This window comes from endosymbiont of Lamellibrachia barhami, assembly GCF_011947365.2.
In the GTDB taxonomy this organism is placed as follows: Bacteria; Pseudomonadota; Gammaproteobacteria; order Chromatiales; family Chromatiaceae; genus QGON01.
Genome location: NZ_JAAVSH020000001.1, coordinates 3439053 through 3534205 on the forward strand (window position 1 = coordinate 3439053; position 95153 = coordinate 3534205).

81 protein-coding genes (1 of these 81 only partly in view) are annotated in these 95153 nt (G+C 55.2%); 59 read left to right on the top strand and 22 right to left on the bottom strand.

Annotation, left to right across the window (positions count from 1 at the left end):
- The 3 genes from G9Q73_RS15810 to G9Q73_RS15820 all read right to left on the bottom strand — a co-directional run.
- Nucleotides 1-1678, bottom strand: the 5' end (the start) of a protein-coding gene (locus tag G9Q73_RS15810) for a coiled-coil domain-containing protein (RefSeq protein WP_177420632.1). The gene continues 1961 nt to the left of window position 1, outside the view; only the first 1678 of its 3639 coding nucleotides appear in the window; the start codon lies at nucleotides 1676-1678; its stop codon lies beyond the left edge, outside the window.
- Between the two features lie 168 nt (nucleotides 1679-1846).
- Nucleotides 1847-2911: a DUF3549 family protein gene (locus G9Q73_RS15815; protein WP_177420633.1), complete on the bottom strand. Its 1065-nt coding sequence runs from the start codon at nucleotides 2909-2911 to the stop codon at nucleotides 1847-1849.
- The gene (locus G9Q73_RS15820) at nucleotides 2908-3372 is read right to left on the bottom strand and encodes a YcgN family cysteine cluster protein (RefSeq protein WP_246345311.1); all 465 of its coding nucleotides are present in this window, start codon (nucleotides 3370-3372) and stop codon (nucleotides 2908-2910) included. The genes G9Q73_RS15815 and G9Q73_RS15820 overlap by 4 nt, the downstream gene beginning before the upstream one ends.
- A gap of 535 nt (nucleotides 3373-3907) precedes the next feature.
- Between G9Q73_RS15820 and G9Q73_RS15825 the strand changes: the two genes are divergently transcribed.
- The 11 genes from G9Q73_RS15825 (at nucleotide 3908) to G9Q73_RS20245 (ending at nucleotide 13494) form a co-directional block, all read left to right on the top strand.
- Nucleotides 3908-4396, top strand: coding sequence for a methylated-DNA--[protein]-cysteine S-methyltransferase (locus tag G9Q73_RS15825; protein WP_177420634.1), 489 nt, complete (start codon nucleotides 3908-3910; stop codon nucleotides 4394-4396).
- A complete protein-coding gene (gene xerD / locus G9Q73_RS15830; protein WP_177420635.1) occupies nucleotides 4396-5301 on the top strand; it encodes a site-specific tyrosine recombinase XerD in 906 nt (301 codons plus the stop codon). The genes G9Q73_RS15825 and xerD overlap by 1 nt, the downstream gene beginning before the upstream one ends.
- 100 nt (nucleotides 5302-5401) lie before the next feature.
- The gene (locus G9Q73_RS15835) at nucleotides 5402-5884 is read left to right on the top strand and encodes a YajQ family cyclic di-GMP-binding protein (RefSeq protein ID WP_177420636.1); all 483 of its coding nucleotides are present in this window, start codon (nucleotides 5402-5404) and stop codon (nucleotides 5882-5884) included.
- 3 nt (nucleotides 5885-5887) lie between these two features.
- Nucleotides 5888-6649 (top strand): DsbC family protein, encoded by a 762-nt coding sequence (locus tag G9Q73_RS15840; RefSeq protein WP_177420637.1) that lies wholly within the window; start codon nucleotides 5888-5890, stop codon nucleotides 6647-6649.
- 163 nt (nucleotides 6650-6812) lie between these two features.
- Nucleotides 6813-7568, top strand: a complete 756-nt coding sequence (locus G9Q73_RS15845; RefSeq protein ID WP_177420638.1) for a PP2C family protein-serine/threonine phosphatase — start codon at nucleotides 6813-6815, stop codon at nucleotides 7566-7568.
- Between the two features lie 59 nt (nucleotides 7569-7627).
- Nucleotides 7628-8287 (top strand): FHA domain-containing protein, encoded by a 660-nt coding sequence (locus tag G9Q73_RS15850; RefSeq protein ID WP_177420639.1) that lies wholly within the window; start codon nucleotides 7628-7630, stop codon nucleotides 8285-8287.
- A gap of 160 nt (nucleotides 8288-8447) precedes the next feature.
- Nucleotides 8448-8771: a hypothetical protein gene (locus G9Q73_RS15855; RefSeq protein ID WP_177420640.1), complete on the top strand. Its 324-nt coding sequence runs from the start codon at nucleotides 8448-8450 to the stop codon at nucleotides 8769-8771.
- Nucleotides 8772-8930: 159 nt separating this feature from the next.
- On the top strand, nucleotides 8931-9857 hold the full coding sequence (gene hemF, locus G9Q73_RS15860; RefSeq protein WP_177420641.1) for an oxygen-dependent coproporphyrinogen oxidase: 927 nt from the start codon (nucleotides 8931-8933) through the stop codon (nucleotides 9855-9857).
- A gap of 54 nt (nucleotides 9858-9911) precedes the next feature.
- On the top strand, nucleotides 9912-10601 hold the full coding sequence (locus tag G9Q73_RS15865) for a DUF2461 domain-containing protein (RefSeq protein WP_177420642.1): 690 nt from the start codon (nucleotides 9912-9914) through the stop codon (nucleotides 10599-10601).
- A gap of 277 nt (nucleotides 10602-10878) precedes the next feature.
- Nucleotides 10879-12384 (top strand): ABC-F family ATPase, encoded by a 1506-nt coding sequence (locus G9Q73_RS15870; RefSeq protein ID WP_177420643.1) that lies wholly within the window; start codon nucleotides 10879-10881, stop codon nucleotides 12382-12384.
- A gap of 525 nt (nucleotides 12385-12909) precedes the next feature.
- Entirely contained in the window at nucleotides 12910-13494 is a 585-nt protein-coding gene (locus G9Q73_RS20245) for an ATP-binding cassette domain-containing protein (RefSeq protein ID WP_304956608.1), read from the top strand.
- A gap of 6 nt (nucleotides 13495-13500) precedes the next feature.
- Here G9Q73_RS20245 and G9Q73_RS15880 read toward each other — a convergent pair whose 3' ends face one another.
- The 6 genes from G9Q73_RS15880 to G9Q73_RS15905 form a co-directional block, all read right to left on the bottom strand.
- A complete protein-coding gene (locus G9Q73_RS15880; RefSeq protein ID WP_177420644.1) occupies nucleotides 13501-14649 on the bottom strand; it encodes a Wadjet anti-phage system protein JetD domain-containing protein in 1149 nt (382 codons plus the stop codon).
- Nucleotides 14636-15298 carry an SbcC/MukB-like Walker B domain-containing protein gene (locus tag G9Q73_RS15885; RefSeq protein WP_177420645.1) on the bottom strand — a complete coding sequence of 221 codons (663 nt, stop codon included), beginning with the start codon at nucleotides 15296-15298 and terminating at the stop codon, nucleotides 14636-14638. The genes G9Q73_RS15880 and G9Q73_RS15885 overlap by 14 nt, the downstream gene beginning before the upstream one ends.
- A gap of 493 nt (nucleotides 15299-15791) precedes the next feature.
- On the bottom strand, nucleotides 15792-19058 hold the full coding sequence (locus tag G9Q73_RS15890) for an ATP-binding protein (RefSeq protein ID WP_177420646.1): 3267 nt from the start codon (nucleotides 19056-19058) through the stop codon (nucleotides 15792-15794).
- Nucleotides 19055-19720: a DUF4194 domain-containing protein gene (locus tag G9Q73_RS15895; protein WP_246345313.1), complete on the bottom strand. Its 666-nt coding sequence runs from the start codon at nucleotides 19718-19720 to the stop codon at nucleotides 19055-19057. Before G9Q73_RS15895 ends, G9Q73_RS15890 begins: the two co-directional genes overlap by 4 nt.
- Nucleotides 19720-21213: a DUF3375 domain-containing protein gene (locus G9Q73_RS15900; protein ID WP_177420647.1), complete on the bottom strand. Its 1494-nt coding sequence runs from the start codon at nucleotides 21211-21213 to the stop codon at nucleotides 19720-19722. The genes G9Q73_RS15895 and G9Q73_RS15900 overlap by 1 nt, the downstream gene beginning before the upstream one ends.
- A 245-nt stretch (nucleotides 21214-21458) precedes the next feature.
- Nucleotides 21459-23360, bottom strand: a complete 1902-nt coding sequence (locus G9Q73_RS15905) for a DmsC/YnfH family molybdoenzyme membrane anchor subunit (protein WP_177420648.1) — start codon at nucleotides 23358-23360, stop codon at nucleotides 21459-21461.
- A gap of 157 nt (nucleotides 23361-23517) precedes the next feature.
- On the opposite strand from G9Q73_RS15905, the gene G9Q73_RS15910 reads away from it, so the two are divergent.
- Complete coding sequence (locus G9Q73_RS15910) at nucleotides 23518-24405, top strand: IS1595 family transposase (RefSeq protein ID WP_218649973.1); 888 nt, start codon at nucleotides 23518-23520, stop codon at nucleotides 24403-24405.
- 220 nt (nucleotides 24406-24625) lie between these two features.
- Here the strand turns inward: G9Q73_RS15910 and G9Q73_RS15915 are convergent, their stop codons facing one another.
- The 3 genes from G9Q73_RS15915 to nirB form a co-directional block, all read right to left on the bottom strand.
- Entirely contained in the window at nucleotides 24626-26830 is a 2205-nt protein-coding gene (locus G9Q73_RS15915) for a molybdopterin oxidoreductase family protein (protein ID WP_177420650.1), read from the bottom strand.
- A 136-nt stretch (nucleotides 26831-26966) separates the two neighbouring features.
- Complete coding sequence (gene nirD / locus G9Q73_RS15920; RefSeq protein WP_177420651.1) at nucleotides 26967-27296, bottom strand: nitrite reductase small subunit NirD; 330 nt, start codon at nucleotides 27294-27296, stop codon at nucleotides 26967-26969.
- An 11-nt stretch (nucleotides 27297-27307) separates the two neighbouring features.
- A complete protein-coding gene (gene nirB, locus G9Q73_RS15925; RefSeq protein ID WP_177420652.1) occupies nucleotides 27308-29746 on the bottom strand; it encodes a nitrite reductase large subunit NirB in 2439 nt (812 codons plus the stop codon).
- Between the two features lie 482 nt (nucleotides 29747-30228).
- Between nirB and G9Q73_RS15930 the strand changes: the two genes are divergently transcribed.
- Genes G9Q73_RS15930 through G9Q73_RS15935 form a run of 3 tightly spaced genes read left to right on the top strand, consistent with a single transcriptional unit; the run spans nucleotide 30229 to nucleotide 33360 of the window.
- On the top strand, nucleotides 30229-31422 hold the full coding sequence (locus tag G9Q73_RS15930) for an MFS transporter (protein WP_304956609.1): 1194 nt from the start codon (nucleotides 30229-30231) through the stop codon (nucleotides 31420-31422).
- Nucleotides 31423-31438: 16 nt separating this feature from the next.
- Nucleotides 31439-31681, top strand: coding sequence for a hypothetical protein (locus tag G9Q73_RS20250; protein ID WP_304956610.1), 243 nt, complete (start codon nucleotides 31439-31441; stop codon nucleotides 31679-31681).
- A complete protein-coding gene (locus G9Q73_RS15935; RefSeq protein WP_177420653.1) occupies nucleotides 31678-33360 on the top strand; it encodes a bifunctional protein-serine/threonine kinase/phosphatase in 1683 nt (560 codons plus the stop codon). Before G9Q73_RS20250 ends, G9Q73_RS15935 begins: the two co-directional genes overlap by 4 nt.
- Before the next feature lie 261 nt (nucleotides 33361-33621).
- On the opposite strand, the gene G9Q73_RS15940 is transcribed toward G9Q73_RS15935, so the two are convergent.
- A complete protein-coding gene (locus tag G9Q73_RS15940) occupies nucleotides 33622-33942 on the bottom strand; it encodes a hypothetical protein (RefSeq protein ID WP_177420654.1) in 321 nt (106 codons plus the stop codon).
- Between the two features lie 255 nt (nucleotides 33943-34197).
- Here G9Q73_RS15940 and G9Q73_RS15945 point away from each other — a divergent pair, with 255 nt between their 5' ends.
- Both G9Q73_RS15945 and G9Q73_RS20585 read left to right on the top strand, forming a co-directional pair.
- A complete protein-coding gene (locus G9Q73_RS15945; RefSeq protein WP_177420655.1) occupies nucleotides 34198-34935 on the top strand; it encodes a response regulator in 738 nt (245 codons plus the stop codon).
- The gene (locus G9Q73_RS20585; RefSeq protein WP_177420656.1) at nucleotides 34932-36260 is read left to right on the top strand and encodes an ATP-binding protein; all 1329 of its coding nucleotides are present in this window, start codon (nucleotides 34932-34934) and stop codon (nucleotides 36258-36260) included. The genes G9Q73_RS15945 and G9Q73_RS20585 overlap by 4 nt, the downstream gene beginning before the upstream one ends.
- Nucleotides 36261-36283: 23 nt before the next feature.
- Here the strand turns inward: G9Q73_RS20585 and G9Q73_RS15955 are convergent, their stop codons facing one another.
- From G9Q73_RS15955 to G9Q73_RS15965, 3 genes are all read right to left on the bottom strand, one after another.
- Complete coding sequence (locus tag G9Q73_RS15955; protein ID WP_178941529.1) at nucleotides 36284-37426, bottom strand: outer membrane beta-barrel protein; 1143 nt, start codon at nucleotides 37424-37426, stop codon at nucleotides 36284-36286.
- A gap of 439 nt (nucleotides 37427-37865) precedes the next feature.
- Entirely contained in the window at nucleotides 37866-38309 is a 444-nt protein-coding gene (locus G9Q73_RS15960) for a thrombospondin type 3 repeat-containing protein (RefSeq protein WP_177420658.1), read from the bottom strand.
- A 97-nt stretch (nucleotides 38310-38406) separates the two neighbouring features.
- Complete coding sequence (locus G9Q73_RS15965; RefSeq protein WP_177420659.1) at nucleotides 38407-39114, bottom strand: DUF2202 domain-containing protein; 708 nt, start codon at nucleotides 39112-39114, stop codon at nucleotides 38407-38409.
- Nucleotides 39115-39462: 348 nt separating this feature from the next.
- On the opposite strand from G9Q73_RS15965, the gene G9Q73_RS15970 reads away from it, so the two are divergent.
- The 8 genes from G9Q73_RS15970 to G9Q73_RS16005 all read left to right on the top strand — a co-directional run bounded on the left by G9Q73_RS15970 (nucleotide 39463) and on the right by G9Q73_RS16005 (nucleotide 48737).
- Complete coding sequence (locus tag G9Q73_RS15970; RefSeq protein WP_246345316.1) at nucleotides 39463-40122, top strand: TetR/AcrR family transcriptional regulator; 660 nt, start codon at nucleotides 39463-39465, stop codon at nucleotides 40120-40122.
- A gap of 77 nt (nucleotides 40123-40199) precedes the next feature.
- Nucleotides 40200-40430 (top strand): sulfurtransferase TusA family protein, encoded by a 231-nt coding sequence (locus G9Q73_RS15975; protein WP_177420660.1) that lies wholly within the window; start codon nucleotides 40200-40202, stop codon nucleotides 40428-40430.
- A 97-nt stretch (nucleotides 40431-40527) separates the two neighbouring features.
- On the top strand, nucleotides 40528-41055 hold the full coding sequence (dsrE2, locus tag G9Q73_RS15980; RefSeq protein WP_177421488.1) for a sulfur carrier protein DsrE2: 528 nt from the start codon (nucleotides 40528-40530) through the stop codon (nucleotides 41053-41055).
- A 215-nt stretch (nucleotides 41056-41270) separates the two neighbouring features.
- Complete coding sequence (locus G9Q73_RS15985; RefSeq protein WP_177420661.1) at nucleotides 41271-41585, top strand: hypothetical protein; 315 nt, start codon at nucleotides 41271-41273, stop codon at nucleotides 41583-41585.
- Between the two features lie 99 nt (nucleotides 41586-41684).
- Entirely contained in the window at nucleotides 41685-42950 is a 1266-nt protein-coding gene (locus G9Q73_RS15990; protein WP_177420662.1) for a TolC family protein, read from the top strand.
- Between the two features lie 3 nt (nucleotides 42951-42953).
- Nucleotides 42954-44117, top strand: coding sequence for an efflux RND transporter periplasmic adaptor subunit (locus tag G9Q73_RS15995; protein ID WP_218649974.1), 1164 nt, complete (start codon nucleotides 42954-42956; stop codon nucleotides 44115-44117).
- 10 nt (nucleotides 44118-44127) lie between these two features.
- Entirely contained in the window at nucleotides 44128-47331 is a 3204-nt protein-coding gene (locus tag G9Q73_RS16000) for an efflux RND transporter permease subunit (RefSeq protein ID WP_177420663.1), read from the top strand.
- A gap of 266 nt (nucleotides 47332-47597) precedes the next feature.
- Nucleotides 47598-48737: an LbtU family siderophore porin gene (locus G9Q73_RS16005; RefSeq protein ID WP_177420664.1), complete on the top strand. Its 1140-nt coding sequence runs from the start codon at nucleotides 47598-47600 to the stop codon at nucleotides 48735-48737.
- An 88-nt stretch (nucleotides 48738-48825) separates the two neighbouring features.
- On the opposite strand, the gene lysS is transcribed toward G9Q73_RS16005, so the two are convergent.
- The 4 genes from lysS to G9Q73_RS16025 all read right to left on the bottom strand — a co-directional run bounded on the left by lysS (nucleotide 48826) and on the right by G9Q73_RS16025 (nucleotide 53517).
- The gene (lysS, locus tag G9Q73_RS16010) at nucleotides 48826-50322 is read right to left on the bottom strand and encodes a lysine--tRNA ligase (protein WP_177420665.1); all 1497 of its coding nucleotides are present in this window, start codon (nucleotides 50320-50322) and stop codon (nucleotides 48826-48828) included.
- Nucleotides 50323-50418: 96 nt separating this feature from the next.
- Nucleotides 50419-51517 (bottom strand): peptide chain release factor 2 gene (gene prfB, locus G9Q73_RS16015; RefSeq protein ID WP_177420666.1). Its coding sequence is split into 2 segments (ribosomal slippage): nucleotides 50419-51441 and nucleotides 51443-51517, totalling 1098 coding nucleotides; the frame shifts between segments, so codons are not numbered across the junction.
- An 88-nt stretch (nucleotides 51518-51605) separates the two neighbouring features.
- The gene (locus G9Q73_RS16020) at nucleotides 51606-52415 is read right to left on the bottom strand and encodes a sigma-70 family RNA polymerase sigma factor (RefSeq protein ID WP_177420667.1); all 810 of its coding nucleotides are present in this window, start codon (nucleotides 52413-52415) and stop codon (nucleotides 51606-51608) included.
- Nucleotides 52416-52707: 292 nt separating this feature from the next.
- A complete protein-coding gene (locus G9Q73_RS16025) occupies nucleotides 52708-53517 on the bottom strand; it encodes a sigma-70 family RNA polymerase sigma factor (RefSeq protein WP_177420668.1) in 810 nt (269 codons plus the stop codon).
- Between the two features lie 375 nt (nucleotides 53518-53892).
- On the opposite strand from G9Q73_RS16025, the gene G9Q73_RS16030 reads away from it, so the two are divergent.
- The 34 genes from G9Q73_RS16030 (at nucleotide 53893) to G9Q73_RS16190 (ending at nucleotide 92541) form a co-directional block, all read left to right on the top strand.
- On the top strand, nucleotides 53893-56937 hold the full coding sequence (locus tag G9Q73_RS16030; protein WP_177420669.1) for a hybrid sensor histidine kinase/response regulator: 3045 nt from the start codon (nucleotides 53893-53895) through the stop codon (nucleotides 56935-56937).
- Between the two features lie 71 nt (nucleotides 56938-57008).
- A complete protein-coding gene (locus tag G9Q73_RS16035; protein WP_177420670.1) occupies nucleotides 57009-57848 on the top strand; it encodes a glycosyltransferase family 2 protein in 840 nt (279 codons plus the stop codon).
- A complete protein-coding gene (locus tag G9Q73_RS16040) occupies nucleotides 57845-58435 on the top strand; it encodes a nucleoside phosphorylase-I family protein (RefSeq protein WP_177420671.1) in 591 nt (196 codons plus the stop codon). Before G9Q73_RS16035 ends, G9Q73_RS16040 begins: the two co-directional genes overlap by 4 nt.
- 163 nt (nucleotides 58436-58598) lie before the next feature.
- Nucleotides 58599-59312 (top strand): SDR family oxidoreductase, encoded by a 714-nt coding sequence (locus tag G9Q73_RS16045; protein WP_177420672.1) that lies wholly within the window; start codon nucleotides 58599-58601, stop codon nucleotides 59310-59312.
- Between the two features lie 5 nt (nucleotides 59313-59317).
- Nucleotides 59318-60052 (top strand): tRNA (N6-threonylcarbamoyladenosine(37)-N6)-methyltransferase TrmO, encoded by a 735-nt coding sequence (tsaA, locus tag G9Q73_RS16050; RefSeq protein ID WP_246345318.1) that lies wholly within the window; start codon nucleotides 59318-59320, stop codon nucleotides 60050-60052.
- A gap of 83 nt (nucleotides 60053-60135) precedes the next feature.
- Nucleotides 60136-60549, top strand: a complete 414-nt coding sequence (locus tag G9Q73_RS16055) for a SirB2 family protein (RefSeq protein ID WP_177420674.1) — start codon at nucleotides 60136-60138, stop codon at nucleotides 60547-60549.
- A 214-nt stretch (nucleotides 60550-60763) separates the two neighbouring features.
- Complete coding sequence (locus G9Q73_RS16060; protein WP_177420675.1) at nucleotides 60764-61087, top strand: ATPase; 324 nt, start codon at nucleotides 60764-60766, stop codon at nucleotides 61085-61087.
- Between the two features lie 7 nt (nucleotides 61088-61094).
- Entirely contained in the window at nucleotides 61095-62138 is a 1044-nt protein-coding gene (locus G9Q73_RS16065; protein ID WP_177420676.1) for a V0D/AC39 family V-type ATPase subunit, read from the top strand.
- Between the two features lie 24 nt (nucleotides 62139-62162).
- The gene (locus G9Q73_RS16070; RefSeq protein ID WP_177420677.1) at nucleotides 62163-64040 is read left to right on the top strand and encodes a V-type ATP synthase subunit I; all 1878 of its coding nucleotides are present in this window, start codon (nucleotides 62163-62165) and stop codon (nucleotides 64038-64040) included.
- A 38-nt stretch (nucleotides 64041-64078) separates the two neighbouring features.
- Nucleotides 64079-64516, top strand: coding sequence for an ATP synthase subunit C (locus G9Q73_RS16075; protein WP_177420678.1), 438 nt, complete (start codon nucleotides 64079-64081; stop codon nucleotides 64514-64516).
- 7 nt (nucleotides 64517-64523) lie between these two features.
- The gene (locus G9Q73_RS16080; RefSeq protein ID WP_177420679.1) at nucleotides 64524-64877 is read left to right on the top strand and encodes a V-type ATP synthase subunit F; all 354 of its coding nucleotides are present in this window, start codon (nucleotides 64524-64526) and stop codon (nucleotides 64875-64877) included.
- Nucleotides 64874-65506 (top strand): V-type ATP synthase subunit E, encoded by a 633-nt coding sequence (locus tag G9Q73_RS16085; RefSeq protein WP_177420680.1) that lies wholly within the window; start codon nucleotides 64874-64876, stop codon nucleotides 65504-65506. The genes G9Q73_RS16080 and G9Q73_RS16085 overlap by 4 nt, the downstream gene beginning before the upstream one ends.
- A 27-nt stretch (nucleotides 65507-65533) precedes the next feature.
- Nucleotides 65534-67324 (top strand): V-type ATP synthase subunit A, encoded by a 1791-nt coding sequence (locus tag G9Q73_RS16090; RefSeq protein WP_177420681.1) that lies wholly within the window; start codon nucleotides 65534-65536, stop codon nucleotides 67322-67324.
- Entirely contained in the window at nucleotides 67321-68739 is a 1419-nt protein-coding gene (locus tag G9Q73_RS16095; RefSeq protein WP_177420682.1) for a V-type ATP synthase subunit B, read from the top strand. Before G9Q73_RS16090 ends, G9Q73_RS16095 begins: the two co-directional genes overlap by 4 nt.
- On the top strand, nucleotides 68736-69359 hold the full coding sequence (locus G9Q73_RS16100; protein WP_177420683.1) for a V-type ATP synthase subunit D: 624 nt from the start codon (nucleotides 68736-68738) through the stop codon (nucleotides 69357-69359). The genes G9Q73_RS16095 and G9Q73_RS16100 overlap by 4 nt, the downstream gene beginning before the upstream one ends.
- A 119-nt stretch (nucleotides 69360-69478) precedes the next feature.
- The gene (locus G9Q73_RS16105) at nucleotides 69479-71959 is read left to right on the top strand and encodes an EAL domain-containing response regulator (RefSeq protein WP_369408911.1); all 2481 of its coding nucleotides are present in this window, start codon (nucleotides 69479-69481) and stop codon (nucleotides 71957-71959) included.
- A gap of 153 nt (nucleotides 71960-72112) precedes the next feature.
- Nucleotides 72113-72511: a hypothetical protein gene (locus G9Q73_RS16110; protein ID WP_177420684.1), complete on the top strand. Its 399-nt coding sequence runs from the start codon at nucleotides 72113-72115 to the stop codon at nucleotides 72509-72511.
- Nucleotides 72511-73872 (top strand): ABC transporter transmembrane domain-containing protein, encoded by a 1362-nt coding sequence (locus G9Q73_RS16115; protein ID WP_246345320.1) that lies wholly within the window; start codon nucleotides 72511-72513, stop codon nucleotides 73870-73872. The genes G9Q73_RS16110 and G9Q73_RS16115 overlap by 1 nt, the downstream gene beginning before the upstream one ends.
- A gap of 25 nt (nucleotides 73873-73897) precedes the next feature.
- Nucleotides 73898-74062, top strand: a complete 165-nt coding sequence (locus G9Q73_RS19820) for a hypothetical protein (RefSeq protein ID WP_246345322.1) — start codon at nucleotides 73898-73900, stop codon at nucleotides 74060-74062.
- Between the two features lie 409 nt (nucleotides 74063-74471).
- Nucleotides 74472-75398 carry an ABC transporter ATP-binding protein gene (locus G9Q73_RS16120; protein WP_304956611.1) on the top strand — a complete coding sequence of 309 codons (927 nt, stop codon included), beginning with the start codon at nucleotides 74472-74474 and terminating at the stop codon, nucleotides 75396-75398.
- Between the two features lie 275 nt (nucleotides 75399-75673).
- Nucleotides 75674-75934, top strand: a complete 261-nt coding sequence (locus G9Q73_RS16125) for a DUF2782 domain-containing protein (RefSeq protein ID WP_369408912.1) — start codon at nucleotides 75674-75676, stop codon at nucleotides 75932-75934.
- Nucleotides 75935-75984: 50 nt separating this feature from the next.
- Nucleotides 75985-77010, top strand: coding sequence for an amino acid ABC transporter substrate-binding protein (locus G9Q73_RS16130; RefSeq protein WP_246345324.1), 1026 nt, complete (start codon nucleotides 75985-75987; stop codon nucleotides 77008-77010).
- Nucleotides 77011-77294: 284 nt separating this feature from the next.
- The gene (locus G9Q73_RS16135; protein ID WP_177420685.1) at nucleotides 77295-77951 is read left to right on the top strand and encodes a riboflavin synthase subunit alpha; all 657 of its coding nucleotides are present in this window, start codon (nucleotides 77295-77297) and stop codon (nucleotides 77949-77951) included.
- Nucleotides 77952-78113: 162 nt separating this feature from the next.
- Entirely contained in the window at nucleotides 78114-79316 is a 1203-nt protein-coding gene (locus tag G9Q73_RS16140) for a DNA-binding transcriptional response regulator (protein ID WP_177420686.1), read from the top strand.
- A complete protein-coding gene (locus tag G9Q73_RS16145; RefSeq protein WP_304956612.1) occupies nucleotides 79313-79744 on the top strand; it encodes a GTP-binding protein in 432 nt (143 codons plus the stop codon). Before G9Q73_RS16140 ends, G9Q73_RS16145 begins: the two co-directional genes overlap by 4 nt.
- A 394-nt stretch (nucleotides 79745-80138) precedes the next feature.
- Nucleotides 80139-81605, top strand: coding sequence for a complex I subunit 4 family protein (locus tag G9Q73_RS16150; protein WP_177420687.1), 1467 nt, complete (start codon nucleotides 80139-80141; stop codon nucleotides 81603-81605).
- Between the two features lie 19 nt (nucleotides 81606-81624).
- Nucleotides 81625-84921: a DUF2309 domain-containing protein gene (locus G9Q73_RS16155; protein WP_177420688.1), complete on the top strand. Its 3297-nt coding sequence runs from the start codon at nucleotides 81625-81627 to the stop codon at nucleotides 84919-84921.
- Entirely contained in the window at nucleotides 84914-86506 is a 1593-nt protein-coding gene (locus tag G9Q73_RS16160) for an NADH-quinone oxidoreductase subunit 5 family protein (RefSeq protein WP_177420689.1), read from the top strand. Before G9Q73_RS16155 ends, G9Q73_RS16160 begins: the two co-directional genes overlap by 8 nt.
- A gap of 10 nt (nucleotides 86507-86516) precedes the next feature.
- Nucleotides 86517-88037, top strand: a complete 1521-nt coding sequence (locus G9Q73_RS16165; protein WP_246345327.1) for a complex I subunit 4 family protein — start codon at nucleotides 86517-86519, stop codon at nucleotides 88035-88037.
- A gap of 48 nt (nucleotides 88038-88085) precedes the next feature.
- Entirely contained in the window at nucleotides 88086-89597 is a 1512-nt protein-coding gene (locus G9Q73_RS16170; protein WP_177420690.1) for a complex I subunit 4 family protein, read from the top strand.
- 33 nt (nucleotides 89598-89630) lie between these two features.
- Complete coding sequence (locus G9Q73_RS16175; protein ID WP_177420691.1) at nucleotides 89631-90218, top strand: YbhB/YbcL family Raf kinase inhibitor-like protein; 588 nt, start codon at nucleotides 89631-89633, stop codon at nucleotides 90216-90218.
- On the top strand, nucleotides 90215-90766 hold the full coding sequence (locus tag G9Q73_RS16180) for a SprT family zinc-dependent metalloprotease (protein WP_177420692.1): 552 nt from the start codon (nucleotides 90215-90217) through the stop codon (nucleotides 90764-90766). The genes G9Q73_RS16175 and G9Q73_RS16180 overlap by 4 nt, the downstream gene beginning before the upstream one ends.
- Nucleotides 90767-90775: 9 nt before the next feature.
- On the top strand, nucleotides 90776-91087 hold the full coding sequence (locus G9Q73_RS16185; RefSeq protein WP_177420693.1) for a hypothetical protein: 312 nt from the start codon (nucleotides 90776-90778) through the stop codon (nucleotides 91085-91087).
- Nucleotides 91088-91131: 44 nt separating this feature from the next.
- The gene (locus G9Q73_RS16190; RefSeq protein WP_177420694.1) at nucleotides 91132-92541 is read left to right on the top strand and encodes a dihydrolipoyl dehydrogenase; all 1410 of its coding nucleotides are present in this window, start codon (nucleotides 91132-91134) and stop codon (nucleotides 92539-92541) included.
- 275 nt (nucleotides 92542-92816) lie between these two features.
- Here the strand turns inward: G9Q73_RS16190 and G9Q73_RS16195 are convergent, their stop codons facing one another.
- A complete protein-coding gene (locus G9Q73_RS16195; RefSeq protein WP_177420695.1) occupies nucleotides 92817-93821 on the bottom strand; it encodes a polysaccharide deacetylase family protein in 1005 nt (334 codons plus the stop codon).
- A 68-nt stretch (nucleotides 93822-93889) separates the two neighbouring features.
- Nucleotides 93890-94831 carry a tRNA 5-methoxyuridine(34)/uridine 5-oxyacetic acid(34) synthase CmoB gene (gene cmoB / locus G9Q73_RS16200; RefSeq protein WP_304956613.1) on the bottom strand — a complete coding sequence of 314 codons (942 nt, stop codon included), beginning with the start codon at nucleotides 94829-94831 and terminating at the stop codon, nucleotides 93890-93892.
- Between the last annotated feature and the right edge of the window lie 322 nt (nucleotides 94832-95153).

The window sequence follows — 95153 nt, forward strand, 5'->3', positions numbered from 1 at the left end:
AATCCTTCCCGGTGACGGTCTGGTCGGAGCGATCCAGTACCTCACCCAGCTTTCGCGCCGTGGCCTCGCCCATCTGCAGGCCCGCTTCCACACCCGCACCGACGGCGCCCACAACGTTGGTTTTTGGCTTGGGCCTGCGGCCATCGATGGCAGTCACCTTGGCCTTGCCTCTCTTGCCCACAACCACCACATCGGTCGGACTGTCAGCCCAGGACGGCCGTCTGCCAGCAGAGGGGAGATCCGGGTCTGGGATACCCTGGCCTCTTCTTGCGCCTATTCCACTCGCAGGCAAATCACCGTCACTTGAGATCCCCGTTCTCGGGGCAGCTCCATCCGGTCCATCGATCCCCCCCGACCGCTTCGCGTTGGCACTCTGTTCCGCCGCGCCGAGCCGCCGCTGCAACTCATCATCCGGGATCGCGCCCTTGGCCGGCTCTCCCCGATCTTTCCAGCCGCCGCTGTAGGTCTCATCAGCCGTCTTCCTGCGTTTCTCGCCACTGAGAAATCTATCGCCGACCTCGTTGCCCTCTCGTACACGCCGCCGATTGTTATCGATGTCATCGGCAGCATTTCTGTTCCAATCTCTTTCCGCCGGATCGGCACTGTTTGCGTTGCGATAGGACTGTTCGACGTTTTCCCTCACCTTGTCCCGGACATCTCCACGACGATTCGCCCTCTGCTCCGCCGCATCCATGTACTTGTTGGATTTCTTTTGCCACTCTTTTACCTTTTGCGCCTGAACCTCCGGCGAATCACCCAGATCGGCGATGCCTGCGGTCACCGGATCACCATATTTCTGAAATGCCTTTGCCTGGTCGACCAGCGTGTCAGCCTGGGATTTTCCGGTTTTCGGGTCGATCTTAGCCAGTTCCCTCATCTCTGGGTCGGGATGCTGTGCCAGCGAACGTCTGAACTCCCCCTGATCTTTGACAAAAGCGCCTTTGCCCTCGTCATACCTGGCCCGGTCCGACGCCTTGTCCATCTTCGACACCGACTTGCCCATGGTCTTCAGGTCACCGTCCGCGCGACCATGATGAAATTTGGATGAGTGGTCGATCCCTTCGCCCCGCGCATCCCTCACCTCCCCGAGATTGCCGGTGGCATCACGCCCGCCGGGAGTCTTGAAGGAGTCGAAATCGGTCTCCTTGGCCTTGTTCCCCGCAGCGGTCTCCTTGCGCCAGTAGACATGATCGTCCGTATGATCGACCACCTTGCTGGGATTGCTGGTATCGACATCATGACCGCGGCGTTTCAACTCATCGATCATCTTCTCGTCGATCTGGTCCGTGTGGCCTGCAGTATCGACATCGGCCCGCACGTCCTTGGTATTGCTTCCGGTCTGCGCGGCGCCGGTCTGTTTGATCATCTCATCTACGCGCTGGTTACGGGTATCCAGCCGGTTGTGTTTGTCCTGGACCCGTTTTCGATCGGATAGGTAGCGGTCAAAGAGGGCATCTTGGTCGGCACCCCCTTGATTTGCCTGATTTCGATAACGCTCACGCAGTGTATCCAGTTCCTTCTGCTGGGCAGCACGCAACTGGTTAATAGGGATGGCGCCATCCTGAATAGCGGTTTCAGAGAATGTCGGAGTGAGATACCCCAGGAAAAGGCAGAGGACTATGCAAGCCTCTGCGAAGTAATGCAGAGACGGGGAAAAACGATTGTTAGCGCTGCCCATATCAAACTCCCAATGATCAAGCACTTTGGGGAAATCCTGTATTGATCCCCGGTTGATGGGACGCCACCGTTTGCTGATTGGGAAATCTGATCCGTCAGCATGAATGATTATCCATCAAATATTGATTATAACCACTCTCATAACATGCTTACTAATCACCACCGCTTTTCAGGTCGCCGGTGAGCGAATACGGGAAAAAAATTCGCCAATCGACTCTGAAAGTGTCTCGGATCGTTTGGGATCGCGCAGGCTTGCCAACATTAAGCGGCGGGCACCAGGAAGAAAAAGCAGATCTGCCAGCACCCGGTTGAAAAAATCCTGCGACTCATCAGATGCTGCCAGGCATTCAAGATAGTGGCAGCGCAGCCCTTCGTCCTCCAGCACCTCCCAGGCCCGTCCTCCAATCGCCGTGAGCACGTCGCTGCGGGAGGCAATCGGATGATTCAGCACGCTGCCGATCATCTGATCCCTATAGGTCAGGGAGATGCTGTTGGAGATGCCACGAATGCCGGCAGTAATAATTTGGGGATCAGGTTCGTCCTCTGCCAGGGCCACCTCCACCCTTTTACAGAGCGCTTCGGCAATCGCCACCGGCACAGATTCATTTTCCAGACAATGACAGAGCGCCTCCAGCGGCGAGGCTGGAAGCTGCGGGATCGCCTCGGCGATCTGCCTGGCCATCTCCGGCTCGGCACAGCGGACAGCCAGGTCGGCAATGCCCTGATAGCCGAGAAAAGACCACTGATCCCAGCCGGGCTTACCCTGAAAATAGTCGACCGCGTGGCCGTAGTAGCGGGAAGCAGGCTGTTTCAGCAGCAGGGTAAGCTTGGCGTGCAGTACAGCCAAACGCTCCTGTTTAGGCTGAAAGACGTAGGGATTCTCTTCCAGGGCAGCCTGCAGGTGTTCGCCTTTGCGTGCTGCCTCGAGATTTTCCCCCAGGCTCTCCACCAGTCGATGCATGAAATCGTCCCGCGCGGCCAGCACCAGCTTGCCCTGCTCGTCCAAAGGGAAACGCAGGAACCAGATAAAGGGTTCATTCTGACTTTCACGGTCATGAAAGACCAGGGCAAACCAGGCTTGCTGTTGTAGTGGCTGTGGATAGGGAAGCTCGGTTCTTTCAAACTTGAGAAAATCATCGTGGGGAATTTTGCTGACACGGCGTCCCATATCGAAGAAACGCAGACGTCCATCGGCGGTTTCGAGAAACTCGGTCAGGCTGGCTATCTCGCTCATGTTTCGACCCAATCGATCAAGTGAAAAACCAAGTCATCAGCCTCCGCTTCGTGAACCACACGACCCTGAATCGAGTTGCCACTCTCCTCCACCGTCTCCTGCCTTCCGGAAACCAGTGGATGCCACTCCGGCAGATCCTTGCCTTCCGCCAGCAAACGATAGGCGCAGGTGGCGGGAAGCCAGTAGAGCTCCTCCAGATCCTGTGGCGTCAATGTGATGCAGCTGGGAACCTGCACGGAGCGATCTGTATAACTGGTGCACCGGCAACCTTCGAGATCCAGCAGATCACAGACCACATTGGTGAAATAGATCTCCCGGGTATCTTCGTCTTCCAGTTTCTGCAGACAACATTTGGCACAGCCATCGCAGAGAGATTCCCACTGTAACGCGCTCATCTCCGTCAGTTTTACTTCCCGCCAGAATTTTCTATTTTTCTCAACCATTGGCCCCTCTTTTTTCATCCGCGCAATTCTCCGGTTTCAGCGCCAATCAGGCAATGAAATTTTCTCACGAAAAGTGAAATCCCCCTACTCATACTAAGTATTTTTCCTAATCCAGCACAAGGCACTGGAGAAACAGCTTGTCAATCCCTTTATGCACATTTATGAAACGAAGGCTCCAAAGTTATTGGCTTACATTTTATTCTTGTGAAAATACATGCTGAATACGATATATCTTATTGATAAATATATATTAATTATCATTGTGCAAAAATTAAACAATTTAATGACAATGCTGGAACAGCAAGGGCTAGGGGCAAACATAATCACCTTACCCACAAAGTTATCCACAGGATCTGTGGAAAGATTTCAGTGTTGGGATATACCGATCCAACAGCCTCCAACTGCGTTTTTCCAGCGCTGAATGACCTAACGGCAGGCCGCGAGTCTCCTTTTTGCAATAACCCGCTTATGGGGTATTCAGCAAAGCCCCGCAGAGGTAAGGTAGCGGAATAACTTGGACGGCAGGATCTATGCACACTGACAAAGATAGATAATGAGTCAGCAACACAGAGAATTTCAGGCGATTTTCCCCGCTCCATTTGGTGCGTTAGGGATTGTAATGCGGGGTGAAACACTGCATCAGATCGACTTTCTGCCCCAGAATACTTCACCCAACCCCCCATCAGATGATGTCACCAGAAACGTAATTTCCCAGATTCAACACTATTTAGTTGATGGTAAGCGCCAATTCACTCTGCCACTGCAACTGTATGGCACCGATTTCCAACAGAGAGTCTGGGCTGAGCTTCAAACAATACCATCCGGTGAGGTCCGCACTTACGGAGAGGTTGCCAAACGACTCAACACTAGCCCCCGTGCCGTCGGCAATGCCTGTCGCGCCAATCCCTGTCCTGTCGTAGTGCCCTGCCACAGAGTGGTGGGCGCCAATGGCATCGGTGGATTTTCGGGTAAGCGGGAGGGTGGACCGCTGGCGATCAAACGCTGGTTGCTGAATCACGAAGGCTGGTCCGGTTGCAACTGATGGCGTTGCCGGCGGAGGTTCAGGGACGCATCGAAAGTTTTGCCGATGCCCTTTGGATGGAGCGAGGGCTGAGCCGCAATACCCTCAGTGCCTATCAAAGCGATCTAAACAAGGTCTCGATCTGGCTGCTACAGCAACGAAAAACCGATCTGCTGAATGCTGACCGCGGTGATCTGTTGCTCTATCTGGCAGAGCTTGCCCGACAGGGTCTCAAACCCCGATCGACCGCACGAAGGCTCTCCTGCCTGCGCCAGTTCTATCAATATGCCCTGCGTGAAGGCTGGATCGAACACGATCCCAGCGCCCTCATCGACGCACCCAAGATCGGACGCTCCCTGCCCGGCGCCCTGACCGAAGCGGAGGTCGAGGCTTTGCTCGAAGCTCCGGATCTGGCGGATGCACAAGGGTTTCGGGATCGCACTATGCTGGAAGTCCTCTATGCCTCCGGCCTGCGGGTCTCGGAGCTGATCAGCCTGCGTCCGGAGCAGGTCAGCCTGACCCAAGGCGTGATAAGGATCATCGGCAAAGGCGGGAAAGAGCGGCTGGTGCCACTGGGAGATGAGGCTCAATCCTGGCTGATACGTTTCCTGAAAGGCCCCCGACAGGAAATTCTGGGCGCCCGGCTCTGTCCCGACCTCTTCCCCACACGCCGTGGCAGCGGAATGACCCGTCAGGCCTTCTGGTATCTGATCAAAAAACATGCGATCACTGCAGGTATCAGCAAGCATCTCTCCCCACACACCCTGCGACACGCCTTTGCCACCCACCTGCTGAACCATGGGGCAGACCTGCGGGTCGTACAACTGTTGCTCGGTCATAGCGACCTGTCCACCACCCAGATCTATACCCATGTGGCGAGGGAGCGGCTGAAAAGCCTGCACGCCATCCACCATCCCAGAGGTTGAGAATAGTTTGTCATCCCGACTTTACGAGTTATGAAGCCAACCTCACATTGTGCTACATTCCGGGCAGTTTCAGGTTGACCGGGCAAATCAGGAGTTTTCAATGCCGTCATTCGATATTGTGTCAGAAGTCGACATCCAGGAGGTGCGAAACGCCGCGGATCAGGCGAACCGTGAGATCGGCACCCGCTTTGACTTCAGAGGCGTGGACGCAAAATTCGAACAGAATGAGAGCGAAATCACCCTGCGTACCGAGCAAGAGTTCCAACTGCAGCAGATGATGGATATTTTGCGGCAAAAACTTGTCAAACGAAAAGTCGATATCGCCTGTATGGATATCAATGATCCGGAAACCACACTTAGCACCGCCCGCCAGCAGGTCATCATTAAACAGGGCATAGATACCGATACCGCCCGCAAGATAGTCAAGGCGATCAAGGCAAGCAAGATCAAGGTTCAGGCCCAGATCCAGGGTGAACAGGTTCGGGTAACCGGCAAGAAACGGGATGATCTGCAGCAGATCATCGCCATGTTACGGGAGGCTGACTACGGCCTGCCACTGCAATATCAGAATTTTCGGGATTGATTAATGAAGAAAAATTTTAATATCCGCCGCAAACAAGCGGGATTCGTTTCAGCGGCAACCTTGGTCGCCCTGCTCTCCTTCGGCAACATCCAGGCTGCGGACGATGCCGCAACGATCAAACGAGTCCAGGATGGGATCGCCAAGCTGATCCCCGGAGAGACACCGGACAGCATCACCGAATCGGTGATCCCTGATCTGTACGAAGTGATGATAGGGCCACGTCTGTTCTATGTCAGCGGTGATGGAAAGTATCTCTTCAACGGTAAACTTTTTGAGATCGCGACAAGAGAGGATCTCTCAACGCCTAAGATCTCCCTGGCCAAGGCGGATGCCATTACCAAGGTTGGCGAGGAGAACATGATCATCTTTGGCTCCGATGATGCCAAACACACCATCACCGTGTTCACCGATATCGACTGCGGTTATTGCCGCAAACTGCACAGTGAGATCACGCAATACAACGATCTCGGCATTCGTGTCCGCTATATGATGTTTCCCCGTGCCGGTGTAGGCAGCGCCTCCTATACAAAGGCCGTCTCTGTCTGGTGCGCCGATGACCAGAAAGCTGCAATGACCCTTTCCAAGGCCGGTAAGCCCATCGATGAAAAGCTGTGCGACAATCCAATCGTGGATCACATGAAACTGGGCGAACTGCTCGGCGTCACAGGAACCCCGGCGGTCTTTCTTTCCGATGGGGAACTTATGCCCGGTTACGTCCCGGCGGCCAAGATGTCGGCCTACCTGAATGGACGCACAAAAAAGTAGTTCAGCTGTCTTGAGAGACAACTACGGGGAGCTTCGGCTCCCCTTTTTTTGCCTTGTTTTCGTGACATGACTCACAATCAGCATATTTGCGAGTTCAACGGGTCAATAAATTGGAACAACTGCCGCTAGCCTTCTCAAGCAATATTAGTCACTAGAGGAACAGATGGTGCAGGCCCATAAACTGGATCTGGCTTATCGCTCCGAAACGGGGCCCGTGCGCAAGAGCAACCAGGACACGATCGGCACAGATGAGGCTGCCGGTATCGTAATCGTTGCTGACGGCATGGGGGGCGCAAATGGCGGTGATATCGCCAGTCAACTTGCAGTTGATCTGTTGATGCAATATTTCACTGACGATGAACGTAACCCAATCGCTGAATCCGACCATCAACTCCAGGAAAGCCTTTCGGTTGTCAACAATGCCATCCTGGAAGCTGCAGAGCAGATGCCGGAACTACAGGGAATGGGTACCACACTGGTATTGGGCATGTTCGATGAGAATCATCTGCGCTACGCACACGTTGGAGACTCCCGACTCTACCGTCTGCGTAACGGCAAGCTGACCCCTCTGACCCGCGATCATAGTCTGATCGAGGATATGATCGATAAGCAAGTATTCTCCTCATCGCTGGAAGCGATTGAAGCCGGTGTTCCACGCAACATTCTTTCCAAAGCATTCGGTACTGCACCAAATGTAGAGGCTGATATCGCCAAGACCGATCTCAAGGTGGGAGATATCTATCTATTCTGCTCCGACGGCCTGACCAGCATCGTCTCCGATGAAAAGATAGAGGATGAGCTGCTCAGCACAGACAAGAATTTGATTAAACAGGTCGATGAACTGATTGAAAACGCCTGCAACAATGGCGGCACCGATAATGTTTCGATTGTGCTGGTAAGCATTGATGAGGCGGCTTGAGTGAAGACCCGCTGAGTTATGAATGCGAAGATTTATTACTGTATTAGGGTAGTTGAATCATGGAAAAACTCGTTATTTTAAACAACAACGAAACGCTTCAGGACTTTCCTTTGGAGCAGAGACGCGTTGAACTGGGACGGGACTCAACCAACGACATCTGTCTTGGTGACCAGTCAGTCAGTCGCCATCACGCCAGTCTGGTGAGAATCTACACCGAGTACTATCTGGAAGACCATCGCAGCACCAATGGTACCCGGCTGAATGGCCAGGATATCAAAAAGCATATGTTGAAAAACGGCGATGTCATCGAGATCGGAAAGTATCAGCTTAAATACAAGAAACAACAGGAGACGAGTGACGAGAACGACCTCGACAGGACGGTCGTCATACAGCCGTCAGTCCAAAAACGTCTATCGCGGGCAAAACCGGCCAAAAATCCGGTAACCTCCAAACCTGGCTTGGCCTTTATCCACTATTTGGCAGGACCGGAGAAAGGTCAGGAAGCAAAACTCAACCGCGCCTTCTTCACTATCGGGGAGACAGGCGGCGATCTTGCGCTGATTACCAAACGTCATCAAGGTTACTATCTGCTGAAGCTTGGCGGACACACAATCCCTTCGGTTAACGGCAAATCTGTGCGCGCAGGAGGCGTCGAACTCACACATGGTGATCAAATCGTATTTGGTGAACGCCAATTGGAGTTTCTCTCAGGAAGTTGAACCTTATTCGTGGGAAGCCCAAGAAAAACCACCTCGCCACGGACGAACGGGGAATTAAACCCAAGGAGATTAAAGTTACTCCTCTCTCTGCCGCTCCAATCAATAGATTCCCGATCATTGATCGTTAAACACAAGTCCAGCCGTTAAGGAGTAACAGACCATGGCAGCAGAATCACTCGATCACAACCGCATGCTGCTGGAGATCGACCGCACAATCCGCGACATCAACCGTAATATCATCAACCCCATGATACCTGAGCTCACACTGAAGGATCTCTGTCCGGTCATGGAACTGGTCGCCCGTTCAAGGGGACTCTATCTGAAAGAGTTGTTTGAGGTAACTGAGATTTCAGGAGACAAAATGCCCTCTCAGGATCAGATAGGACGATTGCGGAAGCTGCGGGAGAACTTCGAGGAACTGGTCAAGAGCGCACAAGCGCTGGAAACCGCCATAGAGCGTGGATATCTGGACGTCAATCGCTGAACTGATATCCAGTCCCCTTCCACCGTAACTCGCGCGGTTATTAACGGCAGAGATGCATTGCGATCTCTGCTGTTCTCATATACAACATCCCAGAAAGAATCAGACGGTCTCTCCACACTAGGCCAACTCGCCTCCAAATCGATCTGGGACAACGACCCAATGACCACACCGGATAAAAATGCTGTAAAGCGCTATCTGTCGAGACTGCAGGAACAGATCTGCTCCAGACTCGAGGAGGAGGACGGCGAAGGACGGTTTATCCGAGATGCCTGGCAGCGGGATGAAACCGACAAACTCGGCGGTGGTGGTATCAGTCGCGTACTGCGAGACGGCGCAGTCTTCGAGCAGGCCGGCGTCAACTTCTCACATGTCACCGGCAGCAAGATGCCGCCTTCCGCCACGGCACACAGGCCGGAACTGGCCGGACGTGCATTCGAGGCGATGGGCGTATCCCTGGTGATCCACCCCCACAACCCCTATGTACCGACCTCCCATGCAAATGTACGTTTTTTCATTGCCGAAAAAGAGGGTAGCGATCCCGTCTGGTGGTTCGGCGGTGGTTTCGATCTGACGCCCTACTATGGAAATGAGCAGGACTGCCGCCACTGGCACGATATCTCAAAGGCTGCATGCTTACCCTTCGGCGAGCAGGTTCACCCGAAATTCAAACAGTGGTGCGATGACTATTTCTATCTCAAACACAGAGAGGAACCAAGAGGCATCGGTGGCCTCTTTTTCGATGACCTGAACGAGTGGGGTTTCGAAAAGAGTTTCGACTTCATGCGTAGCGTGGGTGACCACTATCTGGAGGCCTATCTCCCTATCGTCACACGACGCAAAGCAGTTGCTTACGGTGGGAGGGAGCGGGAGTTTCAACTCTATCGGCGCGGGCGTTATGTCGAGTTCAACCTGGTCTATGATCGCGGCACCCTCTTTGGCCTGCAGTCAGGCGGACGAACCGAATCTATCCTGATGTCCATGCCGCCGCTGGTGAGCTGGCGCTACGATTGGCATCCTGAACCGGGTTCGCCAGAGGCCGAACTCTATGAGAAATATCTCAAGCCACGGGAGTGGGCCAGCACGTAGGATTGAATCCTTGAGGTTTTGACCTACCATCAAAGTAAACGAACGGAGGGAGTCATGAGTGCTTTCAAAGGTTTTCCAGAGACCTGTCTCCCTTTTCTGGAGACCCTGTCAAACAACAATAACAGAGCCTGGTTTAGCGAAAACAAAACTGCTTACGAACAACAGATACGTGAACCGGCGCTGGCATTCATCGAGCATATGCAGCCCCGACTGCAGAAGATCTCCCCACGATTCCGCGCCATCGCAAAAAAGTCTGGCGGTTCCCTGATGCGGGTCTACCGGGACACCCGTTTCTCAAAAGACAAAACGCCCTATAAAACCAACATCGGCATTCAGTTCCGCCACGAACTGGGCAAGGATATCCATGCACCGGGTTTTTATGTTCACATAGAGCCGGAACTCTGCTTTGTCGGCGCCGGTATCTGGCATCCGGAGAACCCCCTTCTGGGGAAGATTCGTGATTTTATCGTGGACAATCCGGCATCATGGAAAGCCGCCAGGGATGACAAAACCTTCCGCAGACATTTCACCCTTGAGGGTGATTCGCTCAAACGCCCCCCGCGGGGTTTCCCCCCCGAACATGCGTTGATGGACGATCTCAAACGCAAGGACTTCATTGCCTGTAAATACTTCGATTGCGGAAAGATAACAGCACCATCCTTTGCCCAGTTTGTTTACAACAGTTTCAAGCAGGCAGATCCGTTCATGCGCTACCTGTGCAGCGCAGTGAATGTAAACTATTAAGCCGTAGGCCCGATCAAGCGTAGCGGATCGGGCGTTATTGCATTGGCAGGATCAATAAGGTTGCCGGTTCCGCTGCGTTTGAACCGGCCTACATCTATGGAGTCATTCGGAAAGGGTGACTTCTTGCTGCGAAGTATTAACTCAGTTCAATCCAGGGTTGCACCCCCCACCCCAAGCTGTGCCATAATGCGCCGATTTTGTGCTTAACGCCTTCTCGCTCGCACTTTCTCGCCTGTCCAGTAGTCCACAAGCATCTCACTATTTTCCGGAAAATATTTTGATCTCAACAGCCAATATCACCATGCAGTTCGGGGCCAAGCCCCTGTTTGAAAACATCTCGGTCAAGTTCGGCAGCGGCAACCGCTACGGCCTGATCGGCGCCAACGGTTGCGGCAAGTCGACCCTGATGAAAATCCTCGGCGGAGATCTGGAACCGACTGCCGGCAACGTCACTGTCGACCCCAACGAGCGGTTAGGCAAACTGCGCCAGGACCAGTTCGCCTATGAAGAATCTACGGTACTCGACACCGTGATCATGGGACACGCCGAGCTGTGGAAAGTGAAGCAGGAGCGTGACCGTATCTACGCACTGCCAGAGATGAGCGAAGAGGAAGGGATGCAGGTGGCCGAGCTGGAGGTGGAATTTGCCGAGTTCGACGGCTATACCGCCGAGTCGCGCGCAGGAGAACTGTTGCTGGGCCTGGATATCCCGCTGGAGCAGCACAACGGCCCGATGAGCGCAGTGGCCCCCGGCTGGAAACTGCGTGTTCTGCTGGCTCAGGCGCTGTTCGCCGAGCCAGACATCATGTTGCTCGACGAGCCCACCAACAACCTCGACATCAACACCATCCGCTGGCTGGAGGATGTGCTCAACGAACGCAACTCCACTATGATTATCATCTCCCACGACCGTCACTTTCTGAACAGCGTCTGCACCCACATGGCCGATCTGGATTACGGCGAATTGCGGGTCTATCCGGGCAACTACGATGAGTACATGACTGCAGCCAGCCAGGTTCGCGAACGCCAGCTGGCCAACAACGCCAAGAAAAAGGCGCAGATCGCCGAACTGCAGACCTTCGTCAGCCGCTTCTCCGCCAACGCCTCAAAGGCCAGGCAGGCCACCTCACGCGCCAGACAAATCGACAAGATCCAGCTCGATGAGATCAAGCCCTCCAGCCGTCAGAACCCCTTCATCCGCTTCGAGCAGGAGAAGAGACTCTACCGCCTCGCCCTGGAGGTTGAGGGACTCAGCAAAGGCTATGATGAAAAACCGCTGTTCAGCGGCCTGGATCTGATGGTCGAGGTTGGTGAACGCGTCGCCATCATCGGTCCAAACGGCATAGGTAAAACCACACTACTTCGCACCCTGGTCGGCAGCGAACACCGTGGCCTGAGTCCTGACAGCGGCACGGTGAAATGGTCGGAGAATGTCACCATCGGCTACTACGCCCAGGATCATGCTGCCGATTTCGAAGAGGAGATGAACCTGCTGGAATGGATGAGTCAGTGGCAGCAGGAGGGCGACGATGAACAGGTGGTGCGCAGCTATCTCGGCCGCATGCTCTTCTCTCAGAAGGAGATCGAAAAATCCGTAAAGGTGATCTCTGGTGGAGAGCAGGGGCGCATGCTCTTCGGCAAGATTATGATGCACAAACCCAATGTGTTGGTGATGGACGAGCCGACCAATATACCGCCGAGTCGCACGGGAGAACTGTTACTGGGCTGGATATCCCGCTGGAGCAGCACAAGCAGCCCGATGAGCACCAGTAGCCCCGGCTGAAACTGCGATGTTCCTGCTAGCTCAGGCACTTGTTCGCCGAGCAGACATCATGTTAGCTCGACGAGCCTGTAACCTCGACATCAACACCATCCACTGGCTGGAGGATGTGCTCAACGAACGCAACTCCACTATGATTATCATCTCCCGACCATCTTTCTGAACGCGTCTGCACCCACATGGCCGATCTGGATTACGGCGAATTGCGGGTCTATCGAAGACGCTTCGATGAGTACATGACTGCAATGGCCAGGTTCACGAACACCAACTGGCCAACAACGCCAAGAAAAAGGCGCAGATCGCCGAACTGCGAAAGACTTCGTCAGCCTTCTCATAACCTCAAAGGCCAGGCAGGCCACCTCACGCTTGAACAAATCGACAAGATCAGCTCATTGAGATCAAACCCTCAACCGTCAGAACCCCTTCATCCGCTTCGAGCAGGAGAAGAGACTCTACCGCCTCGCCCTGGAGGTTGAGGGACTCAGCAAAGGCTATGATGAAAAACCGCTGTTCAACAGCCTGGATCTGATGGTCGAGGTTGGTGAACGCGTCGCCATCATCGGTCCAAACGGCATAGGTAAAACCACACTGCTTCGCACCCTGGTCGGCAGCGAACACCGTGGCCTGAGTCCCGACAGCGGCACGGTGAAATGGTCGGAGAATGTCACCATCGGCTACTACGCCCAGGATCACGCTGCCGATTTCGAAGAGGAGATGAACCTGCTGGAATGGATGAGTCAGTGGCAGCAGGAGGGCGACGATGAACAGGTGGTGCGCAGCTATCTCGGCCGCATGCTCTTCTCTCAGAAGGAGATCGAAAAATCCGTAAAGGTGATCTCTGGTGGAGAGCAGGGGCGCATGCTCTTCGGCAAGATTATGATGCACAAACCCAATGTGTTGGTGATGGACGAGCCGACCAACCACCTGGATATGGAGTCCATCGAGTCACTCAACACGGCGCTGGAGAACTACCCCGGCACACTGATCTTCGTCAGCCACGATCGGGAGATCGTCTCCTCACTGGCCACCCGCATTATCGAACTCACCCCCGAGGGGGTGGTCACCTTCAAGGGCAATTACGAGGAGTATCTGCGCGGCCAGGATTTGGTTTGATGTCTCTCAGGCAAGTGCATGCCAACGGGTAATCTCATTTTTCACCAAATCATCAGGAATAAACTCCTGCTCCAGCCGACCTTTCTCTGATCGACAGAGTCTGAGATACAGCGCCTTCTCCTGTTCGGTGAGTTGGGAAGGCGTGGATTCACCTGCCGTTACGGGTTCGGCAACAGCCTTCTCTTTGTTACAGCATTCGAAGGTCTCCTCGTCCATCAATATCGGCGTCAGGGCCGGCTGGTATGAACGGGCCGTGGCAAGCATGGAGAGACCCCAGGTGTCGATGTCTCCCCAATAGGCGATATTTTTATTGCGGATCCAGGCGGCTTGCATCCAGCTTAGATTAAGCCCCGCCCCAAGTATGGCGATGGTGTCGCGCAGTGACGGCAGTTGATAGAGGGAACGCTCGTTCTCGACAATCAGCAGATGAGTGCCGGGCAGTGGTGTTTGCGCGAACTCACTGCTTCTCACTCTGAGTTGCCTGAAAGGGAGAAGCCCTGCCTCCAGAGGGGCAATCAGCAGCCAGTGCTCGCTCTCATCGAGCGCCCCGAGGAAAAACTCAAGACCCCGATCTATAACCTGCTGGCCGAATCGCAACTCAAGCAGCTTGCCCACCAGGGTGCGATTACGCTCGAAAAACTTGCTGTCGCAACCGGCGACAGAGAGCGCCCGCAAGGGTTTGCCTTCGGCGCATCCGGATTCAAGTTGCAGCGCTACCTCACAGGCCTTGATGGTCTCTTCAACACTTCTGGACAACAGCTGCTGCCGCTGGCGAATCAGAAGGGGGTGAAACAGCGGGTCGACGTCAGCCAAGATTGTGGATAACAACAGATACTCCTGCCGGATCGTCGCATCGGCCATCGCCTCTATCCACTCGTCAGCCGATTGCAGTACCCAGTTCAGTGGGAGTTGAACCGCTTCCGCCGTGCTGCGGTAGTTGACCGGCTGCCAGTCGATTTCTCCTGTTGTTACTTTGCGCCAGAGCTCTATGTGTTTTCTGACGGCAGATATTTCATTGTTGATTTGTGCAGGAGAGGGCTTTCCGATAGGCAGCGTCAAAGGCCAGGCGCTATGATCCAACAGCCGTTGTTCGCGCAACTTGCCGTTTTGCCATTGACGCCGAAGTTTGTGACGTAACTCCTCAGGCGTTTTCATTGGAACGTTCCAGCCGCTTTTTTGCTTGCTGATCCAGCTCTTCCCAACTGAGAGATGTGGTGGTGGCGCGCTGTCCACGCCTGTGTACCAAAATCGCCGAGCGGGTGTGTGAACGCAGCAGCCGCATCTCTTTGTTGGGAGTGATGAACAGGGGATGCAGCCCGAACTGGCGCAATGCCCCGATGATGCGTGCGGCGACGGACTGAGAACTCTTGGAGAAGGCCTCGTCGAGTACCACCGTGCCGAACAGGGGATGACCCATGCCGTCAGGGCAGAGTGCATAACTCAATGAGGCGGTGAGGATATAGCTGGTGATGATCTCCTTTTCGCCACCACTGCCCCCTTGCGATCCGGTACGAACCTCGATTACCCGCTCACCGTCGCGCTCAATTACCGCTACGTAGAATTGCAGGCGGTAACGCGGATCGAGCAGTGCCTTGGCGCCCACGGTCTTGTGGCGTTCCACCGCATCGCGTAACAGGCGAACCACCTCCACCAGGGCGCGATAGTGGGACTCCCCCTGATCCTCTTTCAACGCGGCGCTACGCAGATGGCGTTGTGCCTTTTGGATGGCTGTCAGAGTCTCATGGATCACCCGCCGCGGTTGCAGTTGCAGGTAGCATCCGGGCTGGAAATCGACTTTGACCATGGTCTGGTTGAGCTCATCGATCCGCTCCTCGATGACCGATGTCTCGTTGTCGATATAGGCCAGTAGTGGCAGAATCAGAAGGGGTGAAACAGCAGGTCGACATCAGCCAAGGTGTGGATAACAACAGATACTCCTGCGGATCGTCGCATCGGCCATCGCCTCCTATCACTCATCCAGCCGATTGCAGTACCGGTTCAGTGGGAGTTGAACCGCTTCCGCCGTGCTGCAGTAGTTGACCGAAGCTGCCAGTCGATTCTCCTCGTGGTACTTTGCGCCAGAGCTCTATGTGTTTTCTGACGGCAGATATTTCATTGGTTGGTTGTGCAGGAGGGGCTTTCCGATGAGCGGCGTCAAAGGCCAGGCATATGATCCAACAGCCGTTGTTGCGCGCAACTTGCCGTTTTGCCACCGTGACATGAAGTTTGTGACGTAACTCCTCAGGCGTTTTCATTTGGAACGTTCCAGCCGCTTTTTGCTTTGCTGATCCAGCTCTTTAACTGAGAGATGTGGTGGTGGCGCGCTGTCCACGCCTGTGTACCAAAATCGCCGAGCGGGTGTGTGAACGCAGCATCTCTTTGTTGGGAGTGATGAACAGGGGATGCAGCCCGAACTGGCGCAATGCCCCGATGATACGTGCGGCGACGGACTGAGAACTTTTGGAGAAGGCCTCGTCGAGCACCACCGTGCCGAACAGGGGATGACCCATGCCGTCAGGGCAGAGTGCATAACTCAATGAGGCGGTGAGGATATAGCTGGTGATGATCTCCTTTTCGCCACCACTGCCTCCCTGTGATCCGGTGCGAACTTCGATCACCCGCTCACCATCACGCTCAATTACCGCTACGTAGAATTGCAGGCGGTAACGCGGGTCGAGCAGTGCCTTGGCGCCCACGGTCTTGTGGCGTTCCACCGCATCGCGTAACAGGCGAACCACCTCCACCAGCGCGCGATAGTGGGACTCCCCCTGATCCTCTTTCAACGCGGCGCTACGCAGATGGCGTTGTGCCTTTTGGATGGCTGTCAGAGTCTCATGGATCACCCGCCGCGGTTGCAGTTGCAGGTAGCATCCGGGCTGGAAATCGACTTTGACCATGGTCTGGTTGAGCTCATCGATCCGCTCCTCGATGACCGATGTCTCGTTGTCGATATAGGCCAGTAGTTGGGTCACCCCCTCATCTGAGGATTTATTGAGGTACCCCAGAAAGCGTTCTACTTTTTCCGGCAGCGCCTCTTTGGTCAGCAGCTCCAACCGTTGAAGATAGCTGGGGGTATCACGAATCTCTGTCCCTGCCTCTGCAAGTGCGCCGGTATCCTTGGTCTTCGCATTTCCCATCAATGAAATCAGTCTTTTTTCTGTGGCTGAGAGTGTACTTTCAGCCTTGGTCAACTGCTTCTGGGAGTTATCGCTCGCTTCACGCTCTTTCTCATCCAGGTGTTCAACCTCTTCAATCGCTATTTTTCCAAATTGGCTGTCTCCTATTGCCTGTTGTTCTGCTGACAGCACAGTGCTCATCCGTTTGGCAAGTTGTCTGATTCTATCCTTCGCCCGTTTTATCTCTGCCTGAAATATTTTTTTCTGCTGCTCGTTTTCCAACAGTTTCTGTTGGCACTGGTGCAGTTTCTGTTTTGCCTGCTGCCACTGCTCTCTGGCGCGTGTGGTGTCGGAATCGGGATCCTGTAACTGCTCAAGCTGTTGCCGCAGGCGTAGCAACAGCGTCTCGGCGGATGCTATATCGATCTCACTGAATTGCAGCTCTTCCAATCTGGAAAGCAGTTGAATCTGTCGACCAAGCTGTTCATGTCGTTCTTTTGTCCGGGTAAACAGCTTCTCTTTCTCTATGACTTCATGGCCCGCTTGAGACAGTTCATGCTCCAGTTCGCGCAGCCGGTCACGGTTACTGAAACCTGTCATCCAGTCGGCATCGAGAGGTCGCTGATCCTGCTTGTCGAACTGGCCATGTTTACCCGACATCATCCCCTTAACGGTCATTGCGTGTGGGGTTCTATGCAGCATCTCACTGCTATCGACGCAGTGGCGGTCTATATCGGCGAGGAAGGTTTTTATCGCTTCACGCAGCGGGTGTTGCCCAAAGTTGAGTTTGTGGGTGAAACCGTCATTGAGAAAACTGGCCCGGCCGGAATACTCTGCCGCATCGAGCAGACGCACATGCAGGCGATTGTCGCGTTGGTTGACCCATGCAAGGGCCTGCTGCATCTGTTCGCCCGGCACGATCAGGCGCAGGCGGTGACTGCCGATGGCGCGTTCGATTGCACCTCGCCACGCCTTCTCCTCCTCTTTGATCTCGACCAGCTCGGCGACATAAGCCAGATCACTGTGAGGAATGTTGAGGATCTCGGCCAAGTCATGTTTGAAGTTGAGGTAGCGACTGTCGATGTTGGAGCCGCTATGACTGCGCGCCTCCTGTAACGCTGTTTTTAAACTCGCTTCACGCCCTCTCGTGGAGAAGAGTGACCCACCCTGTTGATCCCGCTGCTGATCCAGTTCGGCCAGCTTGGGTTCGTTCTCTCTACGCACAGCCTCACTGCGTTGCCGGTTATCGGCAAGTGCGGCCTCCGATAGGGTTGCATCGAGATCAAGCGCCTTCGCCAGTTGCAGATAGTCGTGAGCCTCACGTTGACAGTTACGAAGATTGCTCTCCTGGATCGTGATCTGCTGTTCCAGCTGCTCAATGTTGCCGCCGCCTTGTTCGATATAGAGACGATGCAGATCTTCAGTCTCCTGTTCCTGTTTGTGCTGGCGGTTTGTCAGGTCAGCCGAGAGGTGTTCACTCTGTGCAAGATCATCTTTAAGACTGGCGTGTTTCTGCTGCCATAATCTGTGTCCCTGGGTAGCGAACCAGAGCGGCAGAATCTGTTTCAAACGGGAAAGCCGCTCGACCTCTTCACTCTTGCGCAAGCGAACCCGCTCTTCCGCTTCGATCGGCAATAGGGATTGTTGCTGGGTGCGGGCGATCTCCAGTTCGCTGTGGATCTCCTTGAGTACATCAAATCCATCCACCACTTCGGCAGCGCGTTTGAAAGCCGACTTATCATCCAGAACCAGTTCGCGAAACAGCGCGTCGATGCTGTTGAGCTGTTTGAGTCCGGCGGCGCGATTGAGCAGGGAGAAGGCATTCTCGCCCACCTCGAAAAATCGCCGCAGTTGGGCCAGATAGGCTTTTTTACTGTCGTGGGTATGGAGGTTGCTCTGTTCCCTGCCAAACCGTTTTACCGCCCTGGCGCCACCCTCGCGATGCAGTTCCAGCCAGTCGCCAATACCCAGCTCACTGTTACGACTGAATATCCAGAGCCGTTTGAGGTCACTCATGGATGAACTGCTGCCGTCGAGCCAGAAGAGTCCGGTAAGCGAGACGTACTGCTCCCCGTCTGTAAAACGGGCGCCGACGGCAGTGACCGTGGAGCCGCTTCTGGCAATATGCGCATTGTCGCCGCTCTCGTTGCCTTCGCCGGAGACTCCGCGAATATAGGAGATCAGGTCACGATCACTCTCGTGCCCTCCGGTGGAGGCGAGATTGTAGAGCGGGCGGGCGGCGACCAGGGTCATCAAGGCATCTACCAGGGTGGTCTTGCCGCTGCCTGTCTGACCGATAATGGCGCTGCCGTGCGGGTCGATCTCGGCCCGGTGAAGGCCACTGAACGGACCCCAGTTATAGACCTCCAGTTGTTCGATGATGTAAGGGGCACGGCTCTGCAGCTCCTCAAACATCAGCCCTTGCCCGGACTGTTTGGCACGGCTCATTCAGCAGACTCCTGTTGTATCTCTGCCTGCTGTTTAAAGGCCGCCAGCAGGTTCTGCAGGTTTTCCGGATTGGCGATGTGCACGATCAGCGGCCGGATGGTGAGTTGATCGTTTTTATCTATTTCCGAAACCAGGCCATGGCCCCGTAACTGCTCCAGCAGTTGGCGTAAACGCTTGTCATTGCGGCTGTCGCTGCCCGTTTCGCCCAGAAACTGGTTCAGCTCCGGCATCAGCTCATCGAGATGGGCCAGCGCCGATTGGGTACCGATACCCGACTCCATCTCATGGGCGATAAAGATCCGCCGCAGGATCGCCACCAGAAGCGACTGCTCCAGATTGAGCCGTTGACGGCGCACCAGCGGATGGCTCCACTCATCCTTTTCGCTGTCGGCATAGTCTTCGATGATAGCGAGGTATGCGATGCCGCGGATGTCATCGATCTTCAGCGCCATATCCAATGGTTCCAGAATGGTGTTGACCGCCTGAAAAGAGGTCAGCGCAATACGATAGAGATTGGGTTTGTGCTCTGCTTCCAAAACGCCATATTTGAGCAACTCCTGCACGACGCTTTTTAACGATTGCGGCGTGAGCTCCTGTGAGTCAGAGGGGGCAGGTCCGTTGTTTGTCCCTTCGTCCATGGGGGTCTGTTGCTCTTCACTCATCACAGTTCCAGTTCGATACCACTCAAGGCATCGCTGCTCAGTTCCACCTTCGGCAGGGTAAAGCGGTAGTGGATGCCGTCCGGGTTACTCAGATCGATATATTCTTGTTCATCGTCGAAGGGGATATCGGCCTCCAACGCCATAGACAGCCAAAGCGCCAGTGACTCCAGATCGTGGGTTGGCGGGATTTTCCAGGCGATTTCTCTGATGGTCAGACCGCGACCTTCGGCAGCCAGCAGTGCCTGCGTCTCTTCCACCAAAGCCTGCCTGTCCAGGGCATCGAAGGATGACCAGAATTCATCATCCACATCGTCCAGATCGGTGGTCTGTTCCACCAGATCAAGCATGGGTTCGATGCCTTCGGATAGATCTTTAAAGCGCAGGCGCTCCAACACCGGCAGGGTGCTGTTGGCGACCCCAATGGGCGGCAGGGGGCTGGGGGATCGCCGCAGGGCCTGACGGCTCCAGTCGATTGTGGCGGCCTGGGCAAAGATATTATTCAACAGCTGACCGACCCTGTGGTGCTCGGAGGCGAGGCCGGTTTTGAGGAAACCTTTTACATCACGTTCACTGCGCGCCCGGGCACGGATCACGATGCCGCTCTCACCCACCAGGCGGATGATCAGTCGACTCAGTTCAGTTTGCTGCTCCCGGGTCAGCGCTTTGTGCACCACTGGCCTCCTCACCAATGAGCGAATGCGCAGTTTCATATTATCCAGTTCCAGTTTGCGCGCCAGTTGTCGCTGAAAGGCGTCAAATACCTTTCCCTCATCGGTTTGCAGCAACTGCTCATGGCTCTCCAGCAGACTGTCGACGATATTGCCCCGGTGGCTCTGTTCGCCGATGATCGACTGACGTAGCTGCTGATCAGCCTCCCGATATGAGTCCTCCACCCGGCGAAAATCGTTACGCAGGCTCATCGAGAGGTTATAGACTTCGCGGATCGATTCAATGGCGGACTGCTCCGACAATACTTTAACCTCACCCTTCTGCACTGCGGCAAGTTCAGCTTCCAGGGTGGCTATTTTATGTCGTATCAGCGCCTCCCGGTTCTTCGGATCGGGATTGATGCTGGATTCGAGATTTTCGATTTCACGCTGCACGATGGAGAGGCGCGAGGCGGTGGAGGTCATGATGCGGTTATCCAGGCCATCCACGAAACGGAAGGCCGACTCCAGGGCATCGGTTGCGATCAGACGCCCTTCACGCTCCACCACCAGACCTCGCCGAATCCATTGGCGAATCTCACGTCGCGCCTCCAGCAGATAGTCGTTACTACTTTCGATCTCACCCATCTCGTGGGAGAGCTGTAGCACTTCGCTCAACACCTGAATAGCGTTATCAAGATCGATTCCGTTCAGGCTTTCATCAAAAAGTGATTTAAGCGAACTGATAACCAGTGGCCCGGTGTGGGCCACCAACAGTTGCCAGGCGGGATGGTGTTTCTTGAGGTTGAGCAGAAACCGGGCATTGGATTTTGTGTTTTCTGTCACCTGATATAGTGCCCTGAATAATATAGAGGTCTGTGGCCAGACCCTATATTAAAACAGCGCGCGCAACTATTCAGCTTGCCTTTGATTTGCGCATCACAACCTACGGGTTTTCAATCCTGAATCATTGAACTGTGTAGGCGGGTTCAAGCGTAGCGGAACCGGCAGCCTTATCGTTCTGCCAACTCAATCGCCCGATCCGCTACGCTTGATCGTGCCTACGGCTTGAACAGGAGCAAGCCATATTCTTACCCTGTCACGATACGTCGCACCTGGGCAATCTTCTCACTCAGAGACGTCGAGCGAATCGTCTCCAGCAGTTTACCGAGTTTGAATGGGTGATGGCGCTCATAGACCACGCCCATCTGCGGCATATCAGCCAGTCCCGATTCCCGGGCGTGTTCGACAAACCCTTTGTTCTTCCAGAAGAAGGCGCCAGGCATGGTGGTGGGGATCACCAGCACATAGAAGAGCGCCCGGCCTATGACTGATGCAGCCAGGGCCATTAGCGTCAGCACAATGAATATCCAGGCACTGTTGCTGCCGATCAGCGCCACACTTACGGCCAGAGCCAGGGCAAACGCCAACAGGCCATTGCGCAGCCAATAAGGGTATCCATATATGGTGGTCTGCTCATAGAAGGAGGCGGTCCCCTCGCTCTCCTGGCCCTGTAGATCTTGCGCATGGAAAAGCAGGCCGATGCCTTCCAGTGCCAACCCCACGCCTGCCGTCATGGCAAGCAGTCGTCCCAGTTCCGGCGATAACTGGTTGGATGCCAGCGCAACTAACGCCAGTAACAGAGAGCCCAGGCTCAGGGCTGTGCCGGCAAATGTCGCTGCGGTATGCCAGTGATCCCAAAATGGGCGGGCGGGAATTCGGTAGAGCTTATACATGAAGTAACCACCAACCCCGACTCCCATGAGGCCGATAATCGCAAAAACATCCTGCACGATCCCGGGAAAGCGGTTGTCGAAAAGCAGCTGGGATAAGGCAAAGAAGGTAAAACCTGTCAGCCCGGCAAAAAAGAGTGAAACACCGGCGATCTCGCGACTGACCGGTGAGAGTCGCAAATTGTAGAAACCTCTGTAGAAGCGATGCGGTTTACCCAAGTGCATGTTGAGTTTGAACAGGCCAACAGCAGTGAGTACCAGCATGGTCAGCAAGGCGGGCAGGAAAGCTTTGCCGTCAGTGAAGCCACTCACCGATTCCAGACCAAACCAGGAGCCGATCGTCAGCATCGCGAAGGCTCCCATCACGGTCTGAATACTGAGGGTAAAGGCAACGTGGGCGTTCTCGTGGGAGCCGAGCAGCTTGCCAAAATTCCACTCCCGTTTGAATCCGTGTTTGGGGTCGAGTGCCGGGCGGAAACTGCCGTCGGCATCATCGCGGTGGTATTTCAGCGCGGTGCTATCCACACGCGCCATCTCCCGCTGGGTGGTACGGGTCTGCTGGAAGCGGATGTTGGGATGGGTAATATCGGTGCGCGGGAAGCCGGGAATCTCACTCTTCGCCTGAGTACATCCATCAGGGACATTCTCGATCACACCGAAGTCCAGCGCTTTGCCCAGGCAGGCAGAGACACACGCAGGCTTGAGACCTACTTCGAGCCGGTCCACGCACATGTTGCACTTGGTTACCTGACCCTTCACCGGGTCAAGTTGGGGCGCATTGTAGGGACAGACCCAGGTGCAGTAGCCACAGCCAAAACAGATGTCCGGATCCTGCAACACGGCACCATACTCGGTGAACTTGGTGTAAGCGCGAGTCGGACAGCCTTTGAGGCAGACCGGATCGTCGCAATGGTTGCAAGCCATGGAGATGTTGAGGCGCTGGTAGGCGGGATAGGTCCCTCCCTCCACAAAACCTACCGAGCGGAAGGCGATGTGCGCCGGATTGTCGTTCTTCTCACTGCAAGCGGCTTCACAGGCGTGACAGGCGATACAGTTGTCGGCATTGAAATAGAAACCGTGCTGCTTGTAGCGGTTGGGGTTCTCACCGATGCTGTCGTCGTCGTTGATGTTAAGACTCACACCATGACGAGAATCGCCTTCACTTACGGTTTCAATGGACTTGCCGTAACGGTTCTGACTCTGACAGACCGGGTCGTTGAGCAGAGCATAATCGGGTTCGTTTTCACGTACTTGAAACATCGTGGCACCTTACTAAGGAATTGCGATTAAGGGGGTGGACGGTTAGCGCCACTTACCCCAATATATAGGGGTGCAGTTATCAAAAAATCAATCGGCGGAAGCTCGAAGCCCGGTAGCGGGCCAAGATTACCCACGGACGTATCGTGAGTTTGTCACGATGTTTCCAGATGAAGAAGCGTGTATTCGTTACATAGAGGGCTTGCGCTGGTCAAAAGGGTTCATCTGTCCAACGTGTAATAACAATGAGTTTTGGCGCGCAAGCCGTGAGCGGCTGGTGTGCACTGCTTGCCGAAGGCATGTGCGTGTTGGCGCAGGCACGATCTTCGACAAGACACGTACTCCGCTGACAACATGGTTCGAGGCTGCGTGGCACGTTACCACTGCTAAGAATGGAATGTCAGCGAAGACTCTTGAACGCACACTTGGAACAAGTTATCGAGTAGCATGGGCTATGTTACAACGATACAGAATAGCTATGGTTCGTGCTGAGCGTGGACAATTGGTTGGCAATGTAGAGGTTGATGAGGCCTTTGTTGGAGGCGTTGAACATGGTGGAAAACGAGGGCGTGGAACGAGTAAGAACATCGTGGCGATCGCTGTAGAAATAAAGCAACCGAAAGGTTTTGGACGTGTTCGAATGCGCCACATTGCTGATGCCTCAGGAACCAGCTTACTGCCTTTTGTGCGTGACGTAGTGATGCGAGGCGCATCAGTATCGACCGATGGTTGGACTGGTTATAATGGCCTCCTCACGCATGGTTACGAACATCAGCAAACCGTGCTATCGAACTCTGGTGATCCTGCTCATGTTGCGATGCCGGGTGTGCATCGTATTGCGAGCTTGCTCAAGCGCTGGATCTTGGGAACACATCAGGGCTCAGTCACCCCTGAACACCTGCAATCCTATCTGGAGGAGTTCACCTTCCGGTTCAATCGCCGTACCTCGCTTAACCGCGGATTGGTATTTCGCCGCTTACTTGAGCAGGCTGTTGTTACTGATCCAGTCACTGATGCCGATGTCACTCATGGCTATCAGTGGAGATAACACAACATGTAGTATTTGGTGGCGCTAACCGGCTACCCCCCTTTTGCGATTATTCACCACGAGAAGCTCACGAAGAGCACGAAGGGTGACTGTTACCTATATTGTTATGGAATTTGTTTGTGTCCATCGGATTGATCACTGGCCGTAAGGTTGTCGATTTTATATTCATCTTTTTTGTCTTCGTGTTCTTCGTGGTCTCTGTGGTGAACAAAATATCCACCTAAAACTTGCGCATTTCCATACTCAACCGGGCCGCAGCTTCCTGGTCTTCTATACGTTCAATGCGTATGGCGGACTGCTTGTAAGCAGGCTGACGCGAGTGCGGATCCAACAATCCCAGGGTCAGACGGTTGGCGCAGTCGTGGAAATGGAACGGCAGGAAGACCATATTCTTAGGCACCCGCTGGGTAGGCTGGGCCATTACCACCGCGTCGGAACGGCGTGATACCAGACGCACGTATTCGCCCCGCTGTATACCCATCTCTACACACAGATCCGGGCTGATCTCGATAAACGGGAGTGGACTGTATTTGTTGTTGTTGCCGATCTTGCCGGTCTTGGTGCGACCATGCCAATGCTCGATCAGACGCCCGGTATTGAGCCAGATGGGAAACTTCCCATCCGGCACCTCGTTGTTGTCGATAAAGGGCAACGGGATCAGCTTGGCCTTGCCGTCGGCATAACGGAATGTCGTATCTTCGGTATACAGGCGCTTGCCGCCTTTGGGCGGTGCCTCACCCGTCTCCACCTGTTCCTGGGTGTAGGGCCACTGGATACCCCGGTTTTTTTCGATCAGCTCGTGAGTCATGCCGGATATGTCTGACAAACGACCTTTGGACAGCTTACCCATCTCCAGAAAAATGTCGGGCGCACGTTCCGGAAAGTCGACTTTGCCGTCGCGATTAAAGCGTTCGGCCATGCGGTTGAAGATCCACAAATCGGGCTTGGCCTGGCCTGGCGGTCGACTGATGGGGTTGATCAGATTGATCCGCCGCTCGGTATTCGTCATCACGCCCTCCTTCTCCGCCCAAGTACCAGCGGGCAGGTAGGCGTGAGCATACTGGGCGCTCTCTGAATCTTCATAGCAGTCCTGCACCACGCAGAACTCCAGTTTCTCCATCGCCTTGCGTACCCGCGAGGTGTTGGACAGGGAGGTCAGCGGATTGGTGGCGATCAGCCACAGCCCCTTGATCTGGCCCGACTCGATGGCGTGGTAGATGTCGGTCTGGAACATGCCGCGCTTTTTGGGGAGGAATTCGGGATCGATGTTCCAGGCCCTGGCGATCTCTTCCCTGTCTTCCGGGTTCTCCAGAAAACGGTAATTGGGCAGGCCGGAGCAGGATGACCACTCGCGGGTACCCATGGCGTTGCACTGGCCGGTAATCGACAGGCTGGTGCCTCCGGGCTTGCCGATGTTGCCAGTCAGCAGTGCCAGGTTGTTGATGCCCACCACGCCATCAGAGCCGTGAGTGGACTGGTTGATGCCCATGGTCCAGATCTGCATGGCCGCACCCGCATTGGCAAACAGTCGTGCAACGTGACGGATGGTATCTTCATCGATGCCGCAGATCCTGGCGGCGGTTACTGGATCATGGTTTGCCACTTCTGCCCGAAGCGCTTCGATGCCGTTGGTATTGGCCTCGATATAGGCTGCATCTTCAAGACCCTCGTCGAGGATTACGTGCATCAGGGCGTTCTGCAGCACCACATCGGTGCCTGGGGTAATCGGCAGATGCATATGCGCATTCTGTGCCAGCATGGTGACGCGGGGGTCGACCACGATGAGCGGAAAACCGCGTTTCTCCTGGGCCTCTTTCATACGCCAGTAGATAATGGGGTGCTGCTCCGGCAGGTTGGAGCCCCAGGCGATCAGACAGTCGGTATGCTCAAAATCTTCATAACAACCCGGCGGTCCGTCGGAACCAAAAGATCGTTTGTAGCCGGAGACCGCCGAGGCCATGCAGAGGGTTGTGTTGCCATCGTAGTTGTTGGTGCCGATCAAGCCACGGGTCAGCTTGCCGAGCGTGTAAAACTCCTCAGTAAGCATCTGCCCGGTGGAGATGATGGCGAAAGCGTCGCGGCCATACTTCTCCTGGATACGCCGGATTTCGTCATGCGTCTTGTCCAGGGCTGTATCCCAGTCGGTGGCCTGCCACGGCTGGTGCCAGTGGTCGCGCATCTTGGGTTCCGTGCCACGCCCGGCAGAGTCAAACAGCTCATGCTCGAAGATGCCCTTCAGGCAGAGCTTTCCCCGATTGACGTCAGCCTCGGCCACGCCACGGGACGCCACCGGCTTGCCCTGGGTATTCAGCCCCACCTCGATGGAACAGCCGGTGGAGCAGTAACCGCAGGCGGCGTACTTCCATTCGACTACACCCTTGTCGGCGATCTTTATGGGGTTCTTTTTCGAACGTCCAAATAACATGAAGCATCTCTCAATAGTAGGTTGGGCTGAAGCATGAAGCCCAACAAAGTTTTTTAGCGAGGGGGCGGAGTCAAACCGCCCGCTTGTATCGCTATTAGCGCCGCTCTTTACGCGGTTTGACTCCGACCCCTGTGAGCTAAGCTACCGCTTCTGCCGATTTCAGCTGCAGATAGACCAGGCCATCCTCAACCCGTACCGGGAAAACATTGGCACAGCCCTCATCCGGCCCCAGCGCCTCACCACTGTTCAGATCAATCTTCCAGTTGTGCAGGGGACAGGTGACTGAGGTGCCGTGCATGATGCCCTGCGACAAGGGGCCGTTCTTGTGAGGACAGGCATCCCGGATGGCGTAGACCTGATCGTCGGAACCCCGGAATAGTGCGATATCCATCTCCCGGGTCTTGATCACTCGGGAGCCGAGAACCGGAATCTGCGTCAGCTCTACCACTTCAATCCATTCACTCATTGTCTTACTCCTCACACTGCCAGTTCGATAGGGGTGAATTCATTCGCTTGCGCACCGTCGGCCCGCGCTTTCCAAGGGTCGATCTGGGCGTACTGCTGACCTATTTTGAAGCGCTCATTAAGCGCCTTGCGTCCGGCCTCATCATCGAGGATGCACTGCTTGATATGGCTCAGTCCCACGCGCTCGACCCAAGGGGCGGTACGCTCCAGGTAGTGGGCCTCTTCACGATAGAGTTGGGTAAAGGCAGCGCAATATTCCAGCACCTCTTCTTCGGTCTCGACTCTGCAGAGCAGGTCGGTAACACGCACCTTGATACCCCCGTTGCCGCCGACATGTAGTTCATAACCCGAGTCGACACAGACCACGCCGAAGTCCTTGATGGTCGCCTCGGCGCAGTTACGCGGACAACCGGAGACCGCCAGCTTGAACTTGTGCGGCATCCAGGAGCCCCAGGTAAGTTCCTCAAGTTTCACCCCCAGACCGGTGGAGTTCTGGGTGCCGAAGCGGCACCAGGTCTTGCCGGCACAGGTCTTTACGGTACGCATCGCTTTGCCATAAGCGTGGCCGGAGACAAAACCTGCATCAGAGAGATCCTTCCACATCGCCGGCAGGTCTTCTTTCTTGATGCCGAATAGGTCAATACGCTGACCGCCGGTGACCTTCATCTCCGGCACGTCGAACTTGTCGCAAACATCGGCGATGGCACGCAGATCCTTTGGGGTGCAGAGGCCGCCAAACATGCGCGGGACTACGGAATAGGTACCATCCTTCTGGATATTTCCGTGAGCGCGCTCGTTGATGAAGCGCGACTGGGCATCATCCTGGTACTCCTCCGGCCAACGCGCCAGCATATAGTAGTTCAGGGCCGGGCGGCAGCTGGCACAGCCATCCGGGGTCTTCCAGTTGAGGTATTCGAACAACTCCCGCATCGATTTGAGTTCTTCTTTTTTTATCGCCTCGATCACCACATCGTGGCTGTGTTCGGTACAGCCGCACATTGCCTGTTTGTTTGGTGAGGCGGCGTAACCCTCGCCCACGGTACTTGCCAGCAGGGCCTCCACCAAGCCGGTACAGGAGCCACAGGAGGCGGAGGCCTTGGTGTGGATCCGCACATCTTCGAGTGTAAAAAGTCCCTTGGTGGTTATGGCATTGACGATTTCGCCCTTGCAGACGCCGTTACAGCCGCAGATCTCGGCATCATCTGAGAGATTGGCAACCCGCGCCTCGTCACCGTGACCGGCGTCGCCGAGATCGTGCTGACCAAAAAGAATCGTACTGCGGAAACCGGAGATATCGGTGCCTTCGCGCAGCAGCTGAAAGTACCAGGTGCCATCCATGGTGTCGCCATACATCACCGCACCTTTGATTTGGTTATCACGGATCACCAGTTTTTTATAGACACCCTGTGCCGGATCCTGCATCACCAGGGTCTCGTCACCCTCCCCCTCATTAAATTCACCGGCGGAGAAGAGATCGATGCCGGTCACCTTCAGCTTGGTTGATGTGACTGAGCCTTCATAACGGCCATAACCGAGATGGGCCAGGTGGTTGGCGCAGACCTTGGCCTGCTCGAATAGAGGCGCCACCAGACCGTAACAGTTGTTGCGGTGCTGTACACACTCGCCGACAGAGTAGATCTTCGGATCAAAGGTCTGCATGGTATCGTCGACCACTATGCCACGCTCACAATGAATGCCCGCCTTCTGGGCCAGTTCAATATTGGGGCGGATACCCACAGCCATTACCACCAGGTCGGCTTCGACCTCGGAACCGTCAGCGAACTTCACACCAGTGACGCGTTCATCCCCAAGGATCACTGCCGTCTGTGCCTCCATCAGAAACTTCAGACCTTTCTGCTCAAGGGACTCCTTCAGCAGATTGGCCGCCGGCTTGTCGAGCTGGCGCTCCATGAGAATATCCATCAGATGCACCACAGTGACATCCATGCCACTCTTCATCAGGCCGTTGGCCGCCTCCAGGCCAAGCAGGCCGCCACCAATCACTACCGCTTTTTTGCGGGTGGCAGCGGCTTCCAACATGGTCTCTACGTCTTTAATATCGCGGAAACCAATGACGCCGCCCAGATCAGCACCAGGTATCGGAATGATGAAAGGGCTGGAACCAGTGGCGATCAGTAACCGATCATAGGCAATCGACTTGCCCGATTTGCTCTTCACCTGACGCCCGATCCGGTCAATCTCCACTACCGGGTCGCCGGTGTGCAGGGTGATGCCGTTATCGGCGTACCACTCATGGCTATTGAGGATGATATCGTCGATTGTCTTCTCGCCAGCCAACACCGGTGAAAGCATGATCCGGTTGTAATTGGGGTGGGGCTCGTCGCCGAAAACGGTGATTGCGTATTTGTCCGCCTCTTCGAGCTTGAACAGCTCCTCCAGAGTACGGATACCAGCCATGCCGTTACCAATTAACACCAACTTCTCTTTCATGGTTACCCTCTACATCTGATCCTGCGGCGGAGTTACTCCACCCTGTTCCGGCTCTTTAATGCAAAGGGTATGCCAGAAACAAAAAAGCCAGGCTATCCTCTTGTTTATGGGTGATCCCTATTTCATAGAGTTGGCTGGCCGGAAGCTATTCCGCGCTATCACGCTCTTTTTTGGTGCGCCCATCCACTCGCTGCCCCTCAATAAACCCTACTCGATATATGGGTCGAGTCTCCTGCCCATCCGTCTCCCTAATAGTGCTTTGAGAACCTGTTGGGTCACTTAAAACACGCTCCCGAAACCGAGAATTGCGCACTGCTCCAAAATCGAACGAAGCTGGCCCTGCGACGCACCGACTTTGGGCCATTTCATGATGTTTGAATAGGTTTGAATAGCATATTCATTAGTAAAAACAATAGGATATAGTTTTGGCACGAATATCGCTTATGACTTGGAAATATCTCATTTTCCACAAGGAGTAACGCATGTCGGAAAACAAGCTTGGCCTTTTATCCTTCACCGGAAAGATAAAGACACTTCACCTCACCTGGTTCGCCTTTTTCCTGACCTTCCTGGTCTGGTTCAACCATGCGCCACTGATGGCTTCTATCCAAGAAACCTTCAACCTGAGCATGCAGGAGGTGAAGGCGCTGCTGATTATCAACGTGGCGTTGACCATTCCGGCGCGTATCATCATCGGTATGTTGGTGGACCGATTCGGGCCACGGGTCACCTTTTCGACCCTGCTGTTTCTATCAAGCTTCATCTGTTTCTTCTTCGCCATTGCCGACTCCTATACCGCACTGCTTGCCAGCCGTTTTGCCCTGGGCTTCGTCGGCGCGGGTTTTGTCATCGGCATCCGCATGATTGGTGAGTGGTTCCCTGCCAAGCAGGTGGGTGTGGCCGAAGGGATCTACGGTGGCTGGGGCAACTTCGGTTCCGCTGCCGCCGCAATGAGCCTGCCCACCGCGGCCCTGATGTTCGGCGGAGATGATGGCTGGCGCTATGCTGTCGCTTCCACCGGCGTGATCACCCTGGTCTACTCCTTCATCTACTACAAACTGGCACGCAACACACCGAAGGGGTCCACCTACTTCAAGCCGAAGAAAACCGGCGCCATGGAGGTGACCAGCAAGGGCGACTTCTTCTTCTACCTGGTGATGAACATCCCCATGTATGCGGCACTGGCTGTCCTGACCTGGAAACTGGGCCCGGATAATCTGAAGATACTGGGCGCTACTGCTGCCAGCGCTATCTATATCGGCCTTGCCGTGCTCTATGCCTATCAGACCTCACAGGTATGGCGCATCAATAAGCACGTATTCAAGGAAGAGGTACCGGAGATTCATCGTTACAAGTTCAAGCAGGTGGCGATCCTTGATCTCGCCTACTTCGTGACTTTCGGCTCAGAGTTGGCCGTGGTTTCAATGCTGCATCTCTTCTTCAAAGATACCTTCGACCTGAGTATTGTGCAGGCAGGTTTGTTGGCTTCTGGTTTCGCCTTTATGAATCTGGTGGCACGTCCCAGCGGCGGACTATTCAGCGATAAATTCGGTCGCCGCAAGATGCTCAGCCTGCTCATCGTCGGTCTGGCCATTGGTTACTTCATCCTGAGCCAGATCACCTCCGGCTGGCCGCTTGCTCTGGCTGTGATCGCCACCATGTGTGCAGGCGGGTGAAGGCGCGGTGTTTGCCATGGTGCCTCTGGTCAAACGACGCATGACCGGTCAGGTGGCCGGCATGGCCGGTGCTTACGGCAACGTGGGCGCGGTTACCTTCCTTACCGTCTTCTCCTTTGTGTCACCTCAGATCTTCTTTCTGGTGATTGCTGGTGCGGCGATTGTCTGTCTGGTCGCTGTTCAGTTTCTGGATGAGCCCGAGGGTCACACTGCCGAAGTGATGGAGGATGGCAGTGTGCAGATGATCGAGGTGAGTTGATTGGTACTGGGGGTAATGGGGTCGGAGTCAAGGAAGAGAATGACGACACCTGCAACGTCTGTATACCAGAAGACAACCTGCTCCTGAGCAAAGGGGTTGCTGCCGCCATCGCCGACGGGGTCAGCTCCAGCGAAGGTGGGGGACGGGCCAGTCGGATCTGTGTATCGGGGTTTCTCTCCGACTACTTCAGTACCCCTGAATCCTGGACAGTCAAGACTGCGGCCGGCAAGGTGTTGGGCGCACTGAATCGCTGGCTCTGCGGTCAGGGACAGTCCGACTACGACTCAGCACGGGGCATGCTGACCACCTTCAGCGGTCTGATCCTCAAGTCGACCACCGCCCACATCGTGCATATCGGTGACTCCCGTATCTACCACTATCGCAATGGCAATCTGGAACAGATCACCCGCGACCATCGTGTCTGGGTTTCCAAGGAGAAGGAATTCCTCTCCCGCGCCGTCGGGGCCGATCCCCACATCGACATCGACTACCATGCGGTGGCTGCGGAAGAACACGACAGCTTTATCTTCACTACCGACGGGGTGCACGATTTCCTTACCCGTCGTGAGTTGTTGAAAATTCTCGACAGTCATGCCGGTAACCTACAGGCCTGCGCTAATGCACTGGTGGAGACGGCACTGGAAAACGGCAGTAGCGACAATGCTTCCTGCCAGATCCTCCAGATATTAAAACTTGCTCAGGAGACTGAGGCAGATATCTTGCAACGGGTATCCGATCTGCCCTTCCCCCCCGATCTTCAACCAGGAATGAAGATTGACGGCTACGAGATCCTGCGTGAGATGCACGCCAGCAAACGTAGCGAGGTATTTCTGGCGCTGGATATCGAGTCGGGAGATAAGGTGGTGTTGAAGACCCCGTCGGTCAACTATCGGGATGATGCAGACTATCTTGAGGGCTTTCTGCACGAGGAGTGGGTGGGTCGGCGTATCCACAATGCCCATATCCTGCGCATTCTCGAACCCAAAAAACGCCACTTTCTCTACAACATCGCCGAATACGTGGAGGGGCACAGCCTGGGCCAGTGGATCAAGGACAATGGCCCCGCTGACCTGCATCAGACCCGCACACTGGCGGAACAGATCATCAACGGCCTGAGAGCCCTACACCGAATGGAGATGTTTCATCAGGACCTGAAACCCGACAACATACTGATAGACAACCACGGCACTGTAAAACTGATCGATTTTGGCTCAATCCGGGTTGCTGGCATGGACGAAATCGACAGTGAAATCGACCATACTGCACCCCAGGGAACCCTGGACTATGCAGCGCCGGAATGCCTCCGGGGAGAAGCCTGCACCCACGCATCAGACCTCTATTCAGTTGGCGTCATCCTCTACGAGATGCTGACAAAAAAACTCCCCTATGGAGAGAGCGATGCGCCAAACCCGAAAAAACGCCTGAACTACCGGCCTGCACGCCACTATAATCCGGAGATTCCCACCTGGGTCGATGGAGCGCTGGAGAAAGCGGTACACCCCCAGCCCGTAAAACGCTATCAGTCTTTATCCGAGTTTCAATACGACCTGGAACACCCCAATCCGGCATTCGGAAATCTCGCTCAGCTACCTCTTCTGGAGCGAAATCCACTGCGTTTCTGGCAGATTCTCTGTGGCCTGTTGTTTCTGCTCAATCTGTTTCTGATATTCAAGACCTGATTCTATTTCTCCTCCCAGACAGGTGGAGTGATCAGACTGGTTCGGGAGATACCCGATAATTTGGCGGGTGCCGTTTGGCTTGGAGATCAACCGTCCTGTCTCTTAAAACGATAGATTCTGTGTGCTGAATCTTAGGGACAATCAGGTAATTTGTTGAGTAAATACTTGGTGGCGCACATAAGGTCAGATTGTATGTTACGGGCTGAGCAACCCGCAGTAATAACTGAAGGGTTAAAGAATCGTTAAATGTCCAGAAGCGTTTTAGCGGTCACGTCCCTTTCCGCGACCAGTGCTCTGCTGATGCATTTGTCTGCCCTCTGATTGCTGTCTTAAGTTGGCTGCAGCACCACCTGTTTTCGAATGGGAGGCATGTTCACGGGCTGCCCTGCGAGACTCATACCTCATACCAAACCAAGTCCATGAAGCGCCCCTCTCCGGCATTTTCAAACCCTCTTGCGCAGTCACAGCTTTGAGTGTGTCGGCCTCGTCTTCCAGCAAGACATCACCACTGTTCTGCGCATAGGCATTGGTCGCCAGCATTAGCGCCAGCATACAAACCAGTCTGTTAGTCAATCGAAGCATTGCCGAATCCATACCGCATCAGATATATCTCAAAAACCATTTTCAGGTAAACCAACCTACGCCCACAATCGAAAATGAATGCGTGTAACCTGTGATGTTCACCTATAATTTACCACAGTAAACCTATATCTTAATGGCCTTTCTCTATTGGGTTATATTAACCAATGCTTGTATCTGCTTCATTTCTCAATGGACGAAAATTGTTACAGGTTGTTTCATTGCAATCGATCTCACAGTAGTTTCAGGAACCGCTAAATGAATAATTCCGTTGAAGCCAGCCCTCGTCTGTTGGTGGTGGACGATGACCGGAAGTTAAGGGAACTTCTCATTCGTTACCTGGGACAGGAGGGTTTCGCCGTCCACGGCGTGGAGGGTAGTGTGGCGATGGATGGGTATCTTGAGAGAAGTCAGGTTGATCTGATCATTCTCGATCTGATGATGCCCGGAGAAGACGGTCTATCGATAGCACGTCGTCTGAGAAGTAACGGCGAGATCCCGATCATCATGTTGACGGCACGAGGAGAAGATATCGACAGGATCATTGGGCTGGAAATGGGTGCCGATGACTACCTGCCAAAACCTTTCAATCCACGGGAACTGCTGGCCAGGATCCGTGCGGTTTTGAGGCGCCGGCAATTGCCTGGACAATCCGATCGAGCTGCAGAGACGAAAGAGTCGTTCAGTTTTGGGGACTTTACCCTCGATTTCCAGACCCATGTCTTTAGCAAAGGCGGAGAGGAGATACCCCTCACCGGTGGCGAGTATACGCTGCTTGAAGCGCTGGCCAGGAGTCCGAACAGGGTGCTGACACGGGACTACCTGGTGGAAACGCTGAAGGGATACGAGCGCATGCCCTATGATCGAAGTATCGATGTGCGCGTAACACGCCTGCGCAAGAAAATCGAAGCGGATCCCACCAATCCAAGATATATCCGTACCATCTGGGGTAAGGGCTATATCTTTACGCCAAAGGGTAACGTGCCAAGCTCGTGAGTCCGGCCAAATTCACTCAAACGCTATTTGGTCGCACCGGATTGACGATCACTTTGGCATTTCTGGTTTTTTCCCTTTTTGCCGTGCTGGTGAATGTAACGCTGATTCTTAGACCCATCGAACGTCAGGCAGCGGATGACCTGGCTGCGCTGATCGAATTATCGACAAAAACCTGGGTTGAGCTGCCTCCGGCCACCCGTACCGACTTTGAACGTGAGATGCGCAAGAGCCACCAGTTGCGAATCTACGAGGCCGAAAACCAGATTGCAGAATATGAAGATGACAAGGCCTATCTGATAGCGTTGGTTGATTCATTGGAGAACCGGATCGGTAAGCCGGTGCCACTGCGTAAAATGAATTTCAGCGATGATTGGCTATGGGTCGATATCCCGATTGCAAGCCGGGTACTCAGGATTGGGTTTGAAGCAGAGAGGATGGAGGTTCAGATCCCCCTGGCCCTGGTGCTGACCGTTGTCATGGGGACCTTGATCGTCACCCTGGTTTCTCTGGTATTGGTACGGCGAATTACCAAACCCCTGGCGCGACTGGTGGAAGCAACTACGACGCTGGGGCAGGCCCAGGATCATGTGCAGGTTCCTGAAGAGGGGCCGAGCGAACTTGCCGAACTGGCAAGAGGTTTCAATCGCATGCATACACAGGTAAGGGAGCTTCTGACTAACCGCACCACACTGCTCGCCGGAGTTTCCCACGATCTGCGCACTCCCATTGCCCGTGTTCGTCTCGCGGTGGAGTTACTGCCGTCTGAGCAGAAATCGGAGCTGGAACAGGGAATTCTCGACGACTTGGAGGAGATGGACAATCTGATCGGTCAGGCGATGGAGTTTGCCCGAAGTTTAGGAGACTCCAGCAAGGTGATGACTGTCGATGTCGGCGCACTGTTATTGGAGATCGTTGAGGGGTATGCGCGGGGTGGCCATGCTGTGAGATTGACCGCCGAGTCAGGTTGTGTCGGGGAGCTGTCATCGAATGCTCTGCGCAGAGTCACCACCAACCTGCTGGATAACGCAGTCAGATACAGCCATGAACAACCGGTGGAACTGTCGTGTGAATCTGACACCGGCAGTGTAATTATCCGCATTGCCGACCGGGGGCCGGGTATACCGGAAGCATTTCGACGAGTTGCCTTCGACCCTTTCTGGCGAATGGAGTCATCCCGTAATCCGAGCACCGGGGGCAGCGGCCTGGGATTGGCGGTGGTCAAGCAGCTAAGTGATGCGAATGGTTGGGAAATCAAACTGGGTGAATCGGTAATCTACGGCGGCCTTGAAGTCACATTACGCCTGCCGCTCTCAACAGATGAGTAGTCCTGTTGCATCTCTCCGAAAAATCAAAGAATGATGTCAAGGCTCAGCAAAATACGCTTCATCGTATAGTCGTTGGAGCCTACTTCACCAATCGGACTCCCACCTCCGTCCGTCCGGTTCTTCGACCAGTCTGCCTGTGCGCGAAGCGAGGCGATTTCCCCAATCTGATAGCTGGCGGCCACACCTGCCAGGTTTGTTTTATCTTTCCTGGTGGTATCGAGGTAGTCGAACAGGGCAAGCCCGGAAAACAGGGAGAGATGAGTGTTGGCAGTCAATTGATAGGAGATATCCAGGTCAAGAGCGGTTTCCAAATATCCGGAAGAGTCAATGAGGGTCGTCTCGTTGAGCGTTCTGTCACTTGAGAGTGACAGTTGCCACTTCTCTCTGGGTTGCCAATATAAGTTGAACGCAAAATCAACGGCGCTGAGCCTGCTGAACTCCGGTTCTTTATACTCTTGTCCCAACCAACCCAGATAGGCTTCAAGATCAAAGGTATCACCCTGTTTCAAGTGTATCCCTACCGCACTGCGGATGCCGTCGGAATCGCGTTGAAAACCCGCGTCATCAGTAGCTTGTTGATAGATCCGCTGTTCGCCGGATGCCTGGAGAAACCACGAAAGATTTTTTGTGTAGCGCCGTTCCAGTCGAAGAGCGATGCTCCTGATATCCCGATCACGATCACCATTGTAAACCGGCCCTTCCAGGCTTTCGCCATCTTCGTAGCGCCAAGCCTCCTGGGTTATGCCGGCACGCAGTGTGTAATTCCCACGCAGGTGAAGAAGTCCAACACTTGCGTCCTGAATATCGTAGACAACGGGGCTTAAGGTTCGTCGAATGTCGTTCGGAGAAGTTCGCTCTTCGTGTTTCAAATGGTACCCGGTTGCCAGCATGAAATGAGTGGTGCTGCCGGCAGCGACATACGCACCGAGTTTCAACCAGCCATCCGTATAGTCTTCTAGGGAATTATTTCGGTAGAAAGCCGACTCGACACCTAGATCCAGAGAGAGACGTGCGGCATCCATGTCGAATTCAACGGCGAGAGCCGGTGCGATGATGGCAGTCCAGTCGGAAACAGCGAAGGAGTCATCCGCATATATATTATCGTTATATCTTTCTTCAAGTTCGAGGGAAAAAGAGAGGTTGAGATTATCGCTTTCCTTCGGCATCGAAGGTGTTTCACTCGCATAACCACGAAAAGATAGTGTGCAGAATAATAAGATTAACCGAATCCAGGGTACCCGATTCGCGCGGAAGCGTCGTTTATTCATCTATATATTCAGGGGCCGCACCGAAAGGAGACATATAGAAACAAAACGCCTTATGAAAGAAACCGGCCAGAAACAACCTCCTGGTCTCGTAAACGCTACATCCATGCAGCACTACTCAAGCATAGCGAAAAATCTCAACCATCGTAACCTATTGATAGCAAGGTGGCTTGAGATCTCTCCCTGTGGTCGAGATGACAGTAACTCAATTAATCAGAGGTTTCTTAACGGGTCAGCTACAGTACCTGCTCTTACGCACTATTAGGCTGAGTTGCCATCGACTTGGCATGCGTCTGAGCGGACTCGACAGAGAACATCAAGTGGATTTATTTCAAAGAGATCAGGAATTCCTATTTCCCACCGGACATCCAGATGCATCGGTCTTGATACCGCGCGGGGTATTGGGGCACCTGTCACGATAATCAGGGGTACCGTCGCGGTCGCTGTGTTTCGGACAGCCGTTGGGGGCGATTCCCATGCTGAGCGTTTGGGGTGTGTCTTCCGGGCAGTAGTCCCGGCTGTTGACGATACCGTCACCGTCGTTGTCAGGCTCACAGCCATGGGCATCCACCGGATAGGCCCGTGGGCCAGATTTCAAACGTTCCTGATTGACGGCTGTGGCGTATTTGAAACCGGCCGGTATTTTTTTCAACTGGGCAGTATTTGGGCAGCGATCCAGGGCATCGACCACTCCGTCATGGTCGCTGTCGGACTCAACGGCATTAACACTTCCCGCAATGAATGCAGCAAGCAGAAACACAGTGCCAAAGGGTTTCTGACTCATATCAGGTCTCTTTTGAAGGTAAGGACGGTCACGATGCGGAGTGCTGAAATTCCAATCCACATCGCAACCTCTTCGATAGCGTGGAGAGCGTGCTCCATTATCGACTCAAGATCGCATCCACATCTTCCTGGCTCAAGTATTGGGCCTGGTAATTGCCAACACCGATGACTGCCTCGATCTGGCCCACATAGGCGCGCAAATGGTTCTCTGAGCCGTCAGTAAGCGAGCGATAGGCATTGATCAGTCCACGTTCATCAGTGTAGTTGAGACCACAAGGGTCGTTATAACCTGCGTCCACCATCACTTGCGGGCAATTAGCGATGTCGTGCATATCCAGTTCTTCGATAAAGGCGCCAACATAGAGCGCCTCCATCTCACTATCAGCGGCTCTAGCAGTGAGCGCCGCGAACTTCTCGTCGAAGTACCAGCCCCACTCTTCACCGGTGAACACGCCGATGCTCTCCGGCAGGTTGTTGGTATCCGGGTTGGGATCTTCCAGGTCATACTGGGCCAGCTTGTCGCGCATGGTATCGGCGTGAGTCTGCTCGGAGGTGGTGGCGATCTTGTTGAACACGCCTTGATCGGGATACCACTCCGCGAGTCTCAGGTAGACATCACGTGCCAATTTTTCCTCTTCCCGCATGAAGGTGAGATGAGAGGCTTCATTGGCGTCTAGCCCAGAGGAGCCACCACCTCTGCTGTTGCCACCGCTTCTGCCTTTGCCGCCACCCGCTGCGAGGACGCTGGTTGAGATCAGGACGACTGCGATGGAGGCAACGATAGCGGTTTTAATTTGGCTTTTCATAGAGTTGTTTCCTCAAAGGTCTTTATGGACCAGACTGTTTGGTGGTGAATCCAGCGTTCGCCAGAGATGCCACATAGACTAGGAAACAAAACCTGCTTCAGGGGTTTCAAGGTGTTGCACTGAGAGGAAAATGGTTTCAGGATGTTACTGCGCGGCAAATAATCTGTTGCAAATGTTTCAGGACGCCGAACGGTGAAACACAGCAGGTGGATGAGTACAACGAGGATCTTTTGCGCAATCAGGTTGTGAGGATCAGGCTCTGAGCAACAATTTACCGTCTATCGCAGACCCTTCCTGACCACAAGATACAGCCGGTATAGATGATGCCACGCCCTGCATTTTCAGCACATGATAAAAATAGCACTTGACTTGACCGACCGGTCTATTATACTTCACACCATGAATGCTGAGCACGACACAAGAACCCGTATCCTCTCCACCGCCCGTGAACTTTTTCATGGCAGGAGTTATGCCGACGTGGGCATCAAAGAGATTTGCGACCTTGCGAAGGTGCAAAAGGGAAGCTTTTACCATTTTTTCCCTTCCAAGCAGGATCTGGCCATGGCGGTCATTGATGACATGGCCGATGACTGGGCACACGGTTTTGTGGCTGAGGCCTTCGACCAGAATCTTCCACCGCTTGAGCGCCTCGACTATATGATCGATGCCGCTTACTACTGGCAGAAGGCGGCCAAGGATATCGATGGCCGCATGCCAGGCTGCCTGTTCGGCAACCTGGCCCTCGAGATCAGCACCCGCGACGATGTGTTACGGGCCAAACTCAATGCGGTTTTTGATAAAGCCAGTAAACGTTTTCACGAAGCCCTCGATCAGGCAGTTGAACTGGGTGAAATCCCCCCTCTCGACAGCGAGGCCACCGCTGCAGCCATGCTCGCCTTCCTCGAAGGCATCATTCTGCTGGCAAAAACCAGGAATAACCCTGAAGTGATTCGCGACCTGGGTCCTGCCATCAAGACACTTCGCATCGAGTTGGCCCATCCAAATTAGCGAACTATATTTTTTACCCTTCACGTTGACCGACCGGTCATCTATGAAGTAATCACATCCATATTAAGGAGAAAACCATGACAGGAGCAACACACACATTGGACGCAAGAGGCCTGAACTGCCCACTCCCTATTCTCAGGACAAAGAAGGCAATAGCTGCATTGGCCTCTGGAGAAATTCTGGAGGTCACTGCAACAGATCCCGGATCAGTGAAAGACCTGGACGCATTCTGCAGCCAGACCGGCCACGAAATGGTTTCCCATGAAGAGACAGCCGATGGGTTTGTCTTCCTCATCCGCAAAGCATGATTCTGCTAGGAGAAAAGCAATGAACACTACCGCACCGGTTCTCGATATGCCGACGAAAGATCTCGATGCCTGGTTCAACCAGCGCTTCGACGAGAAGATGGCTGAACGCGAAGCAGCCCACACCCCATCCATGACCATTATCGCCACCAAGGGAACCATGGACATGGCCTACCCGCCCTTCATTCTCGCATCAACGGCGGCTGCACTGGGATGGGATGTTTCAATATTCTTTACCTTTTACGGATTGAGCCTGTTGAAAAAGCAGCTGGATCTCAAGGTAAGCCCACTGGGCAATCCCGCCATGCCTATGAAATTGCCGGAGGGACCTTCATGGATAAGAGGTAAGGAGCTGCCCATCCCCACTTCCATCATGACGTTGGTCCCGGGTTTTGAAAAACTGGCAACCTCTTTGATGCAGAAGACCATGGACAAGAAAGGTATCGCACGCATTAAAGAGCTGAGAGAGTTATGCGTCGAAGCCGAAGTTAAACTTGTCGCCTGTCAAATGACCGTTGATCTTTTTGACCACGACCAAAACGATTTCATCCCGGAAATTCACGAATGGGTTGGAGCCGCCAGTTTCCTGCCTCGGGCGCTGAAGGCCGATGTGAACCTATTTGTCTGACAAGCGGGGGGCATTGCCCCCTTTTATCACCCAAGTATCCGCCCTTCTCCCATTGAGCATTTCAATGATCAAAAAAGCTTGGGCACGTTGAAAATCTCGCTGCACGCTGAACTTTTTTCTCCAGACGCCACACGCCGGCCTCTTACCGTTCTCAGGTTGACTAACTGGGTCACACACTCTAGATTGGCCGTACAACTAGATTCCCTAAGGAACCCATGCTCCGTCGTCTATTAATCACATGGCTTATCGTCTCCATCCTCGGTTACGGGATGGCGTTGGCTGCTGATGTGCACAACAAACAGTCAACGGATCAAACCCACGAGATTGGCGATAACACAACGCATCCTGCCGATATGGACGATGCGGGCGACAGCGACCACTGCTGTCACGGGGTCATCCATCTACTGGGATTAAACCAGGCTGAAGCGATCAAACTGTCAGCCGATCATGGTATTTTGCGGACTCCTTATCCTGTTTCAAGCGTCTCCTCTCCCCCTGCGTCTCTTTTCCGCCCTCCAATCTCTGCCTGATTTTCGTCTCACCTCACCCTGCAATAAACCTGCCTGCTGTTTGCCGGATCAGTGTTTGTAACAGGTTCTCTTTGTTAACGAATTTACGGGACTCCGGTTATGTCATTCTCCATCTGCAGGCATGCAGGCCTGTTCGCCTGTTTATTAACCTTTACTGTCTGGACACCCGCTGCGAATGCCAAGGGGCAACCACCCCAAGACGTGGAAGCTCAACAACTGTCTGCGATCGTCTACCATGCACTGGAATCAAACCCGGAGATACAGGCAGCTAAAGCCGCCGTGAACGCCGCTCAGGCAAGGCTTGCAGGCGCCGGGCTGCCGCTGAATAACCCTGAACTGGAACTGGAGGCTGAACGCACCGACATCAGTACCTACACCCTCGGCATCAGTCAGACCATTGACTGGTACAATAAACAGGATGCCATGGAGCAGGCTGTGCAGGCGGAACTGAATGTTGCCCGAACAGAGGTTACGGCCCTGAACCTGGTGAAGTCAGCGGCGCTTCTCAAGGCGATAGGCGGGATTGCCACCCACCGCGAGATCACCACACTCTCCAGGCGCCGCACCGGGATACTGGAGCGCTTCTCTCAACTCGCCGAACAACGTCATGCGGCCGGTGACATCCCCCAGGTGGAGCTGGAACTGGCACGTCTCTCACTTGCAGAGGCTGTCATGCTACATGCCGGAACTGGCAGCGAACTCATCCAGGCAAAAAGCGACTATTTCAGCCTCAGCGGCCAGACACTCAACGACAACATCAGGTTACCTGAGCAGCTACCAGCCAGCCTCTCCAGCACGTTGGATGAAGAGGCGCTCGTGCGGAATCATCCCCAGGTGCAAGTTGCGTTGCTGATGGCACAAGCTTCCCGGCAGCAGATTCATGCTGTGGATCAGGAGCGTAAGGCCGACCCCACATTCGGTTTGAGAGCGGGACGCGAAGAGAGTGAAAACCTGCTTGCCCTCACCTTCTCCATCCCCCTGCAGCTCAGAAACAATTTCCAAAGCAGTGTGAATGCCGCTCAGGCAGAGGCGCTGGCAGCGGAACAGGAGGCGCGGCAGACCTACCGGAACCTGTTAATCCGTCTCAGGAGCGCACGGGAGCATTATCTGCTGGTTGCCAATGCCTGGTCCCTGTGGGTCTCCCATGGGCGCAGCAGTCTGCACCAGCATATCGATCTGCTGGAAGCCCTGTGGCAGGCCGGAGAGATGAGCACCACCGACTACCTGTTACAGGTGCAACAGACACTGGATACACAGATCGCCGGGGTCAGACTCCAGGGTGATCTGTGGAGCACCTGGATCGATTGGTTGGGCGCCTCTGGCACCCTGAACGCGTGGTTGAACAAAACATCGGAGGAGCAGTAAAACATGTCTATTCAACAATGGATTCAATGCCTGCTTGTCCTGGTCTTTCTTTATGCCAATCCCCTCTATTCCGCAGATGAACATGACCATGACCCTGCCGAAAAGTCGACAGAAGCCGGACACAACGATGAAGATGGTCATGACGAGGAAAACCGCATTCATCTGAGTGATGAGCAGCGCCGCAGCGCCGGTATCCGCGTGGAGACCTTGACCCTTCGCCCTATTCCTACTGAAATCGAAGCCCCGGGGGAGATCCTGCTCAATGCTTACGCATCCAGTCAGGTCACGCCACGCATTAAGGCCCAGGTTATAAAGCGCCATATTCGCCTCGGGAATCCCGTTTCTGTGGGAGAACCCCTGGTTACGCTCTCCAGCGTCGCTATGGCAGAGGGCCAAGGCGCCCTGCTGGTCGCCGCCCAGGAGTGGCGAAGGGTGAAGAAACTGGGCAAGAAGGTGGTTTCAGAGAGACGCTATCTGGAGGCTCAGGTGGCTTTTCAACAGGCCCGCGCCAAACTGTTGGCCTATGGCCTGACAACCGGCCAGACCGATCGGTTGGTCACAGGAGACGCGATCCGTCAGGCAGACGGCCGCTTTACCTTGCTCTCGCCCCAGGCCGGTACAGTCATCCGGGACGATTTCATCATCGGGCAGATGATAGAACCCGGTGAACTGTTGTTCAAAATCACCGACGAATCCAGACTCTGGGTTCAGGCCAGGGTCAATCCGAAGTCAGTACCTCACATCAACATGGGTGCGCCGGCCCGTGTGCTGGCAGGAACGGAATGGATAGAAGGCAAGGTCATCCAGGTACATCACGCACTGGATGAGACCACCCGCACCCTGGCGGTTCGTCTGGAGATCCCCAATCCGGCGGACCGGCTCCATCCCGGTCAGTTCGTGACGGCCAGGATCAAGACCGGCGAGTCGGGGCAGAACGCCCTCACCCTGCCACTGGATGCCGTAATGCGTAGTCCCGATGGGGATTGGCAGGTCTTTGTAGAAGAGGAACCCGGCGAGTTCGAACCCAAAGAGGTCGAGCTGCTCCGGCAACTGCCCGGTCTGGCTGTGATTGGTGGACTGAAACCTGGAACCCGCGTGGTCACGCAGGGCGCCTTCTTTGTGCAATCGGAACTGGCCAAGTCCGGTTTCGAAGTCCACAACCATTGAGGGCAACACCATGTTGAACAGACTGATCGACTGGTCGGTGGCCAACCGCCTGCTGGTGGTGCTCGCTCTGCTGGCCGCATTGGGTGCTGCTGCCGCACTGATTCCAAAACTCAATCTCGACGCCTTCCCGGATGTCACCAATGTCCAGGTGCAGATCAACACAGAGGCCCAGGGTCTGGCCGCCGAGGAGGTGGAGCAACTCATTACCTATCCCATCGAAGCGGTGATGTACGCCCTGCCCGATGTGGAGGAGGTCCGTTCCATCTCCAAGACCGGACTCTCCGTCATTACTGTGGTCTTCAAAGAGGGCACCGATATCTACTTCGCCCGCCAGCTCGTCTTTGAGCGGCTGCAGGATGCCAGAGAGCAGATTCCCTCAGGGGTCGGCACGCCGGAGATGGGACCCAACACCTCCGGCCTGGGACAGATTTATCAATATATCCTGCGCTCCGACGATCCGCAGAGACATGGCGCCATCGCCCTGCGCAGCCTCAACGACTGGGTGGTAAAGCTGCTGCTGTTGCCGGTAGACGGCATTACCGATGTACTCTCCTACGGTGGTGAGGTGCGGCAGTACCAGGTACAGGTCGACCCCAGAAAACAGCTCGCCTACGGCATCAGCATCGATGAGATTGCCGCAGCCATCGAAGCCAATAACCGCAACGCCGGTGGCTGGTATATGGACCGTGGTGCGGAACAGTTGGTGATCCGCGGTGTGGGTTGGCTACGTGCAGGCAAAGAGGGTCTGCAAGACATCAGAAACATCCCGCTCAAACAGAAAAACGGCGTAGTGGTCCGGGTGGAGGATATCGCACAGGTGGAATTTGGTGGCGAGATTCGCCAGGGCGCGGTGACCATGACCCGCCGCAACACCGAAGGGGAAGCAGAACCCCTGGGCGAGGTGGTGGCCGGCATCGTGCTCAAACGATTGGGGGCAAATACCAAAGCGACCATCGATGCCGTCAAAGAGCGACTGACCGCGATCCAGCAGGCACTGCCTGAAGGCGTCACCATCGAGCCCTTCTATGACCAGGCCGATCTGGTGGAGCAGGCGGTGGAGACTGTCAGCCGGGCCCTCACTGAGGCCTTCGTACTGATCTTGGTTGTGCTGCTGCTATTCCTGCTCAATTTCCGTGCCACCCTGCTGGTGCTGATCTCGGTGCCACTATCGGTCGGGCTGGCCCTGACTGTCATGAGCTACTGGGGACTCTCAGCCAATCTGATGTCACTGGGTGGTCTGGCCATCGCCATCGGCATGATGGTGGACGGCTCGGTGGTGATGATGGAGAACATCTTCAAACACCTCACCCACCCGGACGAGGAACATCTGGAAAGCGTCGAAAAAACTGTCGCCCCCAACGATAGCGATCCCTATAACGCCTCCCAGGATCGCCACGGCATCCCCCTGCGCATTCAGGAGGCCGCCCGCGAGGTGGGCAGGCCAGTCTTCTATGCGGTCATCATCATCATCGTGGTCTTCGCCCCACTATTCGCGCTGGAAGGTGTCGAGGGCAAGCTGTTTCAACCCATGGCCGTATCCATCGTGTTGGCTATGCTGACCTCCCTTGCGGTGGCGCTGGTGGTCATACCCGCACTCGCCACTTATGCCTTCCGTCGGGCTGTCAAACATCGCAACAGTCCGGTCTTCCTGCCACTGGAGTGGCTCTACCGGCACTCGCTTCGTTTCGCCCTAAAAGTGAAATGGCTGGTGGTGTTGACGGCCTTGGGCATTTTCGCCGGCACCATGACACTGCTACCCCATCTGGGCACAGAGTTCGTGCCCGAACTGGAAGAGGGCACCATCAACATCCGGGTCACCCTGGCGCCCTCAGCCAGCCTGGATACCGCACTGGGTGTGGCGGCCAAGCTTGAAGAGCGCCTCATGACCTTCCCCGAGGTGATCTATGCATCCAGCCGCATCGGCCGGCCTGAGCTCGGCGGTGACCCGGAGCCTGTCTCCAACATAGAGATCTATGTGGGATTGAAGCCGGTGGAAGAGTGGAGCAATGCCCAAGACCGTCTCGAACTGCAGAAACGGTTCGAAGAGACCCTGTCAGTGCATCCCGGCCTGCTCCTCACCTTCTCGCAACCCATCGCAACGCGAGTGGACGAGTTGCTCTCCGGCGTCAAGGCAGAGCTGGCGATCAAACTGTTCGGGCCGGATCTGAAGATACTGGCTGCAAAAGGCAAAGCCATCGAGGCATTGACCCGAAAGGTCGATGGCACCCGCGGCGTGGAGATGGAACAGATTGCCGGCGAGGCCCAGCTGACGATACGTCCCCGGCGGGATCTGTTGGCCCGTTACGGCATCCCGGTTTCGCAGGTGATGGATCTGGTGGCCGACGGCATCGGGGGTACCGAGGCGGGTCAGGTCATTCAGGGCAACGAGCGATACGATATCACCGTGCGCCTGGCAAAAAACTTCCGCCAGGATACAGAGACATTAAAGGGGTTGGTACTACAGGCCCCCGGTGGCGCCTGGGTGCGGTTGGGCGAAGTGGCCGATGTGGTCATCGAGTCCGGTCCCCCGCAAATCCGCCGTGATGATGTGCAGCGCCGGGTAGTGATCCAGTCCAACGTGGAGGGGCGCGACATGGGCGGCCTGGTGGCAGAACTACGCCGGCGTATCGCTGATGAGATCGATCTGCCGGTGGGCTACTCGGTAGTCTTCGGTGGGCAGTTCGAAAACCAGCAGCGGGCGCAACAGCGGTTGATGATCGTGGTACCGCTCTCTCTCGGCCTGATTTTCCTGCTGCTCTACTTCGCTTTCCACTCCGTGGGACAGGCGTTACTGATCATGCTCAACGTCCCGCTGGCACTGATCGGCGGCATCGCCGCCCTCTACTGGACCGGCCAGTATCTCTCGGTACCCGGCTCCATCGGTTTTATCGCCCTGTTCGGAGTGGCGGTGCTCAACGGCGTGGTGATGGTCAATGCCATCAACCAGAATGTCGAGGCCGGTGGCCCCGTCTCCGAGGCGGTCTTCCAAGGCGCCCTCTCCCGTCTGCGTCCGGTACTGATGACCGCCGCCATTGCCGCATTAGGCCTGATACCGATGCTGCTCTCCTCGGGTATCGGCTCTGAAGTACAACGCCCTCTGGCCACTGTGGTGGTCGGAGGATTGGCATCGAGCACCCTGCTGACCCTATTTGTCCTACCCAGCCTCTATCGGGTATTTTCAAAGCGAAATTTGCGTAATTTGGGGTCAGAGTAAAAATTGTTAAAATTGTTGAGAAAATTTTTTACTCTGACCCCAAATTAAACACCAAATTAAACACATCTCCGCACCTGCAAAACACCTTCCTACCGGATGACTTGTTGACACAATGAATGCGAATCATTATCATTCGCATCTCAACTAACCCTGAGTCAATTTCTGCCGTCTGAACGGCAGGAAAGAGCGTATTTTCAGCCAGTCAACCTGGACCTCCAGATCCTGGCAGCCAGCTAGTATCGTGTTGCTGATCCTGAGAGGAAGTAGTGAACAGAGAGAGAACGATTGCCGGTCTCCTGGCGACGATGATTGGTGCCGGCGTGCCGCTATCCACTCCCCTGGCTGATGAGGACGAACTGCGGCGGGAGATCCTGAATCTCAAACACAAGGTCGAGCGTCTGGAGAAGAGCCGCAGGACGGTTGATAGTTCCAAGCCAACAGAGTCGGACTTTTCGAAGAACATTACCCTAAGCGGCCTGGTGGAGGTCGAAGTGGGCTACAATGACGGCCCGGATGGCAGCCATAGTGATATCAGCCTGGCCACGGTGGAACTGGGGATCGACGCTCAGGTCACACCCTGGGCCAACGCCCATGTATTGATCCTTTATGAGGAGGGTGGGAGCAATTCCCCCGAGATCGACGAAGGGATCATCACTCTGCAGAACCAGGATGCGTCTCCCCTCTCCCTTGCCGTCGGCCGCATGACTCTGCCCTTTGGTAACTTCGAGAGCGCGATGGTCTCTGATCCCCTCACCCTGGAGATCGGCGAGATCCGGGGGACCGCCCTGCAGGCCGGTTATCACTCGGGTGGTTTCTACAGTTCAGCCTTTATCTTCAATGGAGAGACAAAAACGGACGGTAGTGAGTCCATCGACCAGTACGGTTTCAACCTGGGACTGGCACAGGATGATGAAGTGGCGGATTTTGGTTACGACATCGGCCTCTCCTGGATCAATAATCTGGCCGACTCGAATAGCTTGCAGGAGATCATCACTGATCCCATCAACCTGACCAGCAAGATATCGGGTTACAGCGTTCATGCCCTGGCCACCACCGGTCCGTTCACCCTCATCGGTGAGTATCTTGCGGCATCCAGCACCTTCGACAGCGCCGATCTGGCTTTTAACGGCGCTGGCGCCAAACCGGTCGCACTCAACATCGAAGCGAACTACATCCTCCCGCTAGCCGGAAAAGGGACGATCTTCGCCATCGCCTGGCAGGGAACGCGAGAGACCCTTGCACTGGCATTGCCGGAGAATCGTTATCTCGCGACCCTCTCTGTGGGAATCTACGAAAACACAGTCCTCTCCTTCGAGTACGCCTACGATGAGGATTACGCCGCCAGCGAAGGGGGTAGCGGCGAGGCCACCGACAGCATCACCGCCCAGCTCGCCGTGGTATTTTGACAGCATGACCGATCAGCCAAACCAATTGCGAAGTGGTGAGGCGAAACTGAGTGGCTCTGCCTTCCGTGGAAGGGCACATCGAAAGAGATTACACCTCTGGCCGCATGTGCGGGAACAACAGAACATCGCGGATGGAGGGTGAATCGGTGAGCAACATCACCAACCGGTCGATGCCGATACCCTCACCAGCCGTCGGGGGCATACCGTGTTCGAGAGCGCGCACATAGTCGTCATCAAAATGCATCGCTTCATCATCGCCCGCATCCTTCTCCGCAACCTGTTTGCGGAAACGCTCTGCCTGATCCTCCGCATCATTGAGTTCCGAAAAACCGTTGGCGATCTCACGGCCACCGACAAAAAACTCGAAACGATCGGTAACGAAAGGGTTTTCATCGTTGCGACGGGCCAAGGGGGAAACCTCTGTAGGATAGGCGGTGATAAACGTCGGGTTCATCAGGTGATGCTCAACCGTCTTCTCAAATATTTCAATCTGCACCTTGCCCAGACCGTAGATCTCTTTCAGGGGAATCTCCAGACGCTTTGCGATTGCCCGGGCACTCTCAAGATCATCGAGCTCCGCTTCGCTGATATCAGGATTGAAGCGGAGGATTGACTCTTTAATGGTCATACGCTGAAACGGCGCACCAAAATCGTAGGACTCACCCTGATAGTCGATCTTGGTCTTGCCCAACACCGTTTCACACATGGCGCGCAACATATCCTCAGTGAGGTTCATCAGATCATTAAAATCTGCATACGCCTCATAAAACTCCAGCATGGTGAATTCAGGATTATGGCGACTGGAGAGACCCTCATTGCGAAAATTGCGATTGATCTCGTAAACCCGCTCAAATCCACCCACCACCAGGCGTTTGAGATAGAGTTCCGGTGCGATACGCAGGAACAGATCCATATCCAACGCATTATGTTTGGTGGTGAAAGGACGCGCTGTTGCGCCGCCGGGGATGACCTGCATCATGGGAGTTTCCACCTCCATGAACTGCCTGCTGTTCAGATAATTGCGGATAAATTGAACCACTTGGGTACGGGTACGGAATGTCTCTCGTGTCGCCTCGTTCATGATCAGGTCGACGTACCTTTGACGGTAACGCTGCTCCTGATTCGACAGACCGTGAAATTTTTCCGGCAAGGGACGCAGCGCCTTGGTGAGCAGACGAACACTGTCCACCTTGACCGACAGTTCACCGGTGCGGGTTTTAAACAGCACGCCTTCCGCGCCAATGATGTCGCCGATATCCCACTTCTTGAACTGGGTGTTGTAGACCCCCTCTTCCAGGGAATCCCGCTGGACGAAGAGTTGCATACGGCCTGACATATCCTGCAAATGCGCGAAGCTCGCCTTGCCCATTACCCGGCGGCTCATCATGCGTCCTGCAATGGAGACCCGCAGCCCGAGGGATTCCATCTCCTCACCCGATTTTTCATCGTACTCCGCATGCAATTCGCCGTTCATGCAGTCGCGCCGGAAATCATTGGGGAAGGCGTTGCCGGCTTCACGCAGCTGGTTCAACTTATCGCGCCGCTGGGCGATGAGCTTGTTTTCGTCCTGTACTTGATCGTTCATATTACTCTGTTCAAAATCTGATAAATGAAGCCACCAAAGGCGCAAAGAATACGAAGGTTTTTTCTGCGTATTTTTGTATCTTTGGTGGTTTAGAAATTACAGCCCGCTTTTCAGGCTTGCCTCGATGAACTGGTCGAGCGCACCGTCAAGCACCGCTTGGGTATTGCCCGTCTCCACCCCGGTACGCAGATCCTTGATGCGTGACTGGTCGAGCACGTAGGAACGGATCTGACTGCCCCAGCCGATATCGGACTTGGACTCCTCCACCGCCGCCTGGGTGTCGCGCTGCTTCTGGATCTCCAATTCGTAGAGCTTGGCCCGCAGCTGTTTCATCGCATGATCTTTGTTCTTGTGCTGGGAACGGTCGTTCTGACACTGCACCACCGTACCCGTGGGGTTGTGGGTGATGCGCACTGCCGACTCGGTGCGGTTGACGTGCTGCCCCCCTGCGCCACTGGCTCTATAGACGTCGATGCGCAGGTCTGCCGGATTGATTTCCACCTCGATGGTGTCGTCGATCTCAGGGGAGACAAATACCGCTGCGAAAGAGGTATGACGGCGGTTGCCGGAATCGAAGGGGGATTTGCGCACCAGCCGGTGCACGCCAATCTCGGTACGCAGCCAGCCAAAGGCGTGGTCGCCTTCGAACCTGATGGTGGCCGACTTGATCCCCGCCACTTCCCCGGATGAAACTTCCATCAACTCGGTCTTGAAGCCCCGCGCCTCACCCCAACGCAGATACATGCGCAGCAACATTTCGGCCCAGTCCTGGGCCTCCGTGCCGCCGGAACCGGCCTGGATATCGAGGAATGCGTTGGAAGCGTCCATCTCGCCGGAGAACATGCGCCGGAACTCCAGTGAGGAGATCTGCTGCTCGTAAGATTCAAGATCCTCTGCCACGGAGGAGACCGTCTCTTCGTCCTCCTCCTCCACAGCCATCTCGAGCAGATCGGCGGCATCACCGAGGCCACCTTCCAGTTCGTCGATGGTAAGCACGATGGTTTCCAGCGTCGCCCGCTCACGCCCCAGGGCCTGCGCCTTCGCAGGGTCGTTCCAGATCGCTGGGTCTTCGAGTTCCCGTAGAACCTCGGTCAGACGCTCCTGTTTCTCAGGGTAGTCAAAGATACCCCCTCAGGGACTGGGTGCGTCCCTTGAGGTCGTTGATCTTATTGGTGATCGGGTTGATATCCTGCATGGTTCATCCGGCTGGGTAAAACGGGGAATTCTACACCAGCCGGGCGGCACTCGTCACATTTTTGGCAACACCAGGCAAGCCACTGCAACTACTGGCTGGTCGCAGGCAGGGTCGTATCCGCGCCAGTCGGGGCCGCTCTCTGCCGGAAACCTCTCCGAAATACTCCGGTTCCCGATCTTATTCCGCAAACCACTGCATTGACTCCTCGCGACAGCAGGCCGGGCTGTGTCCCTGTCTCATCATTTTTCTCTATCAGCGATTTTTCTTCCAGCCACTGGGGTAACGCCTGAAGAATATCCCTATCCCAGGTGACGGGCGGCTTTACCCTTCGGGTTTCGCTGTAGTAAGACTTCAGCGCCTCCCTTGTCGTATCTGCACAGCCCGCGGCCGCCAATCGCACCGCAAGTTCCTGTTCTGCAGAGTAGATACGCTCTTCAATGGTAAAACCAGACTCTCCCAACACCAACGCGATCGCCGAGTAGCTCAGTCCTATTTCGTACCGATAGAGAAATGACTCCCGCTGCCGGTATGGCAGTGTGCGCACCAGATCGACCAGCAGTATTCCCCACTGCACGCCATCATTCCCATCGACCAGATCACCAATTGGGTGGGCCGTTGTTTCCCCACTCCTCTGACAGAAACTGCGCAGTTGTCGATGCAACATCTTGTAGAGCTGAGTCTTGAGACGCCTTGGAGTGGATGCACGGGAGCGTGCATCGACAAAACCCGCCCATACCTTTCGGTAGAGTGACCTGCCCTGCTCACCAGTACCGCAATGCCGCGCGACATACCGATAGATCCTGCCCTTGTAGCGCTCATAGAGGCTTTCAAACGCGCCTGCATCACCTTCCATGAAATTCGCCATCAAGTCTTCAATATCGAATCTTCGTTTGCCCACATTTACCCCCACTTGCACTGTAGCAACGGCAAATTCCGTCGCTTCAAGCCATGACATCTATCGTGTGTAAAGTCTTACATGGCATGTCAGGCATCATTGGGCAGTCCTTCTCATTTCGTTCACATCACACCACCGGGTTTCGCGACCCATTTCGCAAAAAACAGGGGGATTTCGTAAACACTTTTCGATTTCACCCGACGACACCTATTTTCTGACAAACGGTCACTAAGGAGTGAAGCAGTGCATATATAGAGGATTGGAGCATCAAATGCATAGAGAGGGTGGACGGCAGCTACTGGTTGGTTGCAGGTAAGGGCATCTTCGCCCCAGCAGGCTCCACACTCTGACGAAGACCCTTTTTTAGGGCGCCAGACCCCGATTTCAATCTTCGAAGCGCAGCATTGAATCCGCGGACCAACAGACCGGCCTGCATCCCTGCCTCATTGCTTTCTTCTTGTGGCGCCTTCTCTCCCAGCCACTGGGGTAGCACCTGAAGAATATCCCTCTCCCAGGTAACTGGCGGTTTCACCCTTCGGGTTTCGCTGTAGTAAGACTTCAGCGCCTCCCTTGTCGTATCTGCACAGCCCGCAGCCGCCAATCGCACTGCGAGTTCCTGCTCAGCCGACCGGATACGCTCTTCAATGGTAAAACCGGACTCTCCGAGCACCAGCGCGATTGCCGCGCAGTTCAGCCCTATTTCATATCGAAAGAGAAAAGACTCCCGTTGCCGGTATGGCAACGCACGTACCAGATCAATCAGTAGCACGCCCCACTGTACGCCATCTTCCCCAGCAACCAGCTCTCCAACTGGATAGGCTGTTGCTTCCCCACTCTCCTGACAGAAGCTACGCATTTGTCGATGCAATATCCTGTAGAGACTGGTCTTGAGATGTCTCGGGGTGGGTGAGAGCGCGCGGGCCTCGACAAAGTCTGTCCAGAACTTTTGGTAGAGCAACCTACCCTGTTCACCAGTACCGCAATGTCGCACGACATACCGATAGATTCTGCCCTTGTACCGCTCATAGAGACTTTCAAACGCGTCTGTGTCGCCTTCCATGAAATTCGCCATCAAGGCTTCAACATCGAACCTCCGTTTACTCACGCTCCCCTCCACTTGGTTTGTAGCCGCTGCAAAGTCAGTCGTTTAAATCCACGATTTCTGTTGAATGTGGAGTTTTACACGACCTCTCAGTCATCAATTGGGTAACCCTTCTCATTTTGCCCACTCCAGACCATTGATTTTCGCGAACCACTTCACAGAATTAAATGACTAATGCAAACAAATGTAAACACGCTCCAAATATTTCCTGAGACCTCAATATTTCCAACAATCATCCGCTAAGAGGTGGAGCGGCACATGACATTGTTAATATTGGAGAAAAAAATGCGTACTGAAACAGGGATTGTCACCGCGCCACATCGAGTCTTTGGATTCACCTGACTCTATGCGTCAGTACCATCGACAAACCCTGAGTCTATGCACCCGCTTCTGACACGCCAGTTAAAACGGCTTTTCGGTATCTCTGATGAGCCGAAGTTGGCTGCTGCGCTGCTGGAACTCAGGCAACTTGCAAATTCCGACGGACTGCAGGAGGAGAGCCGCAATCTTCTGGAGGGTCTCGATCGCCTGCTCGGCCAGATAGATAATACCTATCAACAGCACGAAGCCGATATCATACTGCGCGACCAAAGCCTGGAGATCAGCAACGGGGAGATCCTTCAGGCCAACGAGAAGTTGCGTCGTAAGGAACGGCGGCAACACGCCATAATAGAGTCCCTGCGCCGCACGGCCAACGAGCTGCTCAGATCCACCCATCTCCCCGAGCTGTCTGACGATGAGACAAGTCTCGAAAAACTCTCTCTGCTGATGAGCGACCTGGTCAAAGAACGGCAGCAGGTGCAAAGCAAACTCGAACGCACACTCAGTGAACTCGAAAGGCAAAAATCCGCTATCGACCAACACGCTATCGTCAGCATCACCGATACCAACGGCAAGGTCACCTACGCCAACGAAGGATTCTGCCGCGTCAGTGGTTACCAACGATACGAATTAATCGGCAAAAAACACCCTCAGTTTAATCAAACTGATCGGTCAGCTGCCATCATCAAAAAGATTTGGTCCACCATCCGCCATGGACATACATGGAAGGGTGAATTTGCCAACAGAAACAAAACGGGGACCCTTTACTGGCTCGATGCAACCATTGTCCCTTTCCTGGACAACCAGGGAGAACCCTTCCAGTACATCAGCATCTGCACAGATATCACAGAGCGCAGAATATTCCAGGAGCAGCTCAAGGACGCTATTCATCGAGCCGAATCCGCCAATCAGGCAAAGAGCGAATTTCTTGCCAATATGAGCCATGAAATCCGCACCCCGATGAACGCAATCATCGGGCTGAGTCATCTGGCAATCGAGGGGAAAACTGACCAGCGTCAGCATGAATATCTGAGCAAGATTCAATCATCCGCCAAAACCCTGCTCAGCATAATCAACGACATCCTCGATTTCTCCAAGATCGAGGCCGGCGAGATGACTCTGGAGACCGTGGCTTTTTCCCTGAGTGAACTATTGGAGCAGGTTTGCACCATCTTCTGTTTTAGTGCAGAGAAAAAATCTCTGGAAGTAGTCTACTCAGTTGCCCCCGATCTGCCGGACAGATATATCGGTGATCCATTGCGATTGGGACAGGTGCTCACCAATCTTGCCAGCAACGCCGTCAAATTCACGGAACAGGGCGAGATTGTCATCTCGGTTAGCGCCGAAGAGTCACAACAGGGGAAAATCCAACTGCGGTTCGATGTCAATGATACCGGCATTGGACTCTCCAAAGATAAACTCGCCGTGCTGTTCGACTCCTTTTCACAGGCCGATTCATCCACTACCCGGAAGTTTGGGGGAACCGGCTTGGGACTGGCGATCAGTAAAAGCCTCATCAGCATAATGGAGGGTGAAATTGGTGTCGAGAGCACAGAGGGAGAGGGCAGCAACTTCTATTTCACCCTGCCTCTGCAGATTGATCCCAAACGGAAATCCCCGAAAAATCTACAACTGCATGGGGTTCGCACAATGGTCGTGGATGATCTCGTGAAGTCACGGGATACAATATTGAAGACATTACGCTTCCACGGCGCCAATGCCATCGGAAAAGCGCGCGGCGAAACCTGTATAGAAGAACTGCAGCGCTGCTGCCGTGAGGAGCCTACCCGGCCCTATCAACTCACACTTATCGATTGGTCCATGCCCGGCATGGATGGCCTGCAACTGCTGAGGACAATACAGAGTGATCCACTGATCGACCCCAAACCTCGCATTATACTGATGAGTAAATACAACAATGATCAGGCCATCCTCCAAACTGAAACCCGTAACACAACCCTACTGACCAAACCCATCATACCGACGGCGTTTCTCAATGCCGTACTGAAGGCATTGGGGCGCCCCACCCTGCGCATAAAGCACGAAGCCACGTCCGTCAGCGGCAGGGATGTGGAAAATATCCAGGGCATCCTGGGAGCCCATATATTAGTTGCAGAAGACAACCCTGTTAATCAGCAAGTTACCAAAGCACTGCTGGAACATTACGGACTTAAAGTCAAGATAGCGGAAGATGGACGTGCCGCCATTGAAGCATTGGCAAAGACTCGCTTTGACTTGGTGCTTATGGATGTACAGATGCCGGATATCGATGGTTACGAAGCAAGCCGCATCATCCGCCAGGATGCCACCTACGACGAAATCCCGATCATCGCCCTGACTGCAAATGCCATGTCCGGCGACCGGGAAGAGAGTCTCGCGGCCGGCATGGATGATTATCTGCCGAAGCCGATTGAACCCGATGCGCTCTATGCGATGCTGATCAAGTGGATCCACTCAGGCCAGACAGGCCGCGTCTTCAGTGACGAATACACATCGTCAGCGATTCTTCTGCCTGAACATCTGCCCGGCATCGACATCGAAGCAGGTCTGAAAAGGATGCGAGGAAACCAGGCTCTGTTCCGGGATCTGTTACTGCGATTCCGCGCTGATTATGAGCACTGGAACGGTCGCATCAGCATTGCAATTCTGGAGAACAACAGGGAAGAGGCCCTCCACCTCGCACACGCGCTGAAAGGCGTTGCCGCTACGATCGGTGCCATGGATCTCTCCACTGCAGCGGCCAGCCTGGAAAAACAGCTGAAGGAAGATATGGAAGATCTGACAGAAATCCACAACCGGGTCACTGACCAGCTCTATCAGGTACTTGACGGCCTTAAATCACTGGACAAACCGCCTGAATCCACAACCAGCCGACCAGTCAGCACATTGGATCAACAGACCCTTCAGACACTACTTTCCAGTATGAAACCACTACTGATCAACGGCGATCTGCAAGCACTGCAACTGGTCGAGCAACTGCATGAAATGGTTCGTGGCACCGAGATGGTGAGTACTGCGCTCGAACTGAAAAAACATGTCGACGCATTCGACTTCGAAAAAGCCCTCAGCACACTGGAATCACACTCTCCTTCCACGCAGTAATCGCGGCGGAGGATTAGGCCAAAAGAGATTGAACTCTCCCGCCAGGGAGCAGAAAAAGGTATGCTCCGGAAATGCAGATTTCCGTCATTATTCCCACCTACAACCGTGTTGGCACGCTACCAAGGGCGCTGGATTCAGTCCTCTCCCAGCATCTTGCACCCGATGAAGTGATTGTGGTCGATGACGGCTCTACCGATAAAACAGCCGAACTGATCAACCGTCGCTACCCGCAATGCCGTTACCTCCACCAGTCCAACCAGGGCGTCAGCAGCGCACGCAACCGGGGAATTCGCGAGGCGCAAGGGGAATGGATCGCACTGCTCGATTCAGATGATGCCTGGCTGCCGCAGAAACTCCAGTTGCAATCTGACGCACTGAAGGCCAAACCAGGCCACCTTATCTGCCACACAGAGGAGATATGGATCAGGAACGGAGTCAGAGTCAATGCAATGCACAAACACGCCAAGAGTGGCGGTTTCATCTTCGATCGCTGTCTGCCGCTCTGTGCCATTTCCCCCTCCTCCGTCATTCTGCACAGGTCTCTGTTCGATAGCGTGGGGCTGTTCGACGAGAGACTTCCAGCCTGCGAGGATTACGACCTCTGGCTGCGTATCTGTGCCACCGAGCCGGTACTGTTTCTGCCGGAGCCGCTCATCACCAAATATGGCGGACACGCCGATCAACTGTCGCACAAACATTGGGGCATGGACCGTTTTCGTATTCAGGCACTGGAAAAGATCATTCAGGACAAAAGGTTGCAGGAGAACGATCGCTGCGCCGCGATAGAGATGCTGCTAAAAAAGGCGGAAATAATGGCCAAAGGCGCCGAGAAACGAGGCAAACAGGCAAGGGCTGACTTCTACCGTGAGTTACAGACACGTTATCGTTCGCAGTACACCTGCCAGCCATGATCTCTGCCGGCCGTAACATCGTGATTGCCCTGCCGCCGGAGGCCAAACCCTTGATCCGTACGTTTAAACTTGAGCGTCTGCAACCCGTCACCAGGCCTCCAGTTTACACTGGCCGGGATCTGGCGCTGGTAGTCTCTGGGGCAGGAGAAAAGGCCGTTCACCAAAGCGTAAACCTGTTACATAATCTGAATCGCCACCCCAATCCCTACTGGTACAATTTGGGCATCGCCGGTCATGCAGACCTGCCACTCGGCGCCCTTCTGACAATCAACCAGGTAACAGACCAAAAAACAAAAAAGACCTGGGTATTACCCATCCAACCCGTTGCAACGATCCCCGGCTGCAATCTGATGACAGTGGAAACCGCAGTGGATGACTATCCGGGTTCTGCCGCCTATGATATGGAAGCGGCTGGATTTTGCAGTGCCGTCATCCAGTTTACCGGGTTGGAACAGATACGGATAATAAAAATAATCTCCGACAATCAAACCAACTCACATCGCCGAATCAGCGGGAAGATGGTCTCCGCCTTAATTCAGGCGAAGATAGATACTATTGAACAGCTTCTTTCCGGCCCGGTTAAATAGTCGAATTGTAACTATTCAAGGCGTAGGCACGATCAAGCGTAGCGGATCAGGCAATCCAGGCTTGATATATCTCAATGGATGTTGCCGGTTCCGCCACACTTGAACCGACCTACTCCACTATTTTCGATAACCAACCGGCAAGTTCGTCCACAAGGGGAACCCAGTGACAGAATCACGCACAATTCTTATAACCGGTGCCAGCCGCGGCATTGGGGCGACGATTGCCCGGCGTCTGCTGGCCACCGATACAGAGGTGATTGGCGTTGGCCGGGATTTTTCCGAGTGGGAGACGGTACCGAAGAATTTCACACCGGTCGAACTCGACCTTGCCGATCTTGAGGGACTGCCGCACCGCCTCGGAGAGATTGCCCGTGCCCATCCTGATATCGACGGACTGATATTGAATGCCGGTTACGGACGCTTCGGTTCTTTGGAAGAGTTCTCCTACCGGCAGATTCAGGAGATGGTGGAGGTAAATCTGATCCAACACATCTTCGTTGCGCGGGCATTCATTCCAAGGATCAAGAAACAGGGTTTTGGCGACCTGATCGTCCTCGGTTCCGAAGCTGCCTTGAGCGGCGGTCCCAAAGGCGCAGTCTACTCCGCATGTAAATTCGCACTGCGGGGTCTGACCCAATCGCTGCGGCAGGAGTGCGCAGCGGGCGGGATGCGGGTCAGTCTGATCAATCCCGGCATGGTGAAAACCGGTTTTTTCCAGGATCTGGATTTTGCCCCAGGCCAGGCCCCGGAAAATCACATCCGCCCCGAGGACATCGCAGAGGCCGTTGTCATGATCATTCAGGCCCATCCTGGTACTGTGTTCGATGAAATCAATCTCAGTCCACTGAAGAAGGTCGTGGATTTCAGCAAAAAATAATTTAGATGATTTCATCCAACCAAATGAAGTATGAATTCACGCCCATTGGCATCATACACTCCTGTTTCAAAGAGAAATTCGGCATCCCCCGCCAACCGGGATTGATTCCCGAGGCCCTGGCCACGCTGGAGATAGTTCCGCCTTTCAACCGGCCGGAAGCCTTCAAAGCGCTTGAGGGCTACTCCCATATCTGGATCAACTTCGTCTTCCACGCGGCGCTAAGGGAGCAGTGGAAGCCCATGGTACGTCCACCACGGCTCGGCGGAAATCAGCGAGTCGGGGTATTCGCCTCACGCAGCCCGTTTCGGCCCAACCCCATCGGTCTTTCGGTGGTTCGACTCAACGAGGTCAAATGCAATGATAAAGGCGTCGAACTGCACTTGAGCGGCATTGACCTGCTGGACGGCACGCCGGTACTCGACATCAAACCCTACCTCCCTTACACCGACGCCATACCTGACGCACATTCCGGTTATGCACCGGGGCCGCCGGGCCAATCAATCGCACTGTCCTACTCAAACCAGGCTGAAGCCTGGCTGGAAAATGTAGCGGCAAAGCAGGCCGATCATATCCGCAGACTGCTACGGCAGATATTCGAAAACGACCCACGCCCAGCCTATCTCAGAGCGGACAGCGCCGAGCGAAAATTCGGCATGACTCTCTACGACTTCAATGTAAGCTGGACGGTTGAAAATAACCAGGTAAACATAACGGAGATAAAACACCTTTCAGCCCCCTGAAGATTGACATTAAGCAATGCGACTTTGAACTGCATACTTCAGTCTGACTTATTTATCGGACCAAGCAAACGACTCCCCCCGAGATGACAGAACTCTACCCCTGGATCAAATACCTTCACGTCACGACGGTCGTTATTACAGGCATGATGTTTGTGCAACGCTATCTCTGGATGTTATCGAATACGCTGCAGGAGAAAGGGGGCTGGATCAGAGTCGTCCCGCATGTCAACGACACTCTCCTGCTCTTCAGTGGACTGGCCATGGCTCTGATGATCCAGCAATATCCATTGGTGACCGGCTGGCTCACCGCGAAGTTGGTCGCGCTGCTGGCCTATATCATCATCGGCAGCATCGCGCTCAAGCGGGGACGCAGCCGACGGATCCGCACTTGGGCCGGCCTGCTGGCATTAACCTGTTACTTCTACATCATCGGCACCGCCCTGAGCCGCAGCCCGATTCCGCAGCCTGAACTTATTCTCCACAATCTTCTGCACTGACTGTGCTGACCATTAAACAACCCTATAGAAGACGGGGTGTTGAATTGTAGGAGCGACGGGGTGCCGTCCCTACTCACTCTTCGCAGCAAGCTACGGAAAACCAAACCTAAAGAGACTAAATAATGATCTGGCTCAACGCAGTTTGATCAATGCAATCACAAGTGCTCTATATTTGGCTACACTTGGGTAAACCTAACAAGAACTGCCGAAGGCAATGGACGAAAATCTACAGCGACTGCTCGACGCCGAGATGCAGGCAGAGCAGCTCCACCAGCAAGCCAACGAGGAACGGGAGCGGATCATCCACGATGCACTGCAGGAAGTCCGTGCGCAGGAGACTCGGTTTGAAACCCGGATTCCTGAACTGCATGCATCATTTCTCGACAAAGCCAATAGCCGGTCCGACCAGACGATCGCCGAGCTAAAACGGCGTTTCGACGAGCACCACACTCAACTAAGAGAGTATGCCGAGACAAGGGAGGATGATGCGCTGGATGCCGCATTCCAGCTATTGACGGATCCGGCTGCTGACGACTGATCAAACAATGAACAGCAGCGCATCCCAAACCTATCTCAAAACCCGGGTCAATATCTTCGCCACGCAGCTATTCACAGACGACCGAATTCTTGAACTGTTGGACATGCCTCTGGAAGAGCTGAGTGGCACATTTGGCCTGACTGGAATCATTGAATCCCACCTCGCACCCCAACAACTGAATCATGCACTGGAACAGTCACTGCTTCACTCCCTGATGTCAGACCTCTCGGTACTCCTGCGTCCTTTGGACGGCACTTCCCGGGTACTGCTGGTCTACTGGTCCCGCAAATTCGCCCTTTTCAACCTAAAGACCCTGATCCGCTGCAAGCTGAATGAACTCAGTCTTGAAGAGGTCAGTGGCTATCTACACCATCTGCCGGACATCATCCGGCTTCCCCATGAAAAACTGCTGCAGGCGGAGAACATACTGGAGATGCTACACCTGCTCGAACATGGGCCCTATCAATCGATAGCCCGTCAGGCAAGGCAGGTCTATGAGGAGAAGAATGAACCCTTCTCCCTGGATGCCGCCATCGACCGCAGTTACTTCCAGGGCATGGTGAAATACAGCAACAGCAATAGCCAGATTGACCGGGAGGGACTGAAAGAGCTGATCGGCATGCTCACCGACCGGCAGAATCTGCTTTGGGTATTGCGCTACCGTTTCATGTACCAGCTCTCCTCCGGTGAGACCTACTATCTGCTCGTTCCATTCGGAAAATATCTCGATCGCAACCGGTTGATGGAGCTTGTCAATCTCGACAGTTTCCAGTCCGTACTCGAAAAACTGCCACCAAAGCTGAGTCGAATAGTCAGCGGCACCACAAATGCAATGCAGGCAAGACAGCGCCTGGACTTCTATCTCAGTGGTGAAATGCGGCGCCTGATCCGCTTCAGTCCATCACCGGCCACCCGTGCACTTGCCTATCTCGTTGCCCGGGATACCGACCTGAAACGCCTTAACGCTCTGCTGCAGGGGAAACTGCTCGGTTTGGATAGTGAACTGGTTCATGAGGCACTCATGCCCCCCGCGTTCCAGGAAGCTGCATGAAACAACGTCAGAGTGATCCCTATCATGTTTAGCACTCTGCCGATGAAACATCTGCGGATCCAACTGCTTACCGAGGATCTTCCGGAAGCTTCACTGCTTCTTGCGGAACTGGGGGTGTTTGCACCGGACCCCCGTCCAATTCTGGAAGCGGAGCTGCCTTCGATTCCAGGGGAGGATTACCGCCATTTCTACGCCCAGGCCCGCTCAAGATTTGACAAGATCGCCCGTCACGTCGCCTACACGGACACACTGGATAACAAGGAAGTCCACGCTGTCAGTGAGGCGGATTTGCAGCTGACCAACGACTGGCTGGGTGAGGTTTGGAGTGACTGTTCTGAATTTGAAGAGGAGCGGCACCGCCTGCGAGACCAACTCCACGCCATCGATGAACTCGAGCAGACCCTGGATAATTTCAGTAACCTGAATATCGATCTGGGACGGCTGCAACAGAAGAGCCGTTTTCTCGAGATCCACATCGGCATGGTTGCGCGCACCCAAGTCAAGCAATTGGAAGAGGCCGTGGGGCTGGCGGGCTATCTGCTTTACCGTTTCCTTGAACGTGAGGCGCGAACCCACGTGATTATCATCGGTGCACTGGGTGGTGAGTCCGCAGAACTGAAGTCAGTGTTGGACACCGCCGGTTTCCGGCCACTGCAGGTGCCGGAAGCCCTCCACAGCGAACCGGAGAAGGCAAAAGCGAGCCTGCAGGAGCAACAGACGGATCTGCTGCAACGGCAACAACAATTGGAGTCACGCAGCGCTGCCTGGAGTACTTCAATCGCGCGACATCTCTCAAAAGCCGCCCAGACCCTGCGCCAGGCAGCTCCCTACTTCCAGGTTCAAAATGCCGCAAGAAATCAGGGCAGCCTCTCTGCGATACAGGGCTGGATACCGGCGCGGGAGGTAGCGAAAGCCGAAACGAGATTGCGGCAGAAGTTGCACAACCCCTTTGTCCTCGAAAGCCGCAACCCCACTGCGGACGAACGGCCGATCGTGCCATCGTTCATCAGCCGCAACCGTCTGCTCAAGCCCTTCTCTATACTGGTCAAACAATACGGTATACCCCGCTATGGGGAGGTCAACCCCACGCTGCTGTTCGCTATCAGCTATATCCTGATGTTCGGCATGATGTTCGGCGACGTGGGACACGGCGCGATGATCTTGCTCATCGGCATCCTGGCCCGGCGCAAACTCGGCTCATTTACCCTGTTTGCGGTCGCCGCAGGCATCTCTTCCATGGTGTTCGGCCTGCTTTACGGCAGTATCTTCGGCTATGAACATGTGATCCAAGCTATCTGGATTGCGCCCATGTCGGACCCACTCTACATGCTCACCATGGCGCTCATTTGGGGCGTGGGTTTTCTGATACTCATCACCCTGATCAATATCATCAACCATCTGCAGCAGAACGATCCCAGCGGCGCGCTGTTTGGTGATAACGGCATACTCAGCCTGTTACTCTATATTGGGCTCCTGTGGGGCAGCTTCAATGTCTATCAGGATGGCGCCTTCGGCGTGGGAGCGGCTATCGTGAGTCTATCCACTCTACTGGCTCTCTTCGCCTACAAGCTGATGGAAACGGACGCCTCCCCGGGAGAACGGATTCTGGTCGCCGCCATCGAGACCTTTGAAACCGTTACCGGCTACGCCTCGAATACCCTCTCTTTCCTGCGTGTCGCGGCATTCAGTCTCAACCATGTGGCCCTCTCTGTCGCGGTATTTACCCTGGCGGGAATGATGGAGGAGACCGGTTACTGGATCACCGTGATACTGGGCAATCTGTTCATTCTCATCCTGGAAGGTCTGATTGTAACCATCCAGGTTTTGAGACTGGAATACTACGAAGGCTTCTCCCGGTTCTTCGCAGGGGACGGCAAGGCCTTTAAGCCATTGACACTGTAGACCTGCAACGCTTCCACTACTCAAACAAGGAGCATGACATGTACTGGCTGATTACCCTGATGACCATGGGCATTGTGGGCGTCATCGCCACCGGCGTGGTGATGGAGATCAAACCCGCTGCTATCAACAGACGCTGGTTCAAGCCCACTATCGGTCTCAATCTACTGTTTTTTATCGTCGGTCAGATCACGCTGCTCTTTTATGGCGTGCAGGAAGTTATGGCCGCTCCGGCAGTGGCTGAGAGCAGCGGCGAGATCTCTATCGGCCTCGGATTGGGCATCATCGGTGTGGGTATTCCGACCGCATTGAGTACCGTCGGCGCAGGCATCGCGGTAGGTCCCATCGGCGCTGCCTCCCTGGCGGTACTGGCGGAAAAACCCGAGATATTCGGACGTACACTAATCTATCTGGGTCTGGCCGAGGGCATCGCCATCTACGGTCTGGTCATGAGTATCCTGCTGCTGGACAAACTCTGAGTTATCCATGTCCAACGAGACCCTGCAACAGCAACAGACCCGTCTGATATTCCTGGGCAGCACCTCAATCGCCAATGGGTTCAGACTCATCGGTTTTGAAACCCGTCCGGATCCGAGCCTGCAGGAGGTCGATCAGCTGTTCAGTGAATTACTCAACGAACGGCAACATGCCTTCATCGTCATCGATCACTCACTGGAAAAGCTCGATTCAAAACTCATCCAGCAGATACGCAACGAGGGCGGCAGGATCGTACTTTCGGAAGTACCCTCACTGGATGATCCCAACTGTTATCAATGCAGCATCGACCGACAACTCTCCATACTGATTGGTGAAGATGGTGACGAAGGAGCCCAATTGTGAATCAGGTTGACGAACTGGCTCAGACGATCCTCAAGCGCGCTGAATCGATGGCCGACGAGTGCCATGATCGCGCCCGGGTGGGTCGTGACGTGATCCTGCGTGATGCCAGTGAACGACTCCATCTGCGGGAAGAGAAGGAGACGCTGCTGGCCAAGGCGATGGCGGATCGTACCTATCGGCGCAAGGTACAGGCCGACGAACTCAAACTTCACAGCCGTATGGATCATCTGCGGTGGAATCTGGTACAGGCTGTAATCGAACGACTACCTTTCCGCATGACGGAGTTGACCCAGGATAAAAACCGCTATTTCACCCTTTTACAGGCCTACCTCAGCAGGGGCGCGGAGATGATCGAGGCCGACACACTGGTCGTCGAGCTAAACGCAAACGATCAGCGGCGACTACAAAATAACTGGGATGAATTTGCCGGTGCCGCTGTGCCGGACAAACAACTCCTTCTGGCCGAAGAGCCTATTCGGACCATTGGAGGACTCTGTCTTCGAACCCAGGACAATCGAATCAGATTGGATCAGACCTTCGAAGGACGTCTGGAACGGCTCGAAGATCGACTTTATCAGGCCATCGTTGAACGCCTGCTGCCCCCACCCCGTAGCGGCGCGTCGCTGTAGTCCCCAGGCCCATAGCGGAATAAAGAGATGACAAAACAGGGCATAATCAAAGATATCAACGGTCCCATCGTGACCATCACCCTCCCCGGTGTAGCCAACGGGGAACAGGTCAAGATCGGAGAGTTGGGTCTCTATGGCGAAGTGATCTCCCTGCAGGGCAGCGAGGCTCTGGTACAGATCTATGAATCCACCGAGATGGTGCGCCCCGGCGAGCCGGTTGAGGGGCTGGGCCATCCCCTCTCGGTGGAACTCGGACCCGGTCTGATGGGTGGTATCTTTGACGGGGTGCAGCGCCCACTGGAAAAGATGTTTCTGCAGGCGGGTGATCAGATTCCAAGAGGACTGAGCCCGGACGCACTGGACCGGGAGTCTCAATGGACCTTCACACCGACGGAATCCCTGGAACCCAACACGCAAGTCAGCGGCGGCATCCAGCTGGGCAGTGTACAGGAGACCGAGTCGGTCCTGCATCGTATCCTGGTGCCGCCGGATGTCAGCGGCGAACTGATTGAGATCGCTCCTGAAGGGGACTATAGCCTCGATCAGACCATTGCCCGGGTAAAAACAGCGAATGGTGAGATACGCAGACTCAAACTCTTTCATCGCTGGCCGGTGCGCCAACCCCGTCCCTATCTGCACCGGGATCACAGCTCCGAACCCCTGATCACCGGCCAACGTGTCCTCGATACCTTCTTCCCCCTCCTGAAAGGCGGCAAGGGCGCCGTGCCCGGCCCCTTCGGCGCCGGCAAAACCATGGTGCAGCACCAAGTGGCACGCTGGTCAAACGCGGATATCGTCATCTATGTCGGCTGCGGCGAGCGTGGTAACGAGTTGGTCGATGTACTCGATAGCTTCCCCAAGCTCAAAGACCCCTACACCGGACGCTCCCTGATGGAACGCACCCTGCTGGTGGCAAATACCTCCAACATGCCGGTGGTGGCCCGCGAGGCGTCCATCTACGTCGGCATCACTATTGCAGAATACTATCGTGACCAGGGGCATGACGTGGTGATGCTGGCAGACTCCACCAGCCGTTGGGCCGAGGCCCTGCGGGAGGTCTCTGGACGTTTGGGACAGATGCCCGTCGAAGAGGGTTATCCGGCCTATCTCGCCTCCCGTCTCTCCGCGTTCTACGAGCGGGCGGGGCGGGTCGAAACTCACGACTGCGGCAAAGGTTCTGTAAGTCTGATCGGTGCAGTATCGCCACCCGGCGGCGACTTTTCAGAACCGGTCACCAGCCACACCAAAGAGATCATCCAGACCTTCTGGGCGCTCTCCAAGGAGCTGGCGGACGCCCGCCACTATCCGGCGATCGACTGGGTCGACAGCTTCTCCGCAGATGTCTCTACCGCAGCCATTTGGTGGCACGAACAGGTCGACCGGAATTGGGAAAATCGCCGGGGGCAGGCACTGGGCATGCTCGCCAGGGATGCGGAACTCTCCCGCATCGTCAACCTGGTGGGACCGGAGGCGCTCTCTTCCGCCCAGCGCTGGATGTTGGAGGGCGCCGCCCTGATCAAAGAGGGGGTACTGCAGCAGAGCGCGCTCGATCCTGTGGATACCTTCTCCTCCCCAGAGAAACAGTTCCTCCTGCTGGATACACTGCTTACCATCTATGATCAGGGCGCCGACCTGATCGAACTGGGTGTGCCGGTGCAGGAGTTGAGCGACCTGCCGATTCTGGCCAAGTTGCGACGCTGCAAGGAGGTCTATGATTCCGACCAGCTGGGTCAGCTGCGGGAGTTCCGCGAGCAGGCCATCAAAATCTTTGAATCCATCCGGTCCGAATACGCTCAGCGTGGGGAGCAGATATCATGAGCGCCAAGGAGTACCGCACCGTCTCCTCCGCCCGGGGAGGACTACTGACGGTCAGCCAGGTTCCGGGCATCGCCTTCGGCGACCGGGTGGAGATCCGGGACAGCCAGGGCAGGAAGCGCAATGGTCAGGTCATTCGAAGTTCGAACATAGAGGTGTTGATACAGGTTTTCGAGGGAACCGACCACCTCGATCTGGAGAACACATGGGTGCGTTTTCTGGATACCCCACTGGAGATCAGCCTCTCCCCGGAGATCCTGGGGCGCGTCTTCAACGGACTGGGGGAGCCCAAAGACGGTCGTCCACCCGTGGTCTCCCGTCTGCATCGAAGCATCAACGCCAACGCCTTCAACCCGGCAGCGCGCACCTATCCCAAAGAATTCATCCAGACCGGCATCTCCACCATCGACGGCCTTAATTCCCTGGTGCGGGGGCAGAAACTGCCGATCTTCTCCGCCTCGGGATTGCCCCACAACAGACTTGCCGCCCAGATCGTGCGGCAGGCCAAACTACCGGATGAAGAGAGTCACTTCTCCATCGTTTTCGCGGCGATGGGCGTCTCCTACTCCGACGCCCGTTTTTTCCAGGAGGAGTTCGCCTCCTCCGGTGTGCTCGGCAACGTGGTGATGTTCATCAATCTGGCGGACGAGCCGCCGGTGGAGCGGCTCACCCTTCCACGCATGGCGCTCACTGCCGCTGAGTACCTGGCCTTCGACCTCGACCGTCATGTGCTGGTTGTCATGACCGACATGACCCACTATGCGGAGGCGTTGCGGGAGGTGGCCACCGCCAAAGGCGACGTACCTGCGCGCAAGGGCTATCCCGGCTATCTCTATTCCGATCTGGCGGAGATCTACGAGCGTTCCGGCCGGATCAAGGACCGCCACGGATCGATCACCCTGGTGCCGGTGCTGTCGATGCCCAGCGACGACATCACCCATCCGATACCCGACCTCACCGGTTACATCACCGAAGGGCAGATCGTGTTGAGCCGGGAACTGCACAACCAGGGGGTCTATCCGCCGGTACATATCTCACCCTCACTCTCCCGTCTGATGAAGGACGGCATCGGCAAGGACTTCACCCGGGAGGATCACCCCCATGTCTCCAATCAGCTTTACGCCCTCTATGCCCGGGCATTGGAGACCCGCAACCTGGCCTCCATCATCGGCGCGGATGAACTCTCTGCCAGAGACCAGCGTTATCTCGAATTTGCCGATGCCTTCGAGAAACGTTTCGTGGCTCAGGGCGAAGACGAGGACCGCAGCATTGTGGAGACCCTGAACCTGGCCTGGGAGCTGCTCTCCCTGCTGCCGACGACTGCCCTGACCCGTGTCACCGAGACAGAGATGGCCAAATACCACCGTCATCCCGGCAACGAACTCGGGCAACCTGTGCAGAAGGAACCCCTTGCATGACGACTCAACGCATCAAGGCTCCACCAACCAAAAACACACTCCTCAACCTGAAGCGGCAACTGCGCTTTCTGGATGAGGGGCATAGCCTGCTGGAGCGCAAACGCGAGCTGCTGACCCGACTGGTCTATTCACGCCTGAAGGAATACAGAAAACTCCGTACCCAGACGCACAGCGCTATCAAACTGGCTTATCACTGGCTGAGCCTGGCGCAACTTCGTATGGGCAATCGTGCGCTGCTACAGGCTGCGTTGGGTATAGAACCGGTGTTGGCGATGAAGATCCTGCCGAGACGCAATCTCGGCGTGGAGTTCCCATCCGTGACCGCGAAACTGCGCCCACTGAAACCCGTCGGCCTGCTCGGCACCGACCCCAGTTTTGACGAAACCCGGTTACATTTTGCGCAAACTGCACTATTGCTGGCCAAGCTGGGGGAGGCCGAGATGAGTCTGGGACGTCTGATTTCTGAACAACGTAAGGCGCAAAAACGGGTTAACGCCCTGAAATACAATATCATCCCGCGATATCAGAACACTATCCGCTTTATTGAAAACACCCTTGAGGAGGAGGAACGTAACACACTCTTTCAGGTAAAGATCCTCAGGGAACAGCAGCGCGTCTGATTACCCCTATCGCCCTTCCGAACCGTCTGATAAACCGTTATCATTCGTCGGGATAACATCCATACCCAGGGACGATATCTTCAAGGCGAATCGACTGTTCCGGGCCGGATTCAAACCCGGTGACTCAGAGTACCCCATTCGATATGAGTAGTGACAACACAGACGTGCGCACCCGCAAGGCAGAACTGCTGCATGCCTTTATGCAGCAGGTTCCCGGGCGGATTGCCGCAATCCTGGAGAACTGGCACCGGCTGGTGCAGAGTGATTGGGATCCTGAGATTTTCGCCAAACTGCGCGAGCGTATCAGCACCATTGCGGAAGCTGCTGACAAGTTTGGAGTCAAGCAGATAGAAAACAGCGCCCAATCACTACAGGCGCATCTGTCACAACACACCGGGACAATGAAAAAACCGGTGCATGACGAGATCGTTACCCTTGACGGGTTGGTACACGCGTTCAAGGACGCGGCCATCGACTCATGCAAGCAGTTGCCGGCGAAACCCCCGACGGAAAGAGAGCAACCTGCCCCCCCCGCATCCACCGAGGCTTGCAGGATCTACCTCCTTGGCATCGATGACTCGCAGATTCCAGGACTAAGCAAACACCTGGAGGCCATGCAATACAAGGTCGGCACGTTTGCCAACGCCTCGGATCTGCTGGAAAAAGCAGCGGGTGGCACCTCTCAAACCTGTGCCCTCATCAGTCATATCCGCTGGTTACCTGAACTCTTCCCTGCATCCAGACAGGGGGGGCTCTGGCACGAACAAGAGGGCAGCAGCACCGGCATGCCTGTCGCGTTCATCGCCGACTCCAGCGATCTGCAGACACGGTTACAGGCGATGCGCACCAATGCCAGTGCCTTCTGGGCCAAACCGGTCGATGCCTATACCATCGCCCAGCGGATGGTTGAGCTGACATCACAGAAGCGCCATGTCCCCTACCGTGTGCTGGTCGTGGAGGATGATCCTGCTCAGGCCGTTTTCGCCACGTCCATTCTCAATAAAGCGGGATTTGATACCCACTCGGTGACTGAGCCTCTGCAGGTAATGGAGGTCCTACACGATTTCAAACCGGACCTGATCCTCATGGATCTCTATATGCCAGGTGCCAGCGGAGCAGAGTTGACTGCGGTAATCCGGGAACAAAATGAGTTCGTCGATACCCCGATCGTCTTTCTCTCGGGAGAGCAGGATCTGGACAAGCAACTCAAGGCCCTCAGCTTCGGCGGCGAGGACTTTCTCTCCAAGCCCATTGGACCAAAGCACCTGATCTCCACCGTGACAAACAGAATCCACCGGGCCAAGGAGATTCACCACAGGCTCGGCATCCCCGACCGTCTTGATAAGGCCACTGGGCTGTTTGCACGTCACTATCTGCTGGAGCGAGTGGAGATGACACTCAGCTCGGACACCCATGTCGCAGATGTTCCCGCAGTGCTCTACATCGAAATCGACAATCCGGAGAAAGCGCTGGACGTCGCCGGCATCGGCGGTATGGATGTCATACTTTCTGAGACCGGCAATATCATTTCCGGATTACTGCAACCGCAGGATGTGTTGGCCCGCTTTGGCGACAGCAGCCTCGGCCTGCTCGCCTGCCGGGACAAAAAAGAGGATCTAGACCAACTGGCTAAGCAACTCTGCGAAACTGTCGCAGATAAAATCATTGAACTGGAACACAACACGATCAGTATAATGGTCAGTGTCGGCATCTGTGTTATCGATGGAAGTAACCAGGATGCCGGCAGCATTATTTCCAAAGGACAATGGGCAAGCCGCATGGCTCACAAGGCCGGCGGCAACCAAGCCTATCTCTACAGCCCACCAAAGGCTGCAAAGGGAGATGAGGAAGATAATCTATGGCTGGCCAATCTGATACAGGAGGCGATGCAGAAAAACCTCTTCCAGATCTATTTTCAGCCTATGGTGTCTCTGCAGGGTTCGGCCAATGCCCACTATCAAACACTGCTGCGCCTGAAATCTCCAAACGGACAGCTGTTGACTGCCGCCACATTCATTTCAGTTGCCGAAGAGCTGGGCGTCATCGGTAAGCTGGATCAATGGACCTCGATGCAGGCAATTTCGATTATCTCTGAAAACAGAGGAAAATCTCAGGAGGTGCGCCTTTTCGTCTCCCAATCCTCCGCCCTGTTGAACGATTTGGAACGTATGTCCTGGTTGCAGGAACAACACAGGACCGGCCGCATTCAGGAGGGTGAACTTACCTTTGAGTTCCGTCTCTCCGATATTATTCACCACTTGAAATCTGCCAAAACCTGTTTCGAGACGCTGCAAAAAATGGGCATAGGCACCTTGTTGACTGGAGTTTCCAATACGCCTGACGATTTACGGACACTCAAACATCTGGCGCTTCGCTTTATCAAAATCGATCGTGCGCTGTTGAACCGGGGCAACAGTGATCTGAAGGAGTTGATTGCTACTGCCCATGGTCTGGGCATCAAGGTTATCGCACCTCAGGTGGAGAACCCCAGCAGCATCGCCAAACTCTGGAGCAGCGGCACCGATTTCGTGCAGGGCAATTTCGTACAACGGCCGGAAAATAACCTGATCTACGATTTTAACGAATCTGTGCTGCAATAAGGCCGGCACAAAAACCTATAATGTAGGATCGATCAAGCGCAGCGGATCGGGTGCCTTTGAATTGGCAGACCCCATGAGATTGCCGGTTCCGCTACGCTTGAACCAGCCTACGTCTCAAACAACAACTATTTCAGTAGAGAAGCTGTTACCGAAATGTTTATTGTAAACCCCAAAGCGATTTCACTGCTCTGCGTACTGTTGTGTGGAATCGCGGTCGGCAATCTCTCTGCGGCCCAGCCGACTTTTTCGCTCTACCCTCATCCCGACCGTTTTGTTATTAACGAGGGGGACGATGCGAAAACCTGTCTGGATCTGGACAAAGAGATCGCCATGCTTGAGCGTCGCACCTACTCCTACAAGCCGCTGTTCTATGAAGATCCCCTTCATGGCGGCGCCATCTGGGCCGGAACCCTCTACTTCCCCCCCGCTTATGGCTATCTCGCCTACTCTGGTGCAGCGGAATATACCGAGCATACCCGTATTCTTGCGGCACGGCGCCGCATAGCGGTTTTGCGGCAGATCAAGGCCTATCGTCGCTGCTACGAAAATTAATGGCTAAAAACAGCGCTCAAACAGCAGTCCGCAACCGGGACTACTCCTGGAATGAACTGACCGGCATGATCCTGCAGCACCGGCAGGAACTGATTGCTGCAAACATCATTGCCATCTTCGGCGCTATTGCTGCGGTACCTGTCCCCCTGCTGATCCCACTGCTCGTGGACGAAGTGCTGCTCAATCAGCCGGGACGTGCAATAGCCATTATCGACAGCCTCTTCCCTGCAAGCTGGCAGGGGGCGACGCTCTATATTCTCGCAGTGTTGGGTCTTACCCTGATACTACGCCTGATCACCCTGATCCTCGGTGTCTGGCAAACCCGCCAGTTCACCTGCATCGCCAAAGATGTCATCTTTCGGATCCGGCGGGATCTGCTGCAACGCCTCGAGCACATCTCCATGTCCGCCTATGAGACCCTCGGCAGCGGCACGGTGGCATCCCACCTGGTAACCGACCTGGATGCAGTGGACAACTTTGTCAGCACGACTACCAGCAAATTTCTTGTGGCGGTGCTCACCATTACCGGCACCGCCCTGGTGCTACTCTGGATAAACTGGCCACTTGCTCTGTTCATCCTGTTGCTGAACCCAATCGTCATCTATTTCACGACGGTTTTCGGCAGGCGGGTAAAGCGCCTGAAAAGAGAGGAGAACTCTGCCTTCCAACTGTTTCAGGAGTCCCTGGAAGAGACCCTCGATGCGATCCAGCAGATCCGCGCCAGCAATCGGGAACGTCACTACATTCAGCGCATCATCGACAAGGCGGAGAGTATTCGTCACCACTCTGCCGCCTTCACCTGGAAGAGTGACGCCGCAGGACGGCTCTCCTTTGTCATCTTTCTTTTCGGCTTCGATATTTTCCGCGCTGTGAGCATGTTCATGGTGCTCTATTCCGACCTCACGATCGGCGAGATGCTGGCTGTCTTTGCCTACCTCTGGTTCATGATGGGGCCGGTGCAGGAGGTGCTGAACGTTCAGTACGCCTACCAGAGCGCACAGGCGGCGTTGAGCCGGATCAATCAAATGATGCGGGTCGACCTGGAACCCGTTTTTCCCCACTTGGAAAACCCGTTCAAAGGTAAAATAACCGTCTCTGTCGAGCTGAAAAACATCCATTTTGCCTATGGCGAGGGGCCTTCCGTACTCAACGATATTTCATTGCTGATCTCCGCCGGAGAGAAGGTCGCACTAGTGGGCGCAAGCGGTGGGGGGAAGACCACACTGGTGCAGATTCTGCTCGGACTCTACCCACCCGCTTCGGGACAGGTGCTGTTCGATGATGTATCAGTCAACCGAATCGGCATGGACGTGGTAAGAGATCATGTGGCAACTGTAAGCCAGAACACCCTGCGCTGCTAAACGACAGTGCGGGTCAATCTCACACTTGGCCGCGACAATTGAACAGAATTCTGCAGAAGCGCTGAAAATCGCCAGCTCGATGCGCGACCATAGAGAGAATGGATCGTGGACTGAGACCCTGATCGTGGTTGCCTTCGGCGTACGTCTCTCCAGGCCAGCGGCAACGGCCATGATTGCCCAGCGGTTCTGACCAACCCCAGTGTGGTCATCCTTGATGAAGCCACCTCCGCCCTGACACTGGCTAAACCGAGGAAACCTCCACTGGCGCTGCAGCAGTTTTGGCGGGTCGCACCACTATCACACGCCCATCGCTTGAGTGCAAACAGGCCGACAGGGTCTTTGGTATTCGAAGACGGCAGGTTGTGGAGCAGGGACGACATGATGAGCTGATCGCAAACAATGACTTTACTCTCTATACAATGGCCAACAGGCAGCAGTAAACTCCATGGAGCTTTAAATAAGCCGCACAATCCTATTCCACTTACAGAAACGGGTAGTCCAGTTCTCAAACCTGTAAGCACCCCCACCATGAAAAGTTAAAGAGCAATATGTAACTGAACGAAGTACAATTCGATATTTTCCGCGCTGTGAGCATGTTCATGGTGCTCTATTCCGACCTCACGATCGGCGAGATGCTGGCTGTCTTTGCCTACCTCTGGTTCATGATGGGACCGGTGCAGGAGGTGCTGAACGTTCAGTACGCCTACCAGAGCGCACAGGCGGCGTTGAGCCGGATCAATCAAATGATGCGAGTCGACCTGGAACCCGTTTTTCCCCACTTGGAAAACCCGTTCAAAGGTAAAACAACCGTCTCTGTCGAGCTGAAAAACATCCATTTTGCCTATGGCGAGGGGCCTTCCGTGCTCAACGATATTTCATTGCTGATCTCCGCCGGAGAGAAGGTCGCACTAGTGGGCGCAAGCGGTGGGGGGAAGACCACACTGGTGCAGATTCTGCTCGGACTCTACCCACCCGCTTCGGGACAGGTGCTGTTCGATGATGTATCAGTCAACCGAATCGGCATGGACGTGGTAAGAGATCATGTGGCAACTGTGCTGCAACACCCTGCGCTGCTAAACGACAGCGTGCGGGTCAATCTCACACTTGGCCGCGACATACCTGAAACAGAACTCTGGCAGGCGCTGAAAATCGCTCAGCTCGATGCGACCATAGAGAGAATGGATCAGGGACTGGAGACCCTGATCGGCCGTTTCGGCGTACGTCTCTCCGGTGGCCAGCGGCAACGGCTGGCGATTGCCCGTATGGTTCTGACCAACCCCAGTGTGGTCATCCTTGATGAAGCCACCTCCGCCCTTGACACTACAACCGAGGGAAACCTCCACTCGGCGCTGCAGCAGTTTTTGGCGGGTCGCACCACTATCATCATCGCCCATCGTTTGAGTGCGGTAAAACAGGCCGACAGGGTTCTGGTATTCGAAGACGGCAGGGTTGTGGAGCAGGGACGACATGATGAGCTGATCGCAAACAATGGACTCTACTCCTCTCTATACGGCCAACAGCAGTAAACCCATGGAGTTTGGGGTCAAGCCGCACAACTCTATTCCACTTGCCAGAAACGCTGTCCAGTTTGACTTCAACCCCTGTAAGCACCCCCACCATGAAAAAGTTAAAGTTGAAGACAGATATAGACGAGTGCGACAATCACCCCGGACCAGCCACGGACGAGATAAGAGCGATAATGTTCAACCAGGCACTCTCTTCACAAGCAAACTGCGCATCAACAATTCCGACTTTAACCGGATTGTGGCCGATTTTAATTATTCTCTGCTGCAGCTCGTTGGTGTTCGCAAACGACCCCCTGCCCCAAACATCGGGGCTGGATCTCTCCGTACCTGACATGGAGCCGGCCGTCACATTGGAGAAACACCACAACCGCACAGTGGAGGAGTACCGCGTCAACAATAATCTCTATATGATCAAAGTGACCCCGAATATCGGCCCCTCATATTATATGGTTGATCCAGACGGCAGCGGCGAAATGGAGATGAAACGCGGCCCAGCCGAAGTCAATGTGCCTAAATGGACACTTTTCAGTTGGTAACTCAGCGCAACCTCAAAACCGGCACATGAGCCAATCAAAACGAGAACACCATGAACAGTAATAGAATCATGCGATGGATAGTGACCGGACTCCTGTTGGCGGCAGCCAGTTCAACCACACTTGCGAATACGCTCGAAACCGTCAAAAAACACGGAACACTACGCTGCGGTGTCAACACAGGCTTGCCTGGATTTGCGCTGAAGAGCAGTTCAGGCCGCTGGGAAGGCATGGACGCCGATTTCTGCCGAGCAGTGGCAGCAGCGGTCTTCGGCGATGCCGAAAAAGTTGAATTTATTCCCCACACAACCAAAACACGTCTGCAGGCATTGCAGAACGGCAGCATCGATCTGCTGGCGCACAACGTCACCTGGACCATGAGCCGTGATCTCGGCACGGGTCTCGACTTTGTCGGCATCTACTATTTTGACGGCCAGGGTTTCATGGTACGCAAGGAGATGAAGGTACGCAGCGCCCTCGCCCTGAATGGCAGCAGCATCTGCGTCCTCGGCGGCACCACAAGTGAGGCCAATGTAAAAGAGTATTTCATCAGGCATCAGATGAAACTCACCTTGGTGAGGTCAGATACCTCACTGGATACACTGAAGAATTTTGAGCAAGGCAAATGCGACGTCCTCACCAGCGATCTGTCACAGCTCTATGCCCTGCGCACCCGCACAAAAAAACCCGGCGATTATAAGGTGCTGCCGGAACCCATTTCCAAGGAACCCCTCGGCCCAGTGGTGCGTGAAGGTGACGATAACTGGCACGACATCGTCCAATGGACGCTGTTTACCCTGATCAACGCCGAGGAGATGGGGGTCAGCTCCCACAACATCGACCGTGTTCTGGAGATCGCACAGACCCCCGAGGTTCTGCGTCTGCTGGGCAAGACGGGCACTGCAGGCAAATCTCTAGGTCTGGAAAACGACTGGTCCTATCAAATCATCCGCAAGGTCGGTAATTACGGCGAGATTTTCGAGCGCAATCTGGGAAAAGACACTCCGCTCAAAATGAAACGTGGATTCAATTCAACCTGGCAAAATGGCGGACTGCTCTACGCGCCTCCCGTGCGGTAATAATCTAGGGCCTGTTAACGCTATGCGGAACCCATCGACAGAGCCCCTTTTTCGCAGGACAAGGCGCACTGAGCGTCGTGTACTTGCGGTACATGAGCGAAAGTGCAACGCAGGCCTGCGGAAAAGGGGCCTGTCCCTCCGGGTTGGCCCTCAAATAAGGCCATACGGCGTTGCACATCGCTTATTTGGAGCAACCAAACTGCGCTCTGTGCGCCTTGTCTGGCATTATTTGAGGACCAACGCTGGGCATCCGCATAGTGTTAACAGGCCCTAGGAGGCCAGCAATGTTTACAGGCATCGTTCAGGGGACAGCAGAAGTCGTCGAGATCATCGAAAAAAGTGGCTTTCGCACCCACAAAATACGTCTGCCAGACAAGCTTCTGGATGGACTGGAACCCGGCGCCTCCGTGGCTCATAACGGTTGCTGTCTGACGGTTACCGGAATCGAGGAAGATCGGGTCAGTTTTGACCTGATGCAGGAGACCCTGCGGGTTACCAATCTCGGCGAGGTGAAAAAGGGCGACCGGGTGAATGTGGAACGAGCCGCCCGCTTCGGAGATGAGATCGGCGGCCATCAAATGTCCGGCCATATCCTCTGCACAGCGATTGTAGTCAATGTGGTCGCAACTGAAAATAATCATCAGGTTCGTTTCAAACTGCCTGATGAGTGGAAGAAATATCTCTTTACCAAAGGATACATCGGCATCGACGGTATCAGTTTGACCATCGGTGAGGTATCCGGCAACGAATTCGAGGTCAACCTGATCCCCGAAACCCTGGCTCGCACCAACATCGGCAGTCGCAAGCCCGGGGACCGGATCAATATCGAGGTAGACCCGCAAACCCAAGCTATCGTTGATACCGTGGAACGGGTTTTGGCAAAGACGCCTAACCCGGTTGATTTTGAGGAAGCAGGTTCCGAGAAGAGAAAACGATTGTAAAATCACGCGCAAATAATCGTCAAGAATACCGCTCCAGCCTCACTTCGCCCTGTTCATTCATCGATTTGTGACGCAAACTATTGCCGATCTGAAACGAACAAAGTCTCGGCTATTCTCCGCGACTCATGTCGTCTTCGTCTTCTATTCCAGATAAGTACTTTGATGCAGGCAAGTGAAACAACCATAGAGGCTCCACCCGTTCGCATCGCAGCATTGGGCGTCGACGAACGCATAAGAAACAGCCTGCGGCTGTTTTTCCATGAATCCTGCAAGGATCGATTTCAACTGGTGGAAGAGGAGACGGCGGACGCCGTCATCATCGATCTCGACCATAAAAAAGGGGTAAGACTGGCACAGGAGCAGCAACGGCTTCACCCCACCACGCCGGTCATAGTAATCTCCCGGGATCCGCGGGAGACAGGCAGCCTCATCAGCCTGCTCAAACCACTGAAAAAACGCAGTCTTGCAAAAGCGCTGTTACGGGCTGAAGCTCAAGCGAAAGACCCACAGAATCTCTCATCAACCCTGCCCAGCCTGCAAATTGCATCAGCGCCTGTCGCGTCTGCTGAAGAGAGTGGTGACGATATCGTCATGGAGGGGGCACCTCCCACCAGCGCAGGCTATCAGATCGCCCGCCACCTTGCGGAAAAGGATATCCAGGCATTTCTGGGGTCAACCCCCGATATCGATACGAACAGTGCCCAACAACAGGCCAATATCCGCTACGACCCGGATAGTTTTTTCCAGGGAAAACTAAGCCAAATCACTGCCATGATGAAACAAAAGGGGCAGGCAGTGCGACTGCAGTTTTCCGATGAAGAGTTCATTGTCCTCTATCCCGACGAGGAGATTGCGCAGATCAATATGAGCGAATCCAGGCTAGGGGCTCTCTCCGCTGTCCCCATATCACCGGGTGGTCTCTCATTCACTTTTTGCGATGATCTCTTCTCACCGGATGATGGAGCTGCGGATTCAGTTATGCGCCTCGACGCTCTCATGTGGAAAACAGCACTTTGGGCCTCGCGGGGCCGTATCCCCTACGAAACCGATCTCCATAAAGCGGTTGCCCTGGATCGCTGGCCAAACCTGACCCGTCTGTTGTTACTGCCCAACACCCTTGAGATTGCCGCACTCTGGGCAGAACAGCCTCACTCGCTCATCGAAACGGCTGCAAAGCTAAAAATCCCGCAGCGCTATGTTTTCGGCTTCTACAGCGCAGTATTTGCCTTGGGGCTGGCAAATACAGGAGAGACGATGAAGAGCCTCGACTATATCCCGATTGCTGCCGATGTAGAGGAAAAACAGCCGGACTCTGCCAGTTGGTTCAGCAACTGGATACCCTTTTTCCGCAGTAAAAACGGATGAAAAAAGACCTCAAAATCATCTTTACCGGGCCGGTGGGGGCAGGCAAAACCACTGCGATCAATGTCATCAGTGATACTGATACCATATCCACCAATGAATCCTCCACGGACGAGTTCCGCTATCGCAAAAACACCACCACAGTCGCAATGGATTACGGCATCATCAACATGGTGGACAGCAAGCGGGTGCATCTCTACGGCACACCCGGTCAAGCGCGTTTCGACTTCATGTGGGACATCCTGATTCAGGGCGGCATGGGACTGGTCCTGCTGGTGGATAATGCCCGCCCCGACCCTCTGGAAGACATGCAGTTTTTTTCTGCAGCGATTCGGGGACTTCATCCAACGTACCCGAGTCGCTATCGGTGTTACCCGGATGGATATTTCCAGTACACCCAGACTGAACGAATACCAGGCATTGTTGAATGACCAGGCGCGAAATATCCCACTTTTCGAAGTGGATGCCAGAGTCAGGCAGGACGTATCCATCCTGCTGCAGTCGTTGCTTCATTCTCTGGATCATCAGAAGCGCGAATAATCAGAGTGTAGGCCGCTCAACCGGCAGCCCGGCAATGCCCTTCGTCACTCCAGAAATGCCCGATCCGCTACGCTTGATCGGGCCTACCCCTCCATTCATTGATTACCATATTAGAAAATATCGATGACTTTTGCGCCATCTCGTGCTATTTTCCTGCATCGGTTTCAAGGTCAGATTTATCGCGTGCCGGCATCCGTCAGCGCGCACTTTGTCAGACCAAAAGGCGCACCGGTCTCGAGGAAAGCCCGGCGTACCTGATATTTTCACCTTCCTGATTGGGTCGTGATGGGTTCGCTCACTCAACTACTGATTACACCTGTCGCCACAGCGGTGCTTATCGCCCTGCTTCCTGGGCAGAATCAACGTCTGATCCGGGGAGTCGCACTCTTCGGCTCTGCCATCGCCTTGCTGCTCTCCTGGCGCTTATTCGCCGGCTTCGATAACTCCCTTGCAGATCTGCAATTCATGGAGATTGTGCCCTGGAACCCGCGCCTCGGCACCTCTTATGCCGTTGGCATCGACGGCATCTCCCTCTCCATGATCCTGCTGGCAACCCTGCTCTGTCTGGTCGCCCTGGCCGCTTCGGCCAGCATCACCAAGCAGGTGAAAGGCTACTACATACTGGTGTTGGTGCTGGAATCCGCCATGCTCGGGGTATTCATGGCCCAGGACTGGTCGCTATTCTATGTCTTCTGGGAGCTGACTCTGATCCCGCTCTTCTTCCTCATCGATCGCTGGGGAGGGAAAAATCGTCAGGGTGCGGCACTCAATTTCGTGCTCTACACCATGGGCGGATCGGTCTTTATGCTGCTTAGCCTGCTGGTGCTTTTCGACACATTGCCGGGCCACTCCTTTGCCATGGATCAGATGCGCGCCGGCGCACATCTGATTTCCGAACAGAAACAGGTCCTGATCTTTTTGGGTTTTCTCATCGGTTTCGGCGTCAAGATGCCGATCTTTCCGATCCACGGCTGGCTGCCGCTGGCCCATGTCGAGGCCCCGAGTCCTATCAGCATCCTGCTCTCCGGCATCCTGTTGAAAATGGGATCCTACGGTCTGATCCGCGCCGCGCAGACCCTGCCCGAGGCCGTCATCTCCCTGCAGGGGGTACTGGTTGCCATCGCGTTGGTAAGTCTGGTCTACGGTGGTCTGTTGGCCTGGCGGCAATGGGACCTGAAACGGATGATCGCCTACTCTTCGGTCAGCCACATGGGTGTGGTATTGCTGGGCATCGCGACCCTCAATTTCGCCGGTCTGACCGGAGCGGTCATGCAGATGATGGCACATGGGTTGGTGGCGGGCGCCACTTTCCTGCTGATCGGACTGCTCTATGAACGCACCCACACGCGCAACATCAACGACTACAGCTCTCTGCTTCGGGTAGCACCACGCTTTGCCTTCTTCACCACGATTGCCTTTATCGGCGCCGTTGGCCTGCCCGGCACTTTTGGTTTTATCGCCGAACTACACGTCCTGGTTGGCGGTTTCGAACGTTGGGGCTGGCTGGTGGTACTGCTGACCCTGGGTGTATTGATCAGCGCTGCCTATGCGATACGCACGATCGGCCGTCTCTTCACCGGGCCTGTTCGGAAGGAGATGCAGGATATCGTTGACCTGCGGCCCAGCGAGATGGCGGCTGCCATCGTGTTGACTGGCGGCATTGTGTTATTGGGCATCTTCCCGGCTCCGGCACTGGAGCTGATATCCGCCTCCATCACCCAGTTGAGCGCCACCTTCGCGGCCCATCTGTAATCAAGCGAGGAGAAAAACTTTGTCCGCCGCCAGCCATGAGACAGATTCCGCCGATATCCGCAGCCGCCTGCACCATGTTATCGAGCACTTCGAGCATGTACTGCCTGGACAGGCGCCGATCAAGGACTTCGTCCACCACAACACGCTGCACGGCTTCCAGCATCTGGAATTCACCGAGGCACTGGCCAAGGCGGAGCGCATCACTGGCGCAAGGGGCTACCTGCCGGATGACCGTTTCCGGGAATTCTACGCTGAGGGGCGCATCACCCTGGAAGATCTGCGGGCCGCCGTAAACGAGACCCCGGCACTGGAGCCAGACGAGATCCTGCTGGAGAATATCGACGGCGCACTGACACATCGTGATGTCACCATTGCCGCGCTGCTCCACCCCCTGAAGACAATTACCGCCTGTCAGTTCAGCTGGCAGATCGAGGAGTTGGATGTCCTGCAACGTTTTCAGTCCGATGTCGACGAAAACACCCGACAACATTTTCTCGAAGCCGCCGCCGAGCAGGGTCTAAGCGACGAAAAGGCCGCCATCTCCGATCTCTGGACCACCTGCCTCGAAACCCTCGGTCTGGAGGAGTTCCACATGCACCCGGAGGAGCTGGTTGATCTCTCTCCGGAGCAGGCGGAGCGCATGTTGCACACCCTGACCATTGAGGACGACAGCTTCAGCAGCGTTCACTACCGGGTGCGAAAAGAATCAGCCAGGCAACTCGACCGAACGCTATCGCGGGTCGGACCGGAAATCACCCTGCGTGGCCTGTTGCTTGAAGTGACCAGCAAGGATCTGCTGGATGAGGTACGTCCACTGCTCATCCGTTTCATCGCCAGTTTTCTCGACCAGGGTCAGGCGGCATGGCAATTCCCCGAGCGGGAAACGGGCTTTTACACCACCTGGCGTCGCAGCGTCGCTGTCTCCCTGACCGGGTTCTTTAACGAAATGCCGGAGTGGCAGGACGAGATCGCAATTCTCGACGAAGACCCAATGGAGGCCGTAGTCTCAGAACTACAGCGCATGGGGTTGCCCAAGGAACATTGGGAATCCTATCTGGAAAGACTCGCTCTGGAACTGCCTGGCTGGTCCGGCATGTTTCTCTATCGCCACAATCACCCCGGCTACGAAGGCTCCCACGATGTCTCCGTGGAGATGTTGGATTACCTCGCGGTACGTTTGGTGATGGAACGCCTTTTCGCCCAGCGGCTGTGCGATCAACAGTGGCAGATTGCGCCCAACCTGGACATGCTGCGCTGGTACTTCCGAAGACGCCGCTCCGAGTTCATGGTGCGCCACAGTTTGCACAACAACCGGCTGCCGGAGTATCTCATCAGCCGTGCGCAACAGCTTGAACTGCAGACACCCACGCCCAGCGATGACTATCCCCAGTGGCGTCAGCTGGCTGACATGATCTGGACATGGCGTCAAAGCCCCGCCTCCGACCGCCCAGCCGGATATTCGGTCTACGGCAGTGCCTGGCAGCTCTTTCGTCTGAGCCAGCATCTGGGACTCATCGGGCAGGATATCGTCAACCTCGGCGAGCAGGGCGTAAAAAAACTCTTTGATTGCCTGCAACGCCTCACTCCCGATACCCAAAGTTTCCTCTGGCTGCAGGCCTACGAGCGCAACTACCGCGAGCAGATCTTCAACGCGATCGTCAACAATGAGGGACGAGGGCGCTGGAAGAGTCGCGAGACCACACCCGCCGCGCAAATCGTCTGGTGCATGGATGATCGTGAAGAGGGCATCCGCCGCCACCTGGAGGTCATCAATCCCGCCATCGAAACCTTCGGCGCGGCTGCCCACTACAACGTCCCGCACAACTGGCGGGGGCTCACCGACGAGAAGATTTCCGGGCTCTGCCCCGTGGTCATGGTGCCGGCGCACGAAATCAGGGAGACAGTGCATCCCGGCGCGGAAGCTCAGGCAAATCAGCGTCATAAACGGCACAAGAAACGGCTTCGACTGAAGGATCTCCTGCATCAGGAGACCCGCCGCAACCTGCTGGGTTCGACTACACTGATCGCGCTGGCCGCCCCTGCCACTCTCGTAATTCTGCTAGCCAAGGTATTGGCGCCGCTAAAGGTTGGCAAACTCTCCGCCAGACTGCGTGAAGCCTACGAAACCACCGTACCCACCGATATCGCCATCACTGCCGCGCCTGACGCGCCAGAAGGTACAATCGAGCACAACCGTCTCGGTTTTTCGGATATGGAACAGGCCGACCGAGTGGAGCTATTTCTGCAAAACATCGGCTTGGTGGATGGCTTCTCACCACTGCCCATCATTATGGGCCACGGTTCCAGCAGCGAGAACAATCCTCACCGCGCCGCTTACGACTGCGGCGCCTGCAGCGGCCGTCACTCCGGTCCCAATGCGCGTATTCTCGCCGCCATCGCCAATCGCCCGGAGATCAGAGAGATCCTGCGTCAACGGGGAATCGATATTCCCAAGAACAGCTGGTTCATCGGCGCCTTCCACAACACCTGCGATGAAAATATCGACTGGCTCGATATGGACAAGGTGCCGAAATCCCACCAGCAGATTCTCTCGGTTATCCAGAGAAATGTGGACGAAGCCTGCCGCCATTCAGCCCATGAACGCTGCCGCAAATTTTTCTCCGCCCCAAAATATCCCGATCTGAAACAGGCGCTTGCCCATATCCAGGGGCGCGGTAACGACTTCAGCCAGGCACGTCCTGAACTGGGCCACGCCACCAACGCCTGCGCCTTCATCGGCCGCCGCTCCATTACCCAGGGTGCCTTCTTCGACCGCCGGGCCTTTCTTATCTCCTACGATCCCACCATCGATCCCAGCGGTGAGATCGTCGAACGTCTGCTGCTGGCCAATGGTCCGGTGGGCGCGGGCATCAGCCTGGAGTATTACTTCTCCACCGTAAACAACGACAAGTACGGTTGTGGTTCCAAGGTAACCCACAATATCACCGGTCTGTTCGGTGTCATGGAGGGGACCAGCTCCGATCTGCGTACTGGCCTGCCCCGGCAGATGATCGAAATCCACGAGGCGATGCGTCTGCAGGTCATCGTGGAGCAGAAGATCGACCTGCTGACTGAGATCTATATGCGCCAACCCCCGCTACAGGAGTTGGTGGGGAAAGGTTGGTTACTACTCAGCGCCAAGGACCCTGACAGCGAGCGAATCGATGTCTTCTATCCCGATAGAGGCTGGGTGCGCTGGGAGGGCCAGGTCAACGAACTGCCGACAGTAAAAGAGTCCGCCGACTGGTATGCAGGGCACATGGAGCCTCTGACACCAGTATTGCTGAAACAACCCGGAGAGACCAGTCATGCCTGAATTCAGCCACTCCGTCTGGTATGCCCCGCTCTTCGCACTGATTCCAATGATACCGCTGCTGCCCCTGTTGGCGGCCGGCTGGATTGGTCTCTCCTATGCCTACGAAGGCAACCGCGGTGAGTCCGGCGAGAAAATCACGGCACGGGTGGCGATTGGCGCCAGTCTTCTCTCCCTGCTCTGCCTTCTGCTGGTCGACCTCTACGCCTTGCTCACCGGACATGCGCCTGGACAGGTGCACATAGTGGAGTGGCTCAACAGCGGCGACTACCACATCAATATCAGCTTCACACTGGATGCCCTGGGCCTATCCATGGCCACCCTGGTGGCAACCATCTCGCTCATCACCCTGCGTTTCTCGGTCAACTACCTGCATCGTGAAGCAGGATTCCAGCGCTTCTTCATGATCCTCTGCCTCTTCATGTCGGCAATGCTGCTGATCGTGATGAGTGGCAGTGCGGTGATGGCGTTCATTGGCTGGGAGTTGGCGGGGGTCAGTTCCTACCTGCTGATTGGTTATGCACTCGACCGTCCCACCGCCACCAACAACGCCACTCGCGCCTTTGTCACCAACCGCATCGGCGATGCAGGCTTCATACTGGCGATCTTCCTTGCATTGACGTGGATCGGTGATGTCGAGTGGCCGAGCATCCTCTCGGGTGTCTCAGAAATGTCGACCCTGACTGCCGGCCTTCTGGCCTTTGGATTCCTGCTCGCCGCTCTGGTGAAATCAGCTCAAGTGCCATTTTCGCCCTGGATCGCCCGCGCGCTGGAAGGCCCAACCCCCTCCAGTGCGGTATTTTACGGCAGCCTGATGGTGCATGCCGGCGTATTCCTGATAATCCGGCTGCAGCCGGTCTTTGAACAGACCCCACTGATGATGCTCTTTCTCGTCATTTTTGGTTTGACGACTGCGCTCTACGGCTATCTGACGGGACTGGTGCAGACAGATGTAAAAAGCATGCTGATCTTCTCCACTATCGCCCAGGTGGGCCTGATGTTCCTGGAGTGCGGTCTCGGCCTGTTTGACCTGGCCGCCTGGCACCTGGCCGCCCACGCGATCTGGCGCGCCTATCAGTTCCTCAGTTCCCCCGCCCATATGCACCTGATGTCACGCCCCACCCGGCCGGTACCGGCTTGGCTGGGTAGACGCCGCTGGCTCTATACCGCCGCCGTCAATCGCTTCTGGCTCGGTTCCATCGGCGATTGGCTGCTGACACGCCCCACCAAAACATTGGCTCAGGACGCGCAGAATTTCGATGACAAGGTCATCATTCCGCTGGTTGGCTTGCCGACCCAGGCAGACGCAATCAGTTCGCTGGCGCAATGGGAGCAACGGAGAGGCGGACACCACCCTCTGGCTGAAGGCGACATTGGGCTGGGCCACGGATTGGCGGGAAAATTGATGGAAGGTATCGCCTCTCTCCTGCACTGGTTCGAGGAGCAGTTGGTGCTGAAGGGCGGCGGCGAGGGACTGATCAATGCGATTCAACGTGTCGGGGGCCAGTTGCAGAAGATCGAAGTGCTGCTGAGTCAACCTCGTTACCTTTTGCTGCTGATCATGGCCACCTTTGCGGTGATTATCTGAGGAGTCCTGAATGATGATGACCGAAATCCATTGGACCGCCCAGTCGACCTACCCGATTCTCACCACGTTGCAGTTGCTGCCACTGGTCGTAATGATGGCAATCCTGACCATGCGTGGAAACCGGCTGGTGCCTTTGATCGGTATTGCCGGCGCGGTAACGGAACTGCTTCTGGCCATCAATCTCTGGCTTAATTACGACACCCATCAGGGCGCCATGCAGTTTGCCGAGCGGGCTGAGCTGTTTGGCCCCCTTGCCTACCACGCCACGGTCGATGGCGTCAGTGTGCTGTTTATCCTGCTCACCGCACTGATTACATTGCTGATGGTGATTTACGGGCAGGTGCGGCAACTGCTGCCCCATGCCTGGTTTCTATCCCTGGTGTTTGCGGTGGAAGCGGCGCTAATGAGTATGTTCGTCACCGTCGATCTGCTCTGGTTCGTTCTGATATCCGTTGTGGAGTTGGGGCTGGTGGGTATTTTGCTCGCCCGCTGGTCGACCTCGCCTGAATCGGAACTTGCCCAGACCCGCTACTACCAATTCATGAGCACCGGCATTCTGTTACTGCTGGTCGGTATCGTCATCCTGGGTTGGAACCATGCAGACGCAACCGGGGGACGCTGGACTTTCGATCTGTTTGAACTCGCCCAGGCGCCTGTCTCAGCCGGGTTTCAATCAGTGGTCTTTTTCCTCTTTTTCTACGGGCTGGCGGTGCGTGTTCCGATCTTCCCGTTACACGGATGGCTTCCACTGGTCGCTGAACACGGCACCGTCGCTGCCGCCCCGGTTTTTCTCATCGGTCTCAAGATCGGTATCTACGGCATGCTGCGCTTTATATTGCCACTAATGCCCGAGGCGGTGATGCAGTGGCATGAGTTCATCGTTACCGTCGCCGTCGTGGGTATCTTCTATGCCGCGCTGTTGGCAATGCTACAGGTCAACCTGCGCCGACTGCTGGCCTTTGCCGTGGTCTCTCATACCAGCGTGCTGGTGATTGGACTGTTCGGTCTCAATCAAATGGCTTTTGAAGGCGCTGTCATGCTGTCGATCAATTTTGGTCTGGCGATCACAACGCTGCTGTTTATGCAGGGTTTCGTCTATCGACGTACCCGGACACTATTGATGGCACGCCTGGGTGGACTCTTCGACAGCATACCTGTAATCGGCATTACATTTCTCATAGCAGGACTCTCCATTGTCGGCATGCCGGGAACCCCAGGTTTTGATGCGGCCCATCTGATGCTTGAGGGGGCCATTCACCGCTATGGCGCATTGATCACCATTGCCGCCGCCCTGGGCAATGTGGTGGCCGCAGGTTTCCTGCTCTGGGCATTCCAGCGTGCTTTTCTTGCACCGCAGGATGAGTCACAGCCTGTACGTAAGGTGGATCCGACCACATCGACGGAACTGCTCATCTCGGGCGTAATGATTCTGGTTCTGCTGGGTGCCGGATTTTACTCCGAACCCTGGCTCGATCTGATCGAGAAATCTCTGGAAGGGCTGAGCGCGCTCTACGCGACGCCTCACGTTTAGACTGTTCATAGGTGGCTATCAGTCACTCAACACTGGAATCGAGAAACGATGGTTGAAACAATCCAGGCACTGACAAACGGCGTTCCGTTGATCAGCCTGCTGATCCTCTCGCTACCGATCGGCGCAGCATTGATCTGGCTGATTCCCGGTAGTGAAAGGTCTCGCTGGGTGGTACTGGCGACGGCGCTTGTCGATCTGGTGCTCGCCACCCTGATACTTCTGGGTTTTGACGCGACACAGAGCGGCTTTCAGTTTATCGAAACGGCGAGCTGGATACCGTCTCTCAATATCCACTACAAAGTGGGCGTGGACGGCGTTTCTGTGCTGTTCCTGCCTTTAACCGTGCTGCTCTTCCTTGGCGTGATTCTCAGCTCATGGACCAGCGTACGCACCCTGCCCCGACTCTACTACACACTGCTGTTGCTGCTGGAAAGCGCGACCTTGGGCATTTTTGTCTCCCTCGACACCATACTCTTTTTCCTTTTCTGGGAACTGACGCTGATCCCGCTCTATTTTCTCATCAGTTTCTGGGGAACCGGTGCAAACCGCCGTTATGCCGCGGTGAAATATACCCTATTCATGATGGCCGGCGGCGTGCCGCTGCTGTTCGGATTCGTGCTGCTCGCCTTCAATCATGCCGAGATTGCCGGGGCCACCTTGCCCGGCGGTTTGGTCTTCGACATGGAAGCCCTGCTCAGCCAGCCGCTGCCCGCTGAAATGCAGACCTTCATCTTCCTGTTGCTGCTGGCAGGTTTTGCCTTCAAAACGCCGATATTTCCCTTCCACACCTGGCTACCGGTGGTCGCCATGGAGGGTCCCATAGCCGTCGCCGCCCTGATGACCGGTCTTAAACTCGGCGCTTACGGCATCATCCGTTTTGTTGTGCCCATGGCGCCGGCTGCTGCCCAGGATTTTCACTGGCTGCTTGCCGGTCTCGGTGTCATCGGCATCCTCTACGGCGCAGTAATGGCCATTGCCCAGACCAACCTGCGGCGCATGCTCGCCTACTCAAGTATCAGTCATGTAGGTCTTGTAATACTGGGTATCGCCTCATTGAACATCCAGGGTATCCAGGGCGCACTGTTCCACCTGCTGAACTTCACCATCGTGGCCGGTGGTCTTTTCATCCTGACCGGTTTTCTGCACCACCGGACCGGTTCCACCGATATCATCAGCCTGGGGGGTGTTGCCCAGCGGATGCCTCTGCTGACCGCGTTCTTCTTCATTTTCGGACTCGCCAGTATGGGGGTTCCGGGTACCAGCGGTTTTCCGGCTGAATTCCTGGTACTGGTCAGCGCCCTTGAGACCCATACCGGGGCCGGTTTGGCGGCGCTCTTTGGGGTTGTGCTGAGCGCAGGTTACTTCCTGTCGATCTATCGACGCGCCTTTCTAGGCCCCATCACCTCTCCAGTGGTTGATGATGCCCTGGATCTACGCCACCGTGAACTTTTGCTGGTAAGCGTCATGGGACTGCTTATCCTCACAGCAGGACTCTACCCGAATGCAGTGCTCGACCTGACCCGGGTGGCGAGCGAGCAATGGGTAGCAGGAATGAGATAGAATCGCTTGGAGAAAAACTCACGGGAGGAGAGCATGCGAGCCATTTCCACCATTACCCTTTTGCTTTTGGCATCTGCTGCCCTGGCGGAGCAGTCGTTTCAACTGACAAGTCCCGACATCAAGACAGGCGTGATGCTGGACAACGCACAGGTTTTCAATGGTTTCGGTTGCAACGGCGACAATATCTCTCCCCAGCTCGACTGGTTCGGCGCCCCGGAGAACACAAAGAGTTTCGCCGTAACGGTTTATGACCCCGATGCGCCAACCGGCAGCGGCTGGTGGCACTGGGTGATTTTCAATATTCCCACCAATGCCGTTGGACTGGCCCGCAATGCGGGTAACCCAACATCCCATCTGGCGCCGGAAAGCAGCGTCCAGAGTCGCACTGACTTCGGCAGTGCGGGATTTGGTGGCGCCTGTCCTCCGAAAGGGCACGGCAAACATCATTACCAGTTCAAGGTTCATGCCCTGAATGTTGAAAGGCTTGACATCGGCCCCGACAGCAGTGGGGCACTGGCAGGCTACTCTATCAACGCCCATCAGCTGGGCGTGGCGGAGATCGAGGCGATCTATGAACGTCCAGCCTCCCCTCTACCACCGGTAAATTTCAACGTAAAATGAGTCGATTCAAACACTCGAAACAGGCAACCGACAAGACAATCGACGCATTGCAGCGAACCGTGCTGGTCCGCATCAAAGCCCTGCTGAAACAGGCTGGACACCACTTTGGGCGGCCTGTCCCCGAGGTAAAAACCAATTTCGACCTGAAAGGCCAGGCTGCGGGAATGGTCCGTTTTCCCGCTTTGGGCAAGCCGCAAATCCGTTACAACGCCCTTCTCCTGAATGAAAATGCCGAGGATTTCCTCAAACGAACCGTTCCTCATGAAGTAGCCCATGTCATCGCCCGTGTATATTACGGCAGAAACATCCGTCCTCACGGTCCCGAGTGGCAGTCGGTCATGCAATTTTTTGGTGCCGATGCGAGCCGCTGCCACAGTTACGATACTCAACGCTCCTCGACCAGGAAGCTCCAACAATTCCGTTATGTCTGCGACTGTACCGAGCATCTGTTGACCAGCATCCGGCACAAGCGAAGCCTGGCCGGTCAGCACTACCGCTGTCGAAAGTGCAAAAATCCACTAAAGTTGGTGGTAAGCACCGATATGTGAGAGATCTCTTTGAAAACCATGCTGGTAACCCTATTGCTGACACTCTGGTCTCAGCAAACCTACGCCTTTTTTTGCTTTACCTTCTATGGGGGTGGCACAGAGCGGCATTACCGTCAGCGAGTTTGGTTACCTCCTGCCTATTTTCCACCTGCTCCCCTCAGTCCAGGCTATCCGCTGGAGAGTGATCCTCAGCCACCCCCGATCCGCCCGGCACAAAAACCCGTCGAACAGGAGGTGGAGATCATCAATGGCTATCGCTTTCGAGCGCTTGGTAGAAACCGCACTAACGAACAGGCTAAAATCCCCCGTCTCAACCATTAAAATCATCTGATCATTTTTTAGAAAGCATACTTTAGGAGTTTTCCGTGGCAGAAAAGAACGTTGATGTTGCCATCATCGGTTCCGGCACCGCCGGTCTGAACGCAACCAGTAAGGTCGGTCCCGCCGGCAAGAGTTTTGTGCTGATCAATGGCGGAGAGCCGGGCACCACCTGCGCACGGGTCGGCTGCATGCCCTCGAAGGCACTGATTCAGGTGGCAGAGGACTACCACCGACGCACCCATCTTGGCCGCTACGGGGTGGATGGCCACGAAGCGTTGACCATCGATATTCCCGAGGCGATGGAACATGTGCAGGATATGCGGGACAACTTTGTCGACCGGGTACTCTCCAACAGCACCGATAACATGGGTGAGAAGTTTATCGAGGCCTATGCAAAATTTGTCGACCCCCACACCCTGGAACTCGATAACGGCGACCGCATCCATGCAGAAAAGATCGTCATCGCCACCGGCTCACGTCCGGTAGTGCCAAAAGCCTGGCAGGCATTCGGTAACAAAGTGATAACCACCGACAGCTTCTTCGAGCTGGAAAATCTCCCCGAATCCATGGCCATCATAGGACTGGGCGTGATCGGCCTCGAACTGGGTCAATCCATCAGCCGTCTCGGTGTCGATGTCACCGGTTTCGACCTCGCAGAGCAGATCGGTGGAATCACCGACCCTGAAGTCAGCAATGTCGCTTTGGAGATCATGCGTCGGGAGTTTCCCATCCATCTTGGAACTGCCGTGGAGATTAGCGAAGAGGGAGACAAACTGCGGGTCACCGCAGGTGACACCTCGGTGGTGGTGGATAAGGTTCTGGCCAGCATGGGCCGAATACCCAACGTGGACAATCTGGCCCTGGAAAACGCCGGTATCGAACTGGATGAACGCGGCGTCCCCCACTACAACCCCAACACCATGCAGATTGGCGACTCCCATATCTTTATCGCCGGTGACATGAACGGTGACCGTCAGATCCTGCACGAGGCCGGCGACGAGGGAAAGATCGCCGGTTACAACGCGGCCAATGACACGGTGCAGGGTTTCAAACGTAAGGTTCCCCTGGCGATCACCTTCTCAGATCCCAACATCTGCCTGGCGGGTGCGCGTTATTCGGAGCTTGACCCGGAAACCACCGCCATCGGCGAGGTACGTCTGAATCCGGTCGGCCGCGCCATGATCATGGGGCAGAATCGGGGCATCATCCGGGTGTACGGCGACAAGGCGACCGGCCGGATGCTGGGGGTAGAGATGATCAGTGTACGGGGAGAAAACCTGGGGCACCTGTTGAGCTGGGCGATCACCCAGGAGTTAAGCATCGGCGATCTGTTACGCATGCCCTTCTATCATCCCGTGATCGAAGAGGCGTTACAGGCGGCGCTCAACAACCTCTATGCCAAGGTCGAGAGCAAGAACGAAGGGCCGATCAAGGAGTTGATTCCGCTGGACTAATCTCCGCTCAAAAGGGCTGCATCCTCTGTTCTGAATGTAGGCCCGATCAAGCGCAGCGGATCGGGCGCTTCAGGGTTGCCGGTTCCGCTTCGCTTGAACCGGCCTGCCCCCCCCTTTACGGTTTCAGCCCCTTAAAATCCTGGAAGGTCACAGGTTCGATCTCAGGATGCGCCAGCAGCCACATTCTCTATTCTGTACGTAGGCCCGATCAAGCGCAGCGGATCGGGCGCTTCAGGGTTGTCGGCTCCGCTTCGCTTGAACCGGCCTGCCCCCCTTTACGGTTTCAGCCCCTTAAAATCCTGGAAGGTCACAGGTTCGATCTCGGGATGCGCCAGCAGAAACGCTTCGAGTTTTTTCAGTGAATAGGGGCTCATCGCCTTGGGGTGTCCCATCACGTTGAAGATCGCCTCGCGCCCGGAGGCCAGCAGGCTCCTATAGGACTTCTCCAGCAGACCGGCCTTGGCGCCATCGATGGAGGTGACGGTGTTGGTGACCTTGGTCAGAAGCTCCCGATAATAGGCGGCATTGGCCACCATGGCAGCGCCATCACCATAGGGTTTGAAATCCCCCCGCGCAAACTTTTTGATGAATACCATCTTCCAGTAAAAAGAGGGCCAAACCCTGCAGGCGGTGATGGGAATCTCCAGGAAACGTCCCCGTTCCACCTCTTTGACCGGATCACTTTCGAACCGCCAGAGAGACTTTTTCGGTGCGCCACGAAAGTCAAAACCCCGTATATCGTCCGGCGACATACCCTCTTCGTAGACCGTGCTATCGAGCCAGATACCCTGATTATGGAGCGCATCGCCGATAAAATCGAAGGGCTGTATGCACCAGCCGCCGGCACGGTAGGCAAAAATTGAGTCGCCCACGATATCGGTCAGCGCTTTTTTATAACGTGCGACGATCTCCTCGACCGCCTCGGGTGCATAGTCATGCAGACGGTAGCGACTCGTGTCGATTCGCCAGCCGCCATCCACGTACTCCGTATCTTCCCAGTGGGGGTGGATATGCAGCTGCACATCATGCCCATCCTTCGTAAGCCGGTGAAGCTGCTCACTGATAACGGCGTAATCCTGCTGCAAATCTTCATTATCAGACGCAGTACGCTTCAGCTTGTCCAGATAACCGGCATCCACAAAAAGCGTAAGCTTGGCACCAAAACGATCGGCCAGTTTTGCCAATTCATCGATGGGGTGGATCATGCAATTGTGGACACTGCCCACTTCCCGACCGAAGAAGAGCTCATAATCCAGGGTAATAAGCAGACGCGTGCCCATCAAAAACTATCCGTACCAACCAAATCGGTCATTATCGCAAAACTTACCGGTTCCTGGGCAAATTTTTGTCACGCGTCTGCCAGGAATATCGCCCGGCGCGGTGCTGGCAGGCCTTCAATAGTCAGTGAGGCATCCTGCGGGTCGAGGTAGTCCGCCAGAGACTCAAACTGCATCCATTCAGTGGATCGCTGCTCCTCCACAGAGGTTCGGCCCACATCGATCAGACGGATATTGCGAAATCCCGCCCGCCGCAACCAGCTCTCAAGGGTTGCAGGCGAGGGCAGAAACCAGACGTTGCGCATCTTGGCGTAACGTCCCTCCGGCACCAGCACCTCCCCCAGTCCCCCTTCGATGACCAGGGTCTCCAGCACCAGCTCCCCACCCTTGCGCAAACAGCCTTTCAGTTCCGACAGATGCGCAAATGGGGAGCGGCGATGGTAGAGAATCCCCATGGAAAAAACCGTATCAAAAGCCTGTAGATTGGGGGGAAGATCCTCGATACCCAGGGGCAGCACCTCCACCGGGAATTGCCCTCCCAGGAAGTGACGGATCGCCTCGAACTGTTTGACGAAAAGCTGCGTGGGGTCGATGCCGATCACCTGTCTGGCGCCCTCCCCAACCATGCGCCAGCAGTGGTAGCCGTTACCACAGCCCACATCCAGCACCAACCGGTCCCGTAAAGGTTGGATGTAGCCCTGCAGGCGCGCCCATTTCCAGTCTGAACGCCACTCTGTGTCAAGCCGGATACCGACAATGTCAAATGGCCCTTTGCGCCAGGGATGGAGCTGTTTCAGCAGACCAGCGGTCTGCTGCAGAATTTCCTCGTCACACGTCTGCTCCGTCCTGATTGTCACTGCACTGGAGTTAAGATCGATCTGTGAGGGTTCGATGGAAGGCAGTGCGGCGATCGCCTCAGACCACTTCTGCATATCGCCGTGGGACCGCTCCCTCCAGACAGACTCAATCTGTGCTGGCAACTGTTCCAGCCAACGCCCCAGGGGCGTTCTCATCAGGGGGACCATCCACTGCCAATCGCCGTTCATTTGATGGCCAGCAGAGAGACGAAATTGAAACATTGAAACCAGACTTCCACGGTATTGAAGCCGGCGAAACAGTCTGTCCTGATGGGTAGCCAGGGTTTGGGAGCAGCACACATTCTCAGGGCGGTACGCTTCTGGCTAATCTCTCAGATCCGAGGTAGCCCTGGCCTTTTTGAGCATGGTGTGCATGTCGGTAAAAAGGGCCTGCGCCTGAGAGGGCTTTCCCAAAGGCAATCTTTTCCAGCAACGCAAAATTCCATTGGCAGCATACCGTCGAGCAATACGTAACCCC

What these genes read in the sequence shown, in the direction of transcription:
- G9Q73_RS15815 (WP_177420633.1), bottom strand. Translation starts at nt 2,911, where the DNA reads ATGAGCGAGATAGCCAGCCTGACCGAGTTTCTCGAAACCGCCGATGGA.
- G9Q73_RS15820 (WP_246345311.1), bottom strand. Translation starts at nt 3,372, where the DNA reads ATGAAAAAAGAGGGGCCAATGGTTGAGAAAAATAGAAAATTCTGGCGG.
- G9Q73_RS15825 (WP_177420634.1), top strand. Translation starts at nt 3,908, where the DNA reads ATGAGTCAGCAACACAGAGAATTTCAGGCGATTTTCCCCGCTCCATTT.
- xerD (WP_177420635.1), top strand. Translation starts at nt 4,396, where the DNA reads ATGGCGTTGCCGGCGGAGGTTCAGGGACGCATCGAAAGTTTTGCCGAT.
- G9Q73_RS15835 (WP_177420636.1), top strand. Translation starts at nt 5,402, where the DNA reads ATGCCGTCATTCGATATTGTGTCAGAAGTCGACATCCAGGAGGTGCGA.
- G9Q73_RS15840 (WP_177420637.1), top strand. Translation starts at nt 5,888, where the DNA reads ATGAAGAAAAATTTTAATATCCGCCGCAAACAAGCGGGATTCGTTTCA.
- G9Q73_RS15845 (WP_177420638.1), top strand. Translation starts at nt 6,813, where the DNA reads ATGGTGCAGGCCCATAAACTGGATCTGGCTTATCGCTCCGAAACGGGG.
- G9Q73_RS15850 (WP_177420639.1), top strand. Translation starts at nt 7,628, where the DNA reads ATGGAAAAACTCGTTATTTTAAACAACAACGAAACGCTTCAGGACTTT.
- G9Q73_RS15855 (WP_177420640.1), top strand. Translation starts at nt 8,448, where the DNA reads ATGGCAGCAGAATCACTCGATCACAACCGCATGCTGCTGGAGATCGAC.
- hemF (WP_177420641.1), top strand. Translation starts at nt 8,931, where the DNA reads ATGACCACACCGGATAAAAATGCTGTAAAGCGCTATCTGTCGAGACTG.
- G9Q73_RS15865 (WP_177420642.1), top strand. Translation starts at nt 9,912, where the DNA reads ATGAGTGCTTTCAAAGGTTTTCCAGAGACCTGTCTCCCTTTTCTGGAG.
- G9Q73_RS20245 (WP_304956608.1), top strand. Translation starts at nt 12,910, where the DNA reads ATGGTCGAGGTTGGTGAACGCGTCGCCATCATCGGTCCAAACGGCATA.
- G9Q73_RS15880 (WP_177420644.1), bottom strand. Translation starts at nt 14,649, where the DNA reads ATGAAAACGCCTGAGGAGTTACGTCACAAACTTCGGCGTCAATGGCAA.
- G9Q73_RS15885 (WP_177420645.1), bottom strand. Translation starts at nt 15,298, where the DNA reads ATGGTCAAAGTCGATTTCCAGCCCGGATGCTACCTGCAACTGCAACCG.
- G9Q73_RS15890 (WP_177420646.1), bottom strand. Translation starts at nt 19,058, where the DNA reads ATGAGCCGTGCCAAACAGTCCGGGCAAGGGCTGATGTTTGAGGAGCTG.
- G9Q73_RS15895 (WP_246345313.1), bottom strand. Translation starts at nt 19,720, where the DNA reads ATGAGTGAAGAGCAACAGACCCCCATGGACGAAGGGACAAACAACGGA.
- G9Q73_RS15905 (WP_177420648.1), bottom strand. Translation starts at nt 23,360, where the DNA reads ATGTTTCAAGTACGTGAAAACGAACCCGATTATGCTCTGCTCAACGAC.
- G9Q73_RS15910 (WP_218649973.1), top strand. Translation starts at nt 23,518, where the DNA reads ATGTTTCCAGATGAAGAAGCGTGTATTCGTTACATAGAGGGCTTGCGC.
- G9Q73_RS15915 (WP_177420650.1), bottom strand. Translation starts at nt 26,830, where the DNA reads ATGTTATTTGGACGTTCGAAAAAGAACCCCATAAAGATCGCCGACAAG.
- nirD (WP_177420651.1), bottom strand. Translation starts at nt 27,296, where the DNA reads ATGAGTGAATGGATTGAAGTGGTAGAGCTGACGCAGATTCCGGTTCTC.
- nirB (WP_177420652.1), bottom strand. Translation starts at nt 29,746, where the DNA reads ATGAAAGAGAAGTTGGTGTTAATTGGTAACGGCATGGCTGGTATCCGT.
- G9Q73_RS15930 (WP_304956609.1), top strand. Translation starts at nt 30,229, where the DNA reads ATGTCGGAAAACAAGCTTGGCCTTTTATCCTTCACCGGAAAGATAAAG.
- G9Q73_RS20250 (WP_304956610.1), top strand. Translation starts at nt 31,439, where the DNA reads ATGGTGCCTCTGGTCAAACGACGCATGACCGGTCAGGTGGCCGGCATG.
- G9Q73_RS15940 (WP_177420654.1), bottom strand. Translation starts at nt 33,942, where the DNA reads ATGCTTCGATTGACTAACAGACTGGTTTGTATGCTGGCGCTAATGCTG.
- G9Q73_RS15945 (WP_177420655.1), top strand. Translation starts at nt 34,198, where the DNA reads ATGAATAATTCCGTTGAAGCCAGCCCTCGTCTGTTGGTGGTGGACGAT.
- G9Q73_RS15955 (WP_178941529.1), bottom strand. Translation starts at nt 37,426, where the DNA reads ATGCCGAAGGAAAGCGATAATCTCAACCTCTCTTTTTCCCTCGAACTT.
- G9Q73_RS15960 (WP_177420658.1), bottom strand. Translation starts at nt 38,309, where the DNA reads ATGAGTCAGAAACCCTTTGGCACTGTGTTTCTGCTTGCTGCATTCATT.
- G9Q73_RS15965 (WP_177420659.1), bottom strand. Translation starts at nt 39,114, where the DNA reads ATGAAAAGCCAAATTAAAACCGCTATCGTTGCCTCCATCGCAGTCGTC.
- G9Q73_RS15970 (WP_246345316.1), top strand. Translation starts at nt 39,463, where the DNA reads ATGATAAAAATAGCACTTGACTTGACCGACCGGTCTATTATACTTCAC.
- G9Q73_RS15975 (WP_177420660.1), top strand. Translation starts at nt 40,200, where the DNA reads ATGACAGGAGCAACACACACATTGGACGCAAGAGGCCTGAACTGCCCA.
- dsrE2 (WP_177421488.1), top strand. Translation starts at nt 40,528, where the DNA reads ATGGCTGAACGCGAAGCAGCCCACACCCCATCCATGACCATTATCGCC.
- G9Q73_RS15985 (WP_177420661.1), top strand. Translation starts at nt 41,271, where the DNA reads ATGCTCCGTCGTCTATTAATCACATGGCTTATCGTCTCCATCCTCGGT.
- G9Q73_RS15990 (WP_177420662.1), top strand. Translation starts at nt 41,685, where the DNA reads ATGTCATTCTCCATCTGCAGGCATGCAGGCCTGTTCGCCTGTTTATTA.
- G9Q73_RS15995 (WP_218649974.1), top strand. Translation starts at nt 42,954, where the DNA reads ATGTCTATTCAACAATGGATTCAATGCCTGCTTGTCCTGGTCTTTCTT.
- G9Q73_RS16000 (WP_177420663.1), top strand. Translation starts at nt 44,128, where the DNA reads ATGTTGAACAGACTGATCGACTGGTCGGTGGCCAACCGCCTGCTGGTG.
- lysS (WP_177420665.1), bottom strand. Translation starts at nt 50,322, where the DNA reads ATGAACGATCAAGTACAGGACGAAAACAAGCTCATCGCCCAGCGGCGC.
- G9Q73_RS16030 (WP_177420669.1), top strand. Translation starts at nt 53,893, where the DNA reads ATGCACCCGCTTCTGACACGCCAGTTAAAACGGCTTTTCGGTATCTCT.
- G9Q73_RS16035 (WP_177420670.1), top strand. Translation starts at nt 57,009, where the DNA reads ATGCAGATTTCCGTCATTATTCCCACCTACAACCGTGTTGGCACGCTA.
- G9Q73_RS16040 (WP_177420671.1), top strand. Translation starts at nt 57,845, where the DNA reads ATGATCTCTGCCGGCCGTAACATCGTGATTGCCCTGCCGCCGGAGGCC.
- tsaA (WP_246345318.1), top strand. Translation starts at nt 59,318, where the DNA reads ATGATTTCATCCAACCAAATGAAGTATGAATTCACGCCCATTGGCATC.
- G9Q73_RS16055 (WP_177420674.1), top strand. Translation starts at nt 60,136, where the DNA reads ATGACAGAACTCTACCCCTGGATCAAATACCTTCACGTCACGACGGTC.
- G9Q73_RS16060 (WP_177420675.1), top strand. Translation starts at nt 60,764, where the DNA reads ATGGACGAAAATCTACAGCGACTGCTCGACGCCGAGATGCAGGCAGAG.
- G9Q73_RS16065 (WP_177420676.1), top strand. Translation starts at nt 61,095, where the DNA reads ATGAACAGCAGCGCATCCCAAACCTATCTCAAAACCCGGGTCAATATC.
- G9Q73_RS16070 (WP_177420677.1), top strand. Translation starts at nt 62,163, where the DNA reads ATGTTTAGCACTCTGCCGATGAAACATCTGCGGATCCAACTGCTTACC.
- G9Q73_RS16075 (WP_177420678.1), top strand. Translation starts at nt 64,079, where the DNA reads ATGTACTGGCTGATTACCCTGATGACCATGGGCATTGTGGGCGTCATC.
- G9Q73_RS16080 (WP_177420679.1), top strand. Translation starts at nt 64,524, where the DNA reads ATGTCCAACGAGACCCTGCAACAGCAACAGACCCGTCTGATATTCCTG.
- G9Q73_RS16090 (WP_177420681.1), top strand. Translation starts at nt 65,534, where the DNA reads ATGACAAAACAGGGCATAATCAAAGATATCAACGGTCCCATCGTGACC.
- G9Q73_RS16095 (WP_177420682.1), top strand. Translation starts at nt 67,321, where the DNA reads ATGAGCGCCAAGGAGTACCGCACCGTCTCCTCCGCCCGGGGAGGACTA.
- G9Q73_RS16100 (WP_177420683.1), top strand. Translation starts at nt 68,736, where the DNA reads ATGACGACTCAACGCATCAAGGCTCCACCAACCAAAAACACACTCCTC.
- G9Q73_RS16110 (WP_177420684.1), top strand. Translation starts at nt 72,113, where the DNA reads ATGTTTATTGTAAACCCCAAAGCGATTTCACTGCTCTGCGTACTGTTG.
- G9Q73_RS16115 (WP_246345320.1), top strand. Translation starts at nt 72,511, where the DNA reads ATGGCTAAAAACAGCGCTCAAACAGCAGTCCGCAACCGGGACTACTCC.
- G9Q73_RS16120 (WP_304956611.1), top strand. Translation starts at nt 74,472, where the DNA reads ATGGTGCTCTATTCCGACCTCACGATCGGCGAGATGCTGGCTGTCTTT.
- G9Q73_RS16130 (WP_246345324.1), top strand. Translation starts at nt 75,985, where the DNA reads ATGAACAGTAATAGAATCATGCGATGGATAGTGACCGGACTCCTGTTG.
- G9Q73_RS16135 (WP_177420685.1), top strand. Translation starts at nt 77,295, where the DNA reads ATGTTTACAGGCATCGTTCAGGGGACAGCAGAAGTCGTCGAGATCATC.
- G9Q73_RS16140 (WP_177420686.1), top strand. Translation starts at nt 78,114, where the DNA reads ATGCAGGCAAGTGAAACAACCATAGAGGCTCCACCCGTTCGCATCGCA.
- G9Q73_RS16145 (WP_304956612.1), top strand. Translation starts at nt 79,313, where the DNA reads ATGAAAAAAGACCTCAAAATCATCTTTACCGGGCCGGTGGGGGCAGGC.
- G9Q73_RS16150 (WP_177420687.1), top strand. Translation starts at nt 80,139, where the DNA reads ATGGGTTCGCTCACTCAACTACTGATTACACCTGTCGCCACAGCGGTG.
- G9Q73_RS16160 (WP_177420689.1), top strand. Translation starts at nt 84,914, where the DNA reads ATGCCTGAATTCAGCCACTCCGTCTGGTATGCCCCGCTCTTCGCACTG.
- G9Q73_RS16165 (WP_246345327.1), top strand. Translation starts at nt 86,517, where the DNA reads ATGATGATGACCGAAATCCATTGGACCGCCCAGTCGACCTACCCGATT.
- G9Q73_RS16170 (WP_177420690.1), top strand. Translation starts at nt 88,086, where the DNA reads ATGGTTGAAACAATCCAGGCACTGACAAACGGCGTTCCGTTGATCAGC.
- G9Q73_RS16175 (WP_177420691.1), top strand. Translation starts at nt 89,631, where the DNA reads ATGCGAGCCATTTCCACCATTACCCTTTTGCTTTTGGCATCTGCTGCC.
- G9Q73_RS16180 (WP_177420692.1), top strand. Translation starts at nt 90,215, where the DNA reads ATGAGTCGATTCAAACACTCGAAACAGGCAACCGACAAGACAATCGAC.
- G9Q73_RS16195 (WP_177420695.1), bottom strand. Translation starts at nt 93,821, where the DNA reads ATGGGCACGCGTCTGCTTATTACCCTGGATTATGAGCTCTTCTTCGGT.
- cmoB (WP_304956613.1), bottom strand. Translation starts at nt 94,831, where the DNA reads ATGAGAACGCCCCTGGGGCGTTGGCTGGAACAGTTGCCAGCACAGATT.